The 111,417-nt window shown below is 73.4% G+C and carries 110 protein-coding genes (2 of these 110 running past the window's edge); 48 read left to right on the forward strand and 62 right to left on the reverse strand.

Translation table 11 applies throughout. The annotated features are described in order from the left end of the window. Together ABZ809_RS04195 and ABZ809_RS04200 are read left to right on the forward strand one after the other, a co-directional pair. A protein-coding gene (locus ABZ809_RS04195) for a DNA-3-methyladenine glycosylase I (RefSeq protein WP_357560939.1) crosses the window boundary here: on the forward strand, positions 1–66 show its final stretch. Its footprint begins 516 nt before the window's first position; 66 of the gene's 582 nt are visible here — the last part of the coding sequence; its start codon lies off the left edge, out of view; it ends in the stop codon at positions 64–66. 13 nt (positions 67–79) lie between these two features. Then, positions 80–703 carry a hypothetical protein gene (locus ABZ809_RS04200; RefSeq protein WP_357560940.1) on the forward strand — a complete coding sequence of 208 codons (624 nt, stop codon included), beginning with the start codon at positions 80–82 and terminating at the stop codon, positions 701–703. A 97-nt stretch (positions 704–800) separates the two neighbouring features. On the opposite strand, the gene ABZ809_RS04205 is transcribed toward ABZ809_RS04200, so the two are convergent. Together ABZ809_RS04205 and ABZ809_RS04210 are read right to left on the reverse strand one after the other, a co-directional pair. After that, positions 801–1,592, reverse strand: coding sequence for an enoyl-CoA hydratase-related protein (locus ABZ809_RS04205; protein WP_357560941.1), 792 nt, complete (start codon positions 1,590–1,592; stop codon positions 801–803). Positions 1,593–1,595: 3 nt separating this feature from the next. Beyond that, complete coding sequence (locus ABZ809_RS04210) at positions 1,596–2,414, reverse strand: PaaX family transcriptional regulator C-terminal domain-containing protein (protein ID WP_357560942.1); 819 nt, start codon at positions 2,412–2,414, stop codon at positions 1,596–1,598. A gap of 190 nt (positions 2,415–2,604) precedes the next feature. Between ABZ809_RS04210 and ABZ809_RS04215 the strand changes: the two genes are divergently transcribed. After that, positions 2,605–2,772 (forward strand): DUF3117 domain-containing protein, encoded by a 168-nt coding sequence (locus ABZ809_RS04215; protein ID WP_007455245.1) that lies wholly within the window; start codon positions 2,605–2,607, stop codon positions 2,770–2,772. A 129-nt stretch (positions 2,773–2,901) separates the two neighbouring features. After that, positions 2,902–4,368: a leucyl aminopeptidase family protein gene (locus tag ABZ809_RS04220; protein WP_357560943.1), complete on the forward strand. Its 1,467-nt coding sequence runs from the start codon at positions 2,902–2,904 to the stop codon at positions 4,366–4,368. Positions 4,369–4,418: 50 nt separating this feature from the next. Here the strand turns inward: ABZ809_RS04220 and ABZ809_RS04225 are convergent, their stop codons facing one another. After that, a complete protein-coding gene (locus ABZ809_RS04225; RefSeq protein WP_357560944.1) occupies positions 4,419–5,006 on the reverse strand; it encodes an O-methyltransferase in 588 nt (195 codons plus the stop codon). A 287-nt stretch (positions 5,007–5,293) separates the two neighbouring features. Here ABZ809_RS04225 and ABZ809_RS04230 point away from each other — a divergent pair, with 287 nt between their 5' ends. Together ABZ809_RS04230 and ABZ809_RS04235 are read left to right on the forward strand one after the other, a co-directional pair. Beyond that, positions 5,294–6,628 carry a trypsin-like peptidase domain-containing protein gene (locus tag ABZ809_RS04230; protein ID WP_357561435.1) on the forward strand — a complete coding sequence of 445 codons (1,335 nt, stop codon included), beginning with the start codon at positions 5,294–5,296 and terminating at the stop codon, positions 6,626–6,628. A 74-nt stretch (positions 6,629–6,702) separates the two neighbouring features. Continuing rightward, complete coding sequence (locus ABZ809_RS04235) at positions 6,703–7,125, forward strand: preprotein translocase subunit TatB (protein ID WP_357560945.1); 423 nt, start codon at positions 6,703–6,705, stop codon at positions 7,123–7,125. Between the two features lie 110 nt (positions 7,126–7,235). Here ABZ809_RS04235 and ABZ809_RS04240 read toward each other — a convergent pair whose 3' ends face one another. From ABZ809_RS04240 to ABZ809_RS04250, 3 genes are all read right to left on the reverse strand, one after another. Then, a complete protein-coding gene (locus tag ABZ809_RS04240; protein WP_357560946.1) occupies positions 7,236–8,384 on the reverse strand; it encodes an Mrp/NBP35 family ATP-binding protein in 1,149 nt (382 codons plus the stop codon). Positions 8,385–8,491: 107 nt separating this feature from the next. Then, the gene (locus tag ABZ809_RS04245; RefSeq protein ID WP_357560947.1) at positions 8,492–9,094 is read right to left on the reverse strand and encodes a DUF1003 domain-containing protein; all 603 of its coding nucleotides are present in this window, start codon (positions 9,092–9,094) and stop codon (positions 8,492–8,494) included. Further along, positions 9,087–10,373: a CBS domain-containing protein gene (locus tag ABZ809_RS04250; RefSeq protein WP_357560948.1), complete on the reverse strand. Its 1,287-nt coding sequence runs from the start codon at positions 10,371–10,373 to the stop codon at positions 9,087–9,089. Before ABZ809_RS04250 ends, ABZ809_RS04245 begins: the two co-directional genes overlap by 8 nt. A gap of 33 nt (positions 10,374–10,406) precedes the next feature. Here ABZ809_RS04250 and ABZ809_RS04255 point away from each other — a divergent pair, with 33 nt between their 5' ends. Next, the gene (locus ABZ809_RS04255) at positions 10,407–11,276 is read left to right on the forward strand and encodes a PhzF family phenazine biosynthesis protein (RefSeq protein ID WP_357560949.1); all 870 of its coding nucleotides are present in this window, start codon (positions 10,407–10,409) and stop codon (positions 11,274–11,276) included. A gap of 99 nt (positions 11,277–11,375) precedes the next feature. Continuing rightward, a complete protein-coding gene (locus tag ABZ809_RS04260; protein WP_357560950.1) occupies positions 11,376–11,885 on the forward strand; it encodes a hypothetical protein in 510 nt (169 codons plus the stop codon). Between the two features lie 37 nt (positions 11,886–11,922). On the opposite strand, the gene ABZ809_RS04265 is transcribed toward ABZ809_RS04260, so the two are convergent. After that, on the reverse strand, positions 11,923–12,654 hold the full coding sequence (locus tag ABZ809_RS04265; protein WP_357560951.1) for an HAD family hydrolase: 732 nt from the start codon (positions 12,652–12,654) through the stop codon (positions 11,923–11,925). A gap of 105 nt (positions 12,655–12,759) precedes the next feature. On the opposite strand from ABZ809_RS04265, the gene ABZ809_RS04270 reads away from it, so the two are divergent. Both ABZ809_RS04270 and ABZ809_RS04275 read left to right on the forward strand, forming a co-directional pair. After that, complete coding sequence (locus ABZ809_RS04270; protein WP_357560952.1) at positions 12,760–13,710, forward strand: DMT family transporter; 951 nt, start codon at positions 12,760–12,762, stop codon at positions 13,708–13,710. A gap of 136 nt (positions 13,711–13,846) precedes the next feature. Next, complete coding sequence (locus ABZ809_RS04275; protein WP_357560953.1) at positions 13,847–16,042, forward strand: APC family permease; 2,196 nt, start codon at positions 13,847–13,849, stop codon at positions 16,040–16,042. A gap of 104 nt (positions 16,043–16,146) precedes the next feature. Here the strand turns inward: ABZ809_RS04275 and ABZ809_RS04280 are convergent, their stop codons facing one another. The 6 genes from ABZ809_RS04280 to ABZ809_RS04305 all read right to left on the reverse strand — a co-directional run bounded on the left by ABZ809_RS04280 (position 16,147) and on the right by ABZ809_RS04305 (position 22,104). Then, entirely contained in the window at positions 16,147–16,887 is a 741-nt protein-coding gene (locus ABZ809_RS04280; protein ID WP_357560954.1) for a methyltransferase domain-containing protein, read from the reverse strand. Then, positions 16,871–18,118: an MFS transporter gene (locus tag ABZ809_RS04285; RefSeq protein ID WP_357560955.1), complete on the reverse strand. Its 1,248-nt coding sequence runs from the start codon at positions 18,116–18,118 to the stop codon at positions 16,871–16,873. The genes ABZ809_RS04280 and ABZ809_RS04285 overlap by 17 nt, the downstream gene beginning before the upstream one ends. After that, positions 18,115–19,134, reverse strand: coding sequence for an alanine racemase (locus ABZ809_RS04290; RefSeq protein WP_357560956.1), 1,020 nt, complete (start codon positions 19,132–19,134; stop codon positions 18,115–18,117). Before ABZ809_RS04290 ends, ABZ809_RS04285 begins: the two co-directional genes overlap by 4 nt. A gap of 46 nt (positions 19,135–19,180) precedes the next feature. Next, complete coding sequence (locus tag ABZ809_RS04295) at positions 19,181–20,275, reverse strand: SagB/ThcOx family dehydrogenase (protein WP_357560957.1); 1,095 nt, start codon at positions 20,273–20,275, stop codon at positions 19,181–19,183. A gap of 196 nt (positions 20,276–20,471) precedes the next feature. After that, on the reverse strand, positions 20,472–21,200 hold the full coding sequence (locus ABZ809_RS04300; protein ID WP_357560958.1) for a GNAT family N-acetyltransferase: 729 nt from the start codon (positions 21,198–21,200) through the stop codon (positions 20,472–20,474). 79 nt (positions 21,201–21,279) lie between these two features. Beyond that, positions 21,280–22,104: an SDR family NAD(P)-dependent oxidoreductase gene (locus ABZ809_RS04305; protein WP_357560959.1), complete on the reverse strand. Its 825-nt coding sequence runs from the start codon at positions 22,102–22,104 to the stop codon at positions 21,280–21,282. Positions 22,105–22,230: 126 nt separating this feature from the next. Between ABZ809_RS04305 and ABZ809_RS04310 the strand changes: the two genes are divergently transcribed. After that, positions 22,231–23,187, forward strand: a complete 957-nt coding sequence (locus tag ABZ809_RS04310; RefSeq protein ID WP_357560960.1) for a CoA ester lyase — start codon at positions 22,231–22,233, stop codon at positions 23,185–23,187. 55 nt (positions 23,188–23,242) lie between these two features. On the opposite strand, the gene ABZ809_RS04315 is transcribed toward ABZ809_RS04310, so the two are convergent. Further along, positions 23,243–23,776 carry a DUF4190 domain-containing protein gene (locus tag ABZ809_RS04315; RefSeq protein ID WP_357560961.1) on the reverse strand — a complete coding sequence of 178 codons (534 nt, stop codon included), beginning with the start codon at positions 23,774–23,776 and terminating at the stop codon, positions 23,243–23,245. 122 nt (positions 23,777–23,898) lie between these two features. Between ABZ809_RS04315 and ABZ809_RS04320 the strand changes: the two genes are divergently transcribed. Further along, on the forward strand, positions 23,899–24,804 hold the full coding sequence (locus tag ABZ809_RS04320) for an SDR family NAD(P)-dependent oxidoreductase (protein WP_357560962.1): 906 nt from the start codon (positions 23,899–23,901) through the stop codon (positions 24,802–24,804). A gap of 16 nt (positions 24,805–24,820) precedes the next feature. Here ABZ809_RS04320 and ABZ809_RS04325 read toward each other — a convergent pair whose 3' ends face one another. Then, complete coding sequence (locus ABZ809_RS04325; RefSeq protein WP_357560963.1) at positions 24,821–25,396, reverse strand: DUF4190 domain-containing protein; 576 nt, start codon at positions 25,394–25,396, stop codon at positions 24,821–24,823. Between the two features lie 174 nt (positions 25,397–25,570). Between ABZ809_RS04325 and ABZ809_RS04330 the strand changes: the two genes are divergently transcribed. Continuing rightward, the gene (locus ABZ809_RS04330) at positions 25,571–26,767 is read left to right on the forward strand and encodes an acyl-CoA dehydrogenase family protein (protein ID WP_357560964.1); all 1,197 of its coding nucleotides are present in this window, start codon (positions 25,571–25,573) and stop codon (positions 26,765–26,767) included. A 27-nt stretch (positions 26,768–26,794) separates the two neighbouring features. Here ABZ809_RS04330 and ABZ809_RS04335 read toward each other — a convergent pair whose 3' ends face one another. The 4 genes from ABZ809_RS04335 to ABZ809_RS04350 all read right to left on the reverse strand — a co-directional run bounded on the left by ABZ809_RS04335 (position 26,795) and on the right by ABZ809_RS04350 (position 29,899). Next, a complete protein-coding gene (locus ABZ809_RS04335) occupies positions 26,795–27,565 on the reverse strand; it encodes a hypothetical protein (protein ID WP_357560965.1) in 771 nt (256 codons plus the stop codon). A 105-nt stretch (positions 27,566–27,670) separates the two neighbouring features. Further along, complete coding sequence (locus ABZ809_RS04340) at positions 27,671–28,078, reverse strand: CoA-binding protein (protein ID WP_357560966.1); 408 nt, start codon at positions 28,076–28,078, stop codon at positions 27,671–27,673. 22 nt (positions 28,079–28,100) lie between these two features. Beyond that, positions 28,101–28,829 (reverse strand): hypothetical protein, encoded by a 729-nt coding sequence (locus ABZ809_RS04345; RefSeq protein WP_357560967.1) that lies wholly within the window; start codon positions 28,827–28,829, stop codon positions 28,101–28,103. A gap of 23 nt (positions 28,830–28,852) precedes the next feature. Continuing rightward, complete coding sequence (locus ABZ809_RS04350) at positions 28,853–29,899, reverse strand: Rv2578c family radical SAM protein (protein ID WP_357561436.1); 1,047 nt, start codon at positions 29,897–29,899, stop codon at positions 28,853–28,855. 101 nt (positions 29,900–30,000) lie between these two features. On the opposite strand from ABZ809_RS04350, the gene ABZ809_RS04355 reads away from it, so the two are divergent. Further along, entirely contained in the window at positions 30,001–30,420 is a 420-nt protein-coding gene (locus ABZ809_RS04355) for a DUF393 domain-containing protein (protein WP_357560968.1), read from the forward strand. Here the strand turns inward: ABZ809_RS04355 and ABZ809_RS04360 are convergent. The 4 genes from ABZ809_RS04360 to ABZ809_RS04375 all read right to left on the reverse strand — a co-directional run bounded on the left by ABZ809_RS04360 (position 30,384) and on the right by ABZ809_RS04375 (position 33,287). After that, entirely contained in the window at positions 30,384–31,289 is a 906-nt protein-coding gene (locus ABZ809_RS04360; RefSeq protein ID WP_357560969.1) for an HTTM domain-containing protein, read from the reverse strand. The genes ABZ809_RS04355 and ABZ809_RS04360 overlap by 37 nt on opposite strands. After that, positions 31,286–31,726, reverse strand: a complete 441-nt coding sequence (locus tag ABZ809_RS04365; RefSeq protein ID WP_357560970.1) for a hypothetical protein — start codon at positions 31,724–31,726, stop codon at positions 31,286–31,288. Before ABZ809_RS04365 ends, ABZ809_RS04360 begins: the two co-directional genes overlap by 4 nt. Positions 31,727–31,881: 155 nt before the next feature. Then, a complete protein-coding gene (locus tag ABZ809_RS04370) occupies positions 31,882–32,745 on the reverse strand; it encodes a putative RNA methyltransferase (RefSeq protein ID WP_357560971.1) in 864 nt (287 codons plus the stop codon). A 77-nt stretch (positions 32,746–32,822) separates the two neighbouring features. Beyond that, entirely contained in the window at positions 32,823–33,287 is a 465-nt protein-coding gene (locus ABZ809_RS04375; protein WP_357560972.1) for a MarR family transcriptional regulator, read from the reverse strand. Positions 33,288–33,346: 59 nt separating this feature from the next. Here ABZ809_RS04375 and ABZ809_RS04380 point away from each other — a divergent pair, with 59 nt between their 5' ends. From ABZ809_RS04380 to ABZ809_RS04395, 4 genes are all read left to right on the forward strand, one after another. Then, complete coding sequence (locus tag ABZ809_RS04380) at positions 33,347–33,976, forward strand: hypothetical protein (protein WP_357560973.1); 630 nt, start codon at positions 33,347–33,349, stop codon at positions 33,974–33,976. Then, complete coding sequence (locus ABZ809_RS04385; RefSeq protein WP_357560974.1) at positions 33,964–34,533, forward strand: NAD(P)H-dependent oxidoreductase; 570 nt, start codon at positions 33,964–33,966, stop codon at positions 34,531–34,533. The genes ABZ809_RS04380 and ABZ809_RS04385 overlap by 13 nt, the downstream gene beginning before the upstream one ends. Further along, positions 34,530–34,943, forward strand: coding sequence for a PPOX class F420-dependent oxidoreductase (locus tag ABZ809_RS04390; RefSeq protein ID WP_357560975.1), 414 nt, complete (start codon positions 34,530–34,532; stop codon positions 34,941–34,943). Before ABZ809_RS04385 ends, ABZ809_RS04390 begins: the two co-directional genes overlap by 4 nt. A 62-nt stretch (positions 34,944–35,005) precedes the next feature. Then, positions 35,006–36,085 (forward strand): adenosine deaminase, encoded by a 1,080-nt coding sequence (locus ABZ809_RS04395; RefSeq protein WP_357560976.1) that lies wholly within the window; start codon positions 35,006–35,008, stop codon positions 36,083–36,085. Between the two features lie 19 nt (positions 36,086–36,104). On the opposite strand, the gene ABZ809_RS04400 is transcribed toward ABZ809_RS04395, so the two are convergent. After that, the gene (locus tag ABZ809_RS04400) at positions 36,105–36,710 is read right to left on the reverse strand and encodes an ATP-binding protein (protein ID WP_357560977.1); all 606 of its coding nucleotides are present in this window, start codon (positions 36,708–36,710) and stop codon (positions 36,105–36,107) included. A gap of 193 nt (positions 36,711–36,903) precedes the next feature. Here ABZ809_RS04400 and ABZ809_RS04405 point away from each other — a divergent pair, with 193 nt between their 5' ends. From ABZ809_RS04405 to ABZ809_RS04420, 4 genes are all read left to right on the forward strand, one after another. Continuing rightward, positions 36,904–40,461 carry a nitrate- and nitrite sensing domain-containing protein gene (locus ABZ809_RS04405; protein ID WP_357560978.1) on the forward strand — a complete coding sequence of 1,186 codons (3,558 nt, stop codon included), beginning with the start codon at positions 36,904–36,906 and terminating at the stop codon, positions 40,459–40,461. Further along, on the forward strand, positions 40,458–40,862 hold the full coding sequence (locus ABZ809_RS04410) for a roadblock/LC7 domain-containing protein (protein ID WP_007455462.1): 405 nt from the start codon (positions 40,458–40,460) through the stop codon (positions 40,860–40,862). Before ABZ809_RS04405 ends, ABZ809_RS04410 begins: the two co-directional genes overlap by 4 nt. Before the next feature lie 96 nt (positions 40,863–40,958). Continuing rightward, positions 40,959–41,336 carry a DUF742 domain-containing protein gene (locus ABZ809_RS04415; RefSeq protein WP_357561437.1) on the forward strand — a complete coding sequence of 126 codons (378 nt, stop codon included), beginning with the start codon at positions 40,959–40,961 and terminating at the stop codon, positions 41,334–41,336. A 1-nt stretch (position 41,337) separates the two neighbouring features. Further along, a complete protein-coding gene (locus ABZ809_RS04420) occupies positions 41,338–41,931 on the forward strand; it encodes an ATP/GTP-binding protein (protein ID WP_091083299.1) in 594 nt (197 codons plus the stop codon). A gap of 96 nt (positions 41,932–42,027) precedes the next feature. Here the strand turns inward: ABZ809_RS04420 and ABZ809_RS04425 are convergent, their stop codons facing one another. The 3 genes from ABZ809_RS04425 to ABZ809_RS04435 form a co-directional block, all read right to left on the reverse strand. Next, the gene (locus ABZ809_RS04425) at positions 42,028–43,251 is read right to left on the reverse strand and encodes an ABC transporter substrate-binding protein (RefSeq protein ID WP_357560979.1); all 1,224 of its coding nucleotides are present in this window, start codon (positions 43,249–43,251) and stop codon (positions 42,028–42,030) included. Positions 43,252–43,380: 129 nt separating this feature from the next. Beyond that, positions 43,381–45,885, reverse strand: coding sequence for a transposase (locus tag ABZ809_RS04430; protein ID WP_357560980.1), 2,505 nt, complete (start codon positions 45,883–45,885; stop codon positions 43,381–43,383). A 40-nt stretch (positions 45,886–45,925) separates the two neighbouring features. Beyond that, on the reverse strand, positions 45,926–46,909 hold the full coding sequence (locus ABZ809_RS04435) for a DNA primase (protein WP_357560981.1): 984 nt from the start codon (positions 46,907–46,909) through the stop codon (positions 45,926–45,928). A 117-nt stretch (positions 46,910–47,026) separates the two neighbouring features. Between ABZ809_RS04435 and ABZ809_RS04440 the strand changes: the two genes are divergently transcribed. Then, a complete protein-coding gene (locus ABZ809_RS04440) occupies positions 47,027–47,368 on the forward strand; it encodes a helix-turn-helix transcriptional regulator (RefSeq protein ID WP_357560982.1) in 342 nt (113 codons plus the stop codon). Positions 47,369–47,474: 106 nt separating this feature from the next. Here the strand turns inward: ABZ809_RS04440 and ABZ809_RS04445 are convergent, their stop codons facing one another. The 10 genes from ABZ809_RS04445 to deoC form a co-directional block, all read right to left on the reverse strand. Then, complete coding sequence (locus ABZ809_RS04445) at positions 47,475–48,143, reverse strand: permease prefix domain 1-containing protein (protein ID WP_357560983.1); 669 nt, start codon at positions 48,141–48,143, stop codon at positions 47,475–47,477. 92 nt (positions 48,144–48,235) lie between these two features. Beyond that, positions 48,236–50,062 (reverse strand): thiol reductant ABC exporter subunit CydC, encoded by a 1,827-nt coding sequence (cydC, locus tag ABZ809_RS04450; RefSeq protein WP_357560984.1) that lies wholly within the window; start codon positions 50,060–50,062, stop codon positions 48,236–48,238. Beyond that, complete coding sequence (gene cydD, locus ABZ809_RS04455) at positions 50,059–51,738, reverse strand: thiol reductant ABC exporter subunit CydD (RefSeq protein WP_357560985.1); 1,680 nt, start codon at positions 51,736–51,738, stop codon at positions 50,059–50,061. The genes cydC and cydD overlap by 4 nt, the downstream gene beginning before the upstream one ends. Then, positions 51,735–52,742: a cytochrome d ubiquinol oxidase subunit II gene (locus ABZ809_RS04460; protein WP_357560986.1), complete on the reverse strand. Its 1,008-nt coding sequence runs from the start codon at positions 52,740–52,742 to the stop codon at positions 51,735–51,737. The genes cydD and ABZ809_RS04460 overlap by 4 nt, the downstream gene beginning before the upstream one ends. A gap of 9 nt (positions 52,743–52,751) precedes the next feature. Further along, positions 52,752–54,002 (reverse strand): cytochrome ubiquinol oxidase subunit I, encoded by a 1,251-nt coding sequence (locus ABZ809_RS04465; protein ID WP_357560987.1) that lies wholly within the window; start codon positions 54,000–54,002, stop codon positions 52,752–52,754. A gap of 341 nt (positions 54,003–54,343) precedes the next feature. Beyond that, complete coding sequence (locus ABZ809_RS04470) at positions 54,344–55,249, reverse strand: M56 family metallopeptidase (protein WP_357560988.1); 906 nt, start codon at positions 55,247–55,249, stop codon at positions 54,344–54,346. Between the two features lie 10 nt (positions 55,250–55,259). Further along, complete coding sequence (locus ABZ809_RS04475) at positions 55,260–55,694, reverse strand: BlaI/MecI/CopY family transcriptional regulator (RefSeq protein WP_357560989.1); 435 nt, start codon at positions 55,692–55,694, stop codon at positions 55,260–55,262. A gap of 258 nt (positions 55,695–55,952) precedes the next feature. After that, the gene (locus tag ABZ809_RS04480; protein ID WP_357560990.1) at positions 55,953–56,777 is read right to left on the reverse strand and encodes an aldehyde dehydrogenase family protein; all 825 of its coding nucleotides are present in this window, start codon (positions 56,775–56,777) and stop codon (positions 55,953–55,955) included. Next, complete coding sequence (locus ABZ809_RS04485; protein WP_357560991.1) at positions 56,770–58,200, reverse strand: aldehyde dehydrogenase family protein; 1,431 nt, start codon at positions 58,198–58,200, stop codon at positions 56,770–56,772. The genes ABZ809_RS04480 and ABZ809_RS04485 overlap by 8 nt, the downstream gene beginning before the upstream one ends. A gap of 6 nt (positions 58,201–58,206) precedes the next feature. Continuing rightward, positions 58,207–59,166, reverse strand: a complete 960-nt coding sequence (deoC, locus tag ABZ809_RS04490; protein WP_357560992.1) for a deoxyribose-phosphate aldolase — start codon at positions 59,164–59,166, stop codon at positions 58,207–58,209. Positions 59,167–59,298: 132 nt separating this feature from the next. Between deoC and upp the strand changes: the two genes are divergently transcribed. Next, complete coding sequence (gene upp, locus ABZ809_RS04495) at positions 59,299–59,931, forward strand: uracil phosphoribosyltransferase (RefSeq protein WP_089002050.1); 633 nt, start codon at positions 59,299–59,301, stop codon at positions 59,929–59,931. A gap of 65 nt (positions 59,932–59,996) precedes the next feature. Next, positions 59,997–60,674: a GPP34 family phosphoprotein gene (locus ABZ809_RS04500; RefSeq protein WP_357560993.1), complete on the forward strand. Its 678-nt coding sequence runs from the start codon at positions 59,997–59,999 to the stop codon at positions 60,672–60,674. A 169-nt stretch (positions 60,675–60,843) separates the two neighbouring features. Here the strand turns inward: ABZ809_RS04500 and ABZ809_RS04505 are convergent, their stop codons facing one another. Together ABZ809_RS04505 and ABZ809_RS04510 are read right to left on the reverse strand one after the other, a co-directional pair. Then, positions 60,844–62,568 carry a phospho-sugar mutase gene (locus tag ABZ809_RS04505; RefSeq protein ID WP_357560994.1) on the reverse strand — a complete coding sequence of 575 codons (1,725 nt, stop codon included), beginning with the start codon at positions 62,566–62,568 and terminating at the stop codon, positions 60,844–60,846. A gap of 45 nt (positions 62,569–62,613) precedes the next feature. After that, positions 62,614–64,758 carry a serine/threonine-protein kinase gene (locus tag ABZ809_RS04510; protein WP_357560995.1) on the reverse strand — a complete coding sequence of 715 codons (2,145 nt, stop codon included), beginning with the start codon at positions 64,756–64,758 and terminating at the stop codon, positions 62,614–62,616. A gap of 207 nt (positions 64,759–64,965) precedes the next feature. Between ABZ809_RS04510 and ABZ809_RS04515 the strand changes: the two genes are divergently transcribed. Next, complete coding sequence (locus ABZ809_RS04515; protein WP_357560996.1) at positions 64,966–66,549, forward strand: methylmalonyl-CoA mutase family protein; 1,584 nt, start codon at positions 64,966–64,968, stop codon at positions 66,547–66,549. Between the two features lie 738 nt (positions 66,550–67,287). Beyond that, positions 67,288–68,547 (forward strand): amidohydrolase, encoded by a 1,260-nt coding sequence (locus tag ABZ809_RS04520; RefSeq protein WP_357560997.1) that lies wholly within the window; start codon positions 67,288–67,290, stop codon positions 68,545–68,547. On the opposite strand, the gene ABZ809_RS04525 is transcribed toward ABZ809_RS04520, so the two are convergent. Next, entirely contained in the window at positions 68,504–69,484 is a 981-nt protein-coding gene (locus ABZ809_RS04525; protein WP_357560998.1) for a DUF4349 domain-containing protein, read from the reverse strand. The genes ABZ809_RS04520 and ABZ809_RS04525 overlap by 44 nt on opposite strands. A 117-nt stretch (positions 69,485–69,601) precedes the next feature. On the opposite strand from ABZ809_RS04525, the gene ABZ809_RS04530 reads away from it, so the two are divergent. From ABZ809_RS04530 to ABZ809_RS04545, 4 genes are all read left to right on the forward strand, one after another. Further along, entirely contained in the window at positions 69,602–70,231 is a 630-nt protein-coding gene (locus ABZ809_RS04530; protein ID WP_357560999.1) for an MBL fold metallo-hydrolase, read from the forward strand. A 5-nt stretch (positions 70,232–70,236) separates the two neighbouring features. Next, entirely contained in the window at positions 70,237–71,184 is a 948-nt protein-coding gene (locus ABZ809_RS04535; RefSeq protein WP_357561000.1) for a hypothetical protein, read from the forward strand. A 37-nt stretch (positions 71,185–71,221) separates the two neighbouring features. Next, a complete protein-coding gene (locus ABZ809_RS04540) occupies positions 71,222–71,965 on the forward strand; it encodes a hypothetical protein (RefSeq protein WP_357561001.1) in 744 nt (247 codons plus the stop codon). A 112-nt stretch (positions 71,966–72,077) separates the two neighbouring features. Continuing rightward, entirely contained in the window at positions 72,078–73,040 is a 963-nt protein-coding gene (locus ABZ809_RS04545) for a GNAT family N-acetyltransferase (protein WP_357561002.1), read from the forward strand. 91 nt (positions 73,041–73,131) lie between these two features. Here ABZ809_RS04545 and ABZ809_RS04550 read toward each other — a convergent pair whose 3' ends face one another. Beyond that, on the reverse strand, positions 73,132–73,587 hold the full coding sequence (locus tag ABZ809_RS04550) for a gamma-glutamylcyclotransferase (RefSeq protein WP_357561003.1): 456 nt from the start codon (positions 73,585–73,587) through the stop codon (positions 73,132–73,134). 165 nt (positions 73,588–73,752) lie between these two features. Here ABZ809_RS04550 and ABZ809_RS04555 point away from each other — a divergent pair, with 165 nt between their 5' ends. Further along, complete coding sequence (locus ABZ809_RS04555) at positions 73,753–75,156, forward strand: NAD(P)H-quinone dehydrogenase (RefSeq protein WP_357561004.1); 1,404 nt, start codon at positions 73,753–73,755, stop codon at positions 75,154–75,156. On the opposite strand, the gene ABZ809_RS04560 is transcribed toward ABZ809_RS04555, so the two are convergent. From ABZ809_RS04560 to ABZ809_RS04570, 3 genes are all read right to left on the reverse strand, one after another. Next, entirely contained in the window at positions 75,134–75,754 is a 621-nt protein-coding gene (locus ABZ809_RS04560) for a DUF998 domain-containing protein (protein WP_357561005.1), read from the reverse strand. The genes ABZ809_RS04555 and ABZ809_RS04560 overlap by 23 nt on opposite strands. Before the next feature lie 109 nt (positions 75,755–75,863). Continuing rightward, complete coding sequence (locus tag ABZ809_RS04565; RefSeq protein WP_357561006.1) at positions 75,864–76,262, reverse strand: SH3 domain-containing protein; 399 nt, start codon at positions 76,260–76,262, stop codon at positions 75,864–75,866. A gap of 282 nt (positions 76,263–76,544) precedes the next feature. After that, complete coding sequence (locus ABZ809_RS04570; RefSeq protein ID WP_357561007.1) at positions 76,545–77,195, reverse strand: DedA family protein; 651 nt, start codon at positions 77,193–77,195, stop codon at positions 76,545–76,547. 439 nt (positions 77,196–77,634) lie between these two features. On the opposite strand from ABZ809_RS04570, the gene thrS reads away from it, so the two are divergent. After that, a complete protein-coding gene (thrS, locus tag ABZ809_RS04575) occupies positions 77,635–78,948 on the forward strand; it encodes a threonine--tRNA ligase (protein WP_357561439.1) in 1,314 nt (437 codons plus the stop codon). 59 nt (positions 78,949–79,007) lie between these two features. Here thrS and ABZ809_RS04580 read toward each other — a convergent pair whose 3' ends face one another. The 4 genes from ABZ809_RS04580 to ABZ809_RS04595 all read right to left on the reverse strand — a co-directional run bounded on the left by ABZ809_RS04580 (position 79,008) and on the right by ABZ809_RS04595 (position 83,719). After that, complete coding sequence (locus ABZ809_RS04580; protein ID WP_357561441.1) at positions 79,008–80,909, reverse strand: ABC transporter ATP-binding protein; 1,902 nt, start codon at positions 80,907–80,909, stop codon at positions 79,008–79,010. A 143-nt stretch (positions 80,910–81,052) separates the two neighbouring features. Continuing rightward, positions 81,053–82,786 carry an ABC transporter ATP-binding protein gene (locus ABZ809_RS04585; RefSeq protein WP_357561008.1) on the reverse strand — a complete coding sequence of 578 codons (1,734 nt, stop codon included), beginning with the start codon at positions 82,784–82,786 and terminating at the stop codon, positions 81,053–81,055. Then, positions 82,780–83,247, reverse strand: coding sequence for a MarR family transcriptional regulator (locus ABZ809_RS04590; RefSeq protein ID WP_357561009.1), 468 nt, complete (start codon positions 83,245–83,247; stop codon positions 82,780–82,782). Before ABZ809_RS04590 ends, ABZ809_RS04585 begins: the two co-directional genes overlap by 7 nt. 25 nt (positions 83,248–83,272) lie before the next feature. Beyond that, entirely contained in the window at positions 83,273–83,719 is a 447-nt protein-coding gene (locus ABZ809_RS04595) for a DoxX family membrane protein (RefSeq protein ID WP_357561010.1), read from the reverse strand. Positions 83,720–83,803: 84 nt separating this feature from the next. On the opposite strand from ABZ809_RS04595, the gene ABZ809_RS04600 reads away from it, so the two are divergent. Then, a complete protein-coding gene (locus ABZ809_RS04600; RefSeq protein ID WP_357561011.1) occupies positions 83,804–84,373 on the forward strand; it encodes a TetR/AcrR family transcriptional regulator in 570 nt (189 codons plus the stop codon). 23 nt (positions 84,374–84,396) lie between these two features. Here the strand turns inward: ABZ809_RS04600 and ABZ809_RS04605 are convergent, their stop codons facing one another. The 4 genes from ABZ809_RS04605 to ABZ809_RS04620 all read right to left on the reverse strand — a co-directional run bounded on the left by ABZ809_RS04605 (position 84,397) and on the right by ABZ809_RS04620 (position 87,755). Further along, a complete protein-coding gene (locus tag ABZ809_RS04605; protein WP_357561012.1) occupies positions 84,397–84,729 on the reverse strand; it encodes a hypothetical protein in 333 nt (110 codons plus the stop codon). 160 nt (positions 84,730–84,889) lie between these two features. Next, positions 84,890–85,318, reverse strand: coding sequence for a hypothetical protein (locus ABZ809_RS04610; RefSeq protein WP_357561013.1), 429 nt, complete (start codon positions 85,316–85,318; stop codon positions 84,890–84,892). A 318-nt stretch (positions 85,319–85,636) separates the two neighbouring features. Then, positions 85,637–87,076: a GuaB1 family IMP dehydrogenase-related protein gene (locus tag ABZ809_RS04615; RefSeq protein WP_357561014.1), complete on the reverse strand. Its 1,440-nt coding sequence runs from the start codon at positions 87,074–87,076 to the stop codon at positions 85,637–85,639. Between the two features lie 82 nt (positions 87,077–87,158). Beyond that, positions 87,159–87,755 carry a LysE/ArgO family amino acid transporter gene (locus tag ABZ809_RS04620; protein WP_357561442.1) on the reverse strand — a complete coding sequence of 199 codons (597 nt, stop codon included), beginning with the start codon at positions 87,753–87,755 and terminating at the stop codon, positions 87,159–87,161. Positions 87,756–87,851: 96 nt separating this feature from the next. Here ABZ809_RS04620 and ABZ809_RS04625 point away from each other — a divergent pair, with 96 nt between their 5' ends. Continuing rightward, positions 87,852–88,742 (forward strand): LysR family transcriptional regulator ArgP, encoded by an 891-nt coding sequence (locus ABZ809_RS04625; RefSeq protein ID WP_357561443.1) that lies wholly within the window; start codon positions 87,852–87,854, stop codon positions 88,740–88,742. 105 nt (positions 88,743–88,847) lie between these two features. On the opposite strand, the gene ABZ809_RS04630 is transcribed toward ABZ809_RS04625, so the two are convergent. Next, positions 88,848–90,599 carry a biotin carboxylase N-terminal domain-containing protein gene (locus ABZ809_RS04630; RefSeq protein ID WP_357561015.1) on the reverse strand — a complete coding sequence of 584 codons (1,752 nt, stop codon included), beginning with the start codon at positions 90,597–90,599 and terminating at the stop codon, positions 88,848–88,850. 145 nt (positions 90,600–90,744) lie between these two features. Between ABZ809_RS04630 and ABZ809_RS04635 the strand changes: the two genes are divergently transcribed. From ABZ809_RS04635 to ABZ809_RS04650, 4 genes are all read left to right on the forward strand, one after another. Beyond that, entirely contained in the window at positions 90,745–91,356 is a 612-nt protein-coding gene (locus ABZ809_RS04635) for a PadR family transcriptional regulator (protein WP_357561445.1), read from the forward strand. 132 nt (positions 91,357–91,488) lie between these two features. Beyond that, a complete protein-coding gene (locus tag ABZ809_RS04640; RefSeq protein WP_357561016.1) occupies positions 91,489–92,448 on the forward strand; it encodes an ATP-binding cassette domain-containing protein in 960 nt (319 codons plus the stop codon). Between the two features lie 20 nt (positions 92,449–92,468). After that, positions 92,469–93,224: an ABC transporter permease gene (locus ABZ809_RS04645; protein ID WP_357561017.1), complete on the forward strand. Its 756-nt coding sequence runs from the start codon at positions 92,469–92,471 to the stop codon at positions 93,222–93,224. A gap of 121 nt (positions 93,225–93,345) precedes the next feature. Continuing rightward, entirely contained in the window at positions 93,346–94,698 is a 1,353-nt protein-coding gene (locus tag ABZ809_RS04650; protein ID WP_357561018.1) for an MFS transporter, read from the forward strand. A 99-nt stretch (positions 94,699–94,797) separates the two neighbouring features. Here the strand turns inward: ABZ809_RS04650 and ABZ809_RS04655 are convergent, their stop codons facing one another. From ABZ809_RS04655 to ABZ809_RS04675, 5 genes are all read right to left on the reverse strand, one after another. Continuing rightward, positions 94,798–95,451 (reverse strand): O-methyltransferase, encoded by a 654-nt coding sequence (locus ABZ809_RS04655; RefSeq protein ID WP_357561019.1) that lies wholly within the window; start codon positions 95,449–95,451, stop codon positions 94,798–94,800. 9 nt (positions 95,452–95,460) lie between these two features. Then, a complete protein-coding gene (locus tag ABZ809_RS04660; protein WP_357561020.1) occupies positions 95,461–96,117 on the reverse strand; it encodes a nucleoside triphosphate pyrophosphatase in 657 nt (218 codons plus the stop codon). A gap of 79 nt (positions 96,118–96,196) precedes the next feature. Next, on the reverse strand, positions 96,197–97,249 hold the full coding sequence (locus tag ABZ809_RS04665; RefSeq protein WP_357561446.1) for a S8 family serine peptidase: 1,053 nt from the start codon (positions 97,247–97,249) through the stop codon (positions 96,197–96,199). Positions 97,250–98,750: 1,501 nt separating this feature from the next. After that, positions 98,751–99,218: a hypothetical protein gene (locus ABZ809_RS04670; protein ID WP_357561021.1), complete on the reverse strand. Its 468-nt coding sequence runs from the start codon at positions 99,216–99,218 to the stop codon at positions 98,751–98,753. 144 nt (positions 99,219–99,362) lie between these two features. Further along, a complete protein-coding gene (locus tag ABZ809_RS04675) occupies positions 99,363–99,572 on the reverse strand; it encodes an acyl-CoA carboxylase subunit epsilon (RefSeq protein ID WP_357561022.1) in 210 nt (69 codons plus the stop codon). A gap of 92 nt (positions 99,573–99,664) precedes the next feature. Between ABZ809_RS04675 and ABZ809_RS04680 the strand changes: the two genes are divergently transcribed. Together ABZ809_RS04680 and ABZ809_RS04685 are read left to right on the forward strand one after the other, a co-directional pair. After that, on the forward strand, positions 99,665–101,569 hold the full coding sequence (locus ABZ809_RS04680; RefSeq protein WP_357561023.1) for a protein kinase: 1,905 nt from the start codon (positions 99,665–99,667) through the stop codon (positions 101,567–101,569). Positions 101,570–101,693: 124 nt separating this feature from the next. Beyond that, positions 101,694–101,891 carry a hypothetical protein gene (locus ABZ809_RS04685; protein ID WP_357561024.1) on the forward strand — a complete coding sequence of 66 codons (198 nt, stop codon included), beginning with the start codon at positions 101,694–101,696 and terminating at the stop codon, positions 101,889–101,891. 66 nt (positions 101,892–101,957) lie between these two features. Here ABZ809_RS04685 and ABZ809_RS04690 read toward each other — a convergent pair whose 3' ends face one another. Then, on the reverse strand, positions 101,958–102,503 hold the full coding sequence (locus ABZ809_RS04690) for a Uma2 family endonuclease (protein ID WP_357561025.1): 546 nt from the start codon (positions 102,501–102,503) through the stop codon (positions 101,958–101,960). A 101-nt stretch (positions 102,504–102,604) separates the two neighbouring features. On the opposite strand from ABZ809_RS04690, the gene ABZ809_RS04695 reads away from it, so the two are divergent. From ABZ809_RS04695 to ABZ809_RS04710, 4 genes are all read left to right on the forward strand, one after another. Beyond that, on the forward strand, positions 102,605–103,348 hold the full coding sequence (locus ABZ809_RS04695; RefSeq protein WP_357561026.1) for a M50 family metallopeptidase: 744 nt from the start codon (positions 102,605–102,607) through the stop codon (positions 103,346–103,348). Between the two features lie 44 nt (positions 103,349–103,392). Next, complete coding sequence (locus ABZ809_RS04700) at positions 103,393–104,376, forward strand: 2-dehydropantoate 2-reductase N-terminal domain-containing protein (protein WP_357561027.1); 984 nt, start codon at positions 103,393–103,395, stop codon at positions 104,374–104,376. 61 nt (positions 104,377–104,437) lie between these two features. After that, entirely contained in the window at positions 104,438–104,938 is a 501-nt protein-coding gene (locus tag ABZ809_RS04705; RefSeq protein ID WP_357561028.1) for a SigE family RNA polymerase sigma factor, read from the forward strand. Beyond that, a complete protein-coding gene (locus tag ABZ809_RS04710; RefSeq protein ID WP_357561029.1) occupies positions 104,931–105,779 on the forward strand; it encodes a hypothetical protein in 849 nt (282 codons plus the stop codon). The genes ABZ809_RS04705 and ABZ809_RS04710 overlap by 8 nt, the downstream gene beginning before the upstream one ends. Before the next feature lie 257 nt (positions 105,780–106,036). Here the strand turns inward: ABZ809_RS04710 and ABZ809_RS04715 are convergent, their stop codons facing one another. Continuing rightward, positions 106,037–107,620 carry an acyl-CoA carboxylase subunit beta gene (locus ABZ809_RS04715; protein ID WP_357561030.1) on the reverse strand — a complete coding sequence of 528 codons (1,584 nt, stop codon included), beginning with the start codon at positions 107,618–107,620 and terminating at the stop codon, positions 106,037–106,039. Positions 107,621–107,724: 104 nt separating this feature from the next. Here ABZ809_RS04715 and ABZ809_RS04720 point away from each other — a divergent pair, with 104 nt between their 5' ends. Together ABZ809_RS04720 and ABZ809_RS04725 are read left to right on the forward strand one after the other, a co-directional pair. Further along, positions 107,725–108,600 (forward strand): biotin--[acetyl-CoA-carboxylase] ligase, encoded by an 876-nt coding sequence (locus tag ABZ809_RS04720; protein ID WP_357561031.1) that lies wholly within the window; start codon positions 107,725–107,727, stop codon positions 108,598–108,600. Positions 108,601–108,833: 233 nt separating this feature from the next. Further along, positions 108,834–109,406, forward strand: a complete 573-nt coding sequence (locus ABZ809_RS04725) for a PH domain-containing protein (RefSeq protein ID WP_357561032.1) — start codon at positions 108,834–108,836, stop codon at positions 109,404–109,406. Positions 109,407–109,442: 36 nt separating this feature from the next. On the opposite strand, the gene ABZ809_RS04730 is transcribed toward ABZ809_RS04725, so the two are convergent. Then, positions 109,443–110,192: a GtrA family protein gene (locus ABZ809_RS04730; protein WP_357561448.1), complete on the reverse strand. Its 750-nt coding sequence runs from the start codon at positions 110,190–110,192 to the stop codon at positions 109,443–109,445. A gap of 63 nt (positions 110,193–110,255) precedes the next feature. Beyond that, a complete protein-coding gene (locus ABZ809_RS04735) occupies positions 110,256–110,801 on the reverse strand; it encodes a GtrA family protein (RefSeq protein ID WP_357561033.1) in 546 nt (181 codons plus the stop codon). Between the two features lie 382 nt (positions 110,802–111,183). On the opposite strand from ABZ809_RS04735, the gene ABZ809_RS04740 reads away from it, so the two are divergent. Beyond that, a protein-coding gene (locus tag ABZ809_RS04740; RefSeq protein WP_357561034.1) for a phosphoenolpyruvate carboxykinase (GTP) crosses the window boundary here: on the forward strand, positions 111,184–111,417 show its 5' end (the start). It continues 1,608 nt past the right edge of the window; the window shows 234 of its 1,842 coding nt (coding positions 1–234); it begins with the start codon at positions 111,184–111,186; its stop codon lies off the right edge, out of view.

Consider the following 111,417-nt stretch of genomic DNA (forward strand, 5'->3'; position numbering starts at 1 on the left):
CAGGCCACCGGGATGGTCGACGACCACCTCGCGGGCTGCCACGTCGTGGCGGCGGAGGTGGCGTGATGGGATGGAGGCCATGACGACCGAGACCGCGCACCGGGTGGACGGGGCACGCCCCACCGACGGCACGGGCGCCTGGGCGGTGCTGCTGCCCACCGGGCGCTACGAGGCCGAGCGGCTCGTCCACCACGACACACTCGAGCTGACCGGCCTGGCCGACACCACCGGGCCCCGCCCCGGCGACGGGGTGGCCGTGCTGGTCGACGCGCCGCCACGGGTGGTGGCACTGGGCCGGGTCACCGGGGCCGGCAGCCAGGAGCGGGAGGATCCGGACGACCCGGAGTCCGAGCGGGCCGGGGCGTCGCTGGTGGTGGCGTACACCCGGCGGGCCTTCGACGAGCCGGTGCCGGCCGACGTGCTGGCGCTCGACGGGCCGCTGACCGCACTGGACCCGGCGGCCTTCCGGGAGCTGGCCGACCGGCTCGGCCCGCCGCCCCGTCGGCGCAACTGGCTGGTCAGCCTCGACCTGCCGATCGAGGCCGATTCGCCCGCCGAGGCGGTCCGGCTGTTCTGGGCCTACGTGCAGGAGCTGGGGCCGCGCGAGCTGCCCGCCTTCGTCTCGCCCTCCGGGGACGAGCTGGCCATGCAGGCGTTCGTGCTCGGCGCGGAGGCCAACCAGGATCCGGAGGAGGACGACTGACCCGTTCCGGCCCGCTCTCCGACCGTCGCTGTCTCCGCCTTCGGGCGTCGGCTCCGCGCCGGCTGGCAAGCCGTTCCGGGCGTCGGCTCCGGCGGCGTCAGCGGCCCTCGAAGACCGGCTTCTCCTTGTTGACGAAGGCCAGGGTGCCGGCGCGGTGGTCGGCGGTGCCTCCGCAGATCGCCTGCGCCTGCGCCTCGGCGGCCAGGGCGTCGGCCAGCGTGCCCGCGTCGGCGATGGAGAGCTGCCGTTTGATCGCCCCGTAGGCGACGGTGGGGCCGGCGGCCAGCCGGGCGGCCAGCTCCTGCGCGGCCGGCAGCACCTGCTCGTCGTCGTCCACCAGGCGGTTGAGCAGCCCGAGCTGGCAGGCCTCCTCCGCGCGCACCGGCTCGGCCAGCATCAGCAGCTCGATCGCCTTGGCGTGGCCGACCAGCCGGGGCAGCGTCCAGGAGGCGCCGGTGTCGGCGGCCAGCCCGACCTTGGCGAACGCCATCAGGAAGCTGGTCGACGGCCCGCCGATGCGGATGTCGGCCAGGAACGCCAGCGAGGCGCCCGCCCCGGCGGCCATGCCCCGCACCGCCGCGATCACCGGCTTGGGCAGGTTGGCGAGCCGGGCGGCGATCGGGTTGTAGTGCGCCCGGACGGTGTCCAGCGGGTTGCCGTCGGCGGCCTCCAGCGTCTGCACGTGCTCGCGCAGGTCCTGGCCGGCGCTGAACGAGCGGCCCGCACCGGCGAGCACCACCGCGCGGCAGGACCGGTCGGTCTCCAGCTCGGCCAGGGCGTCCCGCAGGGCCTCCTTGAGCCCCAGGTCGAACGCGTTCAGCGCCGCGGGGCGGTTCAGCGTCAGGGTGACGACGGCGTCGGTGCGGTCGACGAGCAGCGGCTCGGTCACGATCTAACGACCCTTCTGTCGGGCGATGCGGTTGCCGGTGTCGATGCACTGCTCGACGTACCGGTCGGCGGCCGGCCGCAGCCGCGCCGCGTGCCGGTCGAAGAAACCGGCCGCGGCGATGCCGGGCCAGCGCTCGGGGAGCAGCGCCGGGGGCAACTGCGGGTCCCGGAACAGGAAGGTACGCCACGCGTGCACGAGCCGGAACCGGGCGGCGTACGCCTCCTCGTCGGGACTGCGCCCGGTGACCCCCGTCAGCAGCGGTCGCTGCTCGGCGACGAACTGCTCGTAGGCCCGGCCGATCTCGGCGAGGTCCCAGGCGCGGCGCACCACGCCCATCGCCCCGGGGGTGCCGGCGGCGTGCGCGGCGGTGAACCGCTCGTAGCGGACCCCCGCCTCGTCGAGCAGCACGTCGACTTCCTCGCCCGGGCGGGTGGCCACCCAGGTGCACTCGTCCAAGGCGCCGTAGCCGAGGAAGGTCAGGTTGGCGCTGAGCCGCTGCCGGTCCCGCCGGGCCACGGGGGACTCCAGCACCAGCAGGTCGAACCGGCCGTCCCAGGAGATCCGGCCGGTCCGGTAGATCCGCGCGGCCGCCTCGTCCAGCCGGCGGGCCGCCTTCGGCGTGATCGAGTATCCGGGACCGGACTCGAGCCGGCACGGATCGAGCCAGCCCTGGCGGACCATCCGGGAGACCGCCGTGCGTACGGCGGGTGGGGCGATCCCGAGGGGCGCCAGCAACCTGACCAGGGCGGCGACGGGTGCCCGGCCGCCCCTCGCCCGGAGGTGGTCGCCGTACAGGTCGAAGAGTGCCGACCGTGCCTGCATGACCGCACATTGTGACAGGCCTTCTCAGGATATGCTAGCTGCTGTTACATCAATGCTGCTTCGGTTTGGGTCCGGCGGTGTTCATCAGGGAAAATCGTTGGTCGACACCCCCACGTAGGTTTTTGGGTGGTCAAGACGAAGTGGTGTGGGGCAACCCACCGACCCTGGCGTAGGTCTGAGGGGAGACAACATGGCGGCGATGAAGCCGCGGACGGGCGACGGTCCGCTGGAAGTCACCAAGGAGGGCCGGGGCATCGTCATGCGCGTCCCGCTGGAGGGTGGTGGCCGGCTCGTCGTCGAGATGACTCCCGACGAGGCCAACGCGCTCGGTGACGCGTTGAAGGCAGCCGCCGGCTGACGGAGGAACGGCCCGCGCGCCCGCGTGGGCCTTTCGTCAATCCCTGAGCCACCGGCCCTGCCGGTGGCTCAGGGTCTTCATTCCCCGCGGAGCCGCGCTCCGCGAGCTTTCCTGGAGGTACGGCTCCGCGTGCTCGCCATCCGTCTGCTCGCCGAGCCGGACCGGCTCGACACTCTCGTTCTGCCCATCTGCCCGGGCCAGGGCGACGACGCCCCGGCCCGACCGGTCCCGACCGGCACGGTGCTGCCCGACGGCGTGGCCGAGGAGGCCATCGCCCTGCCGCCGGTGGCGCGGCTGACCGGCCGGCCCGGCGAGGTCCACGCGCAGTTGCGACCCGGGCGGGACCCGGGCCGGCTGCTGCTGCTCGGGGTGGGCGAGGGCGACGAGGCGGCCTGGCGGACGGCCGGAGCGGCCCTGGCCCGGGCCACGAAGGATGAGACGCGCGTCACGTTGGCGATGCCGGCCGATGCCGCCCCGGCGGCCGTACGCGGGCTGGTCGAGGGGCTGCTGCTGGCGTCGTACCGGTTCCGGATGACCGATGCCGGCCCCACCCCCGCGCTGGCCGGGGTCGACGTGGTGGTGGCCGACCCGGACGCGCACACCGCGGCGATCGAGGTGGCCCGGACGACGGCCCGGATGACCCGGTTCGCCCGCGACCTCACGAACACCCCGTCGTCGGTCAAGAACCCCGAGTGGTTCGCCGGTCAGGTCGCCGCCGCTGCCGTCGACGTGCCGGACCTGCACCTGCGGGTACGCGAGCCGGCGGAGTTGGCGGCGGAGGGCTTCGGCGGGATCCTCGCCGTCGGGGGCGGCTCGGCCAGCACCCCGCGCCTCGTCGAACTGGACTGGCGGCCGGCCGGCGCGCGTACCCACGTGGTGCTGGTCGGCAAGGGGATCACCTTCGACACCGGCGGCATCTCGATCAAGCCGCGGGCGTCGATGAAGCTGATGCGCAAGGACATGGCCGGCGCGGCGGCGGTGGTCGCGACGACCCTCGGCGCGGCGGCGCTGCGCCTGCCGGTCCGGGTCACCGCGCTCGCGCCGCTGGCGGAGAACATGCCCAGCGGCTCGGCGTTCCGCCCTGGCGACGTCATCCGCCACTACGGCGGCACGACCAGCGAGAACACCAACTCCGACGCCGAGGGCCGGCTCGTGCTGGCCGACGCGCTCGCCTACGCCGTCGCCGAGCTCGAACCCGATCTGCTGGTCGACCTCGCCACGCTCACCGGGGCGAACGCGGTCGCCCTGGGCAAGCGCACCGGCGCCCTCTACAGCGAGAACGACGGGCTCGCCACGGACGTGCTGGCCGCGATCGGCGCGGCCGGCGAGGCCGCCTGGCGGATGCCGCTGCCCGACGACTACGTCGAGTACCTGGGCAGCGAGCTGGCCGACCTGCACAGCTCGCCGGACCGGGGCGCGGGATCCGTGACGGCCGCGCTCTTCCTGCGCGAGTTCACCGGCGGGCTGCGCGACCGGTGGCTGCACGTGGACATGTCCGCGCCGTCGTGGGCCGAGGGCGACGACGCCGAGCTGACCAGGGGCGCGACCGGCTGGGGCGTACGCTCGCTGCTGCGCTGGCTGGGCTCGCTGGGTTGACCGCCCGGCGGCGGCTGCCGCCGGCGAGCCCCGCGCTCACCGGCGGGCGGTCAGCACTTGACGGCGGCGAGTAGCCCGTGACCGACCGGCAGCAGCGCCGGGATCCAGTTCTCGGACTCCCGGATCGCCTTGATCGCCTCGCGGACGGTCACCGTCTCGAAGTCCCGCGCGGCGGGGTCGGCGATCCGGCCGCCGGCCAGCATGCCGTTGAGCGCGAGCACGCCGCCCGGCCGCAGCAGGCGCAGCGCGGCGTCCACGCAGGCGGCGAAGCCGGTGGCCTCCGCGTCCACGAAGACCAGGTCGTACGCGCCGTCGGCGAGCCGGGGCAGCACGTCCAGCGCCCGGCCGGTGATGATCCGGGTCCGGCCGGCGGCGAAGCCCGCCTCGGTGAAGATCCGCCGGGCGATCCGCTGGTGCTCCACCTCCAGGTCGATGGTGGTGAGCACGCCGTCGGCGCGCATCCCGCGCAGCAACCAGACGCCGCTGACCCCCGTGCCGGTGCCGATCTCGACCACCGCCCGCGCGCTGCCGGCGGCGGCGAGCAGCCGCAGCGCCGCGCCGGCGCCGGGGGTCACCGCGTCGAGGCCGACCTCGCGGGCCAGGCTGCGGGCGGTGCGCAGGACGAGGTCCTCGGCCACGTAAGACTCGGTGAAGTGCAGGGTCTGGGCCGTCGAATTGCCGGAACCGGCGACCGTGGCGATGGGACACCTCCGGGCGGCGCGCGTGGTGCGGGGGCGGGTGGGCACTGTGAGCCTAGAGGCGGTGCCCGGCGGGCGCAGCCGCGCGTCCGCCACCCGACGATCACGGCACCGGCAACCCGTGACTCGATCCGGGGCATCCGTGTAATCCTGGAAGCGGTATTCCGTCGATCGCGGCCGGGCGACCCTGTCGTCTGGTTCGGTGGAGCGCGGGATCCGGGGACGGACTGGGAGGCACCGACGTGACCGACGGCTGGGACTGGCGCCAGCCCGGAGGGACTCCGGCACCGGCGCGACCGCCGGGGCCCGGGTACCCCCCGGTGGGGTCGCCGCAGGCGCCTCAGGGTGCCGGGGGCGGCCCGACCTCGCCCTGGTGGTCCGACGCGCTGACGGACCCGTGGCGTGACCCGGGTGCGCCGGCCGCCGTGGTGCTGCCGGCCATCCCGACCCCCGGTACCGAGCCGGAGCCGGTCAGCGACCCGGATGCCCCGGGCCGGCCGACGCTGCGGCAACTGCTGCTCATCCCGCTGATCACCGCGCTGCTCGCCGGCAGCCTGGGCGGCGCGCTGGGGTACGCCTTCGCGGTGCGCGGGGGTGGGGCCGGCACGGTGCTCGGTGCGGACCCGCAGGCGCCCGGCCTGGCCCAGCGCCGGCCCGAGTCGCTCGCCGGGGTCGCCGAACGGGTGCTGCCGAGCGTGGTGACCGTCCGGGTGGCGAGCCTCGGCGGCACGAGCGAGGGTTCCGGCTTCATCGCCAGCGCCGACGGGCACGTGATCACCAACGACCATGTGGTGGCGGGGGCGACCGGCAAGGCGTCGGTGATCTTCAACGACGGCAGCTCGGCCCCGGCCACCGTCGTCGGGCAGGATCCGGAGTCCGACATCGCCGTGATCAAGGTCTCCCGGACGGGCCTGCGGCCGGTCGAGTTCGGCGACTCCGACGCGCTCGCCGTGGGCGACCCGGTACTGGCCATGGGGTCGCCGCTCTCGCTGGCCAACACGGTCACCGCCGGCATCGTCAGCGCCCTGGACCGGACGATGCGGGCGGGCGAGCCCGGCGGCCCGACGCGCTACTACGCGGCGATCCAGACCGACGCGGCGGTGAACCACGGCAACTCCGGCGGCCCGCTGGTCGACGGCGCCGGCCGGGTGATCGGGGTCAACTCGACAATCAAGTCGCTGGTCTCGGACGGGCAGGAAGCGGGCAACATCGGCCTGGCCTTCGCCATCCCGATCAACCAGGCCAAGCGGATCACCCAGGACATCATCGGCACCGGCAAGGCCCGCCGTACGGTGATCGGCGCCCAGGTCGGCGGCTCCGGCGCGGGCAACGGCGGGGCCGGCGTACGCCTGGCGGCCGTGGAGCCGTCCGGGCCGGCGGCCGGCGCGGGGCTGCGGGCCGGGGACGTGATCCTGAAGCTCAACGGGCGGCCGATGAACGAGCCGACCGACCTGATCGCCCTGGTGCGGAAGTTCGCGCCCGGCGCGGTGGTGACCGTGGAGTACCGCCGGGGCTCCGACCGGCAGAACGCCTCCGTGACGCTGGCCGCAGACGCCAAGTAACAGCCGGTCACCCTCTCCCCCTGGGGGGTCGACGTGCGTAGTCTTGCTGCTGACGCCGGAAGGAGGCCCGCGCAGTGTTCGAGAACCTGAACTGGTGGGAGATCGGTGCGCTGCTGCTCCTGGCGCTGCTGATCTTCGGTGACCGGCTGCCCGCGGTGATCAGCGACGGCCTGCGGATGGTGCGCAACCTGCGCAACATGGCCCGCAACGCCACCACCGACCTCAGCCGTGAGCTGGGCACCGACATCCAGCTGGAGGATCTGCACCCGAAGGCGTTCATCCGCAAGCACCTGCTCAGCGAGGAGGACGAGCAGGCGATCCGGAAGCCGCTGCAGGGCGTCTACGACAACCTGCGCGCGGACGTGACCGGCGTGCACAACGAGCTGAAGGACGTCGCCGCCGCCGCCGACCTGCGGTCCGGCAGCCGCCCGGCCACCGCCACCGGCGCACCGGCCCCCGCCCCCGCCCCCCGGCCCAGCTACGACGACGCGACCTGACCCGGCCCGCCCGCGTCCGGCCCCGCCGACGGCGACGGGGACGGCGCTCCCCGGAGGGACACGCCGCCCCCGTGCGGGTGACGACAGCGCCGGCCGTGGCCGGCGTACGGTCAGCGACCGGCGGGCTTGAGACCCAGCGGCTTGCCGAGGAGCGACTCCCGCCGCAGGGCGAGCCGGTCGGCGACCTGGCCCAGCGCCTTCGCGGCCGGCGACTCCGGCTCGGCCAGCACGATCGGGGTGCCCTCGTCGCCGGCCTCTCGGACGCGGGTGTCGAGGGGCACCTGCCCGAGCAGCGGCACCTGCGCGCCGATGGTCTTCGTCAGCGACTCGGCCACGGTCTGGCCGCCGCCCGCGCCGAAGACCTCCATCCGCGAGCCGTCCGGCAGCTCCAGCCAGGACATGTTCTCGATGACGCCGACCACGCGCTGGTGGGTCTGGAGCGCGATCGCGCCGGCCCGCTCCGCCACCTCGGCGGCGGCGGCCTGCGGGGTCGTGACGACCAGGATCTCGGCGTTGGGCAGTAGCTGGGCCAGGGAGATGGCGACGTCGCCGGTGCCCGGGGGCAGGTCGAGCAGGAGCACGTCCAGGTCGCCCCAGTAGACGTCGGCGAGGAACTGCTGCAGCGCGCGGTGCAGCATCGGGCCGCGCCACACCACGGCGGCGTTGCCGGCGGTGAACATGCCGATCGAGATGACCTTCACGCCGTGCGACTGCGGCGGCATGATCATGTCCTCGACGCGGGTCGGGCGGCCGTCCGCGCCGAGCATCCGGGGCACCGAGTGGCCGTAGATGTCCGCGTCGACCACGCCGACGGAGAGCCCGCGGGCGGCCAGCGCCGCAGCCAGGTTGACCGTCACGCTGGACTTGCCGACGCCGCCCTTGCCGCTGGCGACCGCGTACACCCGGGTGCGGGAGCCCGGCTGGGCGAACGGGATGACCGGCTCCTGTGACGCGCCGCCGCCGCGCAGCTTCGACTGGAGCTCCTGGCGCTGTTCGGGGCTCATCACGCCGAACTCGATCTCCACGCCGGTCACCCCGGGCACCGCGCCGACCGCGGCCGTGATGTCCGAGCGCAGCTTGTCCTTCAGCGGGCAGCCGGCGACGGTGAGCAGCAGCTCGACCCGTACGACGCCGTCGTCGCCGACCTCGGCGGAGCGGACCATGCCCAGCTCGGTGATGGGCCGGCGGATCTCCGGGTCGTTGACGGTGGCCAGCGCGGCCTGGATCGCGTCGGAGACGGTGCTGACGGGTGCTGACATGTCGGCAATGCTACGTCGGAGGTCACCGGCCACCCCGCCCGTGGGGCCCGGTGTGAGCGAGTCGATGGGCCGCCGTGCGGGTGGCCACGGCGATGGTGAGTCGGGCCTCAGGTCCCCGACTCCCGGCCGTCGCGGACCCAGTCGCCGTCCAGGTCGTCGCGGGGCTCGTCCAGCCCCTCCCCGCGCTGCGCGGGCCGCTCCTGCTGCCGCTGCTCCAGCCGCTGCCGGCGCCGGCCCGCCTCGTCCAGTTCCTCGGCCAGGCGGGCCAGCTCGGAGCGGAGGAAGTCCCGGGTCGCCACCTCGCCCATCGCGTTGCGCAGCGCGGCGATCTCCCGCGCCAGGTACTCCGTGTCTGCCTTCTGCGCCGTCGCCCGCCGGCGGTCCTCCTCCAGGGAGACCCGGTCCCGGTCGGCCTGCCGGTTCTGCGCCAGCAGGATCAGCGGTGCCGCGTAGCTGGCCTGGAGGGACAGCACCAGGGTCAGGAAGGTGAAGGTGTACGGGTCGAAGCGCAGGTGCGCCGGGGCCAGGGTGTTCCAGCCGAACCACAGCGTGATCACGATCGTCATGTAGACGATGAAGTTGGCGGTTCCCATCCCCCGGGCGATCCCCTCGGACCACCGGCCGAAGGCCTCCGGGTCGAACCGGGGCAGCTTGACGCCCCGGGGCTCGCGCGGCTGGTCGAGCCGCCGCGCCCGGCGCTGCTCAGCCATCCGCGCCGTCCAGCGCCGGCTCGACGGCGGCCGGGCTCGCTACGGCGTCCCGGTCCCGCCAGTCCCGGGGCAGGAGGTGGTCCAGCACGTCGTCGACCGTGACCGCGCCGACCAGCCGGTTGTTGCGGTCGATGACCGGCATGGCGACCAGGTCGTACGTGGCCATCCGGCGGGTGATCTCCGGCAGCGGGGTGGTCGCCCGCAGCGGGTCGATGTCGTTGACCACCACCCCGCCGAGCAGGTCGGCCGGCGGCTCGCGCAGCAGCCGCTGGAAGTGCACCATGCCCAGGTAGCGGCCGGTGGGCGTGGTCATCGGCGCCCGGGCAACGAAGACCTGCGCGGCGATCGCGGGCGAGAGCTGCGGCTCCCGGATCCGGGCCAGGGCCTCGGCGACGGTGGCGTCCGGCGGCAGGATGACCGGCTCGGAGGTCATCACGCTGCCCGCCGTCCCGGGCGTGTACTTCAGCAGCTGGCGCACCGGATCGGCCTCGTCCGGCTGCATCAGGTCGAGCAGCACGTCCTGCTCCGGCGGCGGCAGCTCACTGAGCAGGTCGGCCGCGTCGTCCGGGTCCATCTCCTCCAGCACGTCGGCGGCCCGCTCCCGGTCCAGCGCGGCCAGGATCTCCACCTGGTCGTGCTCCGGCAGCTCGCTCAGCACGTCCGCGAGGCGCTCGTCGTCCAGCGCGGCGGCGACCTCGTTGCGCCGGGCGTCGGGGAGGTCCTGGAGGGCGTTGGCGAGGTCGGCCGGGCGCATGTCCTCCAGCACGGCGAGCAGGTTGGCCGTGCCCCTGCTGTCGGCGATCCCGCTGAGCCCGCGTACCCGCTCCCACTCGACCTGGTGCAGGTGGCCCCGGCGGGTCAGCCGGCCGGTCTGCTCGCGTACGGCGACCCGGGTCAGTGACCACTCGCCGCCCCGGCTGCACTCCATCGCCACGTCGACCACCGAGCCGGGCTGCCCGTTGGGGTCGACCTGCACCCGCCGGTCCAGCAGCTCCTGGAGCACGAGCAGCTCGTTCGGGCGCTTCTCGAAGCGGCGCAGGTTGAGCGTGCCGCTGCCGAGCACCACGGCGTCGGCCTCGATGGAGGTGATCCGGTTGAGTGAGAGGAAGATGCGCCGCCGCATCGGCATCTCGGCGACCAGGCCGACCACCTCGGGCGGGCGTTGCGTCGGCCGGAGCCGGGCCACCGCGTCACGGACGCGGCCCACCTGGTCACCGTTGGGGTCGAAGACGGCGACTCCGGCGAGCCGGGCGATGTAGACCCGGGTCGTCGTGCTCACGGGCACCAGCCTAAGCGCCTAGTGTCTAGCAACATGTCGACCTTGGCCTACGAGATCGTGGACGTCTTCACCGACCGCCCGTTCGCCGGTAACCCGCTGGCGGTGGTGTTCGGCGCCGAAGGGCTGGCCGCCGAGCAGATGCAGGCGCTCGCGGTGGAGTTCAACCTCTCCGAGACGGTGTTCGTGCTCCCGCCCACACAGGTCGGCGCCACCTACCGGGCCCGCATCTTCACCCCCGCCGCCGAGCTGCCCTTCGCCGGCCACCCCAGCGTCGGGGCGGCCGTGACGGCCAGCCGCCGTGGCATGTTCGGTGTGGGGCAGGTCACCCAGGAGTGCGGCGCCGGCGTGCTCCCCATCGAGGTGACCGCCACCGGGGCGACGCTGACGGGTGGCGTCGCCACCCTCGGCCCCGAGCTGGACCCGGAGCCGCTGCTGGAGGTGGCCGGGCTCACCGCGGGCGACCACGCCGGACCGGCCCCCCGGGTGGCCGGCTGCGGGTTGGAGTTCCCGTACCTCCCGATCCGTCCGGACGCGCTGGCCCGCGCCCGGGTCAACGCGGCGGCGGCGGAGCGGTACGGAATCGAGCACGTCAGCGTTTTCTCCTGGGACGCCGACGCCCAAACCGCGTACGCCCGGGTCTTCGTGCCCGGGCTCGGCGTGCCGGAGGACCCGGCCACCGGATCGGCGGCCCTGGGCCTCGGGGTGTGGCTGGTCGCCAGCGGCCTGCTGCCCGCCGACGGGCGCGCGGGGTACACGGTGCACCAGGGCGTCGAGATGGGCCGCCCGTCCCTGCTGGCCTGCACGGTGACCGCCGCGGGCGGCCAGGCGGTGGGCGCCACCGTCACCGGTCAGGTGGTGCCGATCGCCCGGGGCGAGATCGCGGTTCCCCCGTTCGTCGGCTGACGCCGGTGCCCGCCCGGCCACTGTGACGGGTGACGCCCTCCGAAGGCGCGGGCCCGGGCGGCGCTGACGGAACCGGGCCGGGTGCGGGAGGATGCCGGTGTGACCGACGCGGAACGGACCAGCACGCCGCTGGTCGACGAGGCGATGAAGAAGGCCGCCGTGGCCTGGGTCAACGTGCCCGGCGGCCCGGCGCTCGCGCTGTGGTGCGTACCCCTGGAAGGGGCGCTGTTCGTGGTCAGCGGCCCCGGGGAGCAGTCCGCGCCGGGCCTGGCCGACGCCACCGACGCGCAGGTCACGCTCCGCGGTGACCACGGCGGGCGGATCGTCACCTGGCCGGCCCGGGTGAGCCGGCTGGCACCGGGCACCGAGGAGTGGGAGACCGCCGCGCCGCTCGTGGCGGCGAAGCGGCTCAACGCCTCCGGCACCACTGCCGAAGTGGTGCAGCGCTGGGCGGCCGACGGCTGCGCGGTGAACCGGCTGACTCCGGCCGGTGAGCCGGTCGCCGGCGCCGGGCTGCCCGCGGACTCGCTGGCCGAGGTGCCCCGCGAGACGCCGGCGGTCCGGGTGACCCGGAAGCCGTTCCGCCTGCACCGGGTCCGCCGCCGCTGAGGCGGGCCCCTGACCGGCGCCGGTCAACGGCAGCCGGTCAGGCCGAGACCGGCAGGGAGCCGCAGGCGGCGGGCAGGGGAGCGGCCACCGCCCGCACCAGGTCGACCACCTCGTCGAGCGCGTGCAGCACCGGCCCGGTCCAGGCGGCGTCGGCGTTGAACACCATGTGGCCGGCCAGGTCCGGTGCGGCCAGCCGCACCGCCGTCATGCCGGCCCGCTCCGCCCCGGTCAGTTCCTGGCTGCCGCCGTCGCCGACGTAGAGGCAGTCCGCGGGTGTCAGGTCGAGCCGCCGGCACGCGGCCTGGTAGAGCGCCGGATCCGGCTTGCAGCGCCCCGCCTGCACGGAGAAGACCCGCACGTCGAGCAGCGGGGCGATCGGCAGCTGCGGCAGGAACGCCGGCAGTTCGTGCGTACAGTCGCTGATCACGCCGGTCCGCAGGCCGAGCTGGCGCAGCGCGGTCAGGGTGGGCACCGCCTCGTCCCGCAGCCGGGTGTCGGCGCGGATCGCCCGGTGCCGGGAGGCGACCGCCGCGCGGACCGCGTCGTCCGACGGGTGTACGCCGGCCTGCTCGCAGACCCAGCGCAGCGTCGCCTCGGCGTTGCCGAGCCGCCCGCAGGCCCGTTCGTAGAAGGTGCGGTCGAGCACGTCGACGAGTGTGCTCGGCGGGCAGCCGAGCAGCTCGGCGGTCGACCGGTGGGCCGCGCCCCGCTGCACGGAACGGCTCAGCGTGCCGAAGAAGTCGAACAGCACCGCCTGGTACGTGGGCATGGGGGAGCGACTCCGGGCGAGAGGGGAACGCCGGCGCGGACAGGCATGATCGTAACGGAGCGCTGACGGTACGTGGTGGCCCGTGGCGTGTGAGGATTGCTCCCCGTGTCCACCGCACCGCACCGCCCGCCGTTCCACCCGGTGACCACCGGGGCACTCGTTCTGGCCGTCGTCGCCGTCTCGTCGTCCGCGCCGCTGGTGGCCTTCGCGGCGGCGCCCGCGCTGGCCGTCGCGTTCTGGCGCAACCTGCTCTCCGTCGCCGTGCTCGGCCCGTTCTCGGTGGCCCGGCGGCGCGCCGAGTTCCGGTCGCTGCTGGTCGGCGCCGGTCGCCGTGAGGGCCTCTACTGCGTGCTGTCCGGGGTCGCGCTCGCGGCGCACTTCGCCACCTGGATGCCCAGCACCAAGCTCACCTCGGTCGCCGCGGCGACGGCGCTGTGCGCCACCCAGCCGATCTGGCAGGGGCTGATCGCCCGTGTCCAGGGCCGCCGGCTGCCGGGTGTCGTCTGGGCCGGCATCGGGGTGGCGGTCGTGGGGGTGGCCGTGGCGACCGGTGCCGACTTCGCGGTCTCCGGCCGGGCCGTCGCCGGCGACCTGCTCGCGGTGGCCGGCGGCATGTTCGTGGCGGTCTACACCGCGCTCGGCGAGCGGGCCCGTACGACGATCAGCACGACCACCTACACCACCATCTGCTACGGGGTCTGCGCCCTGCTCCTGCTGGTGGTCTGCCTGGTCGGCGGGGTGCCGCTGGCCGGTTTCGACGCCGGCACCTGGGCCGTCGTGCTGGCCCTGGTGGCCGGCGCCCAACTGCTCGGGCACTCGATGTTCAACTACGCGCTCCGGCGGGTCTCGGCGACCACGGTCAGCGTGCTGGCCCTGTTGGAGGCCCCGGGTGCCGCCCTGATCGGCTGGGCCTGGCTGGGGCAGTTGCCCGGGGCGACGGCCCTGCTAGGCCTGGCGCTGCTGCTGGCCGGTGTCGCCGTGGTGGTGCTCGGCGGCGCCCGCCACCCCCGCCACCCCCGCGCCCCGCGATCTTGCACTTCTTGCCCGGATAAATAGGGCATTGCGCTCAACTTGAGGGCTGGAAGTGCAAGATCGCGGGAGGTCGGCGGCGCGGGAACGGCCGTTTCGCCCGCCCGGGTCGGCCGTGTCCACGAGAGTGCGAGGGAGGGCGGCGCGGGGGACGGGACGGCGGATGGCGGAGCGGGGCGGGGCGGAGAGCGGGCGCGGCACGGCGGTCACCCCGTCGGCCGAGTTCCCGCCGCTGGACCCCGACGAGCTGGGTGCGCTGCGCCGGATCGGCGACCGGTGGCGGGCCGCCCGCCGGGTGCGCCCGCCCGGCGCCGACACGCTGCCGGTGGACCCGACGCTGCGCCGTCATCGCGGCCCGCCCGCGCCGACCCGGTTCGGCCGGTTCGCTCCGATCGCGATGTTCCGGGTGGAGGAGCCCGACGAGCTGGTCGCCACCGAGCCGGCCAACCTGCCCGGCACCCGCCTCGGTCGGGCGGCCACCCGGCTGCGGCGGGCGCTGTTCGGACCGCCGCTGAGCAGCGCCGCCGTGCTCTACGAGCGGATGCGGAAGCTGGTCGCCCTGCCCGTGCTCTCCTCCGACCTGCTCAGCTCGGTGGCGTACGGGCCGGAGGCGATGCTCGCCGTGCTGCTGCTCGCCGGAAGCGGGGCACTCGGGCTGTCCCTGCCGCTGGCCGCCGGGCTGGCACTGCTCATGGTCGCGGTCGGCCTCTCCTACCGGCAGACCGTGGCCGCGTACCCGCACGGGGCCGGCTCGTACATCGTGGCGGGTGACAACCTGGGCGCAGGAGCGGGCCTGGCCGCGGCGGCGGGGCTGATGACGGACTACGTGCTGACCGTGGCGGTGTCGGTCTCCGCCGGGGTCCGGGCGGTCACCTCGGCGATCCCGGAGCTGACCGGCTGGACGGTGCCCCTGGGACTGGCCGTGATCGGCGTGCTGCTGGCCGGCAACCTCCGTGGCGTACGCACCGCGGGCAACCTGTTCGTGCTGCCCACGTACGCCTTCGTGGTCGCGCTGCTGGCCCTGCTCGCGGTCGGCTGGTTCCGCGCGGCCGGTCGGGGTTTCGTCCCCGCCGACCCGCCGTCGGTGCCGGCCGTCGAGGGGCTGGGGCTGCTGCTGGTGCTCCGGGCGTTCTCCTCGGGTGCGGTCTCGATGACCGGCATCGAGGCGGTCTCGAACGCGGTGCCCGCGTTCCGGGCACCCGAGTGGCGCAACGCGCGCACCACGCTCACCTGGATGGTCGCGATGCTGGTGCTGTTCTTCGCCGGGCTCGTCGGGCTGATCCACCTGTCCGGGGTGGTGCCCACCGCCGGGCAGTCGGTGCTCTCCCAGCTCGCCCGGCTCACCTTCCCCAGCGGCCCCTGGTACGCGCTGATCCAGGCCGCCACGGCGGTGATCCTGCTGCTGGCGGCGAACACCGCCTTCAACGACTTCCCCCGGCTGCTCTTCTTCATGGCCCGCAACGGTCACGCGCCGCGCCGGTTCCTGCACATGGGTGACCGGCTCGCCTTCAGCAACGGGCTGGTCGCGCTCACCGCGGCGGCGGCGGCGATCTTCGTGGCGTTCCGTGGCCACACCGAGGCGCTGATCCCGCTCTACGCGGTCGGGGTGTTCCTCGCCTTCACCCTGTCCCAAACCGGCATGGTGGTGCACTGGCGCCGGCGGCGTGGCGGCGGCTGGCGTCGCCGGGCCGTGGTCAACGCGGTGGGCGGCACGGTCTCCGGCCTGGTGCTGGTCACCGCGGCGGTGACCAAGTTCACCGAGGGCGCGTGGGTGGTGGTGGTCGCCGTGCCGCTGCTTGTCCTGCTCTGCCGGGCCATCCACCGGCACTACCGGACGCTGCACCGGTCCCTGGCGCTGCATCCGCCGCCGCCGGGCCCGGCCCCCGGGCCGCCGGTCGTGCCGGCGCCGCCGCCGGCCGCCGGGTCCGCCGAGGACGAGGAACTGCCCGAGCAGGTACGCCACCTCGTGGTGGTGCCGGTCGCCAGGCTGAACCGGGCCTCGCTGCGGGCCCTGGCGTACGCGGCCTCGCTCGGGCAGCCGACGCTGGCCGTGCACATCGCCCCCGAGGAACCGGAGGCGGACCGGTTCCGGGAGCAGTGGCGGGCGTGGGGCGACCACCTGCGGCTGGAGACGATCGTCTCCCCGTACCGGGCGGTGATCGGGCCGCTCGCGCACTACCTGGAGGCGCTGCACGCCTCCCGGGCCGACCTGGTGCTGACCGTGGTCGTGCCCGAGGTGGTGGTGCGCAGCCGCTGGCACCGGCCACTGCACAGCCGCACCGAGCAGCGGCTGCGCGCGGCGCTGCACCGGCTGCCGGGGGTGGTAGTCACCAGCCTCCCGGTCCACCCCGGCGGGTAGCTCCTCAGCATCGGGTACGCGCTGCGCCCCCAGCGCGTTGATCATGAGGTTAGCGGCGAAGTGGATCTCCGTTACTGCCGCTAACGTCATGATCAACGCCGCAGTTAGCGTTGCGCGAGGACCGCGACCCTGGGCAGCGCCTCCGGGTCCGGCACCGGGGTGAGCAGGTCGTCGATGGCGGCGACGTGGCTCGGCTGCCAGCCGGCGTCCGTCAGGGCGGCGAGCACGTCGGCGACGGGGTGGGCGGTGTTGGTGATCGTCGTGGTGAAGGGGGCCGTCCGGCCGTCGTCGGTGCGTAGCTCACCGGTGATGTGCAGCGGGCGGCGGTCGCCGTCGAGCGGGCCGCGCGCCACCTCGACCGAGACGGTGCCGTCCTGCCGGGCGACCGGGGGGACGTCGGCGTGCAGTCCCCTGACCGTGGACATGTCGAAGCCGAACCAGCCGCCCGGCACCACCGCCTGGTGGACGCGGCGCAGGTAGGCGCGGACGCGGTCGAGGTCGCCGACGTGGTTGAGGATGTCGTAGGTGGAGACCGCGAACGCGCAGGGGCGCGGCACCTCGAAGTCCGCGGCGTCCGCGGCGATGAGCAGCGCGTCGGTGCCGGCCAGCCGTTTCCTGGCGCGGGCGATCATCGCCTCGGAGACGTCGACCCCGACGACGCGGTAGCCGGCGGCGGCGAACCGGGCGGCCACGATGCCGGTGCCGCAGCCGACGTCGAGCAGGCTGCGTTCGGCTCCGGGCGCGAGGTGCGCGTGCAGCCGCAGCCACGCGTCGCCCATCCGCTCGGGATACGGCGCCCAGAAACGGTCGTACGCCGTGGCGAAGGCGTCAACGTACTCGGCCATCGGGTTGCCTTTCGTAGTGCCGGACGGAGGCGCTCGCCAACGGGACGAGTGCGGCAATGAAGATCACCGAGGCCAGGCCGAGCAGGGTCGTCCGCACGCCGATCTCGGGTACGACCAGGCCGGCGGCGATCATGACGGGAGGCCCGAGACCCACCGAGCCCAGCCACTCGTACGCGCTCACGCGGGACATCGCCTCCGTCGGCACCTCCGACTGGACGGTCGTCTCCCACAGCACCCCGAAGACGTCGAAGGCCACCCCGGCCAGCAGCGCGGCGAGGATCACCAACGGCAGCGGGGCGCCGGATCCGAGCAGCAGCGCCGGCAGTCCCAGCACCGACGCGGCGAGCACGGCCACGCGCAGCGGACGGGCCGTCCGGATGCGCATCGCGACCAGCACACCGGCGAACATGCCCACCGCGTACCCGGCGAGGACACCGGACCAGGCGCCCGCGCCACCCAGGTGCGCCCGGGCGAGCAACGGCCCCGCGAGCCCGAAGGTGACCCCGACGGCGGCGTTGATCACGGCCGCCGACAGCACGATCCGCCACAGCCAGGTCCGCCGGACGAACTCCCGCCAACCGTCGCGGAGTTCGGCCGGCAGGTCCCGGCGGGCCGTGCGGGTCGACGTGGCGAGGCGCAGCCGGGCGAGCAGGCCGGCGGCCACGGCGAACGTCGCGGCGTCGAGGGCCAGTGCCCAACCCGGCCCCAGCCAGGTGATCAGCGCGCCGCCCACGGTGAAGCCCGCCACCGTGGCGGTGTTCGTGCCCAGCCGCAGCAGGGCGTTGCCGCGCTGCCGTGCCTCGGGCGCGACCAGTTCGGCGGTCAGCCCGGTCAGGGAGGGCAGCAGCAACGCCGAGGCGGTGCCGGCGACGGCCGCGCAGGCGGCGAGGGCGGCGACGCCCGCCCGTCCGGTCAGCACGAGGACGGTCATGCCGCCGTACGCCGCGCCGCACATCAGCTCCGCGGCCACCAGCACGCGGTGGCGCGGCAGCCGGTCGCCGATGACGCCGCCGAGCAGCATCAGCGCGATCCTGGGCACCGTGATCGCGGCGAGCACGAGCGACAGCGCGGGCGGCGATCCGTCGGGCAGGTCGAGCACGGCGAAGGTCAGCGCGAGCGGGCCCATCGCGTTGCCGAAGACGGAGATCGTCCTGGCCGTGGCGAACAGGACGAAGCCGCGTTGGCGCAGCGGGTCCGCCGGACGGTCCACCAGGGCGACGGTGCCGGTCATGCCCGATCCGGACGGACCAGCGCCTGCCACCGCGCCACCGGCCCGCCCGAGTCGAGCACGTGCAGCAGCGGCTGGCGGGCCACCACCGGGCACACGTGCCCGGGCAGCACCCGCACCTCGTCGCCCACGGACACCGCGCCCGCGGTGACGGGCGCGCCGTCGATCCCGGTCATCACGACACCGGGCATCCAGGTCTGGTCGGCGCCCGCGAGCAGCGCGTCGGCGTCGGTGCGCGGCACCTGCCCGTCGGTGCCGGTCACGGTGGTGGTTACGGCGATCGCGACCGCCTCGGGGGCGCACTCGCCCAGCCGGGCCATCCCGCCGTCGAGCAGCGCGTACGCCCCGGTGCAGACCTCGGTCACGCCGGCCACGTCCAGCGCGCCGAGGATGCTCGGGGTGCCGCCGACGCTCACCACCGGGCAGGGTGCCCCGCCCGCGCGGATCCGCTCCGCGACCGCCACCAGCAGGCGCGCCTGCCGGCGGCCCAGGTCGACCCGGTCGCGGGCGGCGGCGCCGTCGGTGAGACCCACGTACCCGGTCACGCCCGCCAGGCGCAGCCCCCGGGTCCGCGCGACCGCGGTGGCCAACTCCCCGGCGGCGTCCGGGTCGGCGCCGACCCGGTGCAGGCCGGTGTCGACCTCGATCCGTACGTCGACCTCGACGCCGTGGGCCAGAGCCGCAGCCCCCAGCCCGGTCACCGTGTCCGGGTGGTCCACGTGCACCGTCACCGCGCAGTGCCGGGCTAGCTGGGCGAACCTGGACCAGCGCCACGGATCGCGCCACGGCCACGCCACCGTCACGTCCGTCACGCCCACCTCCAGGTAGGCCATGGCCTCGGCCGCCGAGTGGACCGCCACCCCCACGGCGCCCGCGGCCACCTGCCGGGCGGCGATGTCGGGACTCCGGTGCCCCTTGACGTGCGCGCGCAGGGCCACCCCGGCTTCGCGCGCGAGGCTGCCGTACCGGGAGATGTTCGCGTCGAGCCTGGCCAGGTCGACGGTCACCGTCGGCGTCATTCGCCGCGCCCGTGCCAGGCGTCCGGGGGCCCGTTCACCGTCGGGGTCATTCGCCGCGTCCGTGCCAGGCGTCCGGGGGGAACGAGAACGCGGCCTCGCCGCCGTCGAGCATCGCCGCCTGGCGTTCCCGCTCGGCGGGATGCGGCACGCCGACGCCGGAGACGCCGAGGAAGATCTCGTCCGGCCAGGACAGGCCGAGGGCGTCCTCGACGGGCGCGTCGCGGGTGGCGGCGGTGAAGAACGTCCCGAGCCCGAGCGCCGTCGCGGTGAGGTAGACGGTCTGGCTCAGGTGACCGACGTCGAGCAGGAGGGCGCGGTACGCGCGGGCGGCCGGGTACTTCCACACGGTCCGGCCGAGCACTGCCGCGTACATCAGGAGGAAGCCCGCCTGGGCGGCGTGCGGCTGCCCGCCGCACCACTCGCGCAGCCGCTCCTCGCCGCTCGCGGGGGCGAGCCACACCAACTCGTGGCGGCGCACCGAGTAGTGGTAGACGCCGGGTTCCAGCCCCTCCACGTCGCGGACCACCGGATAGACCTCGACCGGATGCCGGGCGCCGCCCGACGGCACGGTCTTGAGCAACGCCGTCCCGACTCCCGAGACGTCCACCTCGCGCCGGACCCCGGCCGTCCACCGCAGCAGGGCGGCGAACGCCGGCAGCGGCACCGGGCGATCCGGGTCGAACCACCGCGTCGACCGTCGGGCCCGCAGGACGCTTGTGAAGTCGATCGCGGGCGGGTCGGCGGGAGGCAGGGCGATCCTGGGGCCGTCGTGTTCCTTGACCGGATCCGGCTGGTCGGTCTTGGCGCGGAGCACCGCGGCGTCCTCGGCCGCCGAGCGGAAGACGTCGCGACCGAGCGTGCGGCTGGCCAGGTGGTAGTAGGTGGCCGCCGGCCCGAGCTCGCGCCACGCGCCGAGGCGTTCCTCCTGGGCGTGCTCCGGCGAGCCCTCGGCGACGAGGACGTGGGCGTCGAGAAGCTGCTGCGCGAGCCGGCCGTCGAGCTCAGCCCACTCGGCGTAGTCGCGCAGCAGCCGCTCCGCCTCGACGGTCAGCGCGAATTGCCGGTGCCGCAGCGGGTCGTCGCAGACCAGCTGACCGTCACGCCACAGGAGGACGACCAGCCGTGACACACGGACGCGCATGACTACTCAGATCTCAACCGGTGGCTCCAGGCACGTCAGCTCCTGGTCGTAGTCGTCGGACGCCACCGGCTCGAAGGCCTCAACCTGCTCGGTCACGCGAGTCTCCCCTCACTAATTGGCGTTGATCACTGCAACGCACCGTATCAGCAAGTCCACAGTGGGCATACCCCTGTGGTCGGGTCGGCCGCTTTACGCCTCAGGCCTCGTGGACCTCCAGCACCCGGGTCGTCGGCGCGGCGTCGCCCAGCTCGCCCCGCAACGCCATCCGCTCCGGGTCGGCCATGAACCCGTGGTAGCCGTCGCGGCTGTCGAACCGGATCAGGTGCACCTCGGTACGCCCGTCGCCGGTGCGCTGCCGGCGCTCCAGCCGCCCGCCGTGCCGCCCGAGCAGGTTGAGCACGGCGTCCTCGTACCGCCGGCCGGCCTCGACCGCGTCGGCGGCCATCTCCACCACCGCCACCAGCCGGATCGCGGCGGCCGGGTCGGTGACCAGCGACTTGCGGAAGTGGTGGTCGACGTGGCCGCCGGGGATGCCCTCCCGGAGCCCCGTGTCGAGGTAGCCGTGCCGGCGGTAGAACTCCGGCGCCTGGAACGAGAACGAGGAGACCGAGGCCTCCGTGCAGCCGCGCCGGCGGGCCTCCTCCTCGAAGGCGCGCAGCAGCCGGCCGCCCCAGCCCTCGGCGCGGCGGTCCGCGCGTACCCACACCATGTTGATCCCGGCGCAGCCGCCCCACGTCCATCCGGCGAGGCCGGCCACCAACTCACCGTCGGCGTCGTCGACCCGGACGGAGAGGGTGGCCTCGTCGTCCGCGCCGGTGGCCTGGTTGTTGAAGGCGGTCAGCTCGGCGTCGAGCCGGGCCTGGAGCTCCCGGTCCTCGCCGAGTACGCGCAGGGTGGCGCCGGTGTCGTTCCCCGTGGTCGTCATGCGCGGCAGTATCGCAGCGCCCCGGCCTCCGGTGACATCGAGAATCCGCCCGCACCGCTACCGGGCCGGCCCCCCCCGGCTATCCGGCGATGCCGACCGCGTCGGCGCTGGCCGTCCAGAGCCGGGCGGCGAGCTGCGGGTCGGCCGCCTTGCGCAGCGGCCGGCGGGGTCGCCGGTCGGCGTAGTAGCCGCCGGTCACCAGCCGGGCCGGGTCCTGGTTGGCCAGCCAGACCAGCGTCTCGGCGCCCTTCTCGGGGCTGCGCAGCGGCAGGATCCGCATGCCCAGCTCGACCAGCCGGCTGTCGTTGCCGAACCGGCTGCGCACCACCCCGGGGTGGAACGAGTACGCCGGGATCTCCGGCCAGCGCCGGGCCGCCTCGGCGGTGAACAGGATGTTCGCCTGCTTGCTGGTGCCGTACGCCTGGATCGGCCGGTAGCGGCGCAGCGAGGCGTTCAGGTCGGCCGGGTCGAGCACGCCGCTGCGGTGCGCGCCCGAGGCGGTCACCACCATCCGCCCGATCCGGTCCCGCAGCAGGTTGCTGAGCAGGAACGGGGCCAGGTGGTTGGCCTGGATCGACAGCTCGAAGCCGTCGACCGTGGTGAGCGGCTGGAGCACGATCGCCCCGGCGTTGTTGGCGAGCACGTCGATCCGGTCGTACGCCTCCCGCAGCTCCCCGGCCAGCCGGCGCACGTCGTCCAGCACGGCGAAGTCGGCCCGGAACAGCGCCGGCCGTTCGCCGGCCGCCTCCCGGACCTGTTCCGCCGCGGACTGGAGCCGGGCCGGGTCCCGGCCGACCAGTACCACCTGGTCACCGCGACGCGCCAGGTCGACGGCGGCCGCCAGGCCGATGCCCGAACTGGCCCCGGTCACCACCACGAGTCGACGCCCAGTGAGATCTTCCACAGGTTCATTCACCCCGGTCACGGCACGAGGTTACCGTGGCGTCACAAAGACCTTTGGGATCGTTAAGTCCCCGCATCTCGTCAGGTGACGTCGGCGTGCCCGCCGCACGCTGGAAGGAGCGCATCCATGGCCGCAGTCGGTCGTCCCCGCCGGTCCTGCCTCGCGGTACCCGGCTCCAGCGTCAAGATGCTCGGCAAGGCCCAGGGGCTCCCGGCCGACCAGGTCTTCCTCGACCTGGAGGACGCGGTCGCGCCGCTGGCCAAGCCCGACGCCCGGAAGAACATCGTCGCGGCGCTCAACGAGGGCGACTGGTCGGGCAAGACGCGCGTCGTCCGGGTCAACGACCTGACCACCCCGTGGACCTACCGGGACGTCATCGACGTGGTGGAGGGCGCCGGCGCCAACCTCGACTGCGTGATGCTGCCGAAGGTGCAGAACGCGGCCCAGGTGCAGTGGCTCGACCTGACGCTGACCCAGCTCGAGAAGACCCTCGGCCTGGAGGTCGGCCGGATCGGCATCGAGGCACAGATCGAGAACGCCGCCGGCCTGGTCAACGTGGATGCCATCGCGGCCGCCTCGCCCCGGGTCGAGACCATCATCTTCGGGCCCGCCGACTTCATGGCCTCGATCAACATGAAGTCGCTGGTGGTCGGCGCGCTCATCCCGGACTACCCGGGCGACCCCTACCACTACATCCTGATGCGCATCCTGATGGCCGCCCGGATGCACGACAAGCAGGCCATCGACGGGCCGTTCCTGCAGATCCGCGACGTGGACGCGTTCCGCGAGGTGGCCAGGCGCTCGGCGGCGCTCGGCTTCGACGGCAAGTGGGTGCTGCACCCGGGCCAGATCGACGCCGCGAACGAGGTCTACTCGCCGGCCCAGGCCGACTACGACCACGCGGAGCTGATCCTCGACGCGTACGAGCACTACACGTCGGAGGCGGGCGGCAGGCTCGGCGCCGTGATGCTCGGTGACGAGATGATCGACGAGGCCTCCCGCAAGATGGCGCTCGTGGTCGCGGCGAAGGGCCGGGCCGCGGGGATGACCCGCACCTCGTCCTTCACCCCGCCGGCGGAGTAGGCCCCACCGCGAACACCCGTGCCGCCCCGGCGCGCGCCGGGGCGGCACGAACGGGTCAGTAGCTGGAGCTGCTCGTATCGGACTGGGTGATCGCGAAGATGATGGCCCCCACGTAGCAGATCATCACCAGCGCGTACAGGCCGGTGACGATCCAGCCGACGATGATGCCGGCCTTCGCCATGCCCTCGCCGCCCTCGCCGGTCTCCCGGATCTGCTTCTGCGCGACGTGGCCGAGGATCGCGCCGATCGGCGCGGTGATGCAGGATCCGATGCCGACCAGGGCGAGCACCAGGGCGGCGATGGCCATGCCGTTGGTCTTCTGCACGGGCGGGTAGCCGTATCCCGGGTAGGCCTGCGGCGGGTAGCCGACGGGCTGGCCGGGCGGTTGTTTCATCCCGGCGTACGGGTCGGCGACCGCGTACGGGTCCGGTACCGCGTACGGGTCGGCAGGCGCGTACGGGTCGGCGCCGGCGGGCTGGGTGGGGATGGGCTGACCACTCACCGGGAGGGCGGGGTCGGCGGGTGGGCTCGACTGCTGGCCCGACCACGCGGGGTCGTTCCAGCCGCCGGAGGGCGGGGGATACGTCATGTCGTCTACTCCACTACGTGCGGGGTGCGCCCGTCAGGGTAGTCAGCCCTGCGCAAACCCCGGGGGGCCGCCACCGGGTGTGCCGCGTTGCCCGGGCCCCGGGAAGCGGGCAGGATCCTGGCATGGTGATTGACGCGCGAGCCGCGGACCGCTCCGGCAGTCGACCGAGACGGGACGCGAGCCGCCCCGGCCTGGCCCGGCGCACCCGCGTCGCCGCACCGGCGGGTGCCGCCGGCATCGACGAGCCGGCGCCGCTGCCGGACCCGGTGACCATGCGCCTCGACGGAAAGGTCGCCCTGGTCACAGGGGCGGGCAGCCCGGACGGCATCGGGTACGCGACGGCCCGCCGGCTGGCCGACCTCGGCGCCCGGGTGGCCATCGTCTCCACCACCCGGCGCATCCACGAGCGGGCCGGCGAGCTGGGCGTGACCGGATTCGTCGCCGACCTCACCGACGAGGCGGAGGTCGGCGCGCTCGCCGACGCGGTCGCCGAGCAACTCGGCGACGTGGAGGTGCTGGTCAACAACGCCGGGCTGACCAGCCGGGCCAACCCGGAGGTGCTGCGCCCGGTCGCCCAGCTCACCTACGACGAGTGGCGCGGCGAGATCGACCGGAACCTCACCACCGCGTTCCTGTGCAGCCGGGCCTTCATCGGCGGCATGGCCGAGCGGGGCTGGGGCCGGATCGTCAACCTGGCGGCCACCGCCGGCCCGGTGAACGCCCTGCCGACCGAGGCCGCCTACGCGGCGGCCAAGGCGGGCGTGGTCGGGCTGACCCGGGCACTGGCGATGGAGATGATCGCCGACGGGGTGACCGTCAACGCGGTCGCGCCGGGCACCATCCACACCGCGGCCTCCACGGTGGCGGAGATCAGGCAGGGCCTGGGCACCCCGGTGGGTCGCCCCGGCACGCCGGACGAGGTGGCCGCCGCCATCACCTTTCTCTGCTCGCCGGCCGCCTCGTACATCACCGGGCAAATGCTGGTGGTCGACGGCGGCAACAGCGTCCGCGAGGCGCAGTTCCGGTGACGCCGGGGCGGGGCGGTCAGTAGCTGGGGCCGCTGTTGCCGGCGATGGCGACCAGCGCGATCCAGCCGCAGCAGGCGAGCACGCCGAGCCCGGTGAACACGTAGCTGAGGATGAGGCCCCAGGTGGCGAGCTGGTCGCCCTCCTCGCCCGAGGTGCGGAGCTGCCGCTTGGCCAGGTGTCCCAGGACGATGCCGGCCGGGGCGAAGACGAACGCGAAGACCAGCGAGAGGATGGCCAGCACGTTCGTCCCGCCGGGGCGGTGCCCGGACGGCGGGCCGTACTGCCCGTAGGGCACCTGCGGGGTGTACGGCGGCTGGTGCCCCCACTGCTGCCCGGGTGACGGCTCCCCGGGCCGCTCGTAACTGGGCTGCTCGTAACTGGGCTGCTCGTAAGACGGCTCGTAGTGGGGCGGGCCGTACGACGGCTGCTCCTGGGCGGGCTGTCCGTACGACGGCTGCTCGTGACCGGGCTGCCCGTACGACGGCGGCTCCGGTGGCGGCTCGGGCCGCGACGGGTCGTGGCCCGGCGGGGGCTCCCAGGGCGACGGCGACCGGTCCGGATCGGGCGGGCCCGGCGACGGTGGCTGGCTCACGGTCTCCTCCTGCCGGTGACGGCTCACGTCCCTCTTGCCGGACGCTACCCGCAGCGGTGAACCTTTTCACAGCGGTTGTGTGGACTGGTCACCTTGGCCTCGACCGCGCTGCGGCCAATACTGACGAAGCGTTCAGTTACCCATGAGTAAGGCGCCGACGACCCGGAGGCTGAGATGGCCAGACTCGCCCAGACGCCCGGCCTGACCGATGTGCAGCGGTCGATCCTGGAAACCGTCCGGGAGTTCGCCGACAAGGAGATCATTCCGCACGCGCAGCGGCTGGAGCACGCCGACGAGTACCCGAGCGACATCCTCGACGGGATGCGCGAGATGGGCCTCTTCGGCCTCACCATCGACGAGCAGTACGGCGGCCTCGGCGAGTCCCTGCTGACCTACGCGCTGGTCGTCGAGGAGCTGTCCCGGGGCTGGATGTCGATCTCGGGGATCGTCAACACCCACTTCATCGTGGCCTATCTCGTCTCCCAGCACGGCTCCGCCGAGCAGAAAACCCGGCTGCTGCCGAGAATGGCCACCGGCGAGGTGCGCGGCGCCTTCTCAATGTCCGAGCCCGAGTGCGGCTCCGACGTCTCGGCGATCAAGTCGAGGGCCGTCCGCGACGGCGACCGGTTCGTGCTCAACGGCCAGAAGATGTGGCTGACCAACGGGGCGTACTCCTCGGTGGTGGCGACCCTGGTCAAGACCGACACCGGCGCCGACTCCGTCTACGGCAACATGAGCACCTTCCTGCTCGAGAAGGAGCCCGGCTTCGGCGAGACCGCGCCCGGCCTGACCATCCCCGGCAAGATCGACAAGATGGGCTACAAGGGCGTCGAGACCACCGAGATGGTGCTCGACGGGGTCACCGTCGACGAGTCCGCCGTCCTCGGCGGCGCGGAGAAGGTCGGGCGTGGCTTCTACCAGATGATGGACGGCATCGAGGTCGGCCGGGTCAACGTGGCCGCCCGCGCCTGCGGCATCTCCATCCGCGCGTTCGAGCTTGCCGTCGCGTACGCCCAGCAGCGCCGCACCTTCGGCCAACCGCTCGCCAAGCACCAGGCCATCGCCTTCAAGCTCGCCGAGATGGGCACCAAGATCGAGGCCGCCCACTCGCTCATGGTCAACGCCGCCCGCCTCAAGGACGCCGGCCAGCGCAACGACGTCGAGGCCGGCATGGCCAAGCTGCTCGCCTCCGAGTACTGCGCCGAGGTCGTCCAGGAGTCGTTCCGCATCCACGGCGGCTACGGCTACTCCAAGGAGTACGAGATCGAGCGGCTGATGCGCGAGGCCCCGTTCCTGCTCATCGGCGAGGGCACCTCGGAGATCCAGAAGACGATCATCTCCCGCGGCCTCCTCAAGCAGTACAAGCTCTGACGTTAGGAAGGGCACCTTCCTGACGCCTCAGGTAGAGGAAGGGGCCCTTCCTAACTCCGTCGGGTCGGCGCCGGCGGCGGGTTCCGGTGCGGTCACCGGCCCCACCGCCAGCGCCTGCGGCCGTTCCCGGTACGCCTCGATCGCGGCGGCCAGGCGCTGCTCCGGCACCGCCACGTCCCGGCCGCCGACCACCGGCGCAGGCTCCAGCGACCGCCGCACCCGCAGCCGCAGCCGCACCCCGGCGAGCCGGCCGTCCTCCCGGTGCGGGCTCACCCGGTCGATGTTGGACCAGTCGTACCGCCGGCGGCCGTGCCGGATCCCGCTCGCCGTCAGCGCCAACCGCCCGGTGAACCGCACGCCGGAATAGACCACGAGGCCGCCCGCCGCCGCCAACCCGACCAGGAGCGCCAGCCGTACGAGCCGGGCCCACTGCGGGTCGGCGGGCAGCAGCATCGTCGCCACCAGCGTCACCACCGCCGCCCACGCCAGCTTGACGACGAGGTCGACCCAACCGGCCAGGGACCGCCGAGCGACCAGACCTGGCTCCGCCCCGTCCACGCCGGCCACCCGTTCCCGCCAGACCAGCCGGGCGTCCTGCCGTGGGCGCCACCGTCGCAGCAGCACGGTCAGACCGACGAAGAGCCAGAAGACACAGACGTCGGGCTCGAACCGGGGAACCCGGGCCAGTGCCGCGGCCATCAGCACCGTCACCACCGCGGCCACCGTCGCGGCCAGCAGCCGGCGGGACCAGAGCCCGTCGTCGCGCTTCGGCAGCCGGCCGGACAGGCGGAAAGACACGACCGCAGGGTACGAGCCGTCAACAACTGCGGGCCCGACCAACCGCCCGGCCGACTCGTGCACCGGGCGGGACTGACCGCCGTGCCGGGACGTCCCTGAGTCCGGTCAGCCCAGTCGGGTCAGGCCGGCGGCGGCGCGTTCGACGATCAGGCAACGGTCCTCGACGTAGTCGACGCCCGCCTCCGTGGCGATCCGCCGCGCCTCGGGCGAGACGATGCCGAGCTGCAACCAGACCGCCGGAGCGCCGATCGCCACCGCCTCGCGTACCACCTCGACCGCGTCCTGCGCCGGCCGGAACACGTCGACCAGGTCGACCGGGTGCGGGATGTCGGCCAGCGACCGGTAGACCCGTTCGCCGAAGAGTTCGTCGGCGGTCGGGTTGACCGGGATGATCCGCCAGCCGTACCGCTGCATCTGCAACGGCACGCTGTGCGCGGCCTTGCGCGGGTCGCGGGACGCGCCCACGACGGCGATCACGGCGGAGTCGGCGAGGATCTGCTGAGCGGAGCGCACCCGCCGACTCTAACCCCGCCGCTCAGCCGCCGCCCGCGAGCACGTGACGCAGCCGGGCGTGCTCCTCGGGCGTGCCGATCGCCGCGCGGTGCTCCGGGTGGCCGGCGTAGTGCGCGATCGCCCCGGCCAGCAGCTCCGGCGCGACATCCAGCTCGCCGGTCTCGACGCCGACATGGCGGCGCGAGGCAAGCCCTCGTTGCCGGACCAGGTCACGGCTGCGCACCGGCAGCCGCAGGAAGCTTGACTGCCGGGACGGCCCGTCCGCCGCCGCCGGGTCCAGGGCCTCCCACGGTACGGAGGTGTGCAGCAGCGGGTCGCCGGCGGTGATTCCGGCCGGGGTCAGCGCGACTGTCGGCACCCGGCGCCACAGGGCGACCGACAGCAGAACGGCGAGCGGGCCGGTGAGACTCGGGTAGAGCCACCACATCCCGTCCTGTCCCGAGCTGAGCTGGTAGGCCGTCGTGTAGGCGAGGAAGGCGAGCAGGATCCAGCGGTAGCTCACCCGGCCCTGGGGCGGGCCGAAGAAGGCCTGCGCCCGCTCGTCCACCCGCAACTCGGCGGCACCGGGCCGCCCGAAGACACGCATCAGGCTCCACAGCAGCGCGACCAGCGGCAACAGCATGAGCAGGGCGGCCGGACCGTCCGTGCGTCGCGTCCAGCCGGTCGCGACGCCCCAGAGCACTCCGGCGGCCAGCGCGACCGCCACCGCCACCCGCTGTCGGCGCAGCGCCCGATCGATCGTCTCGCGCACGCCAGCAGCGTATCGGCAGCCGTCTACAAGAGAGTGAGCTGCTCGGCGGGCGGAGTGGGGTCCGGGCCGGGTGGGCGGTGCGTGTCGCCGCGCCCGTCCCGGGGCAGCCCGTGCCGGCGGGCCGCGATGCGTACCCGCGCCGTCAGCTCCCGCTGGTAGGACTGCGGGACGTAGGCGCCGGAGCGGTAGAGCTCGCGGTAGCGGGGGACCAGGTGCGGAAACTCGCGGCCGAGCCAGCGCGCGTACCACTCCCGGGCACCGGGCCGCAGGTGCAGCGCCAGTGGCGTCACGCTGGTCGCGCCGGCGTCGGCGATCGCCGCCACGGTGGCCTCGATCGACTCCTCGTCGTCGCTGAGGCCGGGCAGGATCGGCGCCATCAGCACGCTCACGTCGAAGCCGGCGTCGGTCAGCGTCCGTACGGCCTCCAGCCGGCGGCGCGGGCTGGGGGTGCCCGGCTCGACGGCACGCCAGAGCCGCTCGTCGACGAAGCCCACCGAGAAGGCGAGGCCGACCCGGGTGACCTCGGCGGCCTGGCGCAGCAGCGGCAGGTCCCGCAGGATGAGTGTGCCCTTGGTGAGGATCGAGAACGGGTTGGCGAAGTCGCGCAGCGCCGCGATGATCTGCGGCATGAGCTGGTAGCGCCCCTCGGCGCGCTGGTAGCAGTCGACGTTGGTGCCCATCGCGACGGGCGCGCCCCGCCAGCGCGGCGCGGCCAGCTCCCGCCGCACCAGCTCACTGGCGTTGACCTTGACGATCACCTTCCGGTCGAAGTCCGCCCCGGCGTCGAGGTCGAGATAGGTGTGCGTGTTCCTCGCAAAGCAATATTTACAGGCGTGACTGCATCCCCGGTAGGGGTTGATCGTCCACTCGAACGGGACCCGGGACGCGCCGGGCACCTTGTTGATGATCGACTTGGCGTGCACCTCGTAGAACGTCATGCCGGCGAAGCCCGGCGTGTCGAAGGTGCGGGCGACCGCTCCGGGCAGCGCCAGCGGCAGGGGTGGTGTCGCCGGCGCTGCCCGGTCGGGGACACCCTCGTCCGGGGGAGCGGCGAGGTTGTCCCAGCGCATGGCCCTCATTCGAACATGCGTACGAGAAGAATGCAAGCGACCCGCCGTGTTCCCGCCCACCTCGTCGTCCGGAGCCGGATCTGCGGGTGCAGGATGGAGGCATGGAGAGGTCGACGTTCGTCTACGACGGGGACTGTGCGTTCTGCACCCGGTGCGCCGAGTTCATCGACCGGCGCATCCCGACGGCCGTGCGGGTGGTGCCGTGGCAGTTCACCGACCTCGACGCGCTCGGCCTGACCGAGACCGAGTGCGAGGAGGCGGTGCAGTGGGTTGGCGCGGACGGTTCCCGCGCCGCCGGCCCGGACGCGATCGCCAGGCTGCTCCGCGGCAGCGGTCCGCTCTGGCGGGTCGCGGGCACCGGCCTCGCGTTCCCGCCGGTACGCGCCGCCGCCTGGCCCGCGTACCGCTGGGTGGCCCGCAACCGGCACCGGCTTCCCGGCGGTACGGCCGCCTGCTCGCTGCCGCAGGAGGCGCGGGAACGCCTCTACGGGCCGTCCGGTCGCCCGGCCGCCGACGCCTGACCGGCGAGTGCCGGCGCGACGCCGGTGGTCGGCCCGGCGTCCCGCCCCCGACGGGCGAGCCGGCGCGCCCAGACGACCGGTCGCACCCGCTCCAGCGGCAGGAAACTGGTCATCGCGACCAGGTGCGGGGCGAACGAGATCGTGATGGTCGCGATGGTGACCAGGTGGAACGAGTAGAAGAAGCCCACCGTGGCCAGCCGCCAGCGCTCCTTCAGCATGAAGATCACCGGGCTGAGCGCCTCGAAGGCGACGATGCCGAACTGGGCGACGATCAGCAGGTACGGCACCGAGGCGAGCAGGTCGGCCAGCTCGGTGCCGCGCCGGAGGATCGCCCGGGCGAGCACCGAGCCGGTCAGCCAGTCCAGCCCGCCGAAGCGCAGCTTGGCCCAGGCGGCCAGGAAGTACGTGCAGATGACCGCGATCTGGGTGACCCGCAGCGCCCAGCCGCCCGCCTCGGTGCGGGTGGTGTCGCCGTGCCGGGCCCGCCCCGCGGTGGGCAGCACGGCCAGCGCGACGAGCAGGCCGAACCGGTCGTGGTCGACCTTGCCGTAGCTCATCGCGACGATCATCCACTCGAAGTAGAGCGCGAAGACCGCCCAGCCGAGCAGGCGTGGTGCCCGGCCGGTCGCGGCGAGCAGGGCGAGTAGCAGCAGGGCCCAGAAGACGACGGTGACCAGCGTCTGGGTCGGCGTGGGCAGCGGCAGCACCCGGCCGACCAGCAACGGCTGGTAGAGCTCGCCGGGCACCGCCACCCGGGTGCGCACCCAGGGGGTGAAGACGACCAGGTCGGCGGCGACGAAGAGGTAGACCAGCGTCCGGAAGGCGGCCACCCGGCCCCGGGGCACCGCCTCGGTCAACCAGCGGCTCATCGGCCCGCCCGCCAGGCGACCACGGTCTCGTCGGTCCAGCGGCCGGTGGGCCGCCCGTCGCGGATGCCGTGCCAGCGGATGACGATGCGGACCTCGACCAGCTCCGCCGCGCCCGGGTGGCGTTCGGCGTACGCGTCGGCGACCTCGGTGAGCAGTTCGGGGTCGGCGGCGTAGCGGTCCTGCTGGCCCTCGATCTCGGCCCGGCGGATGCCCGTGGCGCGTTCGCCCAGGTCGACGACCGCACCGGTGCTGTCGACGCCCTCGACGCGGGTGTCCGGGGCGGGGGCGTTCGGCGGGTTGGACGTCGAGTACATCCGGAACGGGCCGAACGGGAAGTGGTCGTCGGTGCCCCAGATCGTGCCGGCCAGCAGGACGGCCAGGCCGAGGGCGGTGGCGGCGAGCCGGGCGGCGCGGCCGCGGGTGGTCAAGGTCTCCATCGGGTCGTGACGATACGGGGTGTACCGCCCGTTCCGGGTCCCTCCGACGGCCACACCCTGCTGCCCGGCGGGCCAGCACGGACGCGCGACGACGGCGAGCCCGGGTGTAAGGAAGGGCACCTTCCTAACGCATTGCGTTAGGAAGGTGCCCTTCCTTACACCTGAGCGGGGCGCCAGACGGTCAGCCGCATCGCGACGGTCACCCGGACCGGCTCGGCGAGGGCGGCCACCCGGGCGGCGAGCCCGGCCGGGTCGGTGTGCCAGGCGCTGGGGCCCATCCCGACGAGCGTGGCGACCTCCGGGCCGGTCAGCGCCAGCTCCCGGCGGTGCACCGTGGACGCGGCCGGGGTGAAGTGCCCGCCCAGGCTCTCGGCGACCCGGTCCGCCTTGGCCGGGTCCACCCGCAGCAGGCCGAGGGCGTCGACCAGCTCGGTGAGGTGGTCCTCGGCCGGCGTCACCACCAGCAGGGCCCCGGCCGGGTCGAGGACCCGGTGGAACTCCGCGCCGTTGCGCGGGGCGAAGACGTTCAGCAGCACGGCGGCGGCTCCGTCGGTCAGGGGCAGCCGCTGCCAGGTGTCGGCCAGCGCCGCCGCCGCGCGCGGGTGCGCCCGCGCGGCCCGGCGCAGCGCCGGCTTCGACACGTCCAGGCCGAGCCCCACGGCGTCCGGCAGCGCCGCCAGCACCGCCGCGAGGTGCCGGCCCGTCCCCGCCCCGGCGTCCACCACCAGGGGGTACGCCCCGGCGGCCCGGTCCACGACGGCCGTCGCCGCGGCGGTGAGGGCCGTCGAGATCAGGTCGTAGTGGCCGGCGGCCAGGAAGTCGGCGCGGGCGGCCACCATCTCGGCGGTGTCCCCGGTGTGCGGGGCGCGGCCGGCGAGGAGGTTCACGTAGCCCTGGCGGGCCATGTCGAAGCTGTGCCGGCGCGGGCAACGCAGCGCGCGGGCGCCGCCGGCGTCGACCTCGGTCAGCGGCTGGGCGCACACCGGGCAGCGGAGCCGGTCGACGATGCGGGGGTCCACGTCAGGCGTCCAGGTAGGTCGGCACCGCGCGTACCCGGCGGTGGTCGTCGTCGCGGTCGTGCCCGGGCTTCACCGGCTCATTCTCCGGGTCGGGTCAGGTGGTCGACCACCCGGTGCGTGAACGCGTCGAGCGCGGCGATCTCGTCGGGGGTCAGCAGGTCGATGAGGTTCCGGCGGACCGCCGCCACGTGGCCGGGGGCGGCCCTCTCGATCGCGTGCCGGCCCTCGTCGGTGAGCGTGACGACGGCGCCCCGCCCGTCCGCCGCGCACTCCTCGCGGGCGACCAGGCCGCGCTGCTGCATCCGGGTCAGGTGGTGGGACAGCCGGCTCCGGGACCAGAGCATCCGGTCGGCCAGCTCGCTGAGTCGCAGCCGCTGGTCGGGTGTCTCGGAGAGATCGGAGAGGACGTCGTAGTCGGGCTCGGAGAGCCCCGCGTCCCGCGTCAGCTCGCGGGCCAGCTCCAGGTCGAGCAGGCGGCGCATCCGCCGGTATCCCCGCCAGGCGCTCTGCTCCCGAGCGTCGAGCCAACGTGGCTGTTCCATGCCGTCCATCCTAGGTGTCTGGTTGACATGTCATCAACCTTCGCCCTACGGTAGATGACATGTCAACCAAACTCCCGGGTCGGGTGGTCCGCCTGCTGGCCGGCCTGGCGCTGTTCGGCGTCAGCGTGGCGCTGATGGTCCGCGCCGACCTGGGCCTCGCGTCCTGGGACGTGCTGCACCAGGGCCTCGCCGAGCGGACCGGGCTGCCCCTCGGTCAGGTGGTGAACCTGGTCGCCCTCGCCGTACTGCTGCTTTGGATCCCGCTGCGGCAGCGCCCCGGCCTCGGCACTCTGGCGAACGTGGTGGTGGTCGGCGTCGCGGCCGACGTCACGCTCGCCGTCCTGCCGCCCGTGGCACCGGTCGCTGGTCGGGCCGGGCTGCTGGTCGCCGGCGTCCTGCTCAACGGGCTCGCCACGGCCCTCTACCTCGGGGCGCGCCTCGGGCCCGGGCCGCGCGACGGCCTGATGACCGGGCTGGCCGCCCGCGGCCTGCCGATCGGGCGGGTGCGCACGGCCATCGAGCTGGGCGTCCTCGCCCTGGGCTGGGCGCTCGGCGGCACCGTCGGGCCCGGCACCCTTCTCTTCGCGGTCAGCATCGGCCCGCTGGCCCAGCACCTCATCCCGAAGTTCACCGTGCCGGCCCCGGGCCGGCCCGTCACCACAGGAGCGACACCGCCATGCCCTGCCTGACCGTCATCGTCGCCAGCACCCGGCCCGGCCGGGTGGGCCGCCGGATCGGCGACTGGTTCACCGGGATCGCCACCCGCCACGACACCTTCGACGACGTGCGCCTCGTCGACCTCGCCGAGGTGGGCCTCCCCTTCCACGACGAGCCGCACCACCCGTCCGAGGGGCGCTACCTGCACCGGCACACCCGGGAGTGGAGCGCCACCGTCGCCGCCGGGGATGCCTTCGTCCTCGTCATGCCGGAATACAACTACGGCTTCAGCGCCCCGCTGAAGAACGCCATCGACTACCTCTACACGGAGTGGCAGTACAAGCCGGTCGGGTTCGTCAGCTACGGCATGACCTCCGGCGGCCTGCGTGCGGTCCAGATGATCAAGCAGGTGGTGACCACCCTCAAGATGGCGCCGGCCAACGAGGCGGTGACCGTGTTCCTCCGGGAGTCGCTCGACGGGGCCGGCGAACTGGTGCCGGACCCGGCGCGGGACGCCGCCGCCGAGGTGATGCTCGACGAGCTCGGCCGGCTGGCCGCCGCACTCGCCCCGCTGCGGGTGCCGGCGTGACCGCCCGGCTGTGGGAGCTGTTCGGGGAACGCGGCCGGGGCGTACTGGTCACCCTGCGCCGGGACGGCCGGCCGCAACTGTCCAACCTCGACTTCCTCGCCGAGCCCGGCCTGCTCCGCTTCTCCACCACCGCCGACCGGGCCAAGGTGCGCAACCTGCGCCGCGACCCCCGGGCCAGCCTCCACGTCACCACCGCCGACGGCGGGGCCTACGCGGTCGCGGAGGGGGTGGTCACGCTCACCCCGCCGGCGGCGGCGACCGACGACGCCACCGTGGACGAGCTGGTCGAGGTCTACCGGCGGATCCGTGGCGAGCACCCCGACTGGGCCGACTACCGGGCGGCCATGGTGGCCGACGGCCGGCTGGTGGTCCGGCTCGCCGTCGACCGGGTGTACGGCTGGCGCCCCTGACCGGCGCCACGCCGACCGCCGGCCCCGTCGGCGGACCCGGCGGAGGCGACTAGGGTCTGAGCATGGTCGCGACTATCCGGTACGAGGACATCGTCAAGGTCCCCAAGGCGCTGCTGCACGATCACCTCGACGGCGGGCTGCGTCCGGCGACGATCGTCGAGCTGGCCGCCGAGGTGGGCCACGAGCTGCCGGCCACCGACCCCGAGGCGCTCGGCCGGTGGTTCGTCGAGGCGGCCAACTCCGGTTCCCTGGAGCGCTACCTGGAGACGTTCGCGCACACCGTCGCCGTCATGCAGACCGCGTCGTCGCTGCGGCGGGTGGCCCGTGAGTGTGCCCAGGACCTCGCCGCCGACGGGGTGGTCTACGCCGAGGTGCGGTTCGCCCCCGAGCAGCACCTGGAACGGGACCTGAGCCTGGACGAGGTGGTCGAGGCGGTGCTGGCCGGCTTCGTCGAGGGCAGCGCGCTGGCCGCCGAGGCGGGCCGCCCGATCCGGGTCGGCACCCTGCTCACCGCCATGCGGCACGCCGCCCGGTCGCAGGAGATCGCCGAGCTGGCCGTCCGGCACCGGGACGCCGGGGTGGTCGGCTTCGACATCGCCGGCGCCGAGGCGGGCTTCCCACCCACCCGGCACCTGGACGCCTTCGAGTACCTCCAGCGGGAGAACTTCCACTTCACCATCCACGCCGGCGAGGCGTTCGGCCTGCCGTCGATCTGGCAGGCGATCCAGTGGTGCGGGGCGGACCGCCTCGGTCACGGGGTGCGGATCGTGGACGACATCACCCCCGGCGCGGAGCCGGTCCTCGGCCGGCTGGCGGCGTACGTGCGGGACAAGCGGATCCCGCTGGAGCTCTGCCCGTCCTCGAACGTGCAGACCGGCGCGGCCGCCTCGATCGCCGACCACCCGATCGGGCTGCTGCGGGACCTGCGGTTCCGGGTGACGGTGAACACCGACAACCGGCTGATGAGCGGCACGTCGATGTCCCGGGAGATGACCCTGCTGGTGGACGCCTTCGGCTACGGCTGGAAGGAACTCCAGTGGTTCACGATCAACGCGATGAAGAGCGCCTTCATCCCGTTCGACGAGCGACTGAGGATCATCGACGAGGTGATCAAGCCCGCGTACGGGAAGCTGCTGGGCTGACCGCGGCCTGCGGCCCGGGTCAGGGCCGGTGCGGGTGGCCGGCGAGCAGCCCGGCCACCCGGCGCAACACCTCGCCCGCGCGGGCCGCCTCGGCGCCGAGGCCGGTCTGCCGCCGCAGCACCGCCGGCTCGGCGCGCAGCAGCGCCAGGCCACGGCGCACCAGCACCTGGGGCGCCTTGCGCTGTTCGGCGAGATCGCGGGTCAGGCGGCGGACGAAGGTCGCCCCGCGGGGCCGCCGCAGGGCGTACGCCCCGGCGAGCACCCCCTGTCGGCGGCATTCCTCGACGATCTCAGCGGCAAATATCCCTTCGGCCACGAAAAGTGGCGAACCGGCGACGTCGAATGGCCGGGTGGCCACCTTGCGGTCCTCGCCGATCGCATAAACCGGCACATCGGCCTTGCCCTCTCTGGCCAGCCGGGCAATCGTTTCCACGGCCGCCGCCGCGTCCCAGGAGTGGGGCGACTCCCAGTCCACCGCGCCGTTTTGTCGCGGCAGAGTAGGGTCGTCACCGTCCTTGTAGAAGTCGTCCAGGCAGAGCACCGGGAGACCGGTTCGATGCGCTATGTACGACTTTCCCGAGCCGGAGGGGCCGGCGAGCAGGACAACGCGATGCGGGTGCTTCATTACTCTGAGTGACTCCGGCCAGACGGAAAGCAATCAAATTACATCAACATCTCATCACACCTTCGGCTGCGGCCAACCTGGGCTTTCTCTTTCCAGGGTGGCGTGATGGAATCTCGGATGGTCCGACCCGCTGGGTCGGCCGCTGGGCCTTGCCCAGAGGCAAGGCGGATTCAGGGATCGCGAGGGCGGTGACGTGAGCAAACGGCCAAAGGCGGAGGATTCCCCCCAGTCGCGTACGCGTCGACCGGGCAGTCGGCTCCGTGACATGCCCATCTGGTCCAAGCTCGGTCTCATCATGATCGTGCCGACCATCGCGACGGTCGTCGTCGGCACCAGCGGCCTCGTCGACCACCTGGAGTCCCTCAACAACGCCAACCGGGCCGGCGACCTGGCCAACCTCGTCGGCTACTCGGGCGACCTGGTCGACAACCTGCAGAACGAGCGGACCAATGCGCTGCGCCTGCTCGGGGTGCCCCGCAACCAGGACAACGCCACCTACAAGCAGGCGTACGAGCAGGCCAACGCCCAGGTCGACAAGGCCAAGGTGCCGTACTCCCGGCAGCGGGCCGAGGTCGAGGACCTCCCGGCCAACTTCGACACGCTGCTGGCCGAGGTCGACCAGACCCTGACCGACCTGCCCGGCACCCGTAGCCAGGTCTTCAACGGCAAGCTCGGGCTCGTCCCGGCCATGCAGGCGTACGACGGCCTGATCGACGACCTGATCAGCATCCGTGACTCGGCCACCCAGCTCGCCGGCGACAACGAGCTGAGCGACAAGATGCGCGCGGCGACCGCGACCGCCCGGAACAAGGAGTTCCTGTCCCGCCGTCGGGACGTGGTGCACCGGGCGTTCATCCAGCAGCGGCTCACCCCGAACCTGCGCAACGAGTACATCGCCACCAGCACCGGCTCCAGCCAGTGGTTGCAGAGCTTCCAGGTGGTGGCCAGCCAGTCCGAGCAGGAGCACTACGCCCAGGTGGTCGCCGGCCCCGACCTGCGCGAGGCGAACACCTACAACAGCTGGCTGAACGGCATCACCACCGCCGACAGCCTCGCCGGCGCCCCGTTCGACGCGAACCAGTGGGACGCGGCCATGGTGGCCAACGCCAAGCTGATCCGTACGGTCGAGACGAAGATCGACCGGGACGTCGTCGCGGTGGCGGAGGACCTGCGGTCGGGCGTGCAGCGGCAGGTGTTCCTGGAGACCGGCCTGCTGCTCAGCATGCTGCTCCTGGCGATCCTCTTCGCCTACCTGGTCGCCCGCTCGATGGCCCGGTCCCTGCGTGAGCTGCGTCAGGGTGCCCTCTCCATCGCCCAGTACGGCCTGCCCCAGGCGGTGGCCCGGCTGCGCGATCCCCAGGTCACCGGCCAGCTCTCCCCGGTGCAGCTCGCCAACCAGATCGCCGAGCCGCTGCCGGTGCGCAGCAAGGACGAGTTCGGCCAGGTGACCGAGGCGTTCAACGCGGTCCACCTGGAGGCCGTCCGCACCGCCGCCGAGCAGGCCGCACTGCGCGCCTCCGTCGCGACGATGTTCGTCAACCTGGCCCGCCGGTCGCAGATTCTGGTCGACCGCCTGATCGGTCACCTCGACCGGTTGGAGCGCGGCGAGGAGGACCCGGACCGGCTGGCCGAGCTGTTCCAGCTCGACCACCTCGCGACCCGGATGCGCCGTAACGACGAGAACCTCCTGGTGCTCGCCGGTGCCGACTCCACCCGCGTGCAGCGGGAGCCGGCCGCGCTGATCGACGTGCTCCGGGCGGCCCAGTCCGAGGTCGAGCACTACACCCGCATCGAGTTCGGGGTGATCGACCGGGACATCGAGGTCGCGGCGCACGCCGTCAACGACCTGGTCCACCTGGTCGCCGAGCTGTTCGACAACGCCACCGCGTTCTCGCCGCCGGACTCGCACGTCATGGTGGAGGCCCGGCGCGTCGGCGACCGCGCGTCGCTCTACGTCGAGGACCGGGGCATCGGGATCAGCGCCGAGCAGCTCGGTGAGCTCAACGAGCGCCTCGCCACGCCGCCCCAGGTGGACGTGGCCGTCTCGCGGATGATGGGCCTGGTCGTGGTGGCCCGGCTGGCGTCCCGGCACGGCGTCAAGGTGGAGCTGCGGCCCGGCACCGACCGGGGGACCGTCGCCGAGGTGGTCATGCCCACCTCGGTGCTCGTGCCCCGGGCGCTCTCCGGCCGTACCCAGATGCCGCCCGCGCTGCCGGCCCCGGGCCCGCAGCCGACCCCTCCGGCCCTCGGCGCGCTGCCGGCGCTCGGCGGCGGCCCCGCCAACCCGATGCCGACGCAGCGCCCCGGCGAGTCCGGCAACCAGGTCACCCTGGGCGGCCGGCCCTTCGACCCGGCGTCGCGCAACGGGGCCGGCACGCCGGCCTCGGCCGGCGCGGCGCGGTCGATGCCGGCCTGGTCCGACCTGACCGGCGCCAGCGGGTTCAACGGCGGGGAGGCGTTCAAGCCGCGCCCGTCGGACGGACAGCCGATCGACCCGCTGCCGCAGCGCCGCTCCGCCGACGACCAGGGCACCGAGGGCCAGCAGCAGGGCATCCCGCGGCAGTTGCCCAGCAGCCCCGAGACCCGGCCGCACTCGGCCCCGCCGGTCTCCGCGCCGCCCGTGTCCTACGCGGGCCCGCCGGTGTCCACCCCGCCGAACCCGTACTCCGCGCCGCCGGTGTCCAGCCCGCCGGTCTCGGTGTCCCCGGTCTCCGGGCACCCGTACTCCGGTCCGCCGGTCTCGGCCGCACCGTATTCAGGTCCGCCGGTCTCGGCCGCGCCGTACGCCAGCCCGCCGGTCTCGGCGCCGCCGACCGGCCCGCTGCCGCAGCGTCAGGGCCCCGCCATGCCGGGCCAGGGCACGTCGGCCCCCGCCACCCCGGCGCCGCCGGCCTGGCCGCCGGTCGCCGGGGCGGAGCGGGAGGCGGCACCGCCGCCGGTGCCCGAGCGGCTGGCCGCCGCGCTGGACATGACCACCGAACTGCCGCGGGTGCCGCGTCCCGGCGGGCCGGCCCCGGCCGCCGCCCAGGCGCCCACGCCGGCCGCCCCGCAGGTGCGGCCGACCACCCCGCAGGCCCAGAACCGGCAGCGGTACGCGGACGAGACGATGGAGCTGCCGATCTTCCGGGAGCTGGAGTCGGCCTGGTTCCGTACCCGCCGCCCTGGCCCGGAGGAGGCGGCAGCGGCCGCCGCGAAGACGCCGACCAGCGGTTCGCCGACCCAGCAGTTCGCGCGGGTCGACGCCGCCGGCCGGCCCGTGCAGCCGACACCACCCGGGACGGCAGGTAACACACCGATGGCAGAAGCTCCGACGGCCGGAGGAACGCCGCGCGAGAACGGATCGGCGGTCAGCGGGGGTGCCCTCCCCGGTATCGCCGACAGCTTCGGTCACCGCCGGCCCACGCAACAGCAAGGCGGTTGGCAGACCGCCGCCGACGACGGCTGGCGTGCCGCCTCGGCGGCGACCGAGGTGCCCGTCGCGGCGACCACCTCGGCGGGCCTGCCCAAGCGCACCCCGATGGCGCAGCTGGTCCCCGGTGCGGTGGAGAAGCCCACCACGTCGGTGCAGCGGCGTACGCCGGAGGGCGTCCGAGGCCTCCTCTCGGCATACCACCGGGGTGTGCAGCGGGGGCGTACGAACCCGTCGGACAGCAACCCGACCACCCCGGAGGGGACTCCGGGAGGGCAGCAATCCTCGCAGTCTGGCTCAGGCCCGGTGGCCGGGAGCAGGCAGAAGGAGCATGAACGATGACAACTACGCAGGATCTCGGTTGGCTGCTGGCCAACTTCGCCGACCGGGTACCCGGTGTCGCGCACGCGGTCGCCGTCTCCGCGGACGGGCTGCTCCTCGCGTCGTCACGGGACCTCCCGCGGGACCGGGCGGACCAGCTGGCCGCGATCGCATCCGGCCTGGTCAGCCTCACCCAGGGGGCGGCACGCTGCTTCGAGGGAGGCGCGGTGCTCCAGACAGTGGTGGAGATGGACAATGGCTTCCTGTTCCTGATGTCCATCTCGGACGGCTCGTCCTTCGCGGTGCTCGCGGCGCGCAGCAGCGACGTGGGACAGGTCGGCTACGAGATGGCCCTGCTGGTCGACCGGGTGGGCGACGCCCTGACCCCGCAGCCCCGTGCGGCTGCGGGAATGCTGGGCTGACGATCTGTTGACCCGTGAGGCTCGCGGGGCGACAACGACAACGACGACGGGCTCCATCTGGAGCCGGTGCCGGGTGCGAAGGAGGTGAGCGGCGACATGGCCGATCGTGACGAACCGACCGGAGCATTGGTCCGTCCATACGCCGTTACCCGTGGTCGTACCCGCCCCCGACTCGACATCGCGCTGGAGGCGCTCGTCGAGACGACGGTGCGCGGCCGGGCCGCTGCCAATGGCAACGGCAGCCAGGGCCGCGAGCACCAGTACATCGCCGCGCTGTGTGACGGACGTGTGCAGTCGCTCGCCGAGATCGCGGCGCGGATGCAGCTCCCGCTCGGTGTGGCCCGGGTGCTCATCGCCGACATGGCGACGGACGGCCTGGTCGCGGTCCACGAGCCGACTATCCTGGACGACTCTGACGACGCGGTGGGCACTGAACTGCTGGAGAGGGTGCTGAGTGGACTTCGCAGGCTCTGACATGTCGCACCGCCCGCCGACCCCGAGTGGGCGCGTGACGTCGGCGAAGATCGTTATCGCCGGGGGATTCGGCGTCGGCAAGACGACGCTGGTCGGCTCGGTCTCGGAGATCACGCCGCTGACGACCGAGGCCATCATGACCTCCGCCGGCGTGGGCGTCGACGACACCCGGCAGGTGCCGGGCAAGACGACGACCACGGTGGCGATGGACTTCGGCCGCATCTCGATCGACCGTGACCTGATCCTGTACCTGTTCGGTACGCCGGGCCAGACCCGGTTCTGGTTCATGTGGGACGAGTTGGTCCGCGGCGCGATCGGCGCGGTCGTGCTGGTGGACACCCGCCGGCTGGCCGACTGCTTCGCGGCGATCGACTTCTTCGAGCACCGGCGGCTGCCGTACCTGGTGGCCATCAACTGCTTCGACGGGATGCAGTACCACGACCCGCAGGACGTCCGGGACGCGCTCGCGATTCCCGTTGACGTGCCGGTCGTGGCCTGCGACGCCCGTAACCGGGAGTCGACGAAGCACGTGCTGATCTCGCTGGTCGAGTACGTGCTCACCATGCGGCGCTCGCGCGCCGTGGCGCCGGCCTGATCGACGCGGCGAGCGCCCGGTGGACGGCTTCGGCCGACACCGGGCTCTCGCCGCTGCCCGCGTCACGGCACCGGGCCGCGCCTGCCGGCGCGGGAGTCAGGACACCCGCGTCCAGGCGCCCGCGTTGACGGTGTAGATGCCCAGCGAGCCCTGGTCCATGCCACCGTGCCGGATGGGCGCGAAGGAGTACATCCCCGCCATCCCCTCGGTGACCTGGTTCTGGAGGAAGGCCCGGAGCCGGCCACGGTCGACGCTCGTGGAGAGCCGCGCGGCGTCGGCGATCAACTGCACCGCGTCCGACGCGTACGGGGCGAAGCCGTTGAATCCGCCGTGCAGTTGCACGTAGCGGTAGACGAACTCCTTGCGATCCAGCGCCGACATGGTGGTGTTGGCGAGCATCGCGCCGCCCAGCGAGGTCGGGTGGACGGCGTACACGCCCTCCATGACGGCCGCGTTCCCGCCCTCCAGGGTCTGCTCGGTGACCGCGCCCGCGTCGAGGAACACCGGCCCGTCGTAGCCGGCCCGCCGCAACGCACCGACGACGGCCGCCGAGTCCGGGGCGGTCGCCCACACCACCACCCCGTCGGGGCGGGAGGCGGTCGCCGTCCGTACCGCCCGACGGGGATCCTCGCCGGTGCGCGGCAGTCGGGCGTTGGCCGCCAGCGTCACCCCGGCCGTACGCAGGGCCCCCGTCATCGCCCGGACGCCGGAGTCCCCGTGCAGGCCGTTCGCGGCCAGCAGCGCCACCCGGGACAGCTGCTGCGAGGCGATCAGCCGGGCGAGCCGCCGGGCCATGTCGCCCGCGTCCGGGGTCAACTTGTACACGTACGTCCGCCGCGCCAACGGCAGCACGATCCCGTCGCCGAAGGCGAGCGAGAGGAACGGCACCCGTTCCGTCTGCGCCACCCCGACCATGGCCATCGAGGTCTCGGCCACGGTTCCGCCGAGCAGGGCGTGCACGCCGGCCTCGCGGGCCAGCTCGGTGGCCTGCCGGGCCGCCAGCGCCGGATCACCCGTGTTGTCCCGCACCTCGAGGCGTACGGGGCGGCGGAGGTTGCCGATCGGTACGCCCCTGGTATTGAGCGACTCGAGGGTGATCTCGAGTGCCCGACGTTGGGGCACCCCGAGCGCGGCACTGGGACCGGTCAGCTCCAGGCTGGCCCCGATCAGCAGGCCCTGGCCCTCCGGCGCGACCGTCCCGCCGGGATCGCCCTCGCCGGCGTCCCCCCGTCCGCAGGCGCTCAGCAGGAGCGTGCCCGCCGCCGCGGCCAGCAGGCCACGGCGGGTGAGTGCGGAGGAGCCGGTTGCCGATGTCGCCATGAGTCGCCTTCCCAGCCGGCGACCCCTGCCGCCGGCTGTCCCGCCGGTATGCTTCCGGCCGCCGCGACCCGACGTCAAATTATCCGGGTGTGGGCAGGAACACGCAGGTGGGAGGCGGTTTGTCGGCGGTCAGGAACGGTAGCCCGCAGAGCGGTACTCGTACTCGCGGTCGTCGTCGCGGTCGCCGGTGTCGCGGCTGAAGTCCCAGCCGCCGGCGGCCTCACGGCCGGGCCGGCCGCCGACCGCGAACCCGCCGATCTCCTGTCCACGGCGCCAGCCGCGGAAGTAGCCGGTGGTGTTCTCGGCGAGGCTCGCCGCGTCGCGGACGATCCGCAGTGGCCGCTCGTCCCGTAGCGGTGAACCGGGAACCAGATTGGCCTGGGGGACCCGCTTTGGCAGCCCGGCCGGGGTCTCGGCGCCCACCGCCGGGCGGGCCGCCTGCTCGGCCGCCTGCCAGCCGGTGTCGGCCGTGCTGGACCATTCGAGGTCGGAGTCGTCGTCGTGCCCCACGAACCAGGCGGACTTGGCCTGGGCGAAGATCAGCAGGTCGCCGTCGCCCTCGTCGGACACGGGCGGCGGCCGCCGCTCCACCGGGGGTGCCGGCCGGTGTTCGGCCACCGGCCGCTCGTCCCGGAGGGCGGGCCGCTCGTCGCGGAGGGCGGGCCGCTCGTCGCGGAGGGCGGGCCGCCCGAGAACGCTGGCGTCCCCGCGGTCGACCAGCCGCAGCGGGGGCGTCTCCGCCTGCGAATCGGTGCCCGGTGCCGGACCGCCGCGCAGCGCGCGGTCGGCCAGCGGCGGCGGCTCGACCAGCCGCAGCACCGGAGGTTCCTGCGGCAGGTCGTCGGCCAGCCAGGGCGGGGTGACCCGACGCTCGCCGCCCGGATCGGTCGGGGCGTCGACGCCCCGACCGCCACGCTCGCTGTAGGAGCCGACGACCGGGTTGTTGGCGGAGCTGTCGGCGGGGTCCTCCGGGTTGTTGACCAGCGGCCAGTTGGCCCGGGAGCCCGGGGCGGCCTCGGCCCGGGGCCCGTGGGCGCCGGGATCCTGGCCGGGGCGCGGCGTGGGCACGGGCACGCTGAGGTCGGTGGCGCTGAAGCCACCCGTGGGCGCGGCCGACCCGCCGTTGGTCTTGGGACGGGGCGGGATCACGGTGCGCTGGCGTTCGGCGCGGGCGCTCTGGATCGCCGCGGTGGTCAGGGTCGGGCGGAACGGCTCGCCCTGCTCGGCCGGCGGCACGGTGCTCCGCTGGGCCGGAGCGATGGGGGTCATGCCCGGCGGCGGAGGCGGCGGCGCGGACACCGGGCGGTTGGTCGGCCCGTCGATCCGGCTCGGCAGCGACCCGGGTTGAGCGGGGGGCGCGGAGACCGGGGGACCGGCCACCGCCGCCGGCAGCACCGGTGCCGGCGCGACCGGAGGCGGAGTGACGGGGGCCGGTGCGACCGGCGGCGGGCCGAGCGGCCGGGGCACCGGGGGCGGAGTCGGCCCGGAGACCGGCTCGGGCAGGCTACGGCGGCCAGCACCGACCGGGGCCGGCTCGGGCAGGCTGCGGCGGCCACCACCGGCGGGGGCCGGCTCGGGCAGGCTGCGGCGGCCACCACCGGCGGGGGCCGGCTCGGGCTCGGCGGGCCGGATGTCACGCAGGCCGGCGCCGGTGGGCGCGAGAGCGGACGGGTCGTCGGCCGGCCCGCCGTGACGGGCGGCGGCGCGACGGGCCGGTGCGGGCGTGCCGATCCGGTCGTTGAGCGCGCCGACCAGAGCCTCGCAGCCGGCGTCGCAGGCCCGGACGGAGGCGACCGCCTGCCGGACGGTCTCCGCCACGGCGGAGGTGAGTGCGCGGTTGACGGCGGCGCGTCGGGGCGTCTCGCTGATGGCCACCCGCAGGGCGGTCACCGCGTCGGCGAGCTCGTCGGCCTCGCCGACGCCGTCAGCGGCGAGGCGCGCCACGACCGCGTCGGCGGCGACCGGGGCCTCGCTACCGCGCCCCACGGTGCCGCTCAGCATGCCGGGCTCGGGCAGCGCGTCCAGCACGGCCAGCGAGACCCGCTCGGCCGGGTCCGGGTACGCGCGGAGCGCGGCCGGGTAGAGCTCGCGGAGCACCTCCCGCAGCGCGACGGCGGCGGAGTGCCGGCCGCTGGCCAGGGCGGCGTGCGCGGCGAGAACCTGCTTGTAGCCGGCGAGATCCCGGGGGGCCGGGATGGTGACGGCGGAGAGGGCGCCGGCCTGGAGGGCACGGGCCAGGCCGACGGCGCGCCGCTCGGCCTGGGGTGACTGCATCTCCTCGATGGAGTCGTCGTCGGCGAAGCGCTCGGCGAAGTCGTCGACCGAGTCGTCGTCGGCGATCGCCAGGGGCCGACCGGCGGCGCTGAGCAGCGAGGTGACCGTGTGGTCGTCGCTGTCGGCGGCGATGGCCGCACCGCTCGGCCCGCCCGACCGCTCCACGAGCAGCGCGACGAGCTGGGCGTAGCCAGCCGGGTCGTCGCCGATCTCGCAGACATTCAGCAGACGGCCTGCGTCGTCGACCACAGCGGACGTCAGCGTCGAACCGGCCGAGGCCGGTCGGTCGGCCGGATCCGCCGAGGCCAGACCGCAGTACACGCGCACGAGCGCCACGGCGTCGTCCTCCTCCCGGGTCACAAGGCTTTCACTGCCAGAGACTGATGCTCCCCGTAAAGGGTCAGTCGCGCCAGTCCACTACCGCAGAGATCTTGCCGACAATGGTGCGCCACCCGAGACTTGCGGTCTGTGCCCCGATTTTCTTCAACCGCCGCCGGCCGAAGAACCCGCCGACGCCGCCGTCGACCGTGGCGCGCAGCGCTTCGTCCAGGTCATCGAGGCTGGAGCCGGCGGAGAGCATGTCCAGCACCGCCGGCAGCCGCAGCGCGTACGCCAGGTCGCGGGCCACCTCGCCGGCCTCGATGAGCAGCGTCGGGTCCCAGGTGTCGTGCCCGCCGCGCAGGTTCTCCACCACCAGGTCGAGCTCGTAGATGTCCTCGTCGAGCGGCGCGATGTCGGCCGGTTCCACCCGTTCGGCCAATTCATTCCAGCTGTCTAGCTGGGCCAGGTCGTTCGGCGCGCCGGAGCGGATGAAGCTGACCAGCGACTCGGGCGTCTTGAAGATCAGCAGCTTCCCGCGGTGGGTCAGGAAGACCGGGACCTCCTCGTCGCCGGCCTCGTCCTCGTCGTCCTCTTCCTCCTTGGCGGCGTCCTCGGAGTCGGCGTCCTTCCCGGTCGCATCGCGGCGGCGGCCCTTGGCCTCATCCTCGTCGCTCTCGGCGAACTCCTGCGCGACGTCCTCGTCGAGGATGACGACGGTCTCGTCGTCGTCCTCGTCCTCCTCCACCACCTGGCGGCGGGCCAGGAACGGGTCGTCCTGGTCGCGCTCGACGACGTCGGTCGGGGTCAGCTCCTTCGCCGGCCGGTACGCCCGCAGCGTGTAGCCGGTGCCGGCGGGCAGCGCGATCTCCACCGGGTCGATCCGCAGCTCGTCCCAGAGGGCGCGGGCGGCCTCGGCCGATACGGTTGCGCTGCCGGGCTCGGCCGGAACGTCGGTGTCGTCGAGCTCGGGCCCGCTCGTGTCGTCGAGCTCGGGCTCGTCGGCGTCGGGCCGTTGGGGCGACTGACGGGCCACGCTGACCTCCGTGTGCTTCGGGTTGCCCACCCGTCGGCACGCACCGCCGACGAGTGACTCTGGGCACATACCCTAGTGGGCGTCTCCGGGAGCCCGTGCCCGCACCCCGGTGGCGTCCCGGGGCGCTGACAAGTAGCCTTGCTACACATGAAGGCCCAGGCGCTGCACGGACACCTCGACGCGCTGCTGCTCGCGGTGCTCGAGCAGGGCTCGCTGCACGGCTACGCGATCATCGAGGCGCTGCGCGCCCGCAGCGACGGCCAGCTCGACCTGCCCACCGGCACCATCTATCCCGCGCTGCGCCGGTTGGAGCGGGCCGGCCACGTCGCCAGCACCTGGAGCACGGTCAACGGACGGGAACGGCGGACGTACCACCTCACCGACGAGGGACGGCGCGCGCTGGCCGGGGAACGGTCCGGATGGCGCGAGTTCAGCTCCACCGTCGGCCGGTTCCTCGGCACCGACGCCCCGCCGACCGCGCCGGCCTGACGCCGCCCGCTGTCCGGACGCCGGCCTGATGCAGACCGGGCAGGCCGGATGGTGGCGGGCGTCCGGACAGCGGGCGGGCACGCGGGGCAGAAGCCCGGTGCGCGGGTCAGCGGGCGGCGAGCAGCCAGGTGCGCGCGGCCCGGCCGAGCCAGAGATGACCGGCGGCGGCCAGCACCATGCCTACGATCATCGGCGGCCAGGTGAGCGCGGCCTCCCACAGGCCGATCGACCACGCGAAGAGGGCCGAGCCGGTCAGCACGGCGAGGGCGAGGACCCCGGTCAGGGCGGTCCCCACGGCCCGACCGGCGGCGGCGCCGCGCGGCGCCCACCGGCCGCCCCCGGCCAGCAGCACCCCGGCCGCGCCGAGCACGAACAGCGTCGCCCAGAGCCAGTCCATCGAAGCCGACAGGAGCAGGTAGGCGCCGGGTGGCCGGCCGCCAGTGCTCCAGCTCGCTCCCTGCCAGGTGAGGTCGCCGGCGACCAGCCCCACCGCGGCCAGCACGACGACCCGCGACGACAGCCCACGCAGCGCACCGACCGCCAGCTCCGCCTGGTAGGCGGGGACGAGCTGGGCCGGCGAACCGAACTCGGCGACCGCCCGGCGCTGCGCCTCCACCGCCGGCAGGCCGCCCTCCTGGTACGCGTCGACGGCGTCCAGCAGCCCGTGCCGCGCCTCGGTCAGCAGGTCCGACTTCAGCCGGCGCGGCCCCCGCAGCCGCACGTCCAGCTCCCGCAGCCGCTCCTCCACCATGGTGGCGTCGTTCGTACCCCGCATGGCCCCCACCCTGTCACGGGCCGCCGCCGGACGTCGTCGGGGAGAACCCTGGCCCGACCCGGAGGTGGCGGGCGGGCGGGGCCGGGCGGCGATCAGGGGTGCAGCGCGAGGTATCCGCGTTCGGCCGCCTCCTGGATCAGCCACTGGTCCCGGTACCAGCCGGGGGTCGCGACCAGCTCGGCGTGCCGGCCGCGCTGGGCCACCCGGCCCGCGTCCAGCACCACGATCTCGTCGAGCTCGGCCAGCCCGCTGAGCCGGTGGCTGATCAGCAGCACGGAGTGTCCGGCCGGGGTGGCCGCCAGCGTGGAGGCGAGCACCGCGTCGGCGGCGGCGGGGTCGAGCCCTTCGGTCGGCTCGTCGAGCACCAGCACGCCCGGGGCCGCGAGCAGCGCCCGGGCCAGCGCGAGCCGCTGCCGCTGGCCGCCGGAGAGCTGGCCGCCCTCCTCGCCGACCACGGTGTCCCAGCCGTCCGGCTGCTCGCGTACCCAGTCCAGCAGCCCGGCAGCAGCGGTCGCCGCCACCAGCTCGTCGTCGTCGGCGCCGGGCCGCCCGAGCAGCAGGTTCTCCCGCACCGAGGCGTGGAAGACGTACGCCTCGGCGAGCAGCCCGCCGACCGCCCGGGGCAACTCCTCGACCCGGTACGCCGACAACTCCCGCCCGTCCAGGCGGACCCGACCGTGTGTGGGGCGCACCGCGCCGGTGAGGACGGCCGCCAGCGTGCTCTTGCCGGCACCGCTGGGCCCGACCACCGCGACCCGGCGGCCGGGCGGCAGGTCCAGGCTGAACCTGTCGAGGGCGGGCGGGGCGCCCTCCCGGTACCGCACGGTCACGTCCTCGAACCGCACGTCGTGCGGCCCGGGGCCGACCTGGGCGCCGTCGGCGGCGGCCGGCGCGGCCGGGGCGTCCAGCAGGGTCGCCACCCGGGACAGGCCCGTCCGGAGCTGGGTCCACTGGCGGGCGGCCCCGACCAGCGCCAGCGCGATCTCCACGGCGGCGATCGTGCCGACCGCCAGGACGCCGACCAGCACCCCGTCCACGTCGTCGGCGAGCGCGGCGAGCACCACCGCGCCGGCGGTCAGCCCGGCCACGAGCACCCCCGCCGCGTCGACCGCGAAGCCGGTGGCGGCGAGCCGCCGCTCCAACCGGGCCAGCCGCCGGGCGCGGGTGTCGGCCGCCGCCAGCGCCTGCCCGGTGGCGCCGAACGCGGCCAGGTCGGCGGCGCCGTGGGTGAGGTCGACCGCGTCGGAGGCGAGCGCGCCGCGCAGCGGCGCCAGCTCGGCGGCGGCGCGCCGGGTCAGCGCGGTGGCCAGGGCAGGTAGCGCGATCCCGGCGACCAGTAGCCCGACGACGAGCACCCCGGCGGCGGCCGGCGACATCAGCGCCGCCCCGCCGATCGCGACCACGCTGACCAGCGCCGCCGCCGAGGCCGGCACCAGCACCCGCAGCAGCAGGTCCTGGACCGCCTCCACGTCGGAGACGAGCCGGCTCAGCGCGTCGCCGGAGCGCTGCCGTGCCGCCGACCGGGCGGCGAGGGTGCCGAAGACCCGGGCCCGGACGTCGGTGATCAGCCGCAGCACGGCGTCGTGCCCGGCGAGCCGTTCGGTGTAGCGGAGCACGCCCCGCCCGATCGCCAGCGCCCGGACCGCGACGATCGCCACCGTGAGGCGATCCAGCGGAGGGCGGCCGGCGGCGCTCATCAGCAGCCAGGTAGCGGTGGCCATCAGGGCGAGGGCGGCGAACTCGGTGGCGGCGGCGAGCAGCCCCGCGCCGAGCAGCCGCTTCAGGTAGGGCCGGGCCAGCCGCAGCACGGCCCGCTCGGGGGAGCCGGTGCGGCCCGGCGCGGGCCGGCTGCCGGACGGCACCCGCTCGTCGCGGGCCTGCTGCACCGCGCCGTCGGGCTGGGCGTCATGCTCGTTCATCGGGGCGCCTTCCCGGCCGTCGCGGGCGTCAGCTCGGTGACCCGGCCGTCCTCGATCCGCAGGATCCGGTCGGCGTCGGCGAGCAGCGCCGGCCGGTGCGCCACCAGCAGCGCCGTCCGCCCGGCCACCAGCCGGCGGGTGGCGTCGAGGACCACCGCCTCGGCGGCGGTGTCGAGCCGGGCGGTCGGCTCGTCGAGCAGCACCACGGGCGCGTCCCGCAGGAACGCGCGGGCCAGCGCGACCCGCTGCCGCTGCCCGCTGGACAGGCCGTGCCCGCGCTCGCCGAGCACGGTGGCGAGCCCGTCGGGCAGCCCGGCGACCACGTCGTCCAGGGCGGCGTCGCGGACCGCCGGGGCGAGCGCGGCGTCCGGCGTGTCGGGCGCGCCGAGCCGGATGTTGTCGGCCAGCGAGGCGGCGAAGAGGTGGGCCCGCTGCGGCACCCAGGCCACCTGGCGGCGCCAGCCCTCCGGGTCGGCGTCGGCCAGGTCCACCCCGCCCACGGTGACCCGGCCGGTGGTCGGGGTGACGAAGCCGAGCAGCAGGCCGAGCAGGGTGCTCTTGCCGGCGCCGCTGGGCCCGATCACGGCGACGCGCTCGCCCGGCCGGATGGTCAGCGTGACGTCGCGCAGGGCGGTGGTGCGTTCGTACGCCACGGTCACCGCCTCGAAGCGGATCTCGCCGCGGCCGTCGGGGGCCGCGGCGGCCCGGTCGCGCGCCGCCGGAGCGGGGGCGCCGGCCGACAGGGTGAGCGCCTCGTCCAACGCGCTGAGGCCCTCCATGCTGGCGTGGAAGCGGGCACCGGCGGCCCGCAGCGGGAGGTAAGCCTCCGGGGTGAGCAGCAGCACCAGCAGCGCGGTCTGGAGGGTCAGCCCGCCGCCGAGCAGCCGGATGCCCACCGGGACGGCGACCAGCGCCACCGAGAGGGTGGCCACCAGCTCCAGCACCAGGGCGGAGAGGAACGCGATCCGCAGGGTCTTCATGGTCGCCACCCGGTGGCCGTCGGCCATCCGGCGGACCACGTCGGTCTGCGCCCGGGCCCGGCCGAACGCGCGCAGCGTGGGCAGCCCGGCGACCATGTCGAGGAAGTGCCCGCCGAGCAGGGAGAGCCGCCGCCACTGCCGCTCCGTGGCGGCCTGCGCCTGCCAGCCGAGCAGCGCGCCGAAGATCGGGATCAGCGGCAGGGTGGCCGCGATGATCAGCGCCGAGCCCCAGTCGGCGACGAAGATCCGGGCCAGTACGGCGACCGGCACGGTGACGCTGAGCACCAGCTGCGGCAGGTAGCCGGTGAAGTAGGCGTCGAGCGCGTCCAGCCCCCGCCCGGTCAGCGTGGCGAGCTGCCCGGCGCGCTGGCCGGCGACCCAGGCCGGGCCGTGCCGGCCGACCGCGGCCAGCAGGTCCGCGCGCAGCGCCGCCTTGACCGTCGCCGCGACCCGCGCCGACACCGTGCCCTGCGCCCAGACCAGCAGCGAGCGGGCGGCCACCGCGGCGGCGAAGCCGGCCAGCGCCGGCCGGTCGAGCCGCCCTTCGAACCCGGTCGCCAGCAGCGCGGCCAGCGCGGTGGCCTGCGCGACGACCAGCCCCGCGGCCAGCACGCCGAGCAGCGCGAGCACGGCGAAATCGCGCCGGGCCCCCGGGACCCGGCGCAGCAGACGCGGGTCGAAGGGACGGCGGTTCACCAGTACACCGGTGCCCTGCCGTCGGTCCGTCCCCGGAACACCCACCAGCACATCGCCTGAAAGCCTAGTAGGGCCGGCAGGAGCGGCAGCGTCAGCCAGCCCAGTAGCCGCAGCGTGGGGGCGCTGGCTGCCGCGTCGGCCACGGTCAGGGACGCGCCCGGATCGACCGTGGAGACCAGCGCGTAGGGCCAGATGGTCGCGCCGACCAGCGCCACCGGCAGCGCCAGGGCCGCGCTGGTGGCGGCGAAGGCCAGCCCCGGGCGCCGCCGGGCAAGCGCCACCCTGGCCCCCAGCAGCGCCGTGACCAGCGCAATCAGCAGCAGTACGGCCGCCAGCGGCTGCCGCGCGGCGGCGCGTACGTCGGCGGAGAGCAGGCCGATGACGGCGGCCGCGCCGACGGTGGTGAGCGCCACCGGGACGAGCCGGCCGGCCAGTTGCCCGACCGGGGCCGCGTCGGCGGCCGGCAGCCGGAGGGTGAGGAATGTCGCACCGTGCGCCGCGACCAGCGCGACGACGGCGAGCCCGGTGGCGGCCACGAACGGGGTGAAGATGTGGGTCACCCCGGCGACGTGCCCGTCGGCGTGCAGCGGTACGCCCTGGAGCAGCCCGGCCAGCACGGCGCCCCAGCCGAGTGCGGCGAGCACGCTGCCGACCACCACCATCCGGTCCCAGCCGGCGCGGGCCCGAGGCCCAACGGGTCGGCTGCGCAACTGCACGCCGGCGGTGACCAGGACCACCCCGGTCAGCGCGCCGAACACCGCCGGATAGAAGCCGGCCAGCAGCTCCCCCTCCAGCAGGGGGAAGGCGCCGAACAGGATGCCGACGGCGGCCACCAGCCAGACCTCGTTGCCGAGGAAGAACGGGCCGACCGCGTTCAGCGCGGCGCGGCGGCGCTCGGGGTCGGCGCCCCGGGCGAGCAGCAGGCCGACGCCGTAGTCGTAGCCGCCGAGCACCAGGTAGGCGGCGAAGAAGAGGCCGAGCAGGGCGTACCAGGCGAGTTCCACGGTCGTCTCCTAGGCGAAGGCGGGCTCGGGGCGGGGGTCGGCCGGCGGTTGTTCCGGGCGGCGGCCCAGGGCCGGGTCGTCCGCGCCCCGGGCGGCGTGCCGGGCCATCAGCGTCCAGTTGGCGACGGCCAGGGTGCCGAGCAGCAGGCTGAAGCCGATCAGCGAGGCGAGCATCAGCCACGGGCTGACCGGCGACACCGCCTTGTCCACGGGCAGCAGCCCGTACGCGGCCCAGGGCTGGCGGCCGACCTCGCGGGCGATCCAGCCGAGGATCACCGCGACGAACGGCAGCGGCAGGGCGAGCAGGACCAGCCAGAGCGGGAAGCGCAGCCGGATCGCCCAGTCCCGCCACAGCAGCGGGAGCAGCAGCCAGAGCATGCCGAGGGTGAATCCGATCAGGATCATGAAGCCGAGGCCGACGTTGGCGAGGGTCGGCGGCGTGTAGTCGCCGGGGCCGAACCGGGCGGTCCATTCGGCGATCAGCGGCGCGGCGGCGGGGTCGTCGCCGAACTTGGTGGGCTGCACGTCGCCGATCGCGAAGAACTGGGCGAAGCCGAAGCCCTGCACGAAGCAGATCGCCACCGCCGAGGTGATCAGGCCGATCCGCAGTCCCTTGCGGTGCAGCGCGAAGTCGGGGGTGCGCCGGATCAGGTGCCAGGCGCTGACCGCCGCCATCAGCATCCCGCCGACCAGCAGCGCCGCCGTGACGACGTGCCCGAACGCCATCCGGAAGGTGGGATTGTCCAGCAGGGCGGAGAAGTCGGTGAGGTGGGCCACCCCGTCGCGGACCTCGTAGCCGACCGGATTCTGCAACCACGAGTTGGCCACCATGATCCAGAACGCCGAGGCGTACGCGGTGATCGCGACGCCCCAGAGCAGGGCGAGGTGGACGCCCCGGCGGAGCCGGTGCCAGCCGAAGATCCACATGCCGAGGAACGTCGACTCCAGGAAGAAGGCGACAAGCGTCTCGATGGCCAGCGGCGCGCCGAAGACGTTGCCGACGTAGCGCGACAGCCCGCTCCAGTTCAGTCCGAACTGGAACTCCATCACGATGCCGGTGGCGATCCCGAGCACGTAGTTGATCACGTAGAGCTGGCCCCAGAACCGGGTCAGCCGCTCGTAGACCGGCTTGTTGGTGAGCACCCAGGCGGTCTGGAGGTAGACCAGCAGGGTGACCAGGCCGAGGGTGACCACCACGAAGAGGAAATGGATGGAGGTGGTGGTGGCGAACTGCAGGCGGGCGAGGAGCAGGGTGTCCATGGCCGGCTCTCCGTACGGTTGGCTCACTTGTCGTAGCGAGCCTACACGTAGATTGCCTACACATATCTACTATGGCCCGTCGTAGAGATACTACGACGGGTTGTAGTAGCTGTGGGGGAGGTCTTCGCCGGGCGGGTCGTGCCCACGCGGCCCGAGCCGGCTCCGTCCAGCATGGCCGTACGCGATCCATGCCGCGGTAACTTCCCGGTGCCTCGTGGGGCACTTGCCCGACCGGGCGCGACCCGGATCGGCGCTGGCCCGGGCTCTGGCGTGACGGGGTGCCCTCGGGGCGGGCGCCGGCCCAGGCCTGGCGCGGGTGGGACGCCTCGCCTCAGCCCGCGTCAGCTCAGGAAGAGCGAGATCGGCAGGGCCGCCACGGTGGTCGCCACGGCCAGCGCGACGGCCCCGAGCAACCGGGGCGGGCGGTCGGCGACCAGCAGCCGCTGCACCCGGACGTCGAGGTCCCCCTCGCCGATGCCGAGCGCACCGGTCGGGGTGATCCGGTTGCCGGCAGCGGCGAACCGGCGCAGCGCGCCGGCCAGCGGGGCGTCGGCGTGGGCCTCCCGGGCCTTGTCGTCGGCCCGCATCTCGACCAGCAGGGCGACCCGCTCGTGCGCCGCCCGGACCCAGGCGAACCAGGGCAGCGCCCGGCAGAGCGCGGTGAACGGCAGCAGCACCAGGTCGTGCCGCTCCTGCGCGTGCGCCCGCTCGTGGGCGAGCACGGCCGCCAGCTCGGCGCTGTCCAGCAGGTCGAGCGTGCCCGCGCTGACCACCACGCGGGGCCTCATCCCGGGCAGGCAGTACGCCGCCGCGCTCGGATGGTCGAGCACCAGCGCGCCGGGCACCGTCGGGTCCCGGCGGGCGACGAGGGTGAGCAGGTCCCGGTGCCGGCGCTGGGCGCGTACGGTGCCGTGGATGCTGCGGATGGTCGTGGTCAGCAGCACCGCGCCGATGCCGAAGCCCACCCCGACGGCGGCCAGCTGCGGCACGCCCAGCCCGACGGGCAGGGTGTCGTGGGTCAGGTCGGTGGCCAGGGCGACCAGCGCGCTGCCGGTCGGCCGGTCGTAGGGGGTCAGCCCCAACGCCATCGGCAGGCCCATGGCGGAGAGGCCGAGAGCCAGCCCGACGGCCTGCCAGCAGACAATGGCGACCCGTGGGCTGCGCCACGGCCAGGTGGACCGCGCCAGCACCTGTGCGGTCAGCCAGCAGGCCAGCATGGACCCGGCGAAGTGCAGGGCGTATGCCACGGCCGTCGCCCTACCGCTCCGCCGCCTCGCCGGCGCCCCGGTCGGCCGCCGGCGCGTCGACCCGGTCGGTCAGCGCGTTGGTGGCGGCCTCGGCGCCGAGGGCGGCGCGCAGCACCTCGGCCTCGGTGCCGGTCACCGAGTGGGCGAAGCGCACCAGCGCGGCGTCCCGGCTGCCGCCGAGATCCAGGGCGTCGAGCATGAGCTGGGCGATGTACGCCTCGCGGCTGGCGGCGGCCCGGTAACGCCAGGCCCGCCCCTCCCGCTCGCGCTGCACCATGCCCTTGCCGGCGAGCCGGTCCAGCACGGTCATCACCGTCGTGTAGGCCAGCTCGCGGCCGTCCAGCGCGTCGGCCACCTCGCGCACGGTGATCCCGTCCGACGGGCCCGGGACCGAGTCCCACAGCACGTCCATCACCGCACGTTCGAGGTCACCAAGCCGAGTCACGCCGCAATCCTACCCCCGGTAGTAGACCCCTCACCCGCCCCCTCCGCCGCCTGCACCTCTCGACCGAACCTGCCCCGCCTCCGACCAGGAATCGCCCAAGATCGCACTACAACCAGGAAAGAGTCCCCTCCAAACGCGCCGAGGCCACTACTTCCCGGTTGTAGTGCGATCTTGCGGGACGGGCGAGGCGGGGACGTGGCGTGGCGGGTGTGTCCGGGTGGGGTCCCGGGGTGCCGGAGACCCCACCCGGGGCGCGACTCACACCCCCTTGGGGTGCCAGACCGTCTTCGTCTCCAGCAGGGCGGTCATCCGGGTGAGGCCCGGGTCGGCGGACCAGTCGTGGTCGGCCGGGGCCGGCCGGAGCACCCGCTTGAGGTTCTGTGCCGCCCTGACCTCCAGATCCGTCGCCAGCTCGGCGTCGGCCACCCCGGTCAGGTCGATGGCGTTGACGTCCATGTGGGCGGCCAGCGTCGGCACGGTCTCGGTGATCCGGCCGGTGAGCAGGTTCACCACCCCGCCGGGCAGGTCGGAGGTGGCGAGCACCTCCGCCAGCGTCACCGCCGCCAGGGGCTGCGTCGGCGAGGCCGCCACCACCACGGTGTTGCCGGTGACGATCGCCGGGGCGATCACGCTGACCAGGCCGAGCAGCGCCGGGGACTCCGGGGCCACCACGGCCACCACCCCGGTCGGCTCGGGCGCCGACAGGTTGAAGTACGGCCCGGCGACCGGGTTGGCGCCGCCGTACACCTGGGGGAGCTTGTCGGACCAGCCGGCGTACCAGACCCAGCGGTCCACGGCCGCGTCGACCTCGTCGCCGGGCACGCCGAGGGCGACGAACTGCTCGCGCCGGCCCTCCAGCATCTCGGCGACCCGGTAGAGGATCTGGCCCCGGTTGTACGCCGTCGCGCCGGCCCAGCCCTTGACGGCGGCGCGGGCGGCGACGACGGCGTCCCGCGCGTCCTTACGAGACGCGAGCGACACGTTGGTGTCCTGCACGAGATACGACCGTCCCGACTCGCTGCGCGGGAACTTCCCGCCGATGAAGAGCTTGTACGTCTTGCGTACCGCGACCCGCTCAGACATTGAGGTAGGCCTCCAGCCCGTGCCGGCCGCCCTCGCGACCGTAGCCCGACTCCTTGTAGCCGCCGAAGGGCGAGGTGGGGTCGAACTTGTTGAACGTGTTGGCCCAGACGACGCCCGCGCGCAGCCGGTCGGCCATCCAGAGGATCCGGGAGCCCTTGTCGGTCCAGATTCCGGCCGACAGCCCGTACGGCGTGTTGTTGGCCTTCTCGACGGCCTCGGCCGGCGTGCGGAACGTCAGCACGGACAGCACCGGGCCGAAGATCTCCTCGCGGGCGATCCGGTGTGCCTGGGTGACCCCGGTGAAGATCGTCGGCGCGAACCAGAAGCCGCGCTCCGGCAGCTCGCACGGCGGCGACCAGCGCTCGGCGCCCTCGGCGGCGCCGGCCTCGGACAGCTCACGGATGCGTGCCAGTTGGGCGGCCGAGTTGATCGCGCCGATGTCGGTGTTCTTGTCCAGCGGGTCGCCGACCCGCAGCTGGGCCATCCGCCGCTTCAGCGACTCGAGCACCCGGTCGGCGACCGACTCCTGGACCAGCAGCCGGGAACCGGCGCAGCAGACGTGCCCCTGGTTGAAGAAGATGCCGTTGACGATGCCCTCGACGGCCTGGTCGACCGGGGCGTCGTCGAAGACGATGTTGGCGGCCTTGCCGCCCAGCTCCAGGGTGAGCTTCTTGCGGGTGCCGGCGACCGAGCGGGCGATGGCCCGGCCGACCTCGGTCGAGCCGGTGAAGGCGACCTTGTCCACGCCCGGGTGCTCGACCAGCGCGCGGCCGGTCTCACCGGCGCCGGTGACGATGTTGACCACGCCGGCCGGCAGCTCGGCCTGCTGGCAGATCTCGGCGAAGACCAGCGCGGTCAGCGGGGTGGTCTCGGCCGGCTTCAGCACCACCGTGTTGCCGGCGGCGAGCGCCGGGGCGATCTTCCACGCCAGCATCAGCAGCGGGAAGTTCCACGGGATGACCTGCGCGGCCACGCCCAGCGGCTTCGGGTCCGCACCGAAGCCCGCGTGCGGGAGCTTGTCGGCCCAGCCCGCGTAGTAGAAGAAGTGCGCGGCGACCAGGGGCAGGTCGACGTCGCGGGACTCCTTGATCGGCTTGCCGTTGTCGAGTGACTCCAGCACGGCCAGCTCGCGGGAGCGCTCCTGGATGATCCGGGCGATCCGGAACAGGTACTTGGCCCGGTCCCGGCCCGGCATCGGGCCCCAGACCTTCTCGTACGCCTTCCGGGCGGCCCGGACGGCACGGTCGACGTCCTGCGCGCCGGCCTCGGCGACCTCGGCGAGCACCTCCTCGGAGGCCGGGTTGACCGTCTTGAAGCTGCCGCCGTCGGTGGGGTCGACGAACTTCCCGTCGACGAAGAGCCCGTAGGAGGCTTTCAGGTCCACCACCGAGCGGGACTCGGGGGCGGGTGCGTATTCGAACATCGGCTCTCAGTCCAGGGTGAAGTAGTCGGGACCGGAGTAGGTGCCGGTCGTCAGCTTGGTGCGCTGCATGAGCAGGTCGTTGAGCAGGCTGGAGGCGCCGAACCGGAACCAGTCCGGGTCCAGCCAGTCCGCGCCGACGGTCTCGTTGACCATCACCAGGTACTTGATGGCGTCCTTGGTGGTCTTGATGCCGCCGGCCGGCTTCACGCCGACCTGCCGGCCCGTGGCGGCCCGGAAGTCGCGGACCGCCTCCAGCATCACCAGGGTCACCGGCGGGGTGGCCGCGACCGGGACCTTGCCGGTGGAGGTCTTGATGAAGTCGCCGCCGGCCAGCATCGCCAGCCAGGAGGCCCGGCGCACGTTGTCGTACGTGGCCAGCTCGCCGGTCTCCAGGATTACCTTCAGGTGGGCGTCCCCGCAGGCCTCCTTGGTGGCCACGATCTCGTCGTAGACCTCCTTGTACCGCCCGGCCAGGAACGCGCCCCGGTTGATCACCATGTCGATCTCGTCGGCGCCGGCCGCCACGGCGGCCCGGGTGTCGGCGAGCTTGACCTCCAGCGGGGCCTGGCCCGACGGGAAGGCGGTCGCCACGCTGGCCAGGTGTACGCCGGAGCCGGTGAGCACCTCGGCCACGTACGGGACCATCGCCGGGTAGACGCAGACCGCGCCGACGTGCGGGCAGGACGGGTCGGCCGGGTCGGGGCGCAACGCCTTCGCCGCGAGGGCCCGCACCTTGCCCGGGGTGTCGGCCCCCTCCAGCGTGGTCAGATCGACCATCCGGATCGCCAGGTCGATGGCCTGGGCCTTGGCGGTGGTCTTGATGGAGCGGGTGCCGAGCTGGGCCGCTCGCTGCTCCGCGCCGACCTGGTCCACGCCGGGAAGGCCGTGCAGGAAGGTCCGCAGAGCGGTCTCGGATCGTCCCAACTCGGAGAGCTCCGACCGGGCCGACGTCGCTGTCGCCGTCATGGACGGAAGTCTACGCACCCGGCCAAGGAGTGATCTTGGTCACGGTGGTGTGGGCCGGTCGGTGGTGAGGGAGGTCGCTGGTCCGGCCGCACCCCCGATGCCGGGGCGGGCGGACCGGTAGGTTGAGCGATCGTGGACGTACACGTCATCGACCATCCGCTCGCCCAGTCGCGGCTGACCGCCATGCGGGACGCGCGCACCGACTCCTCCTCGTTCCGGGCGGCCCTGCACGAACTCACCACCATGCTGGTGTACGAGGCCGCGCGGTCGTTCCCCGTCGAGAAGTACCCGGTGCAGACCCCCGTCACCGGCACCGAGGGCACCCGGCTGGCCAACCCGCCGCTGCTCGTGCCGGTGCTGCGGGCCGGCCTGGGCATGGCCGACGCCGCGCTGGGCCTGCTGCCGGAGTCCTCGATGGGCTTCGTCGGGCTGGCCCGCGACGAGGAGACGTACGAGCCGCGCGCCTACATGGAGTCGCTGCCGCGCGACCTGAGCGGCCTGCCGGTGCTGGTGCTCGACCCGATGCTCGCCACCGGCGGCTCGCTGGAGCACTGCTGCCGGCTGCTGGCCGACCGGGGCTGCACCGACATCACCGTGCTCTGCGTGCTCGCCGCGCCCGTCGGCATCGAGCGGCTGGAGCGCTCCGGCCTGCCGCTGCGCCTCGTCACCGCCTCGATCGACGAGGGTCTCAACGACCGGATGTTCATCGTGCCGGGGCTCGGTGACGCCGGCGACCGCCAGTTCGGCGGCATGCCCCGCTTCTGACGTCCGCCGCGCGGCTGCGCGCTAGTCCGTGCGTGGGACGCGCGCAGCCGCTACCGTTCCGGGCCATGACTGGTGTTGCTCTCGCCGAAGAGCTGCTTCTCCTCGCGTACGACGACGAGACCGGCAAGGCGACCATGCCGCGGATCAGCCTCGACCTGGGAATGGCCGCCGCGGTGTTGATCGAACTGGCCCTGGCCGGGCGGATCGTGTACTCCGAGGGGTCCCTGGCGGTGGTCGACCCGACCCCCACCGGCGAGCCGCTCGTCGACGGGGTCCTCGCCCGCATCGCCGCCGACACCCCGCACAGCCCCTCGTCCTGGGTGCAGCGGCTGCGGCACGGCCTGCGCGACAAGATCCTCGAAACCCTGTGCGCCCAGGGTGTGGTGCGGGACGTCGAGGAGACCGAGCTGGGCTTCATCCACGTGCACCGCTACCCGATGGTGGATCCCGCCGTCGAGGCGGACACCCGGCGCCGGCTCGCCGAGGCGCTGGCCGACGGGCAACTGCCCGACGAGCGGACGGCCGCCCTGGCCACCCTGGTCGCGGTGCTGCGGATGGAGCCGGCGCTCGGCCTGACTGGCGACGCGGCCCGGGAGGCCCGGCAGCGGCTGGAGGAGATCGCCGGCGGCGCCGGCTTCTCCGGCAGCGTCAGCCTGGACGACTCCGTCGTCCGCCCCTCGGTCGGCCTCGTCGTCGCCGCCCTGGGCCGCGCAGTGGACGCCGCCCTGGGCCCCCGCCGCTAACCCACCCCCACCCTCCCGCCCCTCCCTCGCTGGCATCCCCCTCTCCCTCGCCGATCTTGCACTTTTGGCCCCGGCAAAGCGCGCAAACTGCGCATCTGGAGGGCCGAAAGTGCAAGATCGCGGGGCGTGGCGGGGGCACGGAGGGCGGGGCGGGGCGGGGGTGGGCCGGTCAGAGGTTGAGGGCGGTGGCTATTTCGGTGCGGAGGGTGGCGATCGCCTTCGTGGCGCGGGCGCGGGCCGCGGCGACGTCGCCGTCCGGCACCGGCTCCACCACCTCCAGGTACGCCTTGAGCTTCGGCTCGGTGCCCGAGGGACGGATCACCACGCGGGCGGCACCGGTGCGCAGGATCACCACGTCCGCCTCGGGGAACAGGTCCTGTGCCTCGGTGACCGGCTGCCCGAGCAGCGCGGTGGGGGTCTCCGCCCGGATCCGGGCCATGGCGTCGGCGATCAGCCGCAGGTCGTCGACCCGCACCGAGAGCTGGTCCGTGTGGTGCACCCCGAACTCGGCGGCCAGCTCGTCCAACCGGTCGGTGAGGGTACGCCCCTGCGTCCGGAGCCCGGCGGCCAACTCGGCCACGGTCAGCGCGGCGGTGATGCCGTCCTTGTCGCGTACGTGCTCCGGGGCGACGCAGTAGCCGAGCGCCTCCTCGTAGCCGAAGACCAGCGGCTCGGACCCGTCGCCGGCCCGGACGATCCACTTGAACCCGGTCAGCGTCTCGCCGTAGGGCAGGCCCCGGGCGGCGCACATCGCCCGCAGCAGGGACGACGACACGATCGTGGTGGCGTAGAGGCCGGTCACGCCGCGCCGCATGAGGTGGTCGGCCAGCAGCACGCCCACCTCGTCGCCGCGCAGCATCCGCCAGCCGGGCGGGTTCCCGTCGGCCGCCGACGCACCGGCCACCGCATCGCGCGCGCTCGCCGCCGGCCCGGTGTCCCGGACGGCCACCGCGCAGCGGTCCGCGTCCGGGTCGTTGGCGATGGCGATGTCCGCGCCGGTCGCCTCCGCGAGCGCTACCAGCCGGTCCACCGCCCCCGGCTCCTCGGGGTTGGGGAAGGAGACGGTCGGGAACGCCGGATCGGGCTCGGCCTGCTCGGGCACCACCCCGGGTACGGGGAAACCCGCCCGGGCGAACGCCGCGGTGAGCACCGCCGCACCCACCCCGTGCAGCGGCGTGTACGCCACGGCCAGGTCACGCGGACCGTCCGGGTCGATCACGGCGGTGGCCCGCTCCACGTAGGAGGCCGCCAGGTCGTCGCCGAGCACCTGCCCGGCCGGGCCGAGCGGCACCTCGACCAGCGGCCCGACCGACCGGATCGCGGCCTCGATGCCCGCGTCGGCCGGCGGCACGATCTGGGCGCCCGCGCCGAGCGCCCCGCCCAGTTCCGCGCCGAGATAGACCTTGTAGCCGTTGTCCTGGGGCGGGTTGTGGCTGGCGGTCACCATCACCCCGGCGACCGCCCCGAGGTGCCGGACCGCGTAGGCGAGCACGGGGGTGGGCAGCGGGCGGGGCAGCAGCAGCGCCGGGCGTCCCGCCCCGGTGGCGACCTGGGCCGTCCGCTCGGCGAACTGGCGGGAGCCGTGCCGGGCGTCGTACCCGATCACCAGCGGGCCGGAGCCGCCCTGGGCGGCGAGCCAACCGACCAGCCCGGCGGCGGCCTGGGTGACCACCGCGAGGTTCATCCCGTTGGGGCCGGCGCGCAGCGGGCCGCGCAGCCCGGCGGTGCCGAAGGTCAGCGGGCCGGCGAACCGGTCGGCCAGCTCCGGGGCGCTCGCGGGCAGCCGGTCGAGGACCGCCCGCAACTCGTCCCGGCTGGCCGGGTCGGGGTCGTCGTCGAGCCAGCGTCGGGCTTGCTCGTGAATGTCGTCGATGTCAGTGGTTTCCGCCGGCATGCCTCTTGATAGCACGCCGGCGATCACCACCGCGCTCCCCGGCGCTCAGCCCGCGTCGGTGAGCTGGAACGACTTCACCATCTCGTCGAAGATCGGCTTGCTCTCGGCGAACTTCGTGTCCGTCGAGGTGAGGTAGAACGAGTAGACCTTGCCCTCGTGGACCACGCCGCGCCAGACGCCGTGCCGCTTGGCCTCGCCCTCGCCGCAGGTGTACTCGAACTCGGCCGCCGCCTTGCCGACCCACTCCACCTCGTTCATGGCGATCTGGGCATAGGGCTTGACGCAGGACTTGGAGCGGGTCTTCAGGCCGTCCTCGGCGACCTGCGCCCAGCGGATCGAGGTGGTGCGGAAGTCCTCCACCAGGATCCGGACCTTGCGGCCGTCGTCTGCCGGGTCGATGTAGTCCACCCAGTTGCCGGCGCTGTTGAGCTCCCAGCCCTGCGGCACCATGACCCGTACGCCCTTGCCTGTGTGCTCCTTCATCTCCGGCACGCCCCCGGGAGCCGCCGAGCTGGGGGCGGCCTGCGGGACGGTCGGCGCCGGGTCGTCGCCGCCGCTGAACAGGACGACCGCCCCGATCAACAGCACCACGGCCAGGCCGCCGGCGGCGGCGAGCTGCACCTTGCGGGGCCAGCCCTTGACCGTGCCGACGACGGCGCCCACCCGTCCGCCGACGCCGCCACCGGAGGCGGCGGGGGCGGTGGCCGGGGTGGCCCAGGGCTGCCCGGTGCCCGGCACCGACCACTGGCCGCCGCCGTACGTCCCGCCGAGGTGCTGGGTCGCCTCCGGCGGCGGTGCGCCGAAGACGGGCGTCCCGGGGCTGACCCGCTGGGTGGCGTCCGGCGGCGGTGCGCCGAAGACGGTTCCGCCCGCGACGATCCGCGGGTTCGCCTCCGTCGGGCTGCTGAACCCGACCAGACCGGCGGCGTTGGTCCGCAACTGCTGGGTGGCCTCGGACGTGCCGGAGGACATCCGCTGGGTCGTCTCCGCACCGCCGTAGGTGCGGGCCGCCAGCTTGGGCGGGGCCGGCATCGCGCCGGTGGGGGTGTGCAGCGGGCCGGCCAGCGCGTCGGCGTTGGTGTCGTCCATGGCGGCGGCACCGGCGGGCTGGGCTGCCTGCGCGGGGCGCTCACCCCGGCGCAGCGCGGCCAGCCGGTCGGTGAGCGACTCGCCGGGGTTCAGCATCGCCCGCCCGCCGATCTGACCACTCGCCTTCGGCTGCTCCGGCTCGGCGGCCGGCAGGGCCGCGACGGGCCGTTGCACCGGGACCACCGAGTAGGGGTCGGTCATCGAGTTCACCGCGGCGGCGGTGCTGGTCAGCGGGCCGGCGAGCAGTTCGCGCAGCATCGCCCGGGCGGTGTGCACGTCGAAGCGGCGGGCCGGGTCCTTCTCCAGCAGCCCCATCAGCACCTGGGTCAGCGGCCCGCTGCGCTGGGGCGGGGCGGGCGGGTCCTCGACCACGGCGTGCATGGTCTCGATCGGGTCACCCTTGTCGAACGGGGGCCGCCCCTCCACCGCCGTGTAGAGCGTGACGCCCAGCGAGAAGAGGTCGCTCGGCGGGCCGAACTCCTGGCCCATCGCCCGCTCTGGCGAGATGAAGTGCGGCGAGCCGAGCACCATCCCCGGGGTGGTGAGCTGCACGTCGGTGGGCATCCGGGCCACCCCGAAGTCGGTCAGCACGCAGCGGCCGTCGGCGCAGATGAGCACGTTCGCCGGCTTGACGTCGCGGTGCAGCACGCCGATCGCGTGTGCCACCTCCAGCGCGCCGAGCAGGGCGATGCCGATCTTGGCGACCACCCGCTGCGCGACCGGCCCGTCCTCGATCACCATGTCGGCGAGGCTGCGGGCGTCGAGCATCTCCATCACGATCCAGGGCCGGCCGCCCTCGGTGACCACGTCGTAGACCTGGACGACGGCCGGGTGCTGGATCGCCGCCGCCGCGCGGGCCTCCCGCAGGGTGCGTTCGTACATGGCGTCGCGGTCGCTGGGCGCGAGGCCGGGGGGCAGGACGACCTCCTTGACGGCCACATCCCGCCGCAGGAGCGTGTCTGTGGCACGCCAGACCGTGCCCATGCCGCCGTTGCCCACCGCGGAACGCAGCGAGTAACGGTCACCGATTGTCGTGCCGGGGGTCGCGCGTGCGTTGGGGGGACTGACTGGTCCGCCGCTCCACGTCGGGATCTGAGTCACAGAAAAGCCACCGGGGGAAATCGAGGGGGGCTGGGACACAACCCCCCTATCTTGCTGGTTCCGACGCCCGATGCGAAACCCGACGCGGCGGACGTTTTGCCGAACTGGACGGTGCGTAGTCGGGCGCTCACCTGTCGTCGATGCCCGTCAGCCCGGTGTGCGCTATCCCTCACCCACCGACGCCGTCGCGCGTCCTACCATCCGCTAATGAGCGAACGGCGGTCAAGCGAGTCCGGCTTCTCGATCAAGGGCGTCTACACGGCGGCGGACCTTCCGGAGGATCTGGACTCCCGGCTCGGCGGCCCGGGGGAGTTCCCCTACACGCGCGGGGTCTACCCCACGATGTACACCTCCCGTCCCTGGACGATGCGCCAGTACGCCGGCTTCGGCACCGCCACCGAGTCCAACGCGCGTTACCACCAGTTGTTGCGGGCCGGGACGATGGGCCTCTCCGTGGCCTTCGACCTGCCGACCCAGATGGGCTACGACTCCGACGACCCGATCGCGGGCGGCGAGGTGGGCAAGGTCGGCGTGGCCATCGACTCGATCGAGGACATGCGGCTGCTCTTCGACGGCATCCCGCTGGACAAGGTCTCCACCTCGATGACCATCAACGCGCCCGGCTCGGTGCTGCTCCTGCTCTACCAACTCGTGGCCGAGGAGAACGGCGTCCCCGGCTCGGCCCTGAACGGCACGATCCAGAACGACATCCTCAAGGAGTACATCGCCCGGGGGACGTACATCTTCCCGCCGAAGCCCTCGCTGCGGCTGGTGGCCGACACCTTCGCCTACTGCCGCAAGGAGGTGCCGAAGTGGAACACCATCTCCATCTCCGGCTACCACATGGCCGAGGCCGGCGCGTCGCCCGCGCAGGAGATCGCGTTCACGCTGGCCAACGGCGTGGAGTACGTCCGGGCCGCGCTGGCGGCCGGGCTGGCCGTGGACGACTTCGCGCCCCGGCTGTCGTTCTTCTTCGTCGCCCGCACCACGCTGCTGGAGGAGGTGGCCAAGTTCCGGGCCGCCCGGCGGATCTGGGCCCGGCTGATGCGTGACGAGTTCGGTGCGAAGAACCCGAAGTCGATGATGCTGCGGTTCCACACCCAGACCGCGGGCGTGCAGCTCACCGCCCAGCAGCCCGAGGTCAACCTGGTCCGGGTGGCGGTGCAGGGCCTCGGCGCGGTGCTGGGCGGCACCCAGTCGCTGCACACCAACAGCTTCGACGAGGCGATCGCGCTGCCCACCGAGAAGGCGGCCCGGCTGGCGCTGCGCACCCAGCAGGTGCTGGCGTACGAGACGGACCTGACCGGCACCGTCGACCCGTTCGCCGGCTCCTACGTGGTGGAGGCGATGACCACCGAGATCGAGGCGGCGGTGGAGGCCCTGATGACCCGGGTCTTCGACCACGGCTCGGCGGTCGACGCCATCGAGGCGGGCTTCCAGAAGCGGGAGATCGAGCAGTCCGCGTACCGGATCGCGCAGGAGATCGACTCCGGCGAGCGGGTGGTGGTGGGTCTCAACCGGTTCACGATCGACGAGGAGGAGCCGTACGAGCCGCTGCGGGTCGACCCGGCGATCGAGGCCGCGCAGGGCGAGCGGCTGGCGCGGTTGCGTGCCGGCCGCGACGCGGGCGTGGTCGAGCGGGCGCTGGCCGAGTTGCGCGCCGCCGCCGAGGGCACGGAGAACGTGCTCTACCCGATGAAGGAGGCGCTGCGGGCCCGCGCCACCGTCGGCGAGGTCTGCGGCACCCTGCGCCAGGTGTGGGGGCTGCACCGTCCGACCGACCGGTTCTGATCACGCCGACCGAAGGCTCCGGTCACGCCGGCCCGACGGCCGTCCGGTCCCCGCTGTGCCGGGGCGGGCGGCCGTCTCTCTGTCGCGCGGGCACCCGCCGGTCCGGCGGTGCCACCCGGTGCTGTAACGGGCCGGACCACGTGCGGGTAATGCCCGGCCCACGGGGCGTTTTCGCTGGTCGCAGGCATCCTGTCGGGGAGCTACAGTCGGAGTAGCTTCCGTCGCCGATCGGCGGCGCGACGCGCTGAGCGACCCCGACGACGCTGCCGGAGGGCTCGGCGGGTGTGGCGGAGCGCCGCGACCCACCGGTCGCGGCGTGTGCCGCACAGGTTCGGGGGTAACGGACCCTGTGCACCGGACGCACAGGGTGTGCGGTCGCTCCGGGCCGGACCGTGTGACCGTCTCCGGGGTCCTGCTCGGCGGGCGGTCGGGTAATTGTCGGAGCGCCGGTTCACCGGACCGACTAATGCGACAATTCGGAACGACGACCCCTGGGATCGGCGTCGATTTTCGGGACCGTCGAGGCGGTTACGCGTTGTAGGAGGTGTGGGGCAGATGACGGCTTTCGACCGCGATCTACCTGCTGTCCCGCAGATCTTCGAGCGCTCCGAGCAGGGCATTCGTGACGCTGCGCGGTCTGACAGCTACCGGAACGAGGTTGCGCAGCGTCACCGTCGGCGGTCTAGGCTGTCGGCTGTTCCTGATGATCCATCCATCTCTAGCGAACGAGAATTCGACGTGACGAGTGCGTTGACGCGACCCATCGGCGACCAGCTGGCGCCGTCCTGGCCGGAGCCGCCCTCCGGCTCCCAGGCCCTGCCGTTCGAGCTGGACCACCTGCTCGCCCTCCGGGTACCGGGGCTGATCGCCACCCGTCGCCACCTCCACTCGCATCCGGAGCTCTCCGGCGAGGAGTTCGAGACGGCCGCCCTGATCGCCCGGGAACTCTCCCTGGCCGGGCTGCGCCCGCGAATGCTGCCGAAGGGCAACGGGGTCATCTGCGACATCGACGGCCGCCCGGACGGTCCCGTCATCGCGCTGCGCGCCGACATCGACGCCCTGCCGCTGACGGACTCGAAGGACGTGCCGTACCGCTCCACCGTCGACGGCGTCTGCCACGCCTGCGGCCACGACGTGCACACCACCGTCATGCTCGGCGTCGGCATGCTGCTGGCCCAGCTCGCCGACCTCGGCGAGCTGCCCGGCCGGGTCCGGCTCATCTTCCAGCCCGCCGAGGAGATCCTCCCCTGCGGCTCGCTGGAGGTCATCGAGGCCGGTGGCCTGGACGACGTGGTGCAGATCTTCGCGCTGCACTGCGACCCCAACCTGCCGGTCGGGCAGATCGGCCTGCGGGTCGGCCCGATCACCGCCGCTGCCGACAACGTCACCGTCCGGCTCACCGGCCCCGGCGGGCACACCGCGCGCCCGCACCTGACCGTCGACCTGGTCGACGCGCTGGGCCGCCTGATCACCGAGGTGCCGGCTCTGGTCAGCCGCCGGGTGCCGGCCAACAGCGGGCTGCTGCTGGTGTTCGGCCACGCCTCGGCCGGCACCCGTTACAACGTCATCCCCTCCGAGGCGAGCGCCTCCGGCACCCTGCGGGTGATGGACCGCGACACCTGGGAGCTGGCTCCCAAGATCGTGGGGCAGGTGGTCCGCGACGTCGTCGCGCCGACCGGGGCGACTGTCGACCTGGAATACCTGCGGGGCCGCCCGCCGGTGTGCAACGACTCCCGCGCCATCCAGGTCCTGACCGGTGCCACCGCCGCCACGCTCGGGCCGGAGGGCATCGCCGAGACCCCGCAGAGCATGGGCGGCGAGGACTTCTCCTGGTACCTGGAGTACGTCCCCGGCGCGCTCGCCCGGCTCGGTGTCGGCCGTTCCGGCCCGAACGTGGACCTGCACCGGGCCTCGTTCGACGTGGACGAACGGGCCATCCCGGTCGGCGTACGGCTCATGGTCCAGACCGCGCTGCGGGCACTGGCGGCGGCGCGGTAGGCAGCGGCGCCGCCGGCCCGGGCGGCATCGCCGGCGGCGGACCCGTGCGCCGCCGCCGGCGCAGCACCACCAGCAGCACCGTCAGCGGCACGCCGAACGCCAGCAACCACGGCAGCACCGCGCCGAGCACCGTCAGCAGGACGGTCATCGAGGTCAGGAACACCTTCCAGCCGCCCTTGAGCCCCACCATGAAGCCGACCTCGGTCTCCTCGTCGGCGGTGCTCGCGTCCGGCCCGACCAGCGACACGGTGATCGTCGACAGGCTGGTCAGGTCCGCCAGCCGTTCCTTCTTGGCCTCCAGCGAGGCGAGGTCGGCCTCCCGGCGGGACAGCTCGTTCTCCAGCGACACCAGGTCGCTGATCGAGGTGGCCCGGGCCAGCAGCCGGCGGGCGCTCTCCACCCGGGCGCGCTGGGTGGTGATCCGCGCGTCCAGGTCGACGATCTGCTCGGTGACGTCCTCGGTGCGGATCTCCCGCCGCTGCTGCCGGCCCAGCTTCGCCAGCTCGTCGACGACGCCGTGGAACTTGTCCGCGGGCACCCGCAGTTTCAGCTCGGCCCGCGCGTCCGCGTCGGCGCTGCGTCGCTGGTCGCCGCCGACGAAGCCGCCGGCCGCCGTGACGGTGGCGATCGCGCTCCGGGCCGCGTCGTCGACATCCTCCACCTGCACGCGCATGGTGCCGGTGTAGATGATGGACCGCTGGTCGACCCGCAGGTCGGGTGCGCCGGCACCGCCGCCCTCGGAGTCGCCGCCGCCCCGTTCGGTGTTGCCGCCGGCCTGGTCCGCCGCGCCGGCCCGGTCCTGGTCCGCCGGAGCGGCCGCCGGCGCGGTGGAGGAGTCCTCCTTCGCGCTGCTGCCGCAGCCCGCCAGCGCGACCAGCGCGACGAGGGCGGCAGCCGCCAGCCGTACGCCCCGGCGCCGTCGTTGCCGTTCGTCCATTGCCGCCTCCATCGTCCTCGCCCCCGTGCGGGGCGATACCTCAGACGTGGCGCGCGCCCACGTCGGTTCCGGCAGACTGCGCTCAGGACGTCACGATTCGATAATCTTGGAGTCACGATGCAACTCACCAAGTACGCCCACTCCTGCCTCCGGGTGGAGCACGACGGGGGAGTGCTGGTCATCGACCCGGGCGGGTTCAGCGAGGCGGCGGCGCTCGACGGGGCGGACGCGGTGCTGATCACCCACGAGCATTTCGACCACCTGGACGTCGAGGCGGTCACCCGGCAGCTCGACCGGCGGCCCTTCGTCATCCACGGCCCGGCGTCGCTGGCCAGCGCCCTGGGCGACGTCGCCGAGGCGCTCGAGCCGGTCCAGCCCGGACAGTCGTTCACGGCCGCCGGTGTGCCGGTACGCGCCTACGGCGGCCGGCACGCCGTGATCCACCCCGACATCCCGGTGGTGGACAACCTGGCGTACCTGCTGAACGACGTGGTCTACCACCCCGGCGACTCCCTCGTCGTCCCCGAGGACACCCAGGTCGACACGCTCTTCCTGCCGATCCACGCCCCGTGGACGAAGTTCTCCGAATCGCTGGACTTCCTCCGGGCGGTCGCCCCGCGCCGGGCGTACGCGCTGCACGACGGGTTGCTCAACGACAACGGTCTGAGCGTGCTGAACAACAACTTCACCCGGCTGTCCGAAGTGGACTACCGCCGGCTCGAGCCGGGCACGCGAGTCGACGCCTGACGGCGATGCCCGGCCCGCCCCCCGAGCTGGTACACCGGCTCTACACGACCCCGCCGGACCGCTTCGTCGCGATCCGCGACGAGGCCGCCGCCGAGGCCCGCCGCTCCGGCGACCCGAAGGCCGCCCGGGAGATCGCCCGGCTGCGCCGGCCCACCGTGGCCGCCTGGCTGGTGAACCTCCTCGCCATCCGCCGCCCCGAACTGGTCGCCGACCTGGCCCAGCTCGCCGAGGCGCTGCGCGACGCCCAGCGCGGCCTGCGCGGGCCCCGGCTGCGGGAACTCTCCGCCCAACGGCGGGCCGCGGTCGGCGCGCTCGTCGCCGAGGTGCGCAAGCTGGCGGCCGGGGCCGAGGGCGCCCCGTCGGCCGGGAAGCTGCCGCTGGCCGAGGTGGAGGCCACCCTCAACGCCGCGCTCGCCGACGCCGACGTCGCCGAACAGGTCCGCTCCGGCCGGCTGCTGCGGGCCGCCACCTACGCCGGCTTCGGCGAGGTGCCCCGACCACAGTTGCGCCTGGTGACCGGTGGCGAGGAGCCCGAACCGTCGCCCCGGCCCGAGCCGGCCGGGCGGCGGGCCGGAGCCGACCGGGCCACCCTCCGCGCCGAGCAGGCGGAACGAGCCGCCCGGGCGGAGCGGGCGCGTCAACGGCGGGCGCTGGAGAAGGAGCTGACGAAGGCGCGTACCGACCAGGAGCAGGCCGAGGCGGAGCTGGCGGACGCGACGGCGACCGAGCGCGACGGCGCCGCCGCGCTGGACGAGATCGAGGCGGAACTGGCCGAGTTGGAGCGGCGCCGGGCGGTCGCCGAGCAGGACCTCAGCCGGGCGCGGCTGGCCCGGCGCGGCGCGGAACGGACGGTGACGGCCGCCCGCCGGCGGGCGGGCGAGGTCGAGGCGGCGGTGGAGGCGTTCGACGCCGAAGAGGGGGATGCCGAGCCGGACGGCGGCGCGGCAGACTGACCCCTGTGGACGGACGGGTCGACCGGGGAGCGGGCGGATGACGCCGGAGCAGATCGCCGCGGCCAGCAAACCGGTCGTGCTGGACCTGGGCGACATGTTCACCCGCTGCCTGACCACCATCCGGCGGGCGCGGCTGCTCGGCATCCCCGGCTGGGCGTTCTACGTCACCGGCCGGGCCGGTGCACTGGGCGACGTCCGCGCCGAGACGGTCGCCGCGGCCCTCGGCTTCCTCGCCCCGGACGCGGTCGCCGACGGCTGGGACGCGGCCCGGCGGGTCGTCCCGCCGGTCGAGGTCGCCGCCGCCACCCTCGACGAGTGCTGCCGGTGGGGCGACGAGCAGCTCGACGGCCTTCCCGGGACCGGCCGGCTCACGACCCTGCTCGGCCACGCGGTCGACGCCGCCGATGCCAGCGGAATGCCGCTCTTCGCCGCCCTGCGCGCCATGCCGGTGCCGGCCCGGACGGCCGGCGCGCGGGCGGCCGTCGGCCTGCGCCTGCTCCGGGAGCACTTCACCGGGGCACACCTGATCGCGGTCCGGGCCAGCGGGATGAGCCCGCTGGAGGCGGTGCTCGCCGGGCCGGAGGGCGAGGCGGGCGCCGCCGCCTGCGGCTGGTCGCCGCCGTACCCGCCGGTCGGGCCGCTGGTCCGGCGGCGGCTCTGGGCCGAGGCGGTGACCGACCGGCTGGCCTCGCCGGCGTTCGCGGCGCTCGGCCCGGCGGACGGTGCCGAGCTGGTGGAACTGCTCACCGCGACCAGGGCCCACCTGACCGCCCCGGACTGAGCCGCCGCGTCGGAGCCTGCCCCGGTCGTCGTCCCGACGGCACCGGCGCCCACGGCCGGGTGGCCCGGAAAATTCGGCGGCGGCCCGGCGGCCCGCCTGTCAGGATCGCCCCGTGACTCTCCCCGCCGGCTGGCACGCCCGCCGACCCACCCTGGACGACGTGCCGGCGATCCTGGCGGTCGTGCACGCCGCCGACGTCTTCGCCATCGGCTACCCGGACTTCGACGCCGACGACGTGCGGGACGCGCTGACCGCGCCGAACGTCGATCCGGACCGGGACTCCTGGGTGGTGACCGATCCGGACGGCGCCCTGGTGGCCTGGGCGATCCTGCAGAACGAGACCGGGATCGGGCGGGAGTTCGTCGACGTGCTCGTCGACCCGGACCGGGGCGCGGCGCTGCGGGCGCCGCTGCTGGCCCGGCAACTGGACCGGGTGGCCGGGCGCGCCGCCGAGCGCGGTCTGCCGGCGCTGACCGTGCGGTGTTCCGCATGCGCCCCGGAGCGCCGGTGGGCAGCCGAGCTGACCGACACGGGCTTCGGCTTCGTCAAGCGGTACCAGCTCATGCGCCGGTCGCTGGCGGGCGTGCCCGCCGAGCCACCGCCACCGCCGCCCGGGGTGGCGGTCCGTCCGCTGCGCCCCGGCGACGAGTCGGAGCTGCGCGACTTCCACCGGATCTACGACACGGCCTTCCGCGACACCCCCGACTACGAGCCGTCGGGCTACGACCGGTGGCGGGCCCTCATCAGGCCCGGCACGGCCTGGGACGAGTGGTTCGTCGCCGAGGTGGACGGCCAGCCCGCCGGCGTACTCCGGTCGTCCGACCAGGCGCTCGACCGCAACGAGGGATGGGTCAGGAACCTCGCCGTGCTCCCCGGCCACCGGCGTCGAGGGGTGGGCGCGGCGTTGCTGAGCCACGCGTTCGCCCGGTACGCGGAGAAGGGCCGGGAGTCCGCCGGCCTCGGCGTCGACCTCGCCAACCCGACCGCCCCGCTCTCGCTCTACCGCTCGGTGGGGCTGCGTGAGGTGCGCTGGGTCGACATGTACGAGCTGGTCGTGCCGGCCCGCGGTGTGTGATTGACGACGCCGTCCGGGGCCGATGGACGGCCCCGACCGGCGCCGGAGCAGACTGGGGGTCGTGGGATACGCGCGGGACCGACGAAGGGCGCTAGGCCGACGCGGTGCCGGTGGGGCGGGACCGCAGCTCGGTGACGTAGTCGTCCGGGGCGCCCGCCTTCTCGGCGGCGTTCGCGATCTCCGAGAGATACCACGCCGTGGGCAGCCCGCCCTCGTAACCGTCGAAGACGTAGATCCACGCGGTCACGTCCCCGTCGAGGGTGGAGACGCGCACGTGCAGCTTGCGGTAGGTGCCGGCGGTCACTCCCTCCAACTCGTCGAGCTGGGCGGCGTCGTAGGGGTGGATGTCGTATATCGCCACGAAGACCCGGTCGCCGGGGGACTCGACGACGGTGCTGACCGCACCCTCCCAGCCGATCACCTCCTCGCCCGCGAAGGTGAGCCGCCAGCCTTCCAACCAGCCGGTGCCGATCATCGGCGAATGCGGGCAGTAGGCGCGCATGCGGGCGGGGTCGAGGTTTGAGCCGTAGGCGGCGTGATGACGCACGGCGATGACGATAGCCCGCCCGCAGGGTGGGGGAGAATACGACAGAGCGTGTCGGACGCGTTCGGGAGAAGAAAGTCACTGTGAGCATTGGTCGGGGGCGGGCCCGGTGAGCGCGAGAAGTGCAGCGGAGCGGAGCCCCGCAGCCGCGAACGAAAGGATGGCCCTGTGAGCCGGATCGTGATCATCGGCGGTGGACCGGCCGGTTACGAGGCGGCCCTGGTCGCCGCGCAGTTGGACGCTGATGTCACCGTCGTGGAGGCCGAGGGCGCCGGCGGGGCCTGCGTGCTGTCCGACTGCGTGCCGTCGAAGACCTTCATCGCCAGCTCCGAGGTGGTCACCGGCTACCGGGACACCGAGGAGTTCGGGGTGCACTCCGACGGGCTGGAGGCCGTCACGGTCGACGCCGCGGCGGTGCACGAGCGGGTCAAGCGCCTCGCCCTCGCCCAGTCCGCCGACATCCACGCCAAGCTGGTCAAGGCCGGGGTGACCTTCGTCCAGGGCAGCGCCCGGCTCGGCGAGGACACCCTCGGCCACACCCACCGGGTGCTCGTCACCCCGGGCGACGGCGGCGGCGAGCAGTCGATCGACGCGTCGACCGTGCTGGTCGCCACCGGCGCCACGCCGCGCCAGCTGCCCACCGCCCTCCCGGACGGCGAGCGCATCCTGACCTGGCGCCAGGTGTACGACCTGCCGGAGCTGCCCGAGCATCTGATCGTGGTCGGCTCCGGCGTCACCGGCGCGGAGTTCGCCAGCGCCTATCTGGCGATGGGTGTGCGGGTGACCCTGGTCTCCAGCCGCGACCGGGTGATGCCGCACGAGGACGCCGACGCGGCGATGGCCATCGAACGGGTCTTCCGCAACCGGGGCATGAGCATCCTGAACAACTCCCGGGCGGACGCGGTCCGGCGTACCGCCGACGGGGTGGAGGTCACGCTCTCCGACGGCCGCCTGGTGGCCGGCTCGCACGCGCTGATCGCGGTCGGCTCGATCCCCAACACCGCCGACCTCGGTCTGGCCGAGTACGGCGTCACGCTGGCCCCGGGCGGCTACGTGACCGTCGACCGGGTCTCCCGCACCAACGTGCCCGGCATCTACGCCGCCGGCGACTGCACCGGGGTGCTGCCGCTGGCCAGCGTCGCCGCCATGCAGGGCCGGATCGCGATGTGGCACGCGCTCGGCGAGGCGGTGCGGCCGCTGCGGCTGCGTACCGTCGCGGCGAACGTCTTCACCGACCCGGAGTTGGCCACCGTCGGCGTCTCGCAGGACGAGGTCGACGCGGGCAGGGTGCCGGCCCGGCAGGTCATGCTGCCGCTGGACGGCAACGCCCGGGCCAAGATGGACGACCTCGCCGACGGCTTCGTCAAGCTCTTCTGCCGCCCGGCCAGCGGCCAGGTGATCGGTGGTGTGGTGGTGGCGCCGAAGGCCAGCGAGCTGATCCTGCCGATCACCATGGCGGTGGAGAACAACCTCACGGTCAACGAGCTGGCGCAGACCATCACGATCTACCCGAGCCTCTCCGGCTCCATCACCGAGGCCGCCCGCCAGCTCATGCTGCACGAACAGGAGTGACCCGGCGGAGCAGGGTGGTCGCGACGACGACGAGCACGGCGACCTCGGTGAGGATGAGCAGTCGCTCCACCAGGCCGAGCAGCAGCCGGTCGCCGGGGTAGGCCGACCAGATCATCGCCGCCGCCAGGACCATGCTGGCCGCGACGAGCGCGCGCACCCGGCGGCCGTCGGGCGCCGGCAGCCGCCGGGCGAGCAGCCAGCCGGCGACCGGCAACGCCAGGAAGGCGACCACCGAGGCGTACCGGTGGACGTAGGCGGCGGTGTCCATGGGCAGGCCGGGTTCGTTCGTCGGCACGACCGCGGCCAGCAGCAGCCCGCCGACCCAGGCGGTCAGCAGCACCTCGGCCGCCCGCCCCGGACCGGCGGCGGGAGGCCGGTGGGCGAGCCGCAGGGCGGGCAGCAGTACGGCGGTGGCCGCCGCGAGCACCACCATCGCCACGTCGATCACGCCGCCCCGCTCGGAGACGGCGAAGTCGCTGACGGTCAGCGCCCACGGGTCCAGGTCCTCGTTGACCCCGACGTGGCCGATCACGGTGAGCAGCGCCGCCAGGGCGATGCCGCCGAGGGCCAGCAGTCCACTGTTCCGGGTTCCACGCATGGCTCAGCCTGGCCCGGAACGGGCCCGAGGCGGATCCGGGTCGCCCACCGAGATCTGCCCCCGGGACCACCCCTAGGCGCAGGGCCGCCCGGTCAGGCCACCCGCCCCCTCAGCACTGGAAGACGTAATTCTGCACGATCCCCGTGGTCAGATACCAGTCACTGACCCAGCGCACTCCACCCGGGGTGTACAACTTCGACCAGATGTTGTATCCGTTCACGCTGGTCCCGTATCCCCAGCAGTCGACCTCGACCATCGTCCCGTTGGCGAGCACGCTGACCACCGGATAGCCGACTCCCGGGCCGGAGCGTACGTTGAGCCCGGTCGGGGCGTTTTTCACGTATGCGCACCAGGCGCGGGGGTCGCTGCCCGCGGATCCGCACTTGAAGACGTCGGCTTGTGCGGGCGAGGAGACGGTCAGGGTCGCGGCCAGCGCCGTCGCCGCCACCACCCCGATGCTGGCGAGCCGCCTGGGCGAAAGTCCCGCGATGATCGCCTTCATGGACATACGATTTCCTCTCATGCGTTGCGACAAGGGCACGGAGAAGTTCCAGAATGATCCTGCGGAAGCCGTTTCACCTGGAAACTGCAAGCGTCAGAAACGCAATGATCTGTCCATGCGTGATTCGCGCCGAAAGCGCGGCCGCCATTTCGGAAACGGCTCGCGCCTGATCATTCATCGACGCGCCCAAATGTTAGCCGGACGCCTGCCGGTAGTCAACGAATCACGAGGCGTGACCGTGCGCCGCGGTCGGAGTGTGTGGTCGGTGTGGACGCCGCCGCTGGAGCGTCACTCCGCCGCGGGCGGGTCCGTCGCCGCCGTGACGACGGCCGGCACCACCGTGGCCGGCTCGGCGGCCCGTCGTGCGCCGACGACGGTCATGGCCCAGCCCGCCGCCGCGAACCCGGTCGCCGCCACCCCCGCGATCAGCGCCAGCCGCCACGCCGACTCGGTCAGCGCCGTCCCACCGAGATGCCCGACCAGCCCGCCGTACGTCGCCCAGCCCAGTGCGGCGAGGCCCTCGTAGAGCAGGAAGAGCCGGTACGGGTACCGGCTGCGGCCGGCGGAGAAGCAGGCCGCCATCCGGCCGCCCGGCACGAAGCGGCAGAGCAGGATCACGAGCGGACCGGGTCGGCGCAGCCCCTGGGCGACCCGGTTGGCGACCCGTCGCGCCCGGCCCCGGGCGACGTCGCGGGGAGCCCGTCGGTCCGGCGCGCCCCGCCCGAGCAGGTAGCAGGCGAGGTCCCCGGCGAAGACGCCGAGCGCGCCGACGGCGATGGTCACCGGCAGGTTCAGCCCGCCGTACACCGTCAGGGCGCCACCGGTGATCATCACGACCTGGGTGGGGATCACCGGGACGAAGGCGTCGGCGACCAGCAGCGCGAGTAGTGCGAGGTACGCCCAGCTCGGCGACGCGACCTCAGTGAGTAGTTCGGGCACGACTGCCACCTCGCCGGATGGGGCCGATTGGGTGTAACGAGCCTGACTGGTCGCCGGACGGCACCGGGAACGACCCTGGTTCGTGGTGACCACCGACACGGCAGGGCCACCGGATGCAACGAGCAGGTCCCGCCGGCGGTGACGGAGTGGCGTACCGCCGAGGGTCGGCGGATCGGTGCCGTCCGGCGTACCGTTGGCGACGCGCGGCCCCCGCGACCGTCGGGTCCCCCGTTCCTGACGGTCGGGCCGCCCCCGGGCCGCCGGCAGGTCCCGTGCCGGCGGCCCGACCCTGCCCCGGCCGGGGCAGCACCCGCGCCGCCGGGCGCCGGACCGCCCACGAAAAACCCGCTGCGGCCCTCGGGCACGAGGGCGTACCGTCGCCGCATGCGCAGTGCGGTAGCCACCACGACGCCGGGAAACCCCGGCGCGCCGCACTGACCTGACCGTCGACGAGGCCCCGGGGCGACCGCCCCGGGGCCTCGTCGTCTCCGGTGACCAGGTCGCCTCCGGGTCGTACCCGAACGAGGAGCGCGACATGATCGACCACCGTAGGCTCGGCCGGGAGCTGGAGCTGTTCGGCTCCGACCCGCTGGCCGGCGCCGGGCTGCCGCTGTGGCTGCCGGCCGGCGCGGCCGCCCGGCACGCCGTCGAGGAGTACGTCCGCGAGCTGGAGCGCCGGGCCGGCTACCGGCACGTGCTCACCCCGCCGCTGGGCAAGCGGGAACTCTTCGAGATCTCCGGCCATCTCGGCTACTTCGCCGAGGACATGTTCCCGCCGATGGCGCTCGGCGCCGACGACGAGTTCGTGCTGCGCCCGGCGCTCTGCCCGCACCACGCCCTCGTGTTCCGGGCCCGGGGCCGCTCCTACCGGGAGCTGCCGCTGCGGATCGCCGAGCTGGGCGGCATGTACCGGGCCGAGCGCTCGGGCGTGCTCGGCGGCCTGTCCCGGGTGCGGGCCATCTCGCTGAACGACGCGCACAACTTCTGCGCCCTGGAACAGGTGGGCGAGGAGGTCGCGGAGATCCTCCGGCTGATCCGCGAGGCGCACGCCGCGCTCGGCGTACGGCCGGCGGGGTACCGGCTGTCGCTGCGCGGGCCGGGGGAGAAGTACGTCGGGGACGACGGCCAGTGGGCGCGGGCCGAGGGGCTGCTCCGCGCCGCGCTCGACGGGGTGGAGTTCACCGAGGCCCCGGGCGAGGCCGCGTTCTACGGACCGAAGATCGACATCCAGGTGCTGGACGCCGCCGGGCGGGAGTTCACCCTCTCCACCGTGCAGCTCGACTTCGACAAGCCGGAGCGGTTCGACCTGTCGTACACCGACGCGTCCGGGGCGCGGAGCCGACCGGTGATGGTGCACCGGAGCCTCGTGGGCAGCATGGAGCGGCTCTTCGCGTACCTGATCGAGGTGCACGAGGGCGCCTTCCCGGCCTGGTACGCCCCGGTGCAACTGGTGGTGCTGCCCGTCGGGGAGGGCGAGGCCGGCGCGGCGGCCCGGCTCGCCCACGACGCGTTGGCGGCGGGGCTGCGGGTGGAGGTCGACGGGGCCGGCTCGCTGGGCGCCCGGATCCGCGACGCCGCCCGCGCCCGGGTGCCGTACGCCGCCGTCATCGGCCCCCGCGAGGCCGCCGGGGGCGCGGTCTCGCTGCGGCTGCGCGGCGGCCGCGCCCTGGACCCGATGCCCGCCGCCGACGCCCTCCGGCTGATCGGCGCGGTGGTTGCCGGGCGCGGCCCGGACCTGCTGCCGGAACGCTGAGCCCTCGCCCGGCCCCGATCCCGTCGCCGGCCGGCCGGTCGCCCCCGGTGACCCCGCTGTCACCGGGACGACCCCTGAAGCGGCGCGGGCTCGGGGTCGGGCTGGACGGCGGCGGTGAACTGCGACTGGTAGAGGCGGTGGTACGCGCCCCGCGCGGCGAGCAACTCGTCGTGCGTGCCCTGCTCCACGATCCGGCCGTCCTCCATCATGAGGATCAGGTCGGCGTCGCGGATGGTGGAGAGCCGGTGCGCGATGACGAAGCTCGTCCGGTCCGAACGCAGGGCGGCCATCGCCCGCTGCAGCAGCACCTCGGTGCGGGTGTCCACCGAACTGGTCGCCTCGTCCAGGATCAGCAGCGAAGGCTCGGCGAGGAACGCCCGGGCGATCGTGATGAGCTGCTTCTCGCCGGCGCTGACGTTGCTGCCCTCCTCGTCGATCACCGTGTCGTAGCCGTCGGGGAGGCTGCGCACGAACCGGTCCACGAACGTGGCCCGGGCCGCCGCCACGATCTCCTCCTCGCTCGCCCCCGGGCGGCCGTACGCGATGTTGTCGCGGATGGTGCCGCCGAAGAGCCAGGTCTCCTGGAGGACCATCCCGATCCTGCCGCGCAGGTCGTCGCGGCGCATGGTGGTGATGTCCACCCCGTCGAGGGTGATCCGGCCGGCGTCCAGCTCGTAGAAGCGCATGACCAGGTTGACCAGCGTGGTCTTGCCGGCCCCGGTCGGCCCGACGATGGCCACCGTGTGGCCGGGCTCGGCGACCAGGGAGAGGTCCTCGATCAGCGGCTTGTCCGGGGCGTACCGGAAGGAGACGTCGGAGAACTCGACCCGGCCGTGCGGGTCGCGTACCCGGGCCGGCTCCGCCGGGTCGGGGCTCTGCTCCTCGGCGTCGAGCACGGCGAAGACCCGCTCGGCGGAGGCCACCCCGGACTGGAGCAGGTTCGCCATGGAGGCGACCTGGGTGAGCGGCTGGGTGAACTGCCGGGAGTACTGGATGAACGCCTGCACGTCGCCGAGGCTCATCGCCCCCGAGGCCACCCGCAGGCCGCCGACCACGGCGACCACCACGTAGCTGAGGTTTCCGACGAACATCATCGCCGGCATGATGATCCCGCTGATGAACTGGGCGCCGAAGCTCGCCCGGAACAGCTCCTCGTTCTTCGCGGTGAAGGCGGCTTCCACCTCGCGCTGCCGGCCGAAGACCTTGACCAGCTCGTGGCCGGTGAACGCCTCCTCGATCTGGCCGTTCAGCTCGCCGGTGTGCGTCCACTGGGCGATGAACTGCTGCTGCGACCGCTTGGCGATGGCGGTGGTGACGACCACCGAGACCGGGACCGCGACCAGGGCCACCAGGGCGAGCAGCGGCGAGATCCAGAACATCATGCCCAGCACGCCGACCACGGTGAGCAGCGAGGTGAGCAACTGGCTCAGCGTCTGTTGGAGGCTGGTCGAGATGTTGTCGATGTCGTTGGTGACCCGGCTCAGCAGCTCGCCCCGGGGCTGCCGGTCGAAGTAGGGCAGCGGGAGCCGGTTGAGCTTGTCCTCCACCTCGGCGCGCAACCGCAGCACGGTCCGCTGCACCACCCCGTTGAGCAGCCAGCCCTGCCACCAGGACAGCAGGCTGGCCGCCAGGTAGAGCCCGAGCGCCAGCAGCAGCACCCCCGCCAGCGCGGCGAAGTCGATGCCGACGCCGGGCACCACGTCCATCCGGGCGAGCATGTCGGCGAAGTTGTCGTTACCGGCGGCCCGCGCCGCGTCCACCGCCTGGTCGGCGGTGGTGCCGGCCGGTAGCTGCCGGCCGATCACGCCGGTGAAGATGACGTCGGTGGCCCAGCCGAGCACCTTCGGCCCGACCACGCTGAGCCCGACGCTGATCACCGCCAGCGCGATCACGGCGACGAGCTGGAGCCGCTGCGGGCGGAGCCGGCCCATCAGCCGCCGGGCCGAGGGACCGAAGTTCATCGACCGCTCGGCGGGCAGCCCGGCGGCCCCCGGGTGCCCGCCGTGCCCGCCGGGCGGCAGCCGCCTCGGCGTCCGCGCGTCGGCGGCCGGCTTCTGCTGCGGTACGGCGCCGCCGTGCCTGCTGGTTCGCTTGCTCCGCTCGCTCACGCGGCCACCCCCGTCGTGGTCTGCGACGCCACGATCTCGGCGTACGTCGGGCAGGTCAGTAGTAGTTCGTCGTGTCGGCCGATCCCGACCACGCCCCCGTTCTCCAGCACGACGATCTGGTCCGCGTCGACGATGGTGGAGACCCGCTGCGCCACGATCACCACGGCGGCGTCCGCGGTGACCGGCCGCAGCGCCGCCCGCAGCCGCGCGTCCGTGCCGAGGTCCAGCGCGGAGAACGAGTCGTCGAAGAGGTAGATCTCCGGCTGCCGGACCAGGGCACGCGCGATGGCCAGCCGTTGCCGCTGCCCGCCGGAGACGTTCGTGCCGCCCTGCGCGATCGGCGCCGCCAGCCCTTCGGGCATCGCCTCGACGAAGTCCCGCGCCTGGGCGATCTCCAGCGCCGCCCAGAGTTCCTCGTCGGTCGCGTCCGGGTTGCCGTAGCGCAGGTTGCTCGCCACCGTCCCGGTGAACAGGTACGGCCGCTGCGGCACCAGCCCGATCCGGCGCCACAGCTCGTCCGGCGCCAGGTCCCGTACGTCGACGCCGTCGACCAGGACCGTGCCCGTGGTCGCGTCGACCAGCCGGGGGACGAGCGACAGCAGGGTGCTCTTGCCCGCGCCGGTGCTGCCGATGATCGCCGTCGTCGTCCCCGGCGTCACCCGGAACGAGACGTCCCGCAGCACCGGCTCGGCCGCCCCCGGGTAGCGGAAGCCGACGTCACGCAGTGCCAGCTCGCCGTGGGTCGTCACCTCGGTCACGGGGTGGGCGGCGGGCGCCACCGAGGAGTCGGTGTCCAGCACCTCGACGACGCGCTCGGCGCAGACCGCCGCGCGGGGCACCATCATCAGCATGAAGGTGGCCATCATGACGGCCATCAGGATCTGCATCAGATACTGCAGGAAGGCGGTGAGGGCGCCGACCTGGATCGCCCCGTCCTCCACCCGCTGGGCGCCGAACCAGAGCACGGCGACGCTGGAGACGTTGAGCACCAGCATCACCACCGGGAAGATCAGCGCCATCAGCCGGCCGGTGCGCAGGGCGGTCGCGGTGAGGTCGGCGTTCGCTGTGGCGAAGCGCTCCGTCTCGTACGGCTCCCGGACGAACGCCCGCACCACCCGGATGCCGGTGATCTGCTCGCGCAGCACCCGGTTGACGGTGTCGATGCGGGTCTGCATGAGCCGGAAGCCCGGCACCATCCGTTTGATGATCAGCCCGAGCGCGACGGCCAGTACGGGCACGCAGACCACCATCAGCCAGGAGAGCCCGACGTCCTCGCGCAGCGCCATCACGACGCCCCCGACGCTCATGATGGGCGCGGCGACGAGCATCGTGCAGCTCATCAGCACGAGCATCTGCACCTGCTGCACGTCGTTGGTGTTGCGGGTGATCAGCGAGGGCGCGCCGAACCGGGCGACCTCCCGGGCGGAGAAGCGGTTGACGTGCCCGAACACCGCCGAGCGGACGTCCCGGCCGAAGCCCATCGCCGTCCGCGCGCCGAGGTAGACGGCGACGACCGAGCAGGCGATCTGGACCAGGCTGACCGCGAGCATCCAGAGACCGGTGCGCAGGATGTAGCCGGTGTCGCCCCGGGCCACTCCCAGGTCGATGATGTCGGCGTTGAGGCTGGGCAGGTAGAGCGACGCCATCGTGCCGACGAACTGGAGCAGGACCACCGCGGCCAGCGGCCGGTGGTAGGGACGCAGGTAGGTGCGCAGGAGCCGGATCAGCATGCCACGCCCTCCGGGGTGCGGTGGTCACCTTCGCCGCGCGCGATGACCTGGACGAGGAACTCGCGGATCACCGCCGCCTTCGCCGGGTCGGCGTCGACCGGGGTCAGCGGGTGCCCCGAGTGGAGCACGGCGGTCAGCGCGTCGAGCCGGGCCCGGCCGGCCGGCGTGATCGCGAGCCGGACGCTGCGCCGGTCGGTCTCGTCACGCTGCCGCGCGACGAGACCGTCGCGTTCGAGGGTGTCGACGATGCCGGTGAGGGTGGCCGGCCGGACGAAACCGTGCTCGGCCACCGTGCGGTGCGGCAGCTCGCCGTGCTGCGCGAGGGTCATCAGGGTGACCATCCCGGCCTGGGTGAGCCCGTGTTCCTCGGCCAGGTAGCGGTTCCACCGCTGCCCGGTGAGGTGCCCGGCGACCACGAGCAGCCGCCCGAGGGGCGCGTCCCGGAGCGTGATCAGATCCATGGCGGTTACATTAGCTCCCTGAACGTCAGGGCCCAAACGAAATAGCGAGGGCGGCGGCGACGAACACCACCTGAAGGGCGGTCCGGGCGCCGAGGGGGGTCACCGGCCGGCCCGCCAGGGTCAGCCCGCGCCGGGCGGCCGAGACGTTGGCCGGGAACATGGCCAGCATCAGCAGGGCCAGCCCGGCCGCGGCCCAGCGGGCGGTCGCCGGCAGGAGCAGGCCCACCGCGCCCGCCAACTCCAGCACCCCGGTGACCGTGACCAGCAGGTCGGGCCGGGGCAGGCGGGGCGGCACCATCGCGATCAGGTCCGCCCGGCGGGTGGCGGTGAAGTGCGCGACGCCGGTCAGCGTGAGCATCAGGGCCAGCCCGACCCGTAGTGCGGGGTGCCAGCCGTCCAGCGCGGCAAGGCCGGCCAACCCGGCCAGTCGGGCGAGCGCGGTGCCGGCCACGAGGGCGATGAGCGGAGCCACGGGGCCTCCTCGGTCGGGGAACTTGTCGCCGACAAGATTGCCGCCGACCGTGTCATCTTGTCAATGCAAAGATATGCTGGCGGCATGACCGGACCCCGCGGCTACCACCACGGCGACCTGCGTCGCGCCCTGCTCGCCGCAGCGGTGCGGGTGATCGAGGAATCGGGCCCGGCGGCGCTGAGCCTGCGCGACCTGGCCCGGCGGGCCGGGGTCTCGCACGCCGCCCCGGCACACCACTTCGGCGACAAGTCCGGGCTGCTCACCGCCCTCGCGGCCGAGGGCTTCGAGCTGCTTGCCGAGGCGCTGCACGACGCCGGCGGCGACCTGCTGGACAGGGGCGTCGCGTACGTCGACTTCGCGATCGGGCACCGCGCGCACTTCGAGGTGATGTTCCGTCCGGACCTCTACCGGGCCGACGCGGAGGAACTCGCGGCGGCCCGCGAGCGTGCCGGCGACGCGTTGCGCGCGGGGGTCGCCGCGCTGCCCGAGGGGCGCCCGACGGCGGAGGACCCGCAGGGCGACGCGCTCGCCGCCTGGTCGATCGTGCACGGCTTCGCCACGCTCTGGCTCTCGGGCGCCCTGCCGGCCCGCGTCGGCGACGACCCCCGGGCCGCCGCCCGCGCGGTCGCCCAGCGCCTCTTCCCGAAGCCGTAAGGAATGGGCCCTTCCTGAGGGTGTCAGCCCGGCGGAGGCGGACACTCCAGGACTGCGATCGAGTTTCCGGCGAACAGCCTCAGGTGCGGATGCCCGGAGAAGATCTGAACTGCCTCGTCGTGCGAGTCCGCCGACACGACGGCGTAGCCGGTCATGGGGTCGGTGAAGTCCTCGACCCCCTGCGCCGTGACCAGCTTCTTCGCGTTCAACGGAGCGCCGGGATCGATGAGGGCCTTCTCGTTGACCTGTGCCCATGACGCCCAGGCGTGGATGAACTCAGCCTGCTGCTGTTCGGTGAGTTCGGCCTTGCCGACCTCATCAGCCGCGCCGTTGAAGAGCGCAAGGAATCTGCCCATTGCCGCATCGTACTGGCGGCCTGCTCATGCGCCCCCGAACCTGATCACGATCGGCTGGAATATCAGGCTGCCATTGCGGCCAAAGACGCCCAAGCGGGAAGGCCCGCGTCGCGGGGCCTTCCCGTTCAGGTATGTCGACCGGCCACGTCAGCCCTTCGGGTCAGCTCTTCCAGATGGTGACCCTGGGGCCGCACACGTTGGTGATGCCGTTGCTGTTCCTCCGGCACTCGTAGGCGGTGACCCTGCCCCAGCCGTTCGAGAGGTGGGAGCGGTACGTGAAGTGCCTGACGAACCCGCAACCGTGGCCCTTCGTGTTCGGCTTCTCCGTGCGCGGCGGCGAGTCGAAGACGGTTCCAGGCACGAAGGTGATGGTCACCTGCGCGTACTTGCCGTCGCACGCGGTGTCCTTCACGTAGCCCTTGACGTAGACGTATGAGTACTTGACGTACGTCGTGCCCTGGGCGTGCGCCCCGGCAACGCCTGTGGTGCTCCAGGTGGTCGCCGCCTGGGCCGGAGCCTGAGCGAACCCGAGAGTCAGCAGAGTCACTGCCGCGGTCGCGGCCGCCGCTCGCCGTAGATTGATGCGCATTGCGCCTCCTGTCCGGTGCGGCGATTCTGTTCGCCGCCCTGCGACTTTGGCACACGCATCGACAGACGGACAATGCTTGGCGGCTCAAGAAAACTTGAGAATTCGTCACGCGAAACTTTTTCCGAGAATTGGCATCCCGCATTCGCGACGATTTTGACCCCTGTTCAGACGATTCGATCAGCGGCGTTCCCGCACCTCTGCCCGACGCCGAGGCGGCGGCGGTACAAATCAATTGTCAATTAAAAGTGACCTACCGCGAAGGTCGGCCGCCTGTTATTTGGGGCACCCGCTGACACTGCCCGTCGCGCCGTGCCGGGGTCACCAGCTCGTGGGCAGCGGCATTCCCTCGGTGTAGCCGGCCGTGCTCTGCACGCCGACCAGGGCCCGCTCGTGGAACTCGGCCAGATCCCGGGCGCCCGCGTAGGTGAAGGCGCTGCGCACCCCGGCGATGATCTCGTCGATCAGGTCCTCCACGCCGGGCCGGGCCGGGTCCAGGTACATCCTGGCCGAGGAGATGCCCTCCTCGAAGACCGCCTTGCGGGCCCGGTCGAACGCGCTGTCGTCGGCCGTCCGCGCGCTGACCGCCCGTGCCGAGGCCATGCCGAAACTCTCCTTGTAGCGCCGGCCGTCCGCGTCGGTGTAGAGGTCACCGGGGGACTCGTAGGTGCCGGCGAACCAGGAACCGATCATCACGTTCGACGCGCCGGCGGCCAGCGCCAGCGCCACGTCGCGCGGGTGGCGTACGCCGCCGTCGGCCCAGACGTGCCGGCCGAGCTGGCGGGCCGCCGCGGCGCAGTCGAGCACGGCGGAGAACTGGGGCCGGCCCACCCCGGTCATCATCCGGGTGGTGCACATCGCGCCCGGGCCGACGCCGACCTTGACGATGTCGGCCCCCGCCTCCACCAGGTCCCGTACGCCCTCGGCGGTCACCACGTTGCCGGCCGCGACCGGGACCGCCGGGTCCAGCGCCCGGACCGCCCGCAGGGCGGAGATCATCCGTTCCTGGTGGCCGTGCGCGGTGTCCACGACCAGCGTGTCCACCCCGGCCTCCAGCAACGCCGCCGCCTTGCCGGTCACGTCGCCGTTGATGCCCACGGCGGCGGCGATCCGCAGCCGGCCCCGGTCGTCCACGGCCGGCCGGTAGAGGGTCGCCCGCAGCGCGCCCTGCCGGGTCAGCACCCCGACGAGCCGGCCCTCGCCGTCGACCACCGGGGCGAGCCGCCGCCGGCCCGCCGAGAGCCGGTCGAAGCCGGTACGCGGGTCCGCGTCCGCCGGCACGGTGTGCAGCTCGGTGGACATGACGTGCCGGAGTTGGGCGAAGCGGTCCACGCCCACGGTGTCCGCCTCGGTCACCACGCCCAGCGGCCGGCTCTCCTCGTCGATCACGACCACGGCGCCGTGCGACCGCTTCGGCAGCAGGTGGATCGCGTCGCCGACGGTGTCGGTCGGGCCCAGCGTGATCGCCGTGTCGTGCACCAGGTGCCGTTGCTTGACCCAGCCGACGACGTTCGCGACCACCTCGATCGGGATGTCCTGCGGGATGACCGCGATCGCGCCGCGCCGGGCGACCGTCTCGGCCATCCGGCGGCCGGACACCGCGGTCATGTTCGACACCACCAGCGGGATGGTGGTGCCCGTGCCGTCGCCGGTGGCCAGGTCGACGTCGAGCCGCGAACCCACCTCGGAACGGGCGGGCGCCATGAAGACGTCGTTGTAGGTCAGGTCGTGCGCGGGAACCGCGCCGTGAAGAAACCGCACGTCGCCATCATTCCCGCCCGCCCGCGTCCGCGCCCCCGGTGGTAGCCGAAAACACCCCGACCGCGCCCGGGACGCGGAGCGCTCAGTCGAGCAGCAGGGTCGCCGCGACCGCGACCATCACGAGGGCGACGGTGCCGTCGACGAATCGCCAGGCCGTCGGGCGGGCCAGCACGGGCGCGAGCCGGTGCGCGGCTGCCCCGATGGCGGTGAACCAGACCGCGCTGGCCAGCGCGGCCCCCGCGCCGAAGACCCAGTGATGCGGGTGCTGGCGGGCCACCCCGCCGAGCAGGAGGACGGTGTCGAGGTACACGTGCGGGTTGAGGTAGGTGAACGCGAGGCAGGCCAGCAGCGTCGCCCCGAGCGTGGCCGGCGGCCGGTCGGCCGGGGAGAGCGCGCCGGGCCGCAGCGCGCGCCGGGCGGCCAGCACGGCGTACCCGAGCAGGAACGCGGCGCCGAACCACCGGACGGCGGTGAGGGCGGCGGGGTGTTCCCGCGTGGCGGTGCCCATTCCGGCGATGCCGAGCGAGATGAGCAGCGCGTCGGAGGCGGCGCAGACGGCGACCACCGGCACGACGTGCTCCCGGCGCAGGCCCTGCCGCAGGACGAACGCGTTCTGCGCGCCGATGGCGGCGATCAGCGCGATGGACAGGGAGAAGCCGGCGACGGCGGAGCCGGCCACCGGGCCGCTGAGAAGGTCAGGCACCAGATGACGGTACGAGTCGCACGAGATTCAGCCCAGCTAAAGATTCTCAGGGTGGATAAGCTCAGCTTCATCATGCTGGACTCCACACAGCTCCGTACGCTCGCCGCGGTGGTCGCCGAGGGCAGCTTCGAGGCCGCCGCCCAGGCCCTGCACATCACGCCGTCGGCCGTCAGCCAACGGATCAAGGCGCTGGAGCAGGCCGTCGGCCAGGTGCTCGTACGCCGGTCGAAGCCGTGCCTGGCCACCGACGCGGGCCGGCCGCTGCTCCGGCTCGCCGGGCAGGTGGCCCTGCTGGAACGGGAGGCGCTCGGCGCGGCCCGACCGGCGACGTCCGGTGAGTCCGCCCCCACCCGGGTGACGGTGGTGGCGAACGAGGACTCGCTCGGCACCTGGTTCGTCGGCGCGTTGGCGCGGCTGCCCACCGGGCTGGCGCTCCTGTTCGACGTCCGCCGGGACGACGAGGAGCACACCGCGGAGCTGATCCGCGACGGCACGGCGATGGCGGCGGTGACCGCGCAGCGCGAGGCCGTCCAGGGCTGCCGGGTGGAGCGGCTGGGCGCGATGCGGTACGTCGCGCTGGCCCAGCCCGGGTTCGCCGCCCGCCACTTCCCCGACGGCCTCACCGAGCCCGCCCTCGCGGCGGCGCCGATGCTGGCGTTCGACCGCAAGGACCGGCTCCAGCACCGGTTCGTCCGCACCGTCACCCGGCGCCGGCTCGATCCGCCGGTCCACTACGTCCCGTCCTTCGAGGGCTTCAACGAGGCGGTGCGGCTCGGGCTGGGCTGGGGAATGGTCCCGGAGCGGCTGGCCCGCGCCGACGTCGCCGCCGGGCGCTGCGTCGACGTGGGCGCCGGGCGCCACCTGGACCGCCCGTTGTACTGGCAGCACTGGCGGATGGAGTCCACCACCCTGGACGCGCTGACCGTCGCCGTCCGGGCGGTGGCCGCCGCCGAGCTGCGCTGACTCCGCGGCTGGCCGGTGCCACGCCGGGGGCGCCTCGCCCTGCCATGCGTTAGGAAGGGCACCTTCCTCTACCGAAAACGCTAGGAAGGTGCCCTTCCTAACGCCTCAGGCGATGGTGCAGATCGCCGTACCGGCGGTGATGACGGCGCCGACCTCGGCCGCGAGCCCACTGACCGTGCCCGCCTTGTGGGCGTGCAGCGGCTGCTCCATCTTCATCGCCTCCAGCACCACGACCAGGTCGCCCTCGGCGACGGTGTCGCCGTCGGCCACAGCGATCTTGACGATGGTGCCCTGCATCGGGGACGTCAGCGCGTCGCCGCTGACCGCGACGCCGGCCTTGGCCGCGCCGCCCCGGCGGGCCGGCTTGCGGGCGGCGGGCGCGGCGGTGGTCGTACCCCCGCCGAAGCCGGCGGGAAGGCTGACCTCCAGCCGCTTGCCGCCGACCTCGACCACGACGGTCTCCCGCCCGGCCGGCGCCTCGGCGGGACCGGCGGCGGCGGCGAACGGCGCGACGGTGTTGTCGAACTCGGTCTCGATCCACCGGGTGTGCACGGCGAACGGCTCGGCGGTGAACGCCTCGTCCCGGACCACCAGCCGGTGGAACGGCAGCGCGGTGGCCATGCCCTCGACGACCATCTCGTCCAGGGCGCGGCGGGCCCGCTCCAGCGCCTCGGTACGCGTCTCGCCGGTGATGATCACCTTGGCCAGCAGCGAGTCGAAGTTGCCGCCGATCACGTCGCCGGCGGAGATGCCGGTGTCCACCCGGACGCCGGGGCCGGTGGGCAGCCGCAGCGCGGTGACGGTGCCGGGGGCGGGCAGGAAGTTGCGGCCCGGGTCCTCGCCGTTGATCCGGAACTCGATGGAGTGCCCGCGCGGTGCCGGGTCCTCGGTGAGCCGCAGCTTCTCGCCGTCGGCGATCCGGAACTGCTCGCGGACCAGGTCGATGCCGGCGGTCTCCTCGGTGACCGGGTGCTCGACCTGGAGGCGGGTGTTGACCTCCAGGAAGGAGATGGTGCCGTCGGCGCCGACCAGGTATTCCACCGTGCCGGCGCCGTGGTAGCCCGCCTCCCGGCAGATCGCCTTGGCGCTGTCGTGGATCTGGGCGCGCTGCGCGTCGGTGAGGAACGGCGCGGGGGCCTCCTCGACCAGCTTCTGGTGGCGGCGCTGCAGCGAGCAGTCCCGGGTGCCGACCACGACCACGTTGCCGTGCTGGTCGGCCAGCACCTGCGCCTCGACGTGGCGGGGCTGGTCCAGGTAGCGCTCGACGAAGCACTCGCCCCGGCCGAACGCGGCGACCGCCTCGCGGGTGGCCGACTCGAACAGGTGCGGGATCTCCTCCATCGTGCGGGCCACCTTGAGCCCGCGCCCGCCACCGCCGAAGGCGGCCTTGATGGCGACCGGCAGGCCGTGGTCGACGGCGAACGCCAGCACCTCGTCGGGGCCGCCGACCGGGTCGGGGGTGCCGGGCACCAGGGGCGCGCCGGCGCGCTGGGCGATGTGCCGGGCCGTGACCTTGTCGCCGAGGTCCCGGATCGCCTGCGGGGTGGGGCCGACCCAGGTCAGCCCGGCGTCGATGACGGCCTGGGCGAAGTCGGCGTTCTCGGAGAGGAAGCCGTAGCCGGGGTGGACCGCGTCGGCCCCGGCCTGCGCGGCGACCGCCAGCAGCTTGTCGATGCGCAGGTACGTCTCGGCGGCGGTGTCCCCGCCGAGGGCGTACGCCTCGTCGGCGAGTGTGACGTGCAGGGCGTCCCGGTCAGAGTCCGCGTAGACGGCGACGCTGCCGAGGCCGGCGTCCCGACAGGCCCGGATGACGCGGGCGGCGATCTCGCCGCGGTTGGCGATGAGTACCTTGCGCACCTTGCTGGCTCCTCCCGGGTGTCACTGCCCGGGAGTTTATCGGCCACCCTGGCAGGCCTAACGATCGCTCAGTGTGGGATGCCGCACTGTTCGCCGCGCCCTAGTCAAATTTGCTTATTACGCTCACCGGGTGTCTGCCACCCGAATGATGATTCTCGGCCTGGTGCGCTGGATGCAGCCCGTGCACGGCTACGACGTGCGCCGTGAGCTGCTCAGTTGGAGTGCCGACAAGTGGGCGAACGTGCAGCCCGGCTCGATCTACCACGCCCTGCGCAAGCTGACCCAGGAGGGGCTGCTGCGTGAGGTGGCCACCGAACAGGTGGGTGGGCGGCCGGCCCGCACCACGTACGAGGTGACGCGCAAGGGCGAGGAGGAGTTCGAGTCGCTGCTGCGTGGGCTCTGGTGGCAACTGCACGAGCCGCCGGACCCGTTCACGGCGGCGTTCTCGTTCCTGCCCGCGATGCCGCGCGAGGAGGCGGCGGCGGCCCTGCGCAACCGGGCGAACCTGCTTCGTGCCGGTGTCGAGTGGATGCGTACCTCGTTGAGTTCTGGCTGGGTGCGTGAGACCAAGCCGGTGCACGTGGGGTGGATGTTCGAGCTGTGGGCGGCCCGCTCCGAGGTGGAGATCTCCTGGTGCGAGCGGATCGCGGAGCGGATCGAGTCGGGGGTGCCGTACCTGCCGGAGGGGCTGGACCGGGCGCAGGGCTGGGCGGGCTGGGAGGAGCGGTTGCCGCCTCGGGGGTCGGAAGGAGAATAATCAACGTTGACCACAAGAGCTATATCGCGTTAGCCTGCTCGCGACGCGACGGGGGAGCACGCCGTCCGGCGTCGTCTCCGAGGGACAGACAGCTAGGCCGGCCCGCGCCGGCCCGGACGACCAGGAGCAGAGATGATCGAGACCAGGGGGTTGCGGAAGTCGTTCCGCTCCCGCGAGAGTCGCCAGACGAAGACCGTCGACGCGGTGCGCGGCGTCAACCTGAAGGTCACCGAGGGGGAGATCTTCGGCTTCCTCGGCCCCAACGGCGCGGGCAAGACCACCACCCTGCGGATGCTGGCCACGCTGATCGAGCCGGACGGCGGCGAGGCCGTCGTCGCCGGGGTCGACCTGCGCAAGGACCCGGCCGAGGTGCGCCGCCGCATCGGCTACGTCGCCCAGGGCGGCAGCACCTGGGACGAGTCCACCGCCCGCGAGGAACTCGTCCTGCACGCCCGGATGTACGGCATCGGCAAGGCCGAGGCGCACCGGCGGGCCGCCCGCGCCCTCGACGCCTTCCAGCTCACCGAGTACGCCGACCGCAAATGCAAGACCTACTCCGGCGGTCAGCGGCGGCGGGTGGACATCGCCCTCGGCATCATCCACGAGCCACGGATCGTCTTCCTGGACGAGCCAACCACCGGCCTCGACCCGCAGAGCCGCGCGCACATGTGGGACGAGATCCGGCGACTGCGCGCCGACGGCATGACCGTCTTCATCACCACCCACTACCTGGAGGAGGCCGACGCGCTCTGCGACCGGATCGCGATCACGGACCACGGCGAGGTGGTCGCCGAGGGCACCCCGGCGGAGCTGAAACGCGAGATATCCGGCGACGTCGTGCTGGTCGGGCTGGACGCCAGGGCCACCCCGCAGGCCGCGCAACTGCTCGACGGCGAGCCGTACGTCAACAAGCTGGAGACCGTCGACGAGGGCGGGCTGCGGCTCTACGTCGACGAGGGCGCGACCGCCATCCCGCAGATCCTGCGCCGCGTCGACACCGCGGGCCTCGGGCTCAGCTCCATCGAGTTGCACCGGCCGAGCCTCGACGACGTCTTCCTCACCAAGACCGGCCGCTCGCTGCGCGAGTCCTGATCCCAGACCGGAGAGCTCCCATGAAACTCGCCCGTGACACCTGGCTGATCTTCCAGCGCCAGCTCCACCTGCTGCTGCGCAACCCCGTCTGGGTCTTCGTCGGCGTCTTCCAGCCGGTGATGTACCTGCTGCTCTTCGCCCCGCTGCTCAAGCCGGCGCTGAACGCGCCCACCCAGGCGGAGGCCTACAAGATCTTCGTGCCGGGCCTGCTGGTGCTGCTGGCCATCTTCGGCGGCCTGTTCCAGGGCTTCGGCCTGATCGCCGAGCTGCGCGCCGGCGTCATCGAACGCTCCCGGGTCACCCCGGTCAGCCGGCTCGCCCTGCTGCTCGGCCGCTCGCTGCGCGACGTGGTGTCGCTCATCGTGCAGGCCGTCATCATCACCCTGCTCGCCCTCCTGTTCGACCTGCGCGTCTCGCTCGTCGACCTGCTGCTGGCGTACCTGATGCTCGCCCTGATCGCACTGATGACCTCGGCCGTCTCCTACGGCATCGCGCTCAAGGTCAAGAGCGAGGACGCGCTGGCGCCGCTGATGAACACCGTGGCCCAGCCGGTGCTGCTGCTCTCCGGCATCCTGCTGCCGCTGACCTTCGCACCCGGCTGGCTCCAGGGCATCGCCGAGTGGAACCCGTTCTCCTGGGCGGTCGACGGCACCCGCGCCCTCTTCGCCGGCAACCTCGGCGACGACAAGGTGTGGCAGGGGCTCGGCATCATCGCGGTCCTCGCGGCGGCCGGCGTCGTCTGGGCGGCCCGCCAGTTCGCCCGCAGCGTCCGCTGAGGTGAAAGGAAGGGCACCTTATTAACGCCTGCGGTAGAGGAAGGGCCCCTTCCTAACGCCGGGGGAGAGTTGGCTCTCACCACGGGTGGGGCGCCGGCCGGACGCTTGTACCGTGAGGCCGGTGCCCCGCCTGACCCGTGACCGGCTCACCTGGCTGACCTACGCCCAGCTGGGCCTGTGGGGCTTCTTCCTCTACGGCTTCGGGCCGGTCGTACCGCTGCTCCGCGACGAACAGGGCACCTCCGCGGCCGTCGCCAGCCTGCACGGCACCGGCATCGCCGTCGGCGCGCTGGTCGGCGGGGCGCTCTTCGCCCCACTGGCCCGCCGGCTCGGCCGCGGCCGGACGATCTGGACCGGGCTGGCCGGCGTGGCGGCCGGCGCCGTCGCCCTCGGCTTCGCCCGTGCCCTGCCCGTCACGATCACCGCCGTCGCGGTGATCGCCACCTTCGGCATGCTGGTGATCAGCGGCGTGGTCGTGGTGCTCACCGACAGGCACGGCAGCGGTGCGGCGGCGGCGCTGACCGAGGCCAACGCCGCCTGCGCCGGCGCCGGCATCCTCGCCCCGCTGGTCATCGGCGCCAGCGTCGACGCGGGGTGGGGCTGGCGGCCGGCGATGGCCGTCCAGGTCGGGCTGATCGCGCTGGTCGCCCTCGCCGCCCTCGTTTTTCGCGTACGCCCGCCGCAGGCCGCCCCCGCTGCCGCGGCTCCCGGTGCCTCATCGGCCGGTGCTTCGGTCGACGCCGCCTCACCGGCTGGCGCCTCGGTCGACGCCGCCGCCGTCAACGCCGCCGCTGTCGACGACGCTTCGGTCGACGCCGCCGCTTCGGTCGACGACGCCGCGTCGGCCGGCGGGGAGCACCGGTCGGGCCCACGCCTGCCCCTGGCGTACTGGATCGCCTGGGCGCTGATGGCGGTCACCGGCTCGATCGAGGTCTGCCTGTCGCTCTGGACGGCGGACGTGCTCCGCTCGCACGCCGGGATGGCGGCCGGCACCGCCTCGGCCGCCGTTGCCGCGATCGTCTGCGGCATGTTCGTCGGCCGGCTCGTCGGGGGGCGGTTCGCCCTGCGGTACCGGCCCGTGCCGCTGCTGCTGGCCGCGCTGGGCCTGTCGATGGTCGGGTTCACGATCTTCTGGGCCGCCCCGGTCGGCTGGCTCGCCGTCACGGGTCTGGTCGTACTCGGCCTCGGCAACGCGCTGCACTACCCGCTGGCGATCTCGATCGCGCTCGCCGTCGCCGGGCCGGCCGCCGACCGGGCGGCCGGCTGGGCGTCGTACTCGATGGGGGTCGGCTTCGGGATCGCGCCGGTCGCGCTCGGCTGGGTGGCCGACGGCGTCGGACCACACCTGGCCTTCCTGCTGCTACCCGGCTTCGTCGCGGTGGCCGCGCTGCTCGCCGCCCGCCTGGGCCGGGTCCTGCGCCCGGCCGGCACCCCCGATCCCGCCGACACCCGCCACCTGACCACCGCGACCTGACCACGGCCGGGAACGAGGCCCGCCAGATCTTGGCACGCAACGGCCCCCGGGAGGGCCACCCCGTGCCAAGATCTCGCAGGGCAGGTCCTGACGGTGGTGTCAGTGCACCCGGGCCAGCGTCAGGCCGTCGGCGATCGGAAGCATCACCGCGTCGACCCGGACGTCGGCGAGCACCTCGTCGTTGAACGCGGCGATGGCCCGGTCGTCGACGTTCTGCGGTGCGATCACCCGCCCGCCGCGCAGCACGTTGTCGACCGCGATCACCCCGCCGGGGCGCATCCGCGGCACCAGTTCCGACCAGTAGACCGGGTAGCCGCTCTTGTCGGCGTCGATGAACGCGAAGTCCAGGTAGCGCTCGTTCGGCAGTTCGCGCAGCGTGTCGCCGGCCGGGCCGATACGCAGCTCGATCCGGTCGGCCACACCGGCGCGGGCCCAGTAACGCCGGGCGATGCCGGTGAACTCCTCGGAGATGTCGAAGCAGGTCAGCCGCCCGCCCTCGGGCATCCCCCGGGCGATAGCCAGCGACGACAGGCCGGTGAACGTGCCGATTTCGACAGCTTGCCGTACGCCGAGCAGCCGGGTGAGGAACGTCAGGAGCGCGGCCTGCTCCGGCGCGACCTGCATCTGCGCGTTCTTCGGCAGGGCCGCGCGGGTCTCCTCGATCAGATCCCGCATGATCTCGTCCGGCGGCGTGCCGTGTGCGACCAGGTACGCGTGCAGCTCCGGCGTGAGCGGGATCGACTTCGTCGTCATGAACGGACGCTAACCGAGTCGCTCGACCGTCTGGTTGCCGGGCGCCACCTTCGTCCACAAATCGGTGATCCGCAGGTCAAGCTCGGCAAGGAGGCGACGCAGCAGCGGCAGGGAGAGCCCGATGACCGTACTCGGGTCGCCCTCGATCCGTTCCACGAACGGCCCGCCCAGCCCGTCGATCGTGAAGGCCCCGGCCACGGCCAGCGGCTCGCCCGTCGACACGTACGTGGCGACCTCGTCGTCGCTGACGTCGGCAAAATGTACGACGGTGGAGGCGACCGCCTCGGCGCGGCGCCCCGCCGCGACGTCGATCAGGCAGTGCCCGCTGTGCAGCACACCGCTCCGGCCACGCATCCGTTCCCAGCGCCGGACGGCGTCCGCCGCGTCGGCCGGCTTGCCGAGGATCTCGCCGTCGAAGGCCAGCACCGAGTCACACCCGATCACCAGCGTCCGCTGGTCGTCGGCCGGCCGCAGCCGGGTGAGCACCGCCTGCGCCTTCAACCGGGCCAGTTCCAGGCACAGCTCCTCGGCCCGGTCGGTGGACACAAGGGACTCGTCGACGCCACTGACCAGCACGTCCGTTTCGATCCCGGCGGCCTGGAGAATCTTGCGACGGGCAGGGCTCGCCGAGGCGAGTACGAGGCGGAGCGGCAAGGATTTCGGCACGTCGCCGACGTTACCGGCTATCCCCGGCGAAGGCCTGACCGAGCCACGACCCCGGGTGATCGAGCGGCGCTGACCTGCCTCAGCGACTGATCCGAGGGGGCGGATCGCCGCTGTGCCTACGACGACGGGAGACAAGTGCCCACGTCCCGCCAGCCGCCACGATGACGCCGAGGGTGACCAGGCCGCGCGCTGTCGCCGCGCCGTCCCCGCCGTCGGCCGGATCCGCTGCGGCCGTGATCGAGGCGGTGGAGGCCGGAGCACCTGCTGTCGCCGAACCGAAACCCAGCGGCGGTACGTCCGCTGTCAGCGCCGCCACCAGGTCGATGACTCCGTAGCCGTACTCGTCGTCCCGTCCTGGCGGACCCTTGTCAATCGCGGTAGCCGTCAACCGATGCGCCACCTCAGACGCAGCTAGGTCGGGGTACTTGGACCTGATCAGCGCAACGGCTCCAGCGACGATTGCAGTGGAATTTGACGTTCCGGTACTTTTGCGATACTTGCCATATGTGCTTGTACTGTAGATGTCGACAGCTGGGGCAACCACGTCAATCTCGGGTCCCGTGACCGAAACTGCCGCTCGCATGCCTAGGTGATCGACCCCACCGACTGCAATTACGCCCTCTTCTGACGCGGGATAGCCGACACGGGTATCGACTGGCCTATTCCCTGCCGCTGCTACAACAATGACGTTGGACGCAAGTGCGGTCTGTACGGCCCGGATGAGGCGGGGGCTGGTGCTGCCAATGCTGGAGATGCTAATTATGTCCGCGCCTTGAGCTATTGCATACTCAATGCTTTGCGCCAGTGTCTCGGGATGTCCGCTGCCTCCTGCTGGGATGTCGTAGATTGGGAGAATTTTGGCCTGCGGGGCGATGCCAAGGGCTCCAGTTCCATCGTCTTGGCCGTGAGCAGCAATCAGCCCAGCCATGCTGGTGCCGTGGCTATCCTTATCCCGCTGTCCGTTTCCACTGCCGCCCGGGATGATGTCGATCCCCGGGAAGATGTTTTTGAGTATGTCGGGGTGTGGGGATACGCCAGTGTCGGGGACAGCGACAGTGACGCCGTCGCCCTGGGTGAATTTATGTGCTGTGTGAATGTTGAGGTAGTGCAGGTGCCACTGATCGCTGCGGATTTGGTCGCCTCCGCTGGGCTGTGAATCTTTGGAATGGGAAGCTGTGGCGGTGGCAGGCTGGACGAGAGGAAGGGTTGCGGCAAGGGTAGCTAGCAGTGCAAATATGTGACGAATGGTTCTGGGGCTCACCTGTTAATGCCGATGGCTGGTCCCGGGTCGATCGGTCCTTCATCGTCTGGTGGTCGGACGACCGGCGCTACGCCCTGGGCTGTATCCCATGGGTGATCGGGGTCCCAGCTGCGCGGTCCGTCAGTGGTCCGCTCACGGTATCCTGGCTGGCTAGAAAGTCCGTTCGTGCCGCCGAATCCCATCGGGCTGCTGGAGGGAGCGCCTCCGATAGGAGGCATGCCGTGGGCCAATCCAAAGCCGCGACCACTTCCAGGGCGGGAGCCAGCGCCACCCGTTGGTGCGGTACCTGCGCCCCCGCCGCCGATAACCCCCCCAATGGGATTTACGCGCCTTGGTTGGCTGTTGTTTGCGCCAGGCTGGCCGAGCCCCATCCCAGGGGTTCCTCCGATTAGCCCACCGGGTGGCATGGGCCGGCTAGAAGAGGGAGGGGACGAGCTCGTGTGGCTGCCTACGGCTCCGGGAACTGGCTTGCCAACCGGCCCGGTAGCGCTAGGCCGGTTCGCTCCTGTGGGTAACGGCAGGACTCCTCCTCCGGCTGGCGATGGGGCTGGCACCACGGAAGGGTTAGTGGTTGGCAGTCCTGGAGGAGGTTGTGTCGGTGTCAGTCCGGTGCCGGCTCCACCCAACACGGGACCAGCATTTGGCGCGGTAGGGGCCTGGACCGGCCGAATAGGACTTGATGGTCGGCTGACCGGCGGTTCAGTATTAACTGCCGTGATGGGAATCGGAACGATTGGCGGGATCGAAGGAGCGGTAGTCGAGCCTCCGTAAATGTCCTTGTCCCCAGGAGCCCTAGTTGGCCTGGCAGAAGGCGGTTGCCGGAGCATTGCTTGGGCTTGTTGGAGTTCGCCGCTGAGGCCGTACATGATGCCGCGTGCCTGGACGTTGAGCCGTTCGAGGTCGGCGTCCGTCACCGGACGATCGGGGACCCGGCTGCCCATGGCCGCCTTCGGGTCGGCCAGCGTCGCCTCGTACGTCCGCTTCTCCTGGACCTTGACGGCGTACGCGTCGTAGATCTTCTTGAGTTCGGTGCGGGTGGCGCCGATGGCCTGGGTGGCGGCGGAGAGCGCGGTGTAGTTGGCGCTGGCGGCGTCGTGCGTGCGCTGCACCTTGTCGATCAGCTCGTCCAGCTCGCGGATGTATGCCCGGGCGGCCCCGTTGGTCTCCGGCGGCCAGGCCTCCGCCAGCCCACGGCGGTATTCCTGGAGCCGCCCCAGATGGATGCGGGCGAGGTCGCAGACCTTGCGCCAGCCGGCGACCTGCTTCCAGTGGTTGGTGGTGTCGTGGTCCTGGACGCAGGCCCACATGCTGGCCACGTCCATGAGTCGCCAGTCGGTGAGGCCGGAGGTGCGGCCGGCGCTGCCCCGCTCGATCATGGCAACACCACCGGCCCTCGTCGGGGCGCGGGGTCCGGCCCGGTGGGATCGTGCAGTGCCGGCGAGGGGCCGCGCGGGACTGCTGTCGCCGGGTGGGCGAGCGCGCGCTCGACGTCGGTGACCCGCGCGGAGGCGAAGGCGTCGGCTCCGGTGTAGCGCTCCGCGACGGCACCGGCGGCGCCGGCCAGGTGGCCGGTGGCGTCGCGGACTCCCCAGACCATGTCGGTGGCGGCCTGCTGGGTCTCGTGGTGGGCGCGCAGGAAGTCGACCAGCTCGATGAAGGCGTCGGCCGGGTTGGGCAGGGCGACGGTCATGTCCTCGGCGATGTACGACAGGTGCGGGGCGTAGTTGCGTTCCACCTCGGCCTGGAGCTTGTCGGCGAACTCGCGCAGCTGGCGGATGTCGGCCTCGATGCCGCCGTAGCCGCGGAGCCAGGACGCTGGGCGGTCCTCCTCGGGGATCATCGGCCCTCCCTATCCGTCACTGCACCGTTTCCCTGAGTGAGGTTAATCCGTCCCCGGTGCTGTCGGCAGCCCCGACTCGGCCCCCGCCGGACACCCGGCCGTCGCGTAGCGGCACCGAGCTGCGGCGATCCGTACGGGAAAAGGTCAGCGGGGCAGAGTGGAGGCCCGCCAGGCGCCGGGACCGGCGACCGCCGTCGACGCCGGCCGGCCGCTGCGCGCCCACGCGGACGTCGCGACCGGCGGCGGCCCGGCGATCGGCCGGGACCGGGTGACGATCGCGCCCACCAGCGCGGCCAGTTCCTCGGCGGTGGGCACCCCGCGGACGACCCGGAACAGCGGCTCTTCGGCAGACATGAGGCCAGCGTACGCGCCAGCGGGGTCGACCTGAACCGTACAGTGGCGTGCCGGCGGTGTGAGCGTCGTGCCGTCCGGGTACCGTCTGGGCGATGTCGAACGCACTGCCCCAACTCGTCGCTGACCGATACCGGCTCCTCTCGCCGCTCGGTCAGGGTGGCATGGGTCGGGTGTGGAAGGCGCGCGACGAGGTGCTGCACCGGGACGTGGCGATCAAGGAACTCGTCCCGCCGCCGAGCCTCACCGACGACGAGCGACGCGAGATGCGGGAGCGGTCGTTGCGCGAGGCCCGGGCCATCGCCCGGCTCAACCACATCAACGTGGTTCGCATCTTCGACGTGCTGCGCACCGACGGCGACCCCTGGATCGTCATGGAGTACGTGCCGTCGAAGTCGTTGCAGGACACCCTCGCCGAGGACGGCCCGGTGACGCCGGCGCGCGCCGTGGAGATCGGCCTGGGCGTGCTGGCCGCGTTGAAGTCGGCGCACAAGGCCGGCGTCATGCACCGCGACGTGAAGCCCGGCAACGTGCTGCTCGGCGACGACGGCCGGGTGGTGCTGACCGACTTTGGTCTCGCGACGATCCCGGGCGACCCGAACGTCACCCGCACGGGCATGGTGCTGGGTTCGCCCGCGTACATCTCGCCGGAGCGGGCGCGCGAGGGCACCGCCGGGCCGGAGGCCGACCTCTGGTCGTTGGGCGCCACGCTCTACGCCGCCGTCGAGGGCAAGTCGCCGTACGCGCGGCCGTCGGCGATCGCCACCCTGGCGGCGCTCGCCACCGAACCGATGCCGCCGCCGAAGAACGCGGGGCCGCTCAAGCCGGTGCTCAACGGCCTGCTGCGCAAGGACCCGGACGAGCGGATCACCGCCGAGGTGGCGGAGAAGTTGCTGCGTCGTGCCGGCGGCAAGCGGACGCGCACCATCCCGCTGCTCGACGGCGTACGCCGGCCGGGGCCGAACGGGCCACGTGAGCCGCGCCCGTCGGTGGTGCCCGCGCCGCGACCGGCCGAGGTTCTGCCCGACAAGCCGGTCAGCCCACCGGCTCCCCGCGCGCCGCAGACAACCGCCGCGGCTGCCGCGGCTGCCGCCGCCTCCTCCGCCGAGGACGCGACCGCGGTGGTCACGCCGGACGCCGCGCCCACCGCCCGGGTCGAGTCGGCGACCTCGGAGACGGCGCCGACGTCGAAGCTCGACGCGCCGGCACCGAACGAGACGAAGGTCGCGCCCGGCCGGCCGGTGAACCCCACCTCGGTGATGCCCGCGCCGGTGAGCCCGCCGTCCGGCCGGGCGGCGGTGGTGCCGTCCGACGGTACGAAGCCGAACAACACCCGGCGCAACCTGCTGGTCGGGGTGCTGGTGGCGGTGCTGCTGGTCGGCCTGGTGCTGATCGTGCCGCTGCTGACCGGCGGCGACGACGAGGGTGGCGACACCCCGCAGGGCGGCCCGACCAACGACGCGACCTCGCAGCCGCAGTCCACCGCGCCGGCCCCGCCCACGAGCGCCGCGCCGAGCCCGACCCCGTCGGCCAGCCCTTCGGTCGATCCGAACGCGCTGCCGGCGGGCTGGAAGCTGCACAAGGATCCCGCCGGCTTCGCGCTGCCGATCCCGGCGAACTGGGCGCGCAGCACCGTGGGGGGAGACACCGTCGTCTTCGACGAGCCCAACGGGGTGGGCGAACTGCTGGTCCAGTGGACCCCCCGGCCGGGGAAGGACGCGTTGGCCAACTGGAAGGCGATCGAGTCGGATCGCAAGGAGCGCGTCAACAACTACCAGTACCTCAGCATCGAGCGGTGCGACTACTGGAAGACCTGCGCGGACTGGGAGTGGCGGGAGACCCGCGACGGCACCCGGATCCAGGTCCGCAACCGGGGCTTCGTGACGGCCAAGAACCGCGGCTACGCCCTCCGCTGGGAGGTCGCCGCGAAGGACTGGCAGGCCAAACTGGCCGACTTCGACCGGATCGCCAAGGGCTTCGTACCTGACCGCAAGGACTGATCCGCGGGATTCGCCTCCGGTGCGAGATCGATCCGCATGACCTTCCGTCGTACGGGGTATCTGACCTTCACGACGGAAGGGAGGGTACGACATGGGTTACCGACGGAGGAACCCCCGACCCCGAGTGGCACTGTGGATGCTCGTGGCCCTCGGCGACATCGTCCTGCTGCTCGTCAGCGCTGGCCTTCCGGTGCTGTACGCGCTGGTCACCGTCGTCACCGTCACCCTCGCCGGGGTGGGGGCCGTGCGGTTCGCCCGGCGCGGCGCGATTGCCCGCGAGGACGCCGTGCCCGTTTCCGTGGCGGCCCGGCGGCGGGCCTGACACCGGCGCCGGTGGCGTGGCGGCAGCCGGACCGGTTGTCGACCGTACGGTGACGACCGGGGGCGCTCAGCGCAGCGAGGACGGGTCGACGCGCCAACGGATCGGCGTGGTCAGGCCGAGTTCCTCGCCCGGCTTGGCGACCTGGTCCTCGACGTAGTGCGCGCCGTCGAGCCGGTACAGCCGCAGCGAGTGGCCGGCACCGTCCTGCTCGACCAGTAGGTACCACGGGATCCGGGCGATCGCGTAGAGCTGCATCTTGACCAACCGGTCGGCGGCCGCGTTGCCCGGCGAGACGATCTCGCAGACGAGGGCGACCTCGGCCGCCTCGACCACGGTGCCCTCGTCGTCGGTGTCGGCCACCACCACGTCGGGAATGACGATGCGGTCGACGCCGAGCCGGACGTTCACCGCCTCGAAGACCGCGAGGGCTCCTGCGGCGTCGTCCAGGCTGTTGGCCAGCAGCCGCGACGCCCGCTGGTGCCGCTTGCTCGGGGCGGGGCTCACGAGCAGGCTCTGGTCGAGCAACTCGATCCGGTGCGGAGTCGCGCCCATGGCGAGGTAGTCGGCTTCCGTCCATGGGCCGATGTGGGGTTCCAGGGGTGCCGCGCTCACCGGCGTCCACCTCCCGCTCCGATCGCCACCAGGTCAGCTTCACACGATACGGACCGACGAGGGCGCAGCGACACAGGTCGGGACCGGTAGGCTCGCGCCCCATGGTGTCGATCGACGGGCTCGGCGGTCTCTGGGACAAGCTGTTCGCGGCGCAGCCGGACCCGCCACCCCTGCTGGTGTTGCTGACCGCCGCCGTCGCGCTGGTGGTGGTCTCCACGCGGCTGCCCTGGCGGGTCGCGCGCAACGCCATCACCATCGCCCACGAGGGCGGGCACGCGCTGGCCGCCCTGCTCACCGGGCGCCGGCTGCACGGCATCCGGCTGCATTCGGACACCTCGGGGCTCACCCTCTCGGCCGGCCGGCCCACCGGCCCGGGAATGATTCTCACCCTGCTCGCCGGCTACGTCGCCCCGCCGCTGGTGGGGCTGGCCGGCGCGTGGCTGCTCGGCGGCAACCGGATCACCCTGCTGCTCTGGGTCGCCGTGGCGCTGCTGCTGGCCATGCTGATCATGATCCGCAACGTCTTCGGCGTGCTGTCGCTGCTGGTCACCGGTGGGGTGGTGCTCGCCGTCTCCTGGTACGCCGAGCCGCAGGTGCAGGCGGCGTTCGCATACGCGGGAGTGTGGTTCCTGCTGCTCGGCGGCGTGCGGCCGGTGGTGGAGCTGCAACGGCTGCGCGCCCGGGGGCGGATGCCCGCCTCCGACGCCGACCAGCTCGCCGGCATCACGCCGCTGCCCGCGTTCTTCTGGGTCACCGTGTTCGCCCTGGTCAACCTGGTCGCCCTCGGTGCCGGCGCGCTCCTGCTGGCCGGCCCGATCCTGACCGAGGCCGGCCTGACGCCCTGAGTCGGGCCGGTCGGACGAGCGCCCGGGCCGGGCAGAATGGGCACGTGCGATATGTGATCATCGGAGCGGGCGCGGTCGGCGGCACCATCGGCGTACGGCTGGGGGAGGCCGGCCACGACGTGACCCTGGTGGCCCGCGGCGCGCACCTGGCGGCGATCCGGCAGCGGGGCCTGACCCTGCGGCAGCCCGACGGCGAGGCGACCTGGCGCGGCCCGGCCACCGACGGCCCGGGCGACCGCCCGCTGCCCGCGGACACCGTCCTGGTGCTCGCGGTCAAGTCGCAGCACACCTCGGCCGCGCTGGCGGCGTGGGCGGACGCGCCGGTGGCCGGCGGCGGTACGGCGGCCGAACGGCTGCCGCTGTTCGCCGCGCAGAACGGGGTGGCCAACGAGCGGGCCGCCCTGCGGCTCTTCGCCGACGTGCACGCCGTCTGCGTCTGGTTGCCCGCCGCCCACCTGGAGCCGGGCGTGGTGGTGGCCAACGGCCATCCGCACCCCGGCATGCTGCACCTCGGCCGCTACCCGTCCGGGTCGGACGGCACCGACGCCGCTGTCGCCGCGGACCTGACCGCCGCCGGCTTCGTCGCCCCGGTGCGCGACGACGTGCCGCGCTGGAAGTACGGCAAGCTGCTGGCCAACCTCGGCAACGGCCTCCAGGCGCTGCTGGGCCGGGACGTCCCGGACGCCCTGCGGCACCGGGTCCGGGACGAAGGGCTCGCCGTGCTCGCCGCGGCCGGCATCGCGCACACCACACCCGAGGAGGAGCAGGCCGAACGGGGCGACCTCGTCGGGCGCCGGCCGGTCGACGGCGAGGAACGGTCCGGCAGTTCCACCTGGCAGAGCCTGGCCCGGGGGGCCGGCTCGGCCGAGGCCGACCACCTCAACGGCGAGATCGTGCTGCTCGGCCGGCTGCACGGCGTACCGACCCCGGCGAACGCCGCCGTCCAGCTCGCGGTGCGCCGCGCGCTTCGCGAGCGGATCCCGGCCGGCGGGTTCGACCCGACCGAACTGGCGAGAATGGTCGGCTGACCGGGCAACCGGCGGCACCCTCACGCGCGTGTCCCCTGCGACCGTCACGGGGAGGTAGCAGGTGCCGGACGTCGACGGGTTCGACGAGTTCTACCGGGGCAGCCGGCAACGGCTGCTCGGCTTCGTCTACGCGCTCACCGGCAACCTCGCCGAGGCGCAGGACGCCGTGCAGGAGGCGTACATCCGGGCCTGGCAGCGCTGGTCGACGGTGAGCGCGTACGAGGAGCCGGAGGCGTGGGTGCGGGTGGTGGCCAGCCGGATCGCGGTCAGCCGGTGGCGCAGCCTGCGCAGCCGGGCCCGCGCCTACCTGCGGCACGGCGCGAGCGAGAGCGTGCCCGGCCCGGACACCGCCACCGTCGAGGTGGTCGCCGCGCTGCGCCGGCTCCCCGAGGAACAGCGCACCGCGATCGCCCTCTACTACCTGGTCGGCATGCCGGTCGCCGAGGTGGCCCGGCAGACGGCCGCCCCGGTGGGCACGGTCAAGGCCCGACTCTCCCGGGGGCGCGCCGCGCTCGCCGGGCTGCTCGCCGTCTCTGACCTGGAGGAGGCCACCGATGCGTGACGAGATGACGTTCGTCGAGCAGGTGCACCGGGAGTTGCGCGACGTCCGCTGGCCGCAGCCGGCGGAGATCCGCGCCCGGGCCCGCCGGCGCAGCAGGCGTACGGCGCTGGCGGCGGCCGTCGCGGTGCTCGTCGTCGCCTCCGCCTCCGCCGTGGCGCTCGGGGACCGGCCGGGGCGGGAAAATCCGCCTGTGGCGGCCTTCTCGGCGGATCCGATCCCGCCAGTGGCCCGGGCCGAGATCCCGCGCGAGGCGCTGCTGCAGCAGACCGACCTGACGGCGGGGACGAGCCTCCAGCTCGGCGAGACCGGCCTGGGCGGCACCGTCGACGTGGGCGTGGGGCTGGGCAGGTGTGCCCCACAGCGGGAGGGCCTGGAGGCGTGGGTGAGCCGGTCCCAGACGGTGCTGCGAGCGGCGCCCGGCGACCGCGGGATCGGTGACGTCCTGGTCGTGCAGGATCTGCACCGGATGCGCGACGGCGCGGCCGTGCGATTCTTCGACGAGTTGCGTCGGCAGCTCGCGGCCTGCCGGGAGTGGCGGGAGTCGCGGTCGATCGAGTGGGGCGACGAGTTCGTCACCGTCGAAGGCGTGCACCGTTGGGACGTGCCACGGCGCGACTTCGCCGGCGACGAGTCGCTCCTGCTACGTCACTCGGTCTCGCCGACCCAGGACACGGTCGGTGGTCGCACCCTCGCCCAGCCGACGCCCGACGCCACCGCGGTGGTGCGGGTCGGTGACCTGGTGACCGTGCTCATGCTGGAACCGACCGTCGAGGCGGAAATGGTCCGCCTCGCCGGGGTGGCCGCCCGACGCATGTGCGCCGCCGCCAACCCAGCCTGCTGACCCACGCCTGACCCGCCGATCGCCCCGCGCCGGCAGCCCCGCCGGTACCGCCCGAAGGTCCACGCGAGACCCCGCCCATGATCGCGCGAGACTCCGCCCATGATCACGCTGCTTCCTGGAAGTAGTGGCCTCCTTGAATCGGGAGGGGACTACTTCCTGGAAACAGCGCGATCTTGCGCGGGCGCGACGCGGCGACAGGCAGGGCGGGACAGGGCGGAGCGGGACAGGGCGGGGCGGGGCGGTGGGCGGGGGTGGCGTCAGAGCGGGATGTTGCCGTGCTTCTTCGGCGGAAGGGTCTCGCGTTTGGTGCGCAGCACCCGCAACGCCCGGACGATCTGGGTACGCGTCTCGTGCGGCGGGATGACACTGTCCACGTAGCCGCGTTCCGCCGCGATGTACGGGTTGGCGAGGGTGTCCTCGTACTCGGCGATCTTCTCGGCCCGTACGGCGGCCGGGTCCTTGGCGGCGGCCAGCTCCGAGCGGTAGAGGATGTTCACCGCGCCCTGCGCGCCCATCACCGCGATCTGCGCGGTCGGCCAGGCGAAGTTCAGGTCCGCGCCGAGGTGCTTGGAGCCCATCACGTCGTACGCCCCGCCGTACGCCTTGCGCGTGATCACGGTGACCTTCGGAACGGTGGCCTCGGCGTACGCGTAGATGAGCTTCGCGCCCCGGCGGATGATGCCGTCCCACTCCTGGCCGGTGCCGGGGAGGAACCCGGGGACGTCCACGAAGGTCAGCACCGGGATGTTGAACGCGTCGCAGGTGCGCACGAACCGGGCGGCCTTCTCCGAGGCGGCGATGTCCAGGGTGCCGGCGAAGTGCATCGGCTGGTTGGCGACCACGCCGACCGGCCGCCCCTCGACCCGGCCGTAGCCGACGACGATGTTCTGCGCGTACAGCGGCTGGACCTCCAGGAACTCGCCGTCGTCGAGGACGTGTTCGAGCACCCGGTGCATGTCGTACGGCTGGTTCGCCGAGTCGGGGATCAGCGTGTCCAGCTCCCGGTCCTCATCGGTCACGTCGAGGTCGGCGGGGGCCTCGAAGACCACGGGCTCGTCCAGGTTGTTCGACGGCAGGTACGACAGCAGCGCCTTGACGTAGTCGATCGCGTCCTGCTCGTCCGTGGCGAGGTAGTGCGCGTTGCCGCTGCGCGAGTTGTGCGTGTGGGCGCCGCCCAGCTCCTCCATCCCCACGTCCTCGCCGGTGACCGTCTTGATGACGTCCGGGCCGGTGATGAACATGTGCGAGGTCTGGTCGACCATCACGGTGAAGTCCGTGACCGCCGGGGAGTAGACGGCGCCGCCGGCGCACGGGCCCATGATCAGCGAGATCTGCGGGATGACGCCGCTGGCCCGTACGTTGCGGAAGAAGATCTCGCCGTAGAGACCGAGCGAGGTCACGCCCTCCTGGATGCGCGCGCCCCCCGAGTCGTTGATGCCGACGACCGGGCAGCCGATCTTCATGGCCAGGTCCATGACCTTGACGATCTTCTCGCCGAAGACCTCGCCCAGCGAGCCGCCGAAGACCGTGAAGTCCTGGGCGAAGACGCAGACCTGCCGGCCGTCGATGGTGCCGTAGCCGGTGATCACGCCGTCGCCGTACGGGCGGGACCTGTCCAGGCCGAAGTTGGTGGACCGGTGCCGGGCCAGCTCGTCCAGCTCGACGAAGGAGCCCTCGTCGAGCAACAGCTCGATCCGCTCCCGGGCGGTCTTCTTGCCCCTCGCGTGCTGCTTCTCGACCGCGCGCGCGGACCCGGCGTGCACCGCCTCGTCGACCCGCCGTTCCAGGTCGGCCAGCCTGCCTGCGGTGCTGTGGGGGTTGATCCCGGGTTCGGTAGTCACCCTGGGAATATAACGATGGTTCAGGCCGCCGCCGCTGTGCAGTTCGCCTCAGCTGGGCCGCGACACCTCCAGGTGGCCGCCGGGGCGGGCCGTAGGCTGACGGGATGCCGGGCTCGCCGTACACCGATCTGGACCGCCCGCCGTTGTCCGAGGCGCGGCTGCGGCGGGCGTTGGTCGCCCCGCACGGGCCGTGGGCCCGGCTGGAGCTGCGCGCGGAGACCGGCTCGACCAACGCGGACGTCGCCGAGGCGGCCCGGGCCGGCGAGCCGGAGGGCCTGGTGGTGGTCGCGGAGCAGCAGACGGCCGGGCGCGGTCGGCGCGGCCGGGCCTGGCAGTCGCCGGCCCGGGCCGGCATCGCGACCAGCGTGCTGCTCCGACCCGGGGAGGCCGTGCCCGACCGCGGCTGGGCGTCGGTGCCCCAGACCAGGTACGGCTGGCTGCCGCTGCTCGCCGGTGTGGCCCTGGTCGACGCGGTGACCCGGCTGGCCGAGCTGGACGCGGGCCTGAAGTGGCCGAACGACCTGCTCGTCGATGACGCGAAGTGTGCCGGCATCCTCGCCGAGGCGGTGCCGGGGTCCGCGCCGGCCGAGCCCTCGGCGGTCGTGCTCGGCATCGGGCTCAACGTGACCCTCCGCGCCGACGAGCTGCCGGAGAACCCGACGGGGCTGCCGGCGACCTCCCTGCGACTGGCCGGCGCGGCGGCCACCGACCGGGATCCCCTGCTGCGGGCACTGCTGCGCGGGATCGCCGACTGGTACGGCCGGTGGCGCGCGGCCGGCGGGGACGCGGTCGCCAGCGGCCTGCGGGACGCCTACCTGGCGGCGTGCGCGACGGTCGGCCGGCAGGTACGTGTGCTCCTGCCCGGCGGCGAGGAGTTGACCGGCACCGCGACGGGCGTCGACGCCGACGGCCGCCTCCTGCTCACCACCCCCACGGGCCCCCGCTCCCTCCCCGCCGGCGACATCCTCCACCTCCGCTAACCCCACCCCCCCCGCCCCCAGGCCCCCCGTCCCCTCTTCCGGCGGCGATCTTGCACTTGCTGCCCGGGCGAAAGGGGTGAAAGCCCTGAAGTGAGGGCCGGAACTGCAAGATCGCGGGGCGGTGGGCGTGGGCGTGCGGGCGAGGGGGCGGCGAGGGGGATCGGTGTGGGGTGGTGTTGCGGTGGGAGGTGAGCGGTTACGGTCAGCGCGTCCGTTTCTGCAAGGAGGTTCCTGTGGCGTTTCCCGAAGACGTGCTCACCGAGGACGAGCACGTCGTGTTGCACCTGCACCCGCACTGGAAGGCGCTGATCCGCCCGGTCGCGGTGCTCGTGCTCGCCGTCGCGGCGGTGGTGGCCGGTGTGCTGCTGCTGCCGTCCGGTGGAGGCGGTTCGATCGCGCTCGCCGTCATCGGCGGCCTGGCCCTGCTGGCGGTGGTGTGGCTGGCGCTCTGGCCGTTCCTGGTCTGGCGGACCACCCACTACCTGTTCACCAACGAGCGGGTGCTGCTCCAGCAGGGCGTGCTCTCCCGCGACCGGCGTGACATTCCGCTGACCCGCATCAACGACCACGCGATGAACCAGCAGTTCGTCGAGCGTCTGCTGGGCTGCGGGACCCTGACCATCGAGTCCGCCGGCGAACGCGGCCAGTCGGTCCTGCACGACGTGCCGAAGGTCGGCCAGGTCCAGACCAAGCTCTACGAGCTGGTGGAGGCCCACCACGACAAGCACTCCCTCGGTGACACCGAGATGCGTGACATCCTGGCGGACCTGCACGAGGGCAAGCCCCTGCGCGACCCCACCGCCTGACAACCCGCCCACCCCGGTCAGGGGCGGAGCGGGAGATCAGCGACGTCGGGAGCGGCGGGAACTGGCCTGGAGTTCGGCGGCCAGTTCCGCTTCGAGTTCCCGGTCGAGGGAGGCGCCGCTGCCGAGGCCCGCGCCGTCGAGCGAGGCGGGGCGTCCCTGGACGGGGGGCGTGGGGCCGGTCGCCAGCGCCGGCCCGGTGGCGGGACCGCGGCCCCGCCGCTCGGTGCCCGGCGGTGGCTCGGACTCCTCCAACTCGGAGATCGACTCGGCCAGCTCGGCCACCGGGTCCATCTCGGCCATGGTGTCCCACTCGTCGCGCGGGATGCTGTGCCACGTCTCGGCCGCGTGTGCCGGCGCCGGTTGGAAGACGAACGTCCGGTAGGACCAGAACCGGAAGAGCGTCGCGAGCAGCACGCCGCCGGTCTTGGCCACGTTGAGGGCCAGCAGGCTGTTCACGCCCAGCCCGTACTTGGCGGCGGCCAGGACACCCAGCTCGATGAGCAGTCCGGCTCCGTTGAATAGGAAAAACAGGGCGTATTCGCGTCGTATCGCTGCTTTCGGGCGATCGCGGTACGTCCAGTGACGATTCATCAGATAAGACGTGATCGTCGCCACAATTGTCGCGATGACCGTCGCCTTCAGTTGGCCGTCGACGAAAACGGTCAGTGCGAGAGCGTTGAACACGGCGTAATTGATTACCGTGTTGATGCCGCCGACGATCCCGAATTTGAGCGCCTCGTGGATGAACTTCTGCCAGCGCTCAGGCAGCAGACGGACAAGACGCATGCGGGACACCTTAGGGCAGTGGGCGGGGCCGGGAGGCTCCGGCCGGACGAGGTGGGCGACTGGTCACGCCCGGTGATCTCGGTCGTGCTTCTCTTCCGGAAGGGACGGGGTTCCCGCTTCCACGAAGACGAACCGTCGGTAGGACCAGAATCGGAACAGCGTCCCGAGCCCGGTCCCGACGACGAAGCTGGCGATGTTGTCGGCCAGCGGGGTCTGGAAGACCTGCGGCCAGACGCTGCCCAGGCCGTAGCGGCTGATCGCCAGGCAGGCCACGGCGATCCCCAGGCCGACCCCGTTGAAGAAGAAGAACAGCGCGTACTCGCGAGCCGGGTTGGAGCGCTTGCGGTGTCGCCACGTCCAGAACCGGTTGCCGAGGAACGCCACGGTGGCCGCGATCACGGTCGAGATGGTCTTCGCGGTGACCTGCTCGACGCCCCGCACGCTGGTCAGGTAGTTGAAGAGCGCGAAGTCGATCAGGAAGGCGATCCCGCCCACGGTGGCGAACTTGCTCAGCTCGCGGACGAGGTGGCCGAACCGGTCCATCAGTGAGTGGAGCAGACCCGGGTGGGTCTGCCGGGAGCCTGGCTCCCCGGTCATCGTCGCGGCCACGACGCGAGCCTACCGGCTGCGGGCTTTCCGCACGGGTAGCAACGACGAGCCGTCCGCACGGGTGTGCGCCTGTGGACAGAGCGTAACGGGGCCGGGGGCCCGGCGGGGCGGTTCGCGGCGTTCCGCCGACGGGTGCCGCGGGCCCGACTGCGGAGAGTTCCCCACAGGATTTGCGTGAAACTGCGCGTGAAAGCGGGTATCAGCTCGTGATGCCGCAGCGTGACCGCACCTTGTGCAGTTCTTCACAACCAGTCCCACTGACTCGCGACGTCACCCGGTTTACGCTGAGGCCAATCCCAGGTTTTCACGAAGGCGACGCATAGCGACGTCAAGACTCGTGCATCCCATAGATCGGTCAGCGTCGACCACAAGGAGATGTGTCATGGTTGCTCCGGCTACCGTTCGGGGTATCGATCAGGCCCCGACGTCCCACCCCAAACTGCTCGCCTGGGTCCGTGAGGTCGCTGAACTGACCACCCCCGACCGCGTCGTCTGGGTGGACGGGTCCGACGAGGAATGGCGTCGCCTCACCGACGAGCTGGTCGAGGCCGGCACCCTGACCCGGCTCAACCCGGAGAAGAAGCCCAACTCGTTCTACGCGCGGACCGACCCGACG

This window comes from Micromonospora sp. NPDC047074 (assembly GCF_040643815.1).
Taxonomy (GTDB): domain Bacteria; phylum Actinomycetota; class Actinomycetes; order Mycobacteriales; family Micromonosporaceae; genus Micromonospora.

Bases quoted from the DNA above. Each gene is read 5' to 3' on its own strand.
- ABZ809_RS04425 (WP_357560979.1), bottom strand. From the start codon at position 43,251: ATGGCGACATCGGCAACCGGCTCCTCCGCACTCACCCGCCGTGGCCTG.
- ABZ809_RS04330 (WP_357560964.1), top strand. From the start codon at position 25,571: ATGGCCAGACTCGCCCAGACGCCCGGCCTGACCGATGTGCAGCGGTCG.
- ABZ809_RS04610 (WP_357561013.1), bottom strand. From the start codon at position 85,318: ATGCGCATCAATCTACGGCGAGCGGCGGCCGCGACCGCGGCAGTGACT.
- ABZ809_RS04585 (WP_357561008.1), bottom strand. From the start codon at position 82,786: ATGCTGATCCGGCTCCTGCGCACCTACCTGCGTCCCTACCACCGGCCG.
- ABZ809_RS04310 (WP_357560960.1), top strand. From the start codon at position 22,231: ATGGCCGCAGTCGGTCGTCCCCGCCGGTCCTGCCTCGCGGTACCCGGC.
- ABZ809_RS04565 (WP_357561006.1), bottom strand. From the start codon at position 76,262: ATGTCCATGAAGGCGATCATCGCGGGACTTTCGCCCAGGCGGCTCGCC.
- ABZ809_RS04465 (WP_357560987.1), bottom strand. From the start codon at position 54,002: ATGGACACCCTGCTCCTCGCCCGCCTGCAGTTCGCCACCACCACCTCC.
- ABZ809_RS04655 (WP_357561019.1), bottom strand. From the start codon at position 95,451: ATGACGACGAAGTCGATCCCGCTCACGCCGGAGCTGCACGCGTACCTG.
- ABZ809_RS04350 (WP_357561436.1), bottom strand. From the start codon at position 29,899: ATGCGCTGGGACAACCTCGCCGCTCCCCCGGACGAGGGTGTCCCCGAC.
- ABZ809_RS04525 (WP_357560998.1), bottom strand. From the start codon at position 69,484: ATGGACGAACGGCAACGACGGCGCCGGGGCGTACGGCTGGCGGCTGCC.
- ABZ809_RS04485 (WP_357560991.1), bottom strand. From the start codon at position 58,200: ATGTTCGAATACGCACCCGCCCCCGAGTCCCGCTCGGTGGTGGACCTG.
- ABZ809_RS04285 (WP_357560955.1), bottom strand. From the start codon at position 18,118: ATGACCGGCACCGTCGCCCTGGTGGACCGTCCGGCGGACCCGCTGCGC.
- ABZ809_RS04375 (WP_357560972.1), bottom strand. From the start codon at position 33,287: ATGGAACAGCCACGTTGGCTCGACGCTCGGGAGCAGAGCGCCTGGCGG.
- ABZ809_RS04680 (WP_357561023.1), top strand. From the start codon at position 99,665: ATGTCGAACGCACTGCCCCAACTCGTCGCTGACCGATACCGGCTCCTC.
- ABZ809_RS04420 (WP_091083299.1), top strand. From the start codon at position 41,338: ATGTCGCACCGCCCGCCGACCCCGAGTGGGCGCGTGACGTCGGCGAAG.
- ABZ809_RS04730 (WP_357561448.1), bottom strand. From the start codon at position 110,192: ATGCGTCTTGTCCGTCTGCTGCCTGAGCGCTGGCAGAAGTTCATCCAC.
- ABZ809_RS04275 (WP_357560953.1), top strand. From the start codon at position 13,847: ATGGCGGAGCGGGGCGGGGCGGAGAGCGGGCGCGGCACGGCGGTCACC.
- ABZ809_RS04320 (WP_357560962.1), top strand. From the start codon at position 23,899: ATGGTGATTGACGCGCGAGCCGCGGACCGCTCCGGCAGTCGACCGAGA.
- ABZ809_RS04540 (WP_357561001.1), top strand. From the start codon at position 71,222: ATGACGCCGGAGCAGATCGCCGCGGCCAGCAAACCGGTCGTGCTGGAC.
- ABZ809_RS04280 (WP_357560954.1), bottom strand. From the start codon at position 16,887: ATGGCCGAGTACGTTGACGCCTTCGCCACGGCGTACGACCGTTTCTGG.
- ABZ809_RS04580 (WP_357561441.1), bottom strand. From the start codon at position 80,909: ATGAACTTCGGTCCCTCGGCCCGGCGGCTGATGGGCCGGCTCCGCCCG.
- ABZ809_RS04365 (WP_357560970.1), bottom strand. From the start codon at position 31,726: ATGGAGACCTTGACCACCCGCGGCCGCGCCGCCCGGCTCGCCGCCACC.
- ABZ809_RS04360 (WP_357560969.1), bottom strand. From the start codon at position 31,289: ATGAGCCGCTGGTTGACCGAGGCGGTGCCCCGGGGCCGGGTGGCCGCC.
- ABZ809_RS04395 (WP_357560976.1), top strand. From the start codon at position 35,006: ATGGTCGCGACTATCCGGTACGAGGACATCGTCAAGGTCCCCAAGGCG.
- ABZ809_RS04210 (WP_357560942.1), bottom strand. From the start codon at position 2,414: ATGCAGGCACGGTCGGCACTCTTCGACCTGTACGGCGACCACCTCCGG.
- ABZ809_RS04670 (WP_357561021.1), bottom strand. From the start codon at position 99,218: ATGATCCCCGAGGAGGACCGCCCAGCGTCCTGGCTCCGCGGCTACGGC.
- ABZ809_RS04410 (WP_007455462.1), top strand. From the start codon at position 40,458: ATGACAACTACGCAGGATCTCGGTTGGCTGCTGGCCAACTTCGCCGAC.
- ABZ809_RS04600 (WP_357561011.1), top strand. From the start codon at position 83,804: ATGACCGGACCCCGCGGCTACCACCACGGCGACCTGCGTCGCGCCCTG.
- deoC (WP_357560992.1), bottom strand. From the start codon at position 59,166: ATGACGGCGACAGCGACGTCGGCCCGGTCGGAGCTCTCCGAGTTGGGA.
- ABZ809_RS04645 (WP_357561017.1), top strand. From the start codon at position 92,469: ATGAAACTCGCCCGTGACACCTGGCTGATCTTCCAGCGCCAGCTCCAC.
- ABZ809_RS04710 (WP_357561029.1), top strand. From the start codon at position 104,931: ATGCGTGACGAGATGACGTTCGTCGAGCAGGTGCACCGGGAGTTGCGC.
- ABZ809_RS04265 (WP_357560951.1), bottom strand. From the start codon at position 12,654: ATGCCCACGTACCAGGCGGTGCTGTTCGACTTCTTCGGCACGCTGAGC.
- ABZ809_RS04290 (WP_357560956.1), bottom strand. From the start codon at position 19,134: ATGACGCCGACGGTGACCGTCGACCTGGCCAGGCTCGACGCGAACATC.
- ABZ809_RS04245 (WP_357560947.1), bottom strand. From the start codon at position 9,094: ATGGCTGAGCAGCGCCGGGCGCGGCGGCTCGACCAGCCGCGCGAGCCC.
- ABZ809_RS04720 (WP_357561031.1), top strand. From the start codon at position 107,725: ATGCCGGGCTCGCCGTACACCGATCTGGACCGCCCGCCGTTGTCCGAG.
- ABZ809_RS04385 (WP_357560974.1), top strand. From the start codon at position 33,964: ATGCCCTGCCTGACCGTCATCGTCGCCAGCACCCGGCCCGGCCGGGTG.
- ABZ809_RS04355 (WP_357560968.1), top strand. From the start codon at position 30,001: ATGGAGAGGTCGACGTTCGTCTACGACGGGGACTGTGCGTTCTGCACC.
- ABZ809_RS04530 (WP_357560999.1), top strand. From the start codon at position 69,602: ATGCAACTCACCAAGTACGCCCACTCCTGCCTCCGGGTGGAGCACGAC.
- ABZ809_RS04535 (WP_357561000.1), top strand. From the start codon at position 70,237: ATGCCCGGCCCGCCCCCCGAGCTGGTACACCGGCTCTACACGACCCCG.
- ABZ809_RS04415 (WP_357561437.1), top strand. From the start codon at position 40,959: ATGGCCGATCGTGACGAACCGACCGGAGCATTGGTCCGTCCATACGCC.
- ABZ809_RS04625 (WP_357561443.1), top strand. From the start codon at position 87,852: ATGCTGGACTCCACACAGCTCCGTACGCTCGCCGCGGTGGTCGCCGAG.
- ABZ809_RS04300 (WP_357560958.1), bottom strand. From the start codon at position 21,200: ATGACGACCACGGGGAACGACACCGGCGCCACCCTGCGCGTACTCGGC.
- ABZ809_RS04200 (WP_357560940.1), top strand. From the start codon at position 80: ATGACGACCGAGACCGCGCACCGGGTGGACGGGGCACGCCCCACCGAC.
- ABZ809_RS04605 (WP_357561012.1), bottom strand. From the start codon at position 84,729: ATGGGCAGATTCCTTGCGCTCTTCAACGGCGCGGCTGATGAGGTCGGC.
- ABZ809_RS04500 (WP_357560993.1), top strand. From the start codon at position 59,997: ATGACTGGTGTTGCTCTCGCCGAAGAGCTGCTTCTCCTCGCGTACGAC.
- ABZ809_RS04400 (WP_357560977.1), bottom strand. From the start codon at position 36,710: ATGAAGCACCCGCATCGCGTTGTCCTGCTCGCCGGCCCCTCCGGCTCG.
- ABZ809_RS04295 (WP_357560957.1), bottom strand. From the start codon at position 20,275: ATGCGCGTCCGTGTGTCACGGCTGGTCGTCCTCCTGTGGCGTGACGGT.
- ABZ809_RS04640 (WP_357561016.1), top strand. From the start codon at position 91,489: ATGATCGAGACCAGGGGGTTGCGGAAGTCGTTCCGCTCCCGCGAGAGT.
- ABZ809_RS04380 (WP_357560973.1), top strand. From the start codon at position 33,347: ATGTCAACCAAACTCCCGGGTCGGGTGGTCCGCCTGCTGGCCGGCCTG.
- ABZ809_RS04635 (WP_357561445.1), top strand. From the start codon at position 90,745: ATGATGATTCTCGGCCTGGTGCGCTGGATGCAGCCCGTGCACGGCTAC.
- ABZ809_RS04560 (WP_357561005.1), bottom strand. From the start codon at position 75,754: ATGCGTGGAACCCGGAACAGTGGACTGCTGGCCCTCGGCGGCATCGCC.
- ABZ809_RS04590 (WP_357561009.1), bottom strand. From the start codon at position 83,247: ATGGATCTGATCACGCTCCGGGACGCGCCCCTCGGGCGGCTGCTCGTG.
- ABZ809_RS04255 (WP_357560949.1), top strand. From the start codon at position 10,407: ATGTCGACCTTGGCCTACGAGATCGTGGACGTCTTCACCGACCGCCCG.
- ABZ809_RS04240 (WP_357560946.1), bottom strand. From the start codon at position 8,384: ATGTCAGCACCCGTCAGCACCGTCTCCGACGCGATCCAGGCCGCGCTG.
- ABZ809_RS04445 (WP_357560983.1), bottom strand. From the start codon at position 48,143: ATGCGGGGTACGAACGACGCCACCATGGTGGAGGAGCGGCTGCGGGAG.
- ABZ809_RS04480 (WP_357560990.1), bottom strand. From the start codon at position 56,777: ATGTCTGAGCGGGTCGCGGTACGCAAGACGTACAAGCTCTTCATCGGC.
- cydC (WP_357560984.1), bottom strand. From the start codon at position 50,062: ATGAACGAGCATGACGCCCAGCCCGACGGCGCGGTGCAGCAGGCCCGC.
- ABZ809_RS04440 (WP_357560982.1), top strand. From the start codon at position 47,027: ATGAAGGCCCAGGCGCTGCACGGACACCTCGACGCGCTGCTGCTCGCG.
- ABZ809_RS04695 (WP_357561026.1), top strand. From the start codon at position 102,605: ATGGTGTCGATCGACGGGCTCGGCGGTCTCTGGGACAAGCTGTTCGCG.
- ABZ809_RS04315 (WP_357560961.1), bottom strand. From the start codon at position 23,776: ATGACGTATCCCCCGCCCTCCGGCGGCTGGAACGACCCCGCGTGGTCG.
- ABZ809_RS04675 (WP_357561022.1), bottom strand. From the start codon at position 99,572: ATGTCTGCCGAAGAGCCGCTGTTCCGGGTCGTCCGCGGGGTGCCCACC.
- ABZ809_RS04515 (WP_357560996.1), top strand. From the start codon at position 64,966: ATGAGCGAACGGCGGTCAAGCGAGTCCGGCTTCTCGATCAAGGGCGTC.
- ABZ809_RS04215 (WP_007455245.1), top strand. From the start codon at position 2,605: ATGGCGGCGATGAAGCCGCGGACGGGCGACGGTCCGCTGGAAGTCACC.
- ABZ809_RS04505 (WP_357560994.1), bottom strand. From the start codon at position 62,568: ATGCCGGCGGAAACCACTGACATCGACGACATTCACGAGCAAGCCCGA.